Source organism: Streptomyces sp. NPDC006326 (genome assembly GCF_040612915.1).
Taxonomy (GTDB): domain Bacteria; phylum Actinomycetota; class Actinomycetes; order Streptomycetales; family Streptomycetaceae; genus Streptomyces.
Genome location: NZ_JBEXRC010000008.1, coordinates 1 through 115343 on the forward strand (window position 1 = coordinate 1; position 115343 = coordinate 115343).

At 73.0% G+C, this 115343-nt stretch carries 85 protein-coding genes and 1 pseudogene (1 of these 86 running past the window's edge); 46 read left to right on the forward strand and 40 right to left on the reverse strand.

The genetic code is table 11. The annotated features are described in order from the left end of the window. Nucleotides 1–154: 154 nt before the first annotated feature. A complete protein-coding gene (locus ABZ128_RS08730) occupies nucleotides 155–373 on the reverse strand; it encodes an MbtH family NRPS accessory protein (protein WP_356846964.1) in 219 nt (72 codons plus the stop codon). Between the two features lie 250 nt (nucleotides 374–623). Between ABZ128_RS08730 and ABZ128_RS08735 the strand changes: the two genes are divergently transcribed. The 9 genes from ABZ128_RS08735 (at nucleotide 624) to ABZ128_RS08775 (ending at nucleotide 24700) form a co-directional block, all read left to right on the forward strand. Continuing rightward, a complete protein-coding gene (locus tag ABZ128_RS08735) occupies nucleotides 624–2966 on the forward strand; it encodes a lantibiotic dehydratase (protein WP_356846965.1) in 2343 nt (780 codons plus the stop codon). Beyond that, entirely contained in the window at nucleotides 2966–4471 is a 1506-nt protein-coding gene (locus tag ABZ128_RS08740) for an amino acid adenylation domain-containing protein (protein ID WP_356846966.1), read from the forward strand. The genes ABZ128_RS08735 and ABZ128_RS08740 overlap by 1 nt, the downstream gene beginning before the upstream one ends. Further along, a complete protein-coding gene (locus ABZ128_RS08745) occupies nucleotides 4468–5640 on the forward strand; it encodes a pyridoxal-phosphate dependent enzyme (protein ID WP_356846968.1) in 1173 nt (390 codons plus the stop codon). Before ABZ128_RS08740 ends, ABZ128_RS08745 begins: the two co-directional genes overlap by 4 nt. Then, entirely contained in the window at nucleotides 5637–5909 is a 273-nt protein-coding gene (locus ABZ128_RS08750; RefSeq protein WP_356846970.1) for an acyl carrier protein, read from the forward strand. Before ABZ128_RS08745 ends, ABZ128_RS08750 begins: the two co-directional genes overlap by 4 nt. A 10-nt stretch (nucleotides 5910–5919) precedes the next feature. Then, nucleotides 5920–8238: a lantibiotic dehydratase gene (locus ABZ128_RS08755; protein ID WP_356846971.1), complete on the forward strand. Its 2319-nt coding sequence runs from the start codon at nucleotides 5920–5922 to the stop codon at nucleotides 8236–8238. Between the two features lie 176 nt (nucleotides 8239–8414). Then, the gene (locus ABZ128_RS08760; RefSeq protein ID WP_356846972.1) at nucleotides 8415–14750 is read left to right on the forward strand and encodes an amino acid adenylation domain-containing protein; all 6336 of its coding nucleotides are present in this window, start codon (nucleotides 8415–8417) and stop codon (nucleotides 14748–14750) included. Between the two features lie 39 nt (nucleotides 14751–14789). Next, nucleotides 14790–22094, forward strand: coding sequence for an amino acid adenylation domain-containing protein (locus ABZ128_RS08765; RefSeq protein WP_356846973.1), 7305 nt, complete (start codon nucleotides 14790–14792; stop codon nucleotides 22092–22094). Then, nucleotides 22091–23401 (forward strand): cytochrome P450, encoded by a 1311-nt coding sequence (locus ABZ128_RS08770; RefSeq protein WP_356846974.1) that lies wholly within the window; start codon nucleotides 22091–22093, stop codon nucleotides 23399–23401. The genes ABZ128_RS08765 and ABZ128_RS08770 overlap by 4 nt, the downstream gene beginning before the upstream one ends. A gap of 12 nt (nucleotides 23402–23413) precedes the next feature. After that, a complete protein-coding gene (locus ABZ128_RS08775) occupies nucleotides 23414–24700 on the forward strand; it encodes an MFS transporter (protein ID WP_356846975.1) in 1287 nt (428 codons plus the stop codon). Nucleotides 24701–24753: 53 nt separating this feature from the next. Here the strand turns inward: ABZ128_RS08775 and ABZ128_RS08780 are convergent, their stop codons facing one another. The 3 genes from ABZ128_RS08780 to ABZ128_RS08790 form a co-directional block, all read right to left on the reverse strand. Then, nucleotides 24754–27663, reverse strand: a complete 2910-nt coding sequence (locus ABZ128_RS08780; RefSeq protein ID WP_356846977.1) for an AAA family ATPase — start codon at nucleotides 27661–27663, stop codon at nucleotides 24754–24756. Nucleotides 27664–27763: 100 nt separating this feature from the next. After that, a complete protein-coding gene (locus tag ABZ128_RS08785) occupies nucleotides 27764–27982 on the reverse strand; it encodes a hypothetical protein (protein WP_356846979.1) in 219 nt (72 codons plus the stop codon). A gap of 73 nt (nucleotides 27983–28055) precedes the next feature. Next, complete coding sequence (locus ABZ128_RS08790) at nucleotides 28056–31403, reverse strand: type 2 lanthipeptide synthetase LanM family protein (RefSeq protein ID WP_356846980.1); 3348 nt, start codon at nucleotides 31401–31403, stop codon at nucleotides 28056–28058. Nucleotides 31404–31734: 331 nt separating this feature from the next. On the opposite strand from ABZ128_RS08790, the gene ABZ128_RS08795 reads away from it, so the two are divergent. The 4 genes from ABZ128_RS08795 to ABZ128_RS08810 all read left to right on the forward strand — a co-directional run bounded on the left by ABZ128_RS08795 (nucleotide 31735) and on the right by ABZ128_RS08810 (nucleotide 34588). Continuing rightward, nucleotides 31735–32361 (forward strand): response regulator transcription factor, encoded by a 627-nt coding sequence (locus ABZ128_RS08795; RefSeq protein WP_356846982.1) that lies wholly within the window; start codon nucleotides 31735–31737, stop codon nucleotides 32359–32361. Then, nucleotides 32358–32717: a LuxR C-terminal-related transcriptional regulator gene (locus tag ABZ128_RS08800; protein WP_356846983.1), complete on the forward strand. Its 360-nt coding sequence runs from the start codon at nucleotides 32358–32360 to the stop codon at nucleotides 32715–32717. The genes ABZ128_RS08795 and ABZ128_RS08800 overlap by 4 nt, the downstream gene beginning before the upstream one ends. 90 nt (nucleotides 32718–32807) lie before the next feature. Then, the gene (locus ABZ128_RS08805; protein ID WP_356846984.1) at nucleotides 32808–33812 is read left to right on the forward strand and encodes a hypothetical protein; all 1005 of its coding nucleotides are present in this window, start codon (nucleotides 32808–32810) and stop codon (nucleotides 33810–33812) included. 32 nt (nucleotides 33813–33844) lie between these two features. Further along, entirely contained in the window at nucleotides 33845–34588 is a 744-nt protein-coding gene (locus tag ABZ128_RS08810) for a hypothetical protein (protein WP_356846985.1), read from the forward strand. A 69-nt stretch (nucleotides 34589–34657) separates the two neighbouring features. On the opposite strand, the gene msrB is transcribed toward ABZ128_RS08810, so the two are convergent. The 4 genes from msrB to ABZ128_RS08830 form a co-directional block, all read right to left on the reverse strand. Beyond that, complete coding sequence (gene msrB, locus ABZ128_RS08815; protein WP_356846986.1) at nucleotides 34658–35065, reverse strand: peptide-methionine (R)-S-oxide reductase MsrB; 408 nt, start codon at nucleotides 35063–35065, stop codon at nucleotides 34658–34660. Between the two features lie 15 nt (nucleotides 35066–35080). Continuing rightward, the gene (gene murC / locus ABZ128_RS08820) at nucleotides 35081–36478 is read right to left on the reverse strand and encodes a UDP-N-acetylmuramate--L-alanine ligase (protein WP_356846988.1); all 1398 of its coding nucleotides are present in this window, start codon (nucleotides 36476–36478) and stop codon (nucleotides 35081–35083) included. Nucleotides 36479–36536: 58 nt separating this feature from the next. Beyond that, nucleotides 36537–37004, reverse strand: a complete 468-nt coding sequence (locus tag ABZ128_RS08825; protein WP_356846989.1) for an indole-3-glycerol phosphate synthase — start codon at nucleotides 37002–37004, stop codon at nucleotides 36537–36539. Nucleotides 37005–37139: 135 nt separating this feature from the next. Further along, entirely contained in the window at nucleotides 37140–37910 is a 771-nt protein-coding gene (locus tag ABZ128_RS08830) for a pyrimidine reductase family protein (protein WP_356846990.1), read from the reverse strand. Nucleotides 37911–37994: 84 nt separating this feature from the next. Between ABZ128_RS08830 and zapE the strand changes: the two genes are divergently transcribed. The 4 genes from zapE to ABZ128_RS08850 all read left to right on the forward strand — a co-directional run bounded on the left by zapE (nucleotide 37995) and on the right by ABZ128_RS08850 (nucleotide 42213). Next, nucleotides 37995–39083 carry a cell division protein ZapE gene (zapE, locus tag ABZ128_RS08835; RefSeq protein ID WP_356847223.1) on the forward strand — a complete coding sequence of 363 codons (1089 nt, stop codon included), beginning with the start codon at nucleotides 37995–37997 and terminating at the stop codon, nucleotides 39081–39083. Between the two features lie 60 nt (nucleotides 39084–39143). Beyond that, nucleotides 39144–39569 carry an OsmC family protein gene (locus ABZ128_RS08840; protein WP_356846991.1) on the forward strand — a complete coding sequence of 142 codons (426 nt, stop codon included), beginning with the start codon at nucleotides 39144–39146 and terminating at the stop codon, nucleotides 39567–39569. A gap of 233 nt (nucleotides 39570–39802) precedes the next feature. Further along, the gene (locus ABZ128_RS08845; protein ID WP_356846992.1) at nucleotides 39803–41152 is read left to right on the forward strand and encodes an alkaline phosphatase PhoX; all 1350 of its coding nucleotides are present in this window, start codon (nucleotides 39803–39805) and stop codon (nucleotides 41150–41152) included. 224 nt (nucleotides 41153–41376) lie between these two features. Further along, a complete protein-coding gene (locus ABZ128_RS08850; RefSeq protein WP_356847225.1) occupies nucleotides 41377–42213 on the forward strand; it encodes a PPK2 family polyphosphate kinase in 837 nt (278 codons plus the stop codon). 9 nt (nucleotides 42214–42222) lie between these two features. Here the strand turns inward: ABZ128_RS08850 and ABZ128_RS08855 are convergent, their stop codons facing one another. Beyond that, on the reverse strand, nucleotides 42223–45006 hold the full coding sequence (locus tag ABZ128_RS08855) for a hypothetical protein (protein ID WP_356846993.1): 2784 nt from the start codon (nucleotides 45004–45006) through the stop codon (nucleotides 42223–42225). A gap of 128 nt (nucleotides 45007–45134) precedes the next feature. Here ABZ128_RS08855 and ABZ128_RS08860 point away from each other — a divergent pair, with 128 nt between their 5' ends. After that, entirely contained in the window at nucleotides 45135–46043 is a 909-nt protein-coding gene (locus tag ABZ128_RS08860) for a polysaccharide deacetylase family protein (protein ID WP_356846995.1), read from the forward strand. A gap of 22 nt (nucleotides 46044–46065) precedes the next feature. Here ABZ128_RS08860 and ABZ128_RS08865 read toward each other — a convergent pair whose 3' ends face one another. Both ABZ128_RS08865 and ABZ128_RS08870 read right to left on the reverse strand, forming a co-directional pair. Next, entirely contained in the window at nucleotides 46066–46284 is a 219-nt protein-coding gene (locus tag ABZ128_RS08865) for a hypothetical protein (RefSeq protein ID WP_356846996.1), read from the reverse strand. A gap of 339 nt (nucleotides 46285–46623) precedes the next feature. Then, nucleotides 46624–47298, reverse strand: a complete 675-nt coding sequence (locus ABZ128_RS08870; protein ID WP_356846998.1) for an AIM24 family protein — start codon at nucleotides 47296–47298, stop codon at nucleotides 46624–46626. 71 nt (nucleotides 47299–47369) lie between these two features. Here ABZ128_RS08870 and ABZ128_RS08875 point away from each other — a divergent pair, with 71 nt between their 5' ends. The 4 genes from ABZ128_RS08875 (at nucleotide 47370) to ABZ128_RS08890 (ending at nucleotide 52546) form a co-directional block, all read left to right on the forward strand. Continuing rightward, nucleotides 47370–48110, forward strand: coding sequence for an aminoacyl-tRNA hydrolase (locus ABZ128_RS08875; protein WP_356847000.1), 741 nt, complete (start codon nucleotides 47370–47372; stop codon nucleotides 48108–48110). Between the two features lie 157 nt (nucleotides 48111–48267). Next, entirely contained in the window at nucleotides 48268–49563 is a 1296-nt protein-coding gene (locus ABZ128_RS08880; protein ID WP_356847226.1) for a DUF692 domain-containing protein, read from the forward strand. Then, nucleotides 49560–50660 (forward strand): TIGR04222 domain-containing membrane protein, encoded by a 1101-nt coding sequence (locus tag ABZ128_RS08885; RefSeq protein WP_356847002.1) that lies wholly within the window; start codon nucleotides 49560–49562, stop codon nucleotides 50658–50660. The genes ABZ128_RS08880 and ABZ128_RS08885 overlap by 4 nt, the downstream gene beginning before the upstream one ends. Nucleotides 50661–50764: 104 nt before the next feature. Beyond that, the gene (locus tag ABZ128_RS08890; RefSeq protein ID WP_356847228.1) at nucleotides 50765–52546 is read left to right on the forward strand and encodes an alpha/beta hydrolase; all 1782 of its coding nucleotides are present in this window, start codon (nucleotides 50765–50767) and stop codon (nucleotides 52544–52546) included. A 103-nt stretch (nucleotides 52547–52649) separates the two neighbouring features. Here the strand turns inward: ABZ128_RS08890 and hemQ are convergent, their stop codons facing one another. Together hemQ and hemG are read right to left on the reverse strand one after the other, a co-directional pair. Next, nucleotides 52650–53363 carry a hydrogen peroxide-dependent heme synthase gene (gene hemQ / locus ABZ128_RS08895; RefSeq protein ID WP_356847003.1) on the reverse strand — a complete coding sequence of 238 codons (714 nt, stop codon included), beginning with the start codon at nucleotides 53361–53363 and terminating at the stop codon, nucleotides 52650–52652. Between the two features lie 4 nt (nucleotides 53364–53367). After that, the gene (gene hemG, locus ABZ128_RS08900; RefSeq protein WP_356847005.1) at nucleotides 53368–54873 is read right to left on the reverse strand and encodes a protoporphyrinogen oxidase; all 1506 of its coding nucleotides are present in this window, start codon (nucleotides 54871–54873) and stop codon (nucleotides 53368–53370) included. A gap of 144 nt (nucleotides 54874–55017) precedes the next feature. On the opposite strand from hemG, the gene ABZ128_RS08905 reads away from it, so the two are divergent. Then, nucleotides 55018–55989 (forward strand): DUF4349 domain-containing protein, encoded by a 972-nt coding sequence (locus ABZ128_RS08905; RefSeq protein WP_356847006.1) that lies wholly within the window; start codon nucleotides 55018–55020, stop codon nucleotides 55987–55989. 70 nt (nucleotides 55990–56059) lie between these two features. Beyond that, nucleotides 56060–57445 carry an FAD-dependent oxidoreductase gene (locus ABZ128_RS08910; protein WP_356847007.1) on the forward strand — a complete coding sequence of 462 codons (1386 nt, stop codon included), beginning with the start codon at nucleotides 56060–56062 and terminating at the stop codon, nucleotides 57443–57445. 49 nt (nucleotides 57446–57494) lie between these two features. Here ABZ128_RS08910 and hemE read toward each other — a convergent pair whose 3' ends face one another. Then, nucleotides 57495–58559 (reverse strand): uroporphyrinogen decarboxylase, encoded by a 1065-nt coding sequence (gene hemE, locus ABZ128_RS08915; protein WP_356847008.1) that lies wholly within the window; start codon nucleotides 58557–58559, stop codon nucleotides 57495–57497. A gap of 91 nt (nucleotides 58560–58650) precedes the next feature. On the opposite strand from hemE, the gene ABZ128_RS08920 reads away from it, so the two are divergent. Both ABZ128_RS08920 and ABZ128_RS08925 read left to right on the forward strand, forming a co-directional pair. Continuing rightward, a complete protein-coding gene (locus ABZ128_RS08920) occupies nucleotides 58651–59307 on the forward strand; it encodes a DUF3000 domain-containing protein (protein ID WP_356847009.1) in 657 nt (218 codons plus the stop codon). 294 nt (nucleotides 59308–59601) lie between these two features. Then, on the forward strand, nucleotides 59602–60264 hold the full coding sequence (locus tag ABZ128_RS08925; RefSeq protein ID WP_356847010.1) for a response regulator transcription factor: 663 nt from the start codon (nucleotides 59602–59604) through the stop codon (nucleotides 60262–60264). A gap of 174 nt (nucleotides 60265–60438) precedes the next feature. Here the strand turns inward: ABZ128_RS08925 and ABZ128_RS08930 are convergent, their stop codons facing one another. Beyond that, the gene (locus tag ABZ128_RS08930) at nucleotides 60439–60633 is read right to left on the reverse strand and encodes a hypothetical protein (protein WP_356847012.1); all 195 of its coding nucleotides are present in this window, start codon (nucleotides 60631–60633) and stop codon (nucleotides 60439–60441) included. Between the two features lie 235 nt (nucleotides 60634–60868). Here ABZ128_RS08930 and ABZ128_RS08935 point away from each other — a divergent pair, with 235 nt between their 5' ends. From ABZ128_RS08935 to ABZ128_RS08975, 9 genes are all read left to right on the forward strand, one after another. Next, the gene (locus ABZ128_RS08935; protein ID WP_356847013.1) at nucleotides 60869–62140 is read left to right on the forward strand and encodes a ribonuclease D; all 1272 of its coding nucleotides are present in this window, start codon (nucleotides 60869–60871) and stop codon (nucleotides 62138–62140) included. A 262-nt stretch (nucleotides 62141–62402) separates the two neighbouring features. Continuing rightward, nucleotides 62403–63629 carry an acetyl-CoA C-acyltransferase gene (locus ABZ128_RS08940; RefSeq protein WP_356847014.1) on the forward strand — a complete coding sequence of 409 codons (1227 nt, stop codon included), beginning with the start codon at nucleotides 62403–62405 and terminating at the stop codon, nucleotides 63627–63629. Next, complete coding sequence (locus tag ABZ128_RS08945; RefSeq protein ID WP_356847016.1) at nucleotides 63626–65755, forward strand: 3-hydroxyacyl-CoA dehydrogenase NAD-binding domain-containing protein; 2130 nt, start codon at nucleotides 63626–63628, stop codon at nucleotides 65753–65755. Before ABZ128_RS08940 ends, ABZ128_RS08945 begins: the two co-directional genes overlap by 4 nt. A 98-nt stretch (nucleotides 65756–65853) precedes the next feature. Next, nucleotides 65854–66915 carry a signaling protein gene (locus ABZ128_RS08950; RefSeq protein ID WP_356847017.1) on the forward strand — a complete coding sequence of 354 codons (1062 nt, stop codon included), beginning with the start codon at nucleotides 65854–65856 and terminating at the stop codon, nucleotides 66913–66915. A 162-nt stretch (nucleotides 66916–67077) separates the two neighbouring features. Next, the gene (locus tag ABZ128_RS08955; protein WP_356847019.1) at nucleotides 67078–69072 is read left to right on the forward strand and encodes a hypothetical protein; all 1995 of its coding nucleotides are present in this window, start codon (nucleotides 67078–67080) and stop codon (nucleotides 69070–69072) included. A gap of 69 nt (nucleotides 69073–69141) precedes the next feature. After that, nucleotides 69142–70647 carry a bifunctional cytidylyltransferase/SDR family oxidoreductase gene (locus ABZ128_RS08960; RefSeq protein ID WP_356847021.1) on the forward strand — a complete coding sequence of 502 codons (1506 nt, stop codon included), beginning with the start codon at nucleotides 69142–69144 and terminating at the stop codon, nucleotides 70645–70647. A gap of 1 nt (nucleotide 70648) precedes the next feature. Continuing rightward, nucleotides 70649–71467, forward strand: coding sequence for a rhamnogalacturonan acetylesterase (locus tag ABZ128_RS08965; protein WP_356847022.1), 819 nt, complete (start codon nucleotides 70649–70651; stop codon nucleotides 71465–71467). Continuing rightward, nucleotides 71464–72285: an Ig-like domain-containing protein gene (locus ABZ128_RS08970; protein WP_356847023.1), complete on the forward strand. Its 822-nt coding sequence runs from the start codon at nucleotides 71464–71466 to the stop codon at nucleotides 72283–72285. Before ABZ128_RS08965 ends, ABZ128_RS08970 begins: the two co-directional genes overlap by 4 nt. Further along, entirely contained in the window at nucleotides 72282–73883 is a 1602-nt protein-coding gene (locus tag ABZ128_RS08975; RefSeq protein ID WP_356847025.1) for a glycosyltransferase family 2 protein, read from the forward strand. Before ABZ128_RS08970 ends, ABZ128_RS08975 begins: the two co-directional genes overlap by 4 nt. 51 nt (nucleotides 73884–73934) lie before the next feature. Here the strand turns inward: ABZ128_RS08975 and ABZ128_RS08980 are convergent, their stop codons facing one another. Further along, nucleotides 73935–75083 carry a hypothetical protein gene (locus ABZ128_RS08980; protein ID WP_356847027.1) on the reverse strand — a complete coding sequence of 383 codons (1149 nt, stop codon included), beginning with the start codon at nucleotides 75081–75083 and terminating at the stop codon, nucleotides 73935–73937. Between the two features lie 127 nt (nucleotides 75084–75210). Between ABZ128_RS08980 and ABZ128_RS08985 the strand changes: the two genes are divergently transcribed. After that, nucleotides 75211–76278: an LCP family protein gene (locus ABZ128_RS08985; protein ID WP_356847029.1), complete on the forward strand. Its 1068-nt coding sequence runs from the start codon at nucleotides 75211–75213 to the stop codon at nucleotides 76276–76278. A gap of 28 nt (nucleotides 76279–76306) precedes the next feature. Here ABZ128_RS08985 and ABZ128_RS08990 read toward each other — a convergent pair whose 3' ends face one another. The 12 genes from ABZ128_RS08990 to ABZ128_RS09045 form a co-directional block, all read right to left on the reverse strand. Further along, nucleotides 76307–77845 (reverse strand): amino acid permease, encoded by a 1539-nt coding sequence (locus tag ABZ128_RS08990; protein WP_356847230.1) that lies wholly within the window; start codon nucleotides 77843–77845, stop codon nucleotides 76307–76309. A gap of 116 nt (nucleotides 77846–77961) precedes the next feature. Then, nucleotides 77962–79878, reverse strand: coding sequence for a 1-deoxy-D-xylulose-5-phosphate synthase (gene dxs / locus ABZ128_RS08995; protein ID WP_356847031.1), 1917 nt, complete (start codon nucleotides 79876–79878; stop codon nucleotides 77962–77964). A gap of 261 nt (nucleotides 79879–80139) precedes the next feature. Then, the gene (locus ABZ128_RS09000) at nucleotides 80140–81399 is read right to left on the reverse strand and encodes a sugar ABC transporter permease (protein WP_356847231.1); all 1260 of its coding nucleotides are present in this window, start codon (nucleotides 81397–81399) and stop codon (nucleotides 80140–80142) included. Between the two features lie 29 nt (nucleotides 81400–81428). Continuing rightward, nucleotides 81429–82217 carry an ATP-binding cassette domain-containing protein gene (locus ABZ128_RS09005; RefSeq protein ID WP_356847032.1) on the reverse strand — a complete coding sequence of 263 codons (789 nt, stop codon included), beginning with the start codon at nucleotides 82215–82217 and terminating at the stop codon, nucleotides 81429–81431. Nucleotides 82218–82492: 275 nt separating this feature from the next. Further along, nucleotides 82493–83608: a substrate-binding domain-containing protein gene (locus tag ABZ128_RS09010; RefSeq protein WP_356847033.1), complete on the reverse strand. Its 1116-nt coding sequence runs from the start codon at nucleotides 83606–83608 to the stop codon at nucleotides 82493–82495. 117 nt (nucleotides 83609–83725) lie between these two features. Further along, entirely contained in the window at nucleotides 83726–84928 is a 1203-nt protein-coding gene (locus ABZ128_RS09015; RefSeq protein WP_356847035.1) for an ROK family transcriptional regulator, read from the reverse strand. Nucleotides 84929–85254: 326 nt separating this feature from the next. Next, nucleotides 85255–85653 carry a DUF4440 domain-containing protein gene (locus ABZ128_RS09020; RefSeq protein ID WP_356847036.1) on the reverse strand — a complete coding sequence of 133 codons (399 nt, stop codon included), beginning with the start codon at nucleotides 85651–85653 and terminating at the stop codon, nucleotides 85255–85257. A 66-nt stretch (nucleotides 85654–85719) separates the two neighbouring features. Further along, nucleotides 85720–86643: a carbohydrate ABC transporter permease gene (locus ABZ128_RS09025; RefSeq protein ID WP_356847037.1), complete on the reverse strand. Its 924-nt coding sequence runs from the start codon at nucleotides 86641–86643 to the stop codon at nucleotides 85720–85722. A gap of 13 nt (nucleotides 86644–86656) precedes the next feature. Continuing rightward, nucleotides 86657–87601 carry a sugar ABC transporter permease gene (locus ABZ128_RS09030; RefSeq protein ID WP_356847039.1) on the reverse strand — a complete coding sequence of 315 codons (945 nt, stop codon included), beginning with the start codon at nucleotides 87599–87601 and terminating at the stop codon, nucleotides 86657–86659. 31 nt (nucleotides 87602–87632) lie between these two features. Beyond that, nucleotides 87633–89063 (reverse strand): N-acetylglucosamine/diacetylchitobiose ABC transporter substrate-binding protein, encoded by a 1431-nt coding sequence (gene ngcE, locus ABZ128_RS09035; RefSeq protein WP_356847041.1) that lies wholly within the window; start codon nucleotides 89061–89063, stop codon nucleotides 87633–87635. Between the two features lie 300 nt (nucleotides 89064–89363). Then, nucleotides 89364–92081 carry an aconitate hydratase AcnA gene (gene acnA, locus ABZ128_RS09040; RefSeq protein WP_356847043.1) on the reverse strand — a complete coding sequence of 906 codons (2718 nt, stop codon included), beginning with the start codon at nucleotides 92079–92081 and terminating at the stop codon, nucleotides 89364–89366. Nucleotides 92082–92235: 154 nt separating this feature from the next. Beyond that, entirely contained in the window at nucleotides 92236–93243 is a 1008-nt protein-coding gene (locus tag ABZ128_RS09045; protein ID WP_356847044.1) for a LacI family DNA-binding transcriptional regulator, read from the reverse strand. Between the two features lie 103 nt (nucleotides 93244–93346). On the opposite strand from ABZ128_RS09045, the gene ABZ128_RS09050 reads away from it, so the two are divergent. Together ABZ128_RS09050 and ABZ128_RS09055 are read left to right on the forward strand one after the other, a co-directional pair. Then, on the forward strand, nucleotides 93347–95314 hold the full coding sequence (locus ABZ128_RS09050) for an amidohydrolase (protein WP_356847046.1): 1968 nt from the start codon (nucleotides 93347–93349) through the stop codon (nucleotides 95312–95314). Between the two features lie 242 nt (nucleotides 95315–95556). Further along, entirely contained in the window at nucleotides 95557–97086 is a 1530-nt protein-coding gene (locus ABZ128_RS09055; RefSeq protein WP_356847048.1) for a UDP-N-acetylglucosamine 1-carboxyvinyltransferase, read from the forward strand. Between the two features lie 124 nt (nucleotides 97087–97210). Here the strand turns inward: ABZ128_RS09055 and ABZ128_RS09060 are convergent, their stop codons facing one another. The 3 genes and pseudogenes from ABZ128_RS09060 to ABZ128_RS09070 form a co-directional block, all read right to left on the reverse strand. Then, nucleotides 97211–97693, reverse strand: a complete 483-nt coding sequence (locus tag ABZ128_RS09060; RefSeq protein WP_356847050.1) for a hypothetical protein — start codon at nucleotides 97691–97693, stop codon at nucleotides 97211–97213. A gap of 128 nt (nucleotides 97694–97821) precedes the next feature. Then, on the reverse strand, nucleotides 97822–98364 hold the full coding sequence (locus ABZ128_RS09065) for a GNAT family protein (RefSeq protein WP_356847051.1): 543 nt from the start codon (nucleotides 98362–98364) through the stop codon (nucleotides 97822–97824). 132 nt (nucleotides 98365–98496) lie between these two features. After that, nucleotides 98497–98781: pseudogene (locus ABZ128_RS09070) on the reverse strand (hypothetical protein); the annotation flags it as partial. Between the two features lie 150 nt (nucleotides 98782–98931). Here ABZ128_RS09070 and ABZ128_RS09075 point away from each other — a divergent pair. The 3 genes from ABZ128_RS09075 (at nucleotide 98932) to ABZ128_RS09085 (ending at nucleotide 101543) form a co-directional block, all read left to right on the forward strand. Beyond that, the gene (locus ABZ128_RS09075) at nucleotides 98932–99420 is read left to right on the forward strand and encodes an NUDIX domain-containing protein (protein ID WP_356847052.1); all 489 of its coding nucleotides are present in this window, start codon (nucleotides 98932–98934) and stop codon (nucleotides 99418–99420) included. A gap of 138 nt (nucleotides 99421–99558) precedes the next feature. Continuing rightward, entirely contained in the window at nucleotides 99559–100950 is a 1392-nt protein-coding gene (locus ABZ128_RS09080; protein WP_356847054.1) for a cytochrome P450, read from the forward strand. A gap of 53 nt (nucleotides 100951–101003) precedes the next feature. Continuing rightward, complete coding sequence (locus ABZ128_RS09085; protein ID WP_356847055.1) at nucleotides 101004–101543, forward strand: hypothetical protein; 540 nt, start codon at nucleotides 101004–101006, stop codon at nucleotides 101541–101543. Here ABZ128_RS09085 and ABZ128_RS09090 read toward each other — a convergent pair whose 3' ends face one another. Continuing rightward, a complete protein-coding gene (locus ABZ128_RS09090) occupies nucleotides 101544–102179 on the reverse strand; it encodes an XRE family transcriptional regulator (protein ID WP_356847057.1) in 636 nt (211 codons plus the stop codon). It lies immediately after the preceding gene. 167 nt (nucleotides 102180–102346) lie between these two features. On the opposite strand from ABZ128_RS09090, the gene ABZ128_RS09095 reads away from it, so the two are divergent. Beyond that, on the forward strand, nucleotides 102347–103726 hold the full coding sequence (locus ABZ128_RS09095; RefSeq protein WP_356847058.1) for an MFS transporter: 1380 nt from the start codon (nucleotides 102347–102349) through the stop codon (nucleotides 103724–103726). Here ABZ128_RS09095 and ABZ128_RS09100 read toward each other — a convergent pair. Continuing rightward, nucleotides 103666–105213 (reverse strand): MFS transporter, encoded by a 1548-nt coding sequence (locus tag ABZ128_RS09100; RefSeq protein WP_356847059.1) that lies wholly within the window; start codon nucleotides 105211–105213, stop codon nucleotides 103666–103668. The genes ABZ128_RS09095 and ABZ128_RS09100 overlap by 61 nt on opposite strands. A 97-nt stretch (nucleotides 105214–105310) precedes the next feature. On the opposite strand from ABZ128_RS09100, the gene ABZ128_RS09105 reads away from it, so the two are divergent. Beyond that, nucleotides 105311–107371, forward strand: a complete 2061-nt coding sequence (locus tag ABZ128_RS09105) for a prolyl oligopeptidase family serine peptidase (RefSeq protein WP_356847060.1) — start codon at nucleotides 105311–105313, stop codon at nucleotides 107369–107371. An 84-nt stretch (nucleotides 107372–107455) separates the two neighbouring features. On the opposite strand, the gene ABZ128_RS09110 is transcribed toward ABZ128_RS09105, so the two are convergent. Genes ABZ128_RS09110 through ABZ128_RS09130 form a run of 5 tightly spaced genes read right to left on the reverse strand, consistent with a single transcriptional unit; the run spans nucleotide 107456 to nucleotide 113225 of the window. Beyond that, nucleotides 107456–108469 carry a dipeptide ABC transporter ATP-binding protein gene (locus ABZ128_RS09110; protein ID WP_356847062.1) on the reverse strand — a complete coding sequence of 338 codons (1014 nt, stop codon included), beginning with the start codon at nucleotides 108467–108469 and terminating at the stop codon, nucleotides 107456–107458. Continuing rightward, nucleotides 108466–109458 (reverse strand): ABC transporter ATP-binding protein, encoded by a 993-nt coding sequence (locus tag ABZ128_RS09115; RefSeq protein WP_356847063.1) that lies wholly within the window; start codon nucleotides 109456–109458, stop codon nucleotides 108466–108468. The genes ABZ128_RS09110 and ABZ128_RS09115 overlap by 4 nt, the downstream gene beginning before the upstream one ends. Further along, on the reverse strand, nucleotides 109458–110444 hold the full coding sequence (locus ABZ128_RS09120; RefSeq protein WP_356847065.1) for an ABC transporter permease: 987 nt from the start codon (nucleotides 110442–110444) through the stop codon (nucleotides 109458–109460). Before ABZ128_RS09120 ends, ABZ128_RS09115 begins: the two co-directional genes overlap by 1 nt. Further along, nucleotides 110441–111460: an ABC transporter permease gene (locus ABZ128_RS09125; RefSeq protein WP_356847067.1), complete on the reverse strand. Its 1020-nt coding sequence runs from the start codon at nucleotides 111458–111460 to the stop codon at nucleotides 110441–110443. Before ABZ128_RS09125 ends, ABZ128_RS09120 begins: the two co-directional genes overlap by 4 nt. A gap of 22 nt (nucleotides 111461–111482) precedes the next feature. Then, the gene (locus ABZ128_RS09130; RefSeq protein WP_356847069.1) at nucleotides 111483–113225 is read right to left on the reverse strand and encodes an ABC transporter substrate-binding protein; all 1743 of its coding nucleotides are present in this window, start codon (nucleotides 113223–113225) and stop codon (nucleotides 111483–111485) included. Between the two features lie 471 nt (nucleotides 113226–113696). Here ABZ128_RS09130 and ABZ128_RS09135 point away from each other — a divergent pair, with 471 nt between their 5' ends. Both ABZ128_RS09135 and ABZ128_RS09140 read left to right on the forward strand, forming a co-directional pair. After that, nucleotides 113697–114053 carry a hypothetical protein gene (locus ABZ128_RS09135; protein ID WP_356847070.1) on the forward strand — a complete coding sequence of 119 codons (357 nt, stop codon included), beginning with the start codon at nucleotides 113697–113699 and terminating at the stop codon, nucleotides 114051–114053. Beyond that, nucleotides 114041–114190 carry a hypothetical protein gene (locus ABZ128_RS09140; RefSeq protein ID WP_356847071.1) on the forward strand — a complete coding sequence of 50 codons (150 nt, stop codon included), beginning with the start codon at nucleotides 114041–114043 and terminating at the stop codon, nucleotides 114188–114190. The genes ABZ128_RS09135 and ABZ128_RS09140 overlap by 13 nt, the downstream gene beginning before the upstream one ends. Here the strand turns inward: ABZ128_RS09140 and ABZ128_RS09145 are convergent. After that, entirely contained in the window at nucleotides 114183–114965 is a 783-nt protein-coding gene (locus tag ABZ128_RS09145) for a histidine phosphatase family protein (RefSeq protein ID WP_356847073.1), read from the reverse strand. The genes ABZ128_RS09140 and ABZ128_RS09145 overlap by 8 nt on opposite strands. Nucleotides 114966–115053: 88 nt before the next feature. Between ABZ128_RS09145 and ABZ128_RS09150 the strand changes: the two genes are divergently transcribed. Beyond that, nucleotides 115054–115191, forward strand: coding sequence for a hypothetical protein (locus ABZ128_RS09150; protein ID WP_356847074.1), 138 nt, complete (start codon nucleotides 115054–115056; stop codon nucleotides 115189–115191). Here the strand turns inward: ABZ128_RS09150 and ABZ128_RS09155 are convergent. Continuing rightward, a protein-coding gene (locus tag ABZ128_RS09155) for a GntR family transcriptional regulator (RefSeq protein WP_356847075.1) crosses the window boundary here: on the reverse strand, nucleotides 115188–115343 show its end. It continues 558 nt past the right edge of the window; the window shows 156 of its 714 coding nt (coding positions 559–714); its start codon lies beyond the right edge, outside the window; the stop codon is at nucleotides 115188–115190. The two genes, ABZ128_RS09150 and ABZ128_RS09155, sit on opposite strands and share 4 nt — an antisense overlap.

A 115343-nucleotide genomic window follows, 5' to 3' on the forward strand; every position in this document is an offset into this window, starting at 1 on the left:
GCCAGGAGCAGCAGCCTTCGATACGCTTCGTCGCGGGCGCGGACCCGGCGGTTCAACTCCTCCTGCTTGTTTTCCCAGCCCGTCTCCTGGATGTATCGGTCCCCCCGCGCCTCAGCCACGCCGACCGGCGATCACACCCCCGTCCTGCGGGGCCTCAGGCCCCTGACTGCGCCATCGTGCGGCGCAGGCTCAGCGGACGCATGTCCGTCCAGACCCGGCCGATGTGGTCGAGGCACTCCTGCCGGGAACCGGTCGTGCCCTCGGCGTACCAGCCCCCGGGCAGCTCGCGGTCCGCCCGCCACACGGAGTACTGCTCCTCGTCGTTGCGCACGACCAGGTAGCCGGCCCCGCCGGCCTCGTCGGTGTCACTCATCGCTTCGGTCCTCCCGCAGTCGTTCGGTCAGCGAGGCCAAGCGTGCCGTGAAGACCTCTGGTGCCCATAGGGACAAACGCGCAGAAGGACCGGCGGCCGGTGCTGCCGCTCCTTCCCTGGCGGCCCGTCCGCGCCCGGCGGCAGGGTGTGCCGAAGCCAGGGTGGCGTCCGGGAGGTACCGACAGGTGCCGGGCGTCCGACGCCGCCGGCCATGCCACCCCCTCAGGCTCAGGCCGGAAGGAGCTCCGCCATGTCGGACACCCCAGAGAACGTGCACCTGCCCACGGGCGGGTGGCGGTTGTGGGAGCACTTCGCGCTCCGCGGACCCGGCTTCCCCGCCGAGGGGGTCCTGCGCATGGCGCCGCCCGGGCTGGCCCTGGCCGCCGACAAGTTCGGGCCGGGCGACGCGCTCGCCGGGCCCGAATGGGAGGACTTCACCGCGGCGTTCGACACCGGCGCCGTGCGCACCGCCGGGCTGCTCCAGGAGATCGCCGCCTCTCCCCGCTTCCGGGCGGCCGTGGCCTGGCAGAACCCGGCGGTCCTGCGGACCGGTATCGCGCCGTTCCTGAACTGGACGCCGACCGCCGCCGGCCGCACCAGCATGCCCCGCCAGCGCGAGGAGCTCGTCGCCCACTACTGGCAGCGCTTCTGCGTCAAGAACGACACCATCGGCTTCTTCGGACCCGTCGGCTGGGGCCGCTGGGACCTGACCACACGCGGCGTCGAGGTCGACCCCGGCAGCGGGTTCCTCGCCGACTCCAGGGTGTACTTCGCCAGCTGGGCCATCGACGCGCTGGCGAAGTCGCTGAACGCGGATCCCGCGATGCGGGCCTGGATCCCGCCGCGCCGGGTGTCCTTCGTACGGGCCGAAGGGCAGGCGGTGCACCTGCCGGGCCGGCCGCCGCAGCCCATCGGCGGGGCCGCCCGGGCCGTCCTGGACCTGTGCGACGGGACCCGGCCGGTGGGCGCGATCGCCGAGGCGCTCGGCATCCCCGTGGCGCAGGCCACCGAGACCGTGGAATGGCTGCTGGCCAAGCGGTGGGTGCACTGGCGGCTGGAGGTGCCGACGAGCACCTACCCGGAGCGGGAGCTGCGGGCCATCCTGGAGCGCGTCGGCGACCCGGCGCTGCGCGAACCGGCGCTGGCGAAGCTGGCGGTACTGGAGCGCGGCCGGGACTCGGTACAGGCGGCGGGCCTGGACGCCGAGGCGCTGACCGCGGCGATCGCCGCCCTGGAGGGGGACTTCGCCGCGCTGACCGCCACCGACGCCCAGCGCTCCAAGGGCGCGCGGACCGCGCCCTGCCGCGGGCTGGTGTACTCCGACTGCCGCCGGGCGGCCACCGCGACCCTCGGCACCGCCCTCCTGGACGAGCTGACCCCGCTGGCCCAGTGCCTGACGGCGGCGCGCTGGATGACGAACCGGTTCGCCGGGAAGGTCGGGGAACGCCTGCGCGAGGTGTACGAGCGGCTGCGCCCGGCCGGCCGGGTGGACCTGGGGTCGATGTGGCTGGGCTCGCTGCCCTCCCCGTACGCGCAGGCGGGCGCGGATCTCGACGCGATCCAGGCGGAGCTGCGGGCGAAGTGGGCCCGGATCCTCGCCGTTCCCGAGGGTGCGCGGCGGGTGCGGGTGTCCTCGGCGGACATCGCCGAGCGGGTGCGGGCCGAGTTCGAGGAACCGGGGGCCGGATGGTCGCTGGCCCGGTACTTCAGCCCCGACGTGCTGCTGCTGGCCGAGGACGCGGACGCGGTGGCGCGCGGGGACTTCGAGATGGTGCTCGGCGAGATGCACAGCGCGCTCAACACGATGGGCGCCTCGCTCTTCGTGCACCAGCACCCCGACCGCGAGGAGCTGGTCGCGGAGACCACCCGCGACTTCCCCGGGCCGCGGCTGCTGCCGATGCTGCCCAAGGAGCTGCCGCTGAAGTGGTCGACGCGCAGCAGGCCTTCGCTGGACCGGCCCGAGGACTACTTCGTCTCGCTGGTCGACGACACCGGCGACCCCCACCGGCCGCGGACCGTGCCGTGCGCCGACGTGACGGTGGAGGACCGGGACGGCCGCCTGACGGCGGTGCTGCCCGACGGGGCGGCCTTCGACCTGCTCGACGTGTACGCCAACACGCTGACCCAGCGCGTCATGGACCGCTTCACACTGCGCCCGGAGGGCGACCGCACCCCGCGGATCAGCATCGACAAGATGGTCGTGGCCCGCGAGACCTGGGCGTTCGCCGCGTCCGAACTGGCTTTCGCGGAGGAGAAGTCCGAGGCGAAGCGGTACGTGCGGGCCCGGCACTGGCAGCAGGAGCACGAGCTGCCCCGGTTCGTGTTCGTGGTCTCGCCCACCGAACCGCGGCCCTTCTACGTGGACTTCGACAGCCCGGTGTACCTGACGATCCTCGCCAAGGCCGCCCGCCGGCTGGCCCGCAAGGACCCCGGCGCCAAGCTGAAGGTGAGCGAGATGCTCCCGACCCCCGAGCAGGCCTGGCTGACCGACGACCGGGGCGCGGCCTACACCTCGGAGCTGCGCTTCGTCGCCGTCGACCAGAGCGCGGTCGAGCACGGCGCGGTGCAGCAGGAAGCGGAGGGCGGGCGCTGATGCGTACCTTCGTCGACGACATCGCCGCGCACGCCGCCCTCGAACCGGACCGGATCGCGGTCACCACCCCGGCGGGTGAGTGGACGTACGGGCAGCTCACCGCCCGGATCGACGCGCTGGCGGCGGTGCTGCGGGCCAGGGGCGCCCGGCCGGAGACGGTGTGCGCGGTGGCCGTGGAGCGGGGCGTGGACGCCGTGGTCGCCCCGGCCGCGGTGGTGCGCTCCGGCGCCGCCTTCCTGGGCCTGGACCCGGAGCAGCCGCCCGCCCGCCTGGCCGCCCTGGTGCGCAGCGGGGGCGCTGACATGCTGCTGACCACCTCGGCCCTGGCCGAGCGGCTGGACCTGCCGGTGCCGGGCCCGCCGGTGCTGCTGGACCGGCCCGGGACGGCGGCGGGCCCGCACCGCGGGCGGTCCGGGCCGCCGGACGGGCGCTGCCTGGCCTACGTCAGCCACACCTCCGGGAGCACCGGGGAGCCCAGCGCCGTGCTGGTCGAACACCGCAGCCTGGACTCGTACCTGCGGTTCGTGGTGCGCGACTACGGCCTGGGGCCGGGGACCGTGGCCCTGCAGGTCGCGCCGCTCGGCTACGACGCCTCGCTGCGGGACACCTTCGCCCCGCTGCTGGCGGGCGGCCGGCTGGTGGTGGTGCCGCGTTCGGCGCTGCTGCGGCCCGAGGAGTTCGGCGCGGCGGTGCGCGAGCACGGGGTGAGCGCGCTGTTGAGCGTGACCCCGTCGTTCCTGTCCTTCCTGGCGGGGCAGCCGGACGGGCAGCGGCTGCTGGCCGGGGTGCGGCTGGTGGTCTCCAGCGGGGAGTCGCTGCGGCCGTTCCTGGCCGCGGGCGGCCGGCCGCTGGTGCGGGGCCGGCTGGTCAACCAGTACGGGCCGACCGAGTGCACGATGACCTCGACCCGCCATGTCGTGCCGACCGACCCGGACACGTCGGCGGACACCGTGGGCACGCCGATCGACGGGGTGGTCGTACGACTGCTCGACGAGGGCCTGTCGGCGGTGCCGGACGGGTCCCCCGGGGAGGTCTGCATCGGCGGGGTGGGCGTGGCCCGCGGTTACCGGGGTCAGCCGGCGCGGACCGCGGAGCGGTTCGTCCCCGACCCCTATGGGCCGCCCGGCTCCCGGATGTACCGGACCGGAGACCGGGCGAGCCTGGGCCCGGACGGGCTGGAGTACCTCGGCCGCGGCGACCGGCAGGTCAAGATCCGCGGGTACCGCGTCGACCCGGCCGAGGTCGAGGGCGCCCTGCTGGCGCACCCCGGGGTCACGGGGGCGGTCGTCACCTCCGGCACCGACGGGCAGGGACGGGTGTTCCTCGTCGCCCATGTCACCGGGGACCTGGCGCAGACCAGCGACGCCGCGCTGCGCGCCCACCTGTCCACCACCTTGCCCCCGCACCTGATGCCACGCCGGTTCGCCCGCCTGGCACAGCTGCCCACGACCCGCGGCGGGAAGGCCGACCGCCGCGCCCTCTCGCAGTCCGGAGGCCGTTCATGACCACCGCGTTCACCACCGCCGCAGCCACCACCGCCACGACCGGCCCCGCGACCACGGGCGCCGGCACCGCACCCCGTACGGCGGGCGCCCCGCTCGGCCGCGCGGACGTGGAGGCCGCCGCCGTACGGATCGCCGGTCATGTCCGGCCGACACCGCTGTTGCCGGGCCTGCCCCACCCGGGGCGGCGGCGGGACGGCTGGGGCCTGCTCCTGAAGTCCGAACACCTCCAGTACGGGGGCTCGTTCAAACTGCGCGGGGCCGCGAACGCCGTCCTCGCGCTCGGTGCCCGCCGGATCGTCACCGGCTCCTCGGGCAACCACGGCATCGCGCTGGCCCGGCTCGCCGCGTCGCTCGGCGCCGAGCTGACCGTGGTGCTGGCGGCCGGGGCGCACCCCGCCAAGATCGCCCTGATCCGGGCGCTGGGCGCACGGACGGTCCAGGTGCCGGGCGGGGTCGCCGAACGGGAGGACCGGGCGCGGACGCTGGCCGGGGAAACCGGGGCGGTCCTCGTGCCCTCCTCCGACCACGAACTGGTCGTCGCCGGACAGGGCACGGTCGGCATGGAGATCCTCGCCGAGGCTCCCGACGCCGAGACGGTCTACGTCCCGACGGGCGGGGGCGGGCTGCTGGCCGGGGTGTGCCTGGCCGCGTACGGCCATCCGGTCCGGGTGGTGGGGGTGGAGCCCGCCTGCACGCCCCGCTACGCCCGCTCGCTGGCCGTGGGCCGGCCCGTACGGCTGGCGCCCAGCGACACCGTCGCCGACGGGCTGCGCGGCCAGCAGCCGGGGGCGGTGCCGTATCCGGTGATCCGCGACCGGGTCGACGACCTGATCACCGTGTCCGACGCCGAGATCCTCGCCGCCGCGGCGTTCCTGCGCCGGCGCGGGGTGGAGGCCGAGCCCAGCGGGGCGGTCGCCCTGGCCGGGGCCATGCGGGTGGGCCGCGGCAACGGCCGCTCCGTCGCGATCGTCTCCGGCGGCAACACGACGGCCTCGCTGGCGGCGTCCGTCACGGCGGCCGCGCCCGCGCTCGCCACGCCCCTGCCCGCGGCGCCGGCGGCCCCGGCCCACCCGTGCCTTCCGTCGCTCACCGCTGTCGTGTCCCGTACGTCCCTCGCGGCCGGCGCACCCGTCGCCGCCGCACGTCCCTTCCTGGAGGAGATCTCATGACCGCCACGACCGAGAACCTGATCGCGCAGCTCACCGGCCCCGCCCTGACCGAGCTGGTCACCGGCATCTACCGGGACACCCTGGGGGTGGCCGAACTCGACGAGCACAGCGACTTCTACGAGTGGGGCGGCGACTCGCTGACCGCCTTCCGGATCACCGCACGGCTGGAGGAGGCCCTCGGCGTGGAGGTCCCCGTCGCCCTCGTCTTCGCCTACCCCTCGCCCGCGGACCTCGCCGAGGTCGTCGACGCCGACTTCGTCCGGGCCTGAGGGGCAGGCCATGACCGACACGTACGTGCCCGGCGGCCGCTGGCGGCTGTGGGACCAGTTCGCGCTGCGCGGGGCCGGCTTCCCGGCCCGGGGGGTGCTGCGGCTGGCCCCGGCGGGACTGGCCTCGGCCGCCGACAAGTTCCGCCCCGACGCCGCGGGCCCGCCCGGTACGGCCGGCGCGCCCAGGGAGGCGCTGTCCGGCGAGCGGTGGGAGGAATTCGCCGGCCTGTTCGCCGAGGCCCAGGTGGAAACCGCGCACGTCCTCCAGGACATCGCCCGGACGCCCGCCTTCCGCGAGGCGGTGGCCTGGCAGAACCGGCCGGTGCTCGGCTCGGGTATCGCGCCGTTCCTGAACTGGACGCCGACCGCCGCCGGCCGCACCAGCATGCCCCGCCAGCGCGAGGAGCTCGTCGCCCACTACTGGCAGCGCTTCTGCGTCAAGAACGACACCATCGGCTTCTTCGGACCCGTCGGGTGGGGCCGCTGGGACCTGACCACGCAGGGCGTCGAGGTCGACCCCGGCAGCGGGCTGATCGCGGACTCGCAGGTGTACTTCGCCAGTTGGGCGATCGACGCCCTCGCCGCGGTGCTCGACACCGGTCCGGCGCTGCGGGAGTGGGTGGCGCCGCGCAGGGTGCCCTTCGTCCGCCAGGCCGGGATGGAGGTGACGGTGCCGGGCCGTCCGCTGCAGTCCCTCGGGGAGGCGGCGCGGGCCGTGCTCGCGCTGTGCGACGGCGTACGGCCGGCCCGGGAGATCCGGGCGGCGCTGCCGGAGGTGGACGTGCCGGCCGTCCTGGCCGACCTGGTGGCGCGCCGGTGGGTGGTCTGGAAGCTGGAGGTGCCGGCCGGTGCCCACCCGGAGCGGTACCTGCGGGCCTGGCTGGAGCGGGTCGGGGACGCGGAGCTGCGCCGGCCCGGGCTCGCCGCCCTCGACACGCTGGAGCGGGGGCGCGAGCGGGTCCGGGCCGCCGAGGGGCCCGAGGAGCTGGTGGCCGCGCTGACCGGTCTGGAGGAGGAGTTCACGGCGCTGACCGAGACGGCCGCCGTCCGCGAGAAGGCGGCCGGTACGGCGCCCTGCCGCGCCCTGGTGTACTCCGACTGCCGGCGCGCGGCGACCGCCGCCCTGGGCCGGACCGTGCACGAGGCGCTCGCCCCGCTCGACCCGCTGCTGACCAGCGCCGGCTGGCTGACGGCGCGGCTCGCGGATGCGGTGATGGGCCGGGCGAAGGAGGTGTACGCACGGCTGGCCGGGCAGGGCCCGGTCGACCTGGCCGCGTTCTGGTTCGCCTGCATGCCGATCCTGCACGGCGCCGCCCGCGCGGAGTCGGCCGAGCTCCAGCGGGAGTTCCGCAGGCGCTGGGCGGCGATCCTGGCGCCGCCGCCGGGCAGCCGCCGGCTGACGCTGCCGCTGGACGCGGTCGCGGCGGCCGTGGCCGGACAGTTCGGCGGTCCGGGCGGCGGCTGGACGGCCGCGCGCTACCTCAGCCCCGACATCATGATCGCGGCCAGTGGTGAACGGGCCGTCGCGCGGGGCGACTTCGAGCTGGTCCTCGGTGAGCTGCACGTGGCGGCCAACACCCTGGGCGCCTCGCTCTTCGTCCACCAGCACCCGGCCCCCGAGGAGCTCGCGGAGCTCACCGGCCGCGACCACCCCGGGCCCCGGCTCATGCCGCTGCTGCCCAAGGAGCACCGCTCGCGGCTCTCGGCCCGGATCCGGCACTCCCTGGTCCGCCCGGAGGACTACCACGTCGCGCTCGTCGACTTCACCGCCGATCCCGGCCGCCCCCGTACGGTGCTCAGCGCGGACGTGGCCGTGACCGAGCGGGCGGACGGCGAACTGGCGGTGGTCCTGCCCGACGGGGCCGAGTTCCCGGCGGTGGACGTGTTCTCGCACGTCCTGACCACCCTGGCGATGGACCTGTTCCAGATCCTTCCGGACGATGCCGAGCACTCCCCCCGGGTCACCGTGGACCGGCTGGTGGTGGCCCGCGAGACCTGGCGTCCGGCCCCCGCGGACCTGGACTTCGCCGACGAGAAGGACGAGGCGCGCCGGTTCGTACGGGCCCGGCAGTGGCGGGAGCGGCACGGGATGCCGCGGTTCGTCTTCGTCGTCCTGCCCACCGAGACCCGGCCGTTCTACGTGGACTTCGACAGCCCCGTGTACGTGAACATCCTCGCCAAGGCGGTCCGCCGGATGGCCCGCAGGGAACCGGAGGGGCGGGCCGTCTTCACCGAGATGCTGCCGAGCCCCGAACAGGCCTGGCTGACCGACGACCAGGGGGAGCTGTACACCTCCGAGCTGCGGTTCGTGGCGGTGGACGAGGGCTGACCCCGCGAAGGGACCAGTGACGCACAGCGGCGGCGCGCCCGGCCGGATCCCGGCCGGGCGGGGCCGCCGTTGCGCGTTCTACTCCCCGGCCGCTGCGCGCGCGGCTGCGTCTTCTTCCCTACTGACGGGGCCGCGCGGCCAGCAGTGTTGAGGAAAACACCGCTTGGAGGCCCACAGTGAAGGTTGTCGCAGCGCAGGGCGGGGCGAAGCACGGCAGCGATGCCGGCGGGAGCCCCCGTGAGGGTGACGGGGTGTCGTTCGCGCAGCGGAGGCTGTGGTTCCTCGACCAGCTGTCCGGAGGCTCCGCGGAATCCCTGCTGCCGCTGGCCCTGCGGATCCGCGGCGCCCTCGACGCGGCGGCCCTCGAACGGTCGCTGAGCGGCATCGTCGACCGGCACGAGGTCCTGCGCACCCGGTTTACCGCCGTCGACGGGGAACCGGTACCGCAGGTGGACGCTCCGGGCCGCACCGTGCTGGAGCGGGTGGAGGCGGCGGACACCGCCGAGCTGTTCGACCGGGAGCTGGCCCGTCCCCTCGACCTGGCCCGCGAGCACCCGCTGCGCGCCACCCTCGCCCGCCTCGGGCCCGAGGAGCACGTCCTGCTGCTGGTGGTCCACCACATCGCCGTGGACGGATGGTCCTGGGACGTGCTGCTGCGCGAACTGGCCGCCGGCTACCGCGGCGAGGCGGTGGCGGCGCCCGCGCTGCAGTACACGGACGTGGCCCGCGCCGAGGCAAAGCGGCTGGCAGGCCCGCGCATGGAGCGGCTGCTCGGCTACTGGCGGCGACGGCTGGCGGGCGTGCCCCCGCTCGCCCTGCCCGCGGACCGTCCCCGGCCGGCGTTCTGGGACGGCTCCGGGGACGTCGTCCGCTTCGAGCTGCCCGCCGAGCTGGTCGACGGGGTGGACCGGGTGGCCCGTGAGCACCGCGCGACCCGCTACATGGTGCTGCTCGCCGTGTACCAGGCCCTGCTGGCGCGCTACTCCGGCCGCTCGGACATCGCCGTGTGCACGACGCTGGCCGACCGCGGGCGGGCGGAGGTCGCCGATGTGATCGGCCCCTTCGTCAACACGATCGTCCTGCGGACCGACCTGTCCGGGGAGCCGACCTTCGCCGAGCTGCTGGGGCGGGTCCGCGCGGGCGCCCTCGCCGACTTCTCGCACGCCGACGCCCCCTTCGACCGGGTGGTCGGCGAGGTGGTCACCGAGCGGGACCTCTCCCGCCATCCGCTCGCGCAGGCGTCTTTCACCCTGCTCAACACCGTCCCCGCCACGGCGGGCCTGGACGGGCTGGACGTGTCGCTGGTACGGACCCCGCTGACCGGTACACCGCTGGACGTGTTCCTCGACCTGAGCCTGCGCGCCAACGGCGACATCGCCGCCCGGCTCCAGTACTCCACGGCCCTGTTCGACGCCGGCTCCATGGCCCGTTTCACCGAGGGGTACGTCGCCCTGCTGCGCGCGGTGGTGGCCTCCCCCGAGACCCCGCTGGCCGGACTGGCCGGGCGGATCGAGCCGCTGCCGGGCCGCGAGCGCCGCCGGCTGCTGGAGCTGGCGGGCCCGGCGGGCCAGGTGGCGGCCGCGCCGACGTTCCGGGTGTCCGGGGAGGCCGGCGCGCTGGCCCTCGTCTGCGGGGACGAAACCCTGTCCTACGGCGGGCTGGACGCCCTCGGCGGCGGCCTGGCAACGGCTCTGCGGGCGGCGGGTGTCCGCCCCGGCACGCCGGTGGGGGTGTGCATGCGGCGCGGGGTGGGGTCGGTGGCCGCGATGACCGCGATCTGGCGGGCCGGCGGGGTCTACGTACCGCTGGACCCGGCGCTGCCCGAGGAGCGCCTGCGCTTCATGGCCGCCGAGGCGGGTCTGCACTGCATCGTCGCCGATGCGGCGACCGGCGGGCGGGCCGGCGCGCTCGGCCCGGCGGTGCTGCCCGTGGAAGGCGTCCGGCCGGACCCGGACGCGCCGCACCACACGCCCGGTCCCCGTGACCTGGCGTACGTCATCTTCACCTCGGGCTCGACCGGACGCCCCAAGGCCGTCGGCATCGAGCACGGCGCGCTCGCCACCCATGTGGCCGCGGCCCGCGCGCAGTTCGCGGTCACCGCCGCGGACCGGGTGCTCGCCTTCTCCTCCTTCTCCTTCGACGCCTCCCTGGACCAGCTGCTGACCGCGCTCGGCTGCGGGGCCACCGTGGTCGTGCGCCCGGACGAGCAGTGGCTGCCCTCGCAGATCCCCTCGGTGGTGGAGCGGCACCGGATCACGGTGCTGAACCTGCCGCCCACCTACTGGGCCCAGCTGGCCCTGTCCCTCGACGACGCCGCCGTGCGGGCGCTGGCCCCGCTGCGGCTGCTGATCCTGGGCGGGGAGTCCGTCCCGGCCGGGGCGCTGGCGGCCTGGCGGTCGGGGGTCCCCGGGGTGCGGGTGGTCAATGCGTACGGTCCGACCGAGACCACCGTCACCGCCACCACCCATGACGTCGCGGCGGACGGCGGTCCGGGCGGGGTGCCGATCGGGCGGCCGCTGGGCGGGCGCCGGACGTACGTGGTCGACTCCCGCGACGAGCTCGTCCCCGTGGGTGAGCCGGGCGAACTGCTCATCGGCGGCCCCGAGCTGGCCCGGGGCTACCTGGGGCAGCCCGCCCTGACGGCCGCCCGGTTCGTCCCCGACCCCTACGCGGAGGACGGCGGCCGGCTCTACCGCACGGGTGACCTGGTCCGCCGACTGCCCTCCGGAGAGCTGGAGTTCCTCGGCCGGACCGACGACCAGGTCAAGATCCGCGGCTTCCGCATCGAGCTCGGCGAGGTCGAGGCCGTCCTGCGTGAGTGCCCCGGGGTGGCGGCGGCCGCGGTGGCCGTCGGCACCGACGCCCAGGGCGGCAGCAGCCTCACCGGCTGCGTGGTGGCGGGCCCCGGCGGGCCGGTCGAGCCGTCGGTGCTGAGGGCCTTTTGCGCCGAGCGGCTCCCGCACCACGCCGTCCCCGCGGACTTCGTGGCGCTCCCGGCGCTGCCGGTCAACGCCTCCGGGAAGCTGGACCGGTCCGCCCTGCCGGCCGCGCTCCCGGGCCGGGACCGGGCCGCGAGCGGATCGGAGTTCGTCGCGCCGCGCGATGCGACCGAGCAGGTGGTCGCCGAGATCTGGGCGGAGGTCCTGGGCGTCGACCGGGTCGGCATCGACGACGGGTTCTTCGACCTGGGCGGACACTCCCTGCTCGCCACCATGGCCGTGTCCCGGATCGCGGAACGGCTCGGCCGCGAGGTGGAGCTGCGCACCCTCTTCGAACACCCCCGGATCCGCACCTTCGGGCCCCTGGTGGCCGCGGCCCGGCAGGCGGGAGCCGCCACCGTGGTCCCCGTCGACCGTTCGGGTCCGCTGCCGCTGTCGTTCGCCCAGGAGCGGATGTGGTTCCTCGACCGGATGTCCGACGCCGGTGACGAGTACGTGCTCTGGTTCTCCTGGCGGCTGCGCGGCGGACTGGACCGGGAGGCCTGGCAGGCGGCCCTCGACGACGTGGTCGAGCGGCACGAGGCGCTGCGGACGGCGCTGACCGAGGTGGACGGCCGCCCGGCCCAGCGGGTGCTGGCGGACGTACGCGTACCGCTGCACTGGCAGTCCGTACCGCCCGCGGCGCCCGGGGAGGACGAGGCCGCGCGCCTCGACCGGGTCCGCGAGGAGGCGGTCGCCCATGCCACCCGCCGCTTCGACCTGGCGTGCCCGCCGATGCTGCGGGCCGGGGTGTGGGAGCTGTCCGCGGACGAGCACGTCGCCGTCATCGCCTTCCACCACGTGGCGACGGACGGCTGGTCCAAGGACGTGATCATCGGCGAGCTGTCCGCCTGCTACGCGGCGCGGCGGGCCGGCGGGACGGCGCGGCTGGCACCCGTCCCGGTGCAGTACGGGGACTTCGCGGTCTGGCAGCGCGACCGGATGGCCGGCGAGGTGCTGGAGCGGCAGCTGGCGTACTGGGAGCGGACGCTGGCCGGGGTGCCCGTGCTGGAGCTGCCTTCGGACCGCCCGCGGCCCGCGGGCTGGTCGGGCCGGGGCGGCGCGGTGGAGATCGACCTCCCGCGCGAACTGGAAGCGGGTGTCGGCGCGTTGGCGCGCCGGTACGGGGTGACCCGGTTCATGGTGCTGCTCGCGGTGGTCCAGATCGTGCTGGGCCGCTGGTCCGGGCAGCAGGACGTGGCGGTGGGCACCCCGGTCGCGGGCCGCGGCCAGGTGGAGCTGGAGCGCCTGGTCGGCCTGCTGGTGAACACGGTGGTGCTGCGGGCGGACCTGTCCGGGGAGCCGTCCTTCGAGGAGTTCCTCGGCCGGGTGCGGGAAGCGGTGCTGGGGGCCTTCGACCACCAGGAGGTGCCCTTCGAGCGGCTCGTCGAACAGCTGCGGCCGGAGCGGGACCCCTCCCGCAATCCGCTGTTCCAGGTGATGTTCGACGTCCAGGAGAGCGCCACCGGGGGTCCGCGCGTCGAGGGCCTGGAGGTGGAGCACTTCGTCCTGCCGTGGGGCTCGGCCAAGTTCGACCTGACCGCCACCTTCCTGCTGTATCCCGACCGGTTCGCATTGAACGTGGAGTACGCGAGCGACCTCTTCGACGCCGCCACGGTCACCCGGTTCGCCGGGCACGTGGGCCGGGTGCTGGAGTCGGTGCTCGCGGACCCGGGGCGGGCGCTGACCCGGCTGGACCTGCTGTCGCCGGCGGAGTACGGGGAGCTCACCGCGGCGGCGGCCGGCTCGCCGAGCGTGTCGGCGGCGCCCCCGTTCACGGTGGCGGGCGAGCCCGACGCGGTGGCGCTGGTCTGCGGTGACCACGTCGTGCGCTACGGCGAACTGGACGGCCTGACCGGCGGCCTGGGCCTCGCGCTCACGGCGGCCGGGGTCGGGCCGGAGGTGCCGGTCGGGGTGTGCCTGAGCCGCGGTGTCTGGTCGGTGGCGGCGATGGCCGCGGTCTGGCGGGCCGGCGGAGTGTACGTGCCGCTGGATCCGGGGCTGCCCGAGGACCGGCTGCGGTACATGGTCGAGCAGGCCGGCGTGCGGTGCGTGGTCACCGACGCGGCCACCGCCTCGTCGGCCGCGGCCCTGGGCCGGCCGCTGCTGTCGGTGGAGGAGGTCCGGCCGGCCCCCGGCGCCCCCCGCCACACGCCGGGCCCGCGCGAGCTCGCCTGCACCATCTTCACCTCGGGTTCCACCGGCCGCCCCAAGGCGGTCGGGGTCGAGCACCACGCTCTTGGCGCCCATGCCCGGGCCGCCCGCGAGAAGTTCGGCATCACCGCCGAGGACCGCGTGATGAACTTCGCCTCCTTCTCCTTCGACGCCTCCCTGGAGCAGGTCCTGCCGGCGCTGACCGCGGGGGCCGCGGTGGTGGTCCGCCCCGATGTGGTGTGGTCGGTGGAGGAGCTCGCCGCGCAGGTCCGCGCCGAGGGCGTGACCGTCATGGAGGTCACCCCCTCGTACTGGGAGGAGATCACCGCCCGGCTGGACACCGTCGCCGACGACCTCAAGAGCCTGCGCCTCGCGGTGACCGGCGGGGAGACCCTGCCCTCGGCTCCGCTGGCCCGCTGGTTCCGGTACCTGCCGGACGTGCCGGTGCAGAACACGTACGGGCCGACCGAGTCGGTCATCTCGGCCACCTCCCACCTGGTCACCGGCCCGGTCGAGGGCCGCGTGCCGATCGGCGGGGCCTGGGGCGAGCGCCGGCTGTACGTGGTGGACGCGCACGACGAGCTGGTCCCCGTCGGCGTGCCGGGCGAACTGCTCGTCGGCGGGCCGGAACTGGCCCGCGGCTATCTCGGCCAGGCCGCGCTGACCGCCCAGCGGTTCGTCCCGGACCCGTACGGGGGCACCGGCGGCCGGCTCTACCGCACCGGCGACATCGTCCGCCGCCTGCCCTCGGGCGAACTGGACTTCCTCGGCCGCACCGACCACCAGGTCAAGATCCGCGGCTTCCGCATCGAGCTCGGCGAGATCGAGGCCGTCCTCGAACAGCACCCGGGCGTGCACGGCGCGGCCGTCCTGGTCCGCGAGCTGCGCGGCGACCGCACCCTGGTGGGCTACGCGGCCGGCCGCGGGCTCGACCCCGCGGCGCTGGCCGAGCACTGCCGGACGCAGCTGCCCGGCTACATGGTCCCGGCCTCCTTCGTGGTGCTCGACGCCCTGCCGCGGACCGTGCAGGGCAAGCTCGACACCGCCGCCCTGCCCGACCCGGAACTGCCCGCACCCGCCGCGTTCACGGCGCCGCGCACACCGACCGAGGTGGTGACGGCCCAGATCTGGGCGGAGGTGCTCGGTCTGACCGAGGTCGGCGTCCACGAGGACTTCTTCGCCCTGGGCGGGCACTCCCTGCGCGCCGTGGCCGCCGCCTCCCGCCTGCGCACCGCCTTCGACTGCCCGGTCCAGGTGCGCGACCTGTTCGACCACCCGACGGTCGCGCTGCTGGCCGCCGAGGTGGAGCGCCAACTCGTCGAACAGATCTCCTCGATGAGCGACGACGAGATCGACCTGTCCCTGACCTCCGACTTCTGATCGCCCGACGCCCAGCCCGAGATTGGACGGAACTTTCCCATGACCACTTCACAGGTCGAGTCCTCGCCCACGTCCGGCGGTCTCTCCCCCGCCGCCCGCCGCCTCCTGGAGCAGCGCCTGCGCGGCAAGGCCGGCGCCGCGCCGGCCGGCATCCCGCGCCTGGACCCGCGCCCCGAGCAGGCCCCGCTCTCGGCCGCCCAGCAGCGCCTGTACTTCCTCGACCAGCTCGACCCGGGCAGCACCGAGTACCTGATGCCCGCGGCCTGGCGGTTCACCGGCCCGCTCGACGTGGCCGCGCTCGACGCGGCGGTGGCCGACCTGGTCGCCCGGCACGAGCAGCTGCGGGTGGTCTTCCCCGACGAGGAGGGCGTCCCCGCCCAGCGGGTGCTCTCCGCCGAGGGGGCCGGCCTGGACCTGGTCGAGCTGTCCGCCGCCGTCCGGGAGGGCGGCGACGCGGCCGTCCTCGCAGCCGTGCAGGAGCCGGCGCTGCGCCCCTTCGACCTGGCGGCCGAGCCCGCGTTCCGGGCCACGCTCCTGCGGATCGCCGAGGAGGACCACGTCCTGGTGCTCGCCATGCACCACATCGTCTCGGACGGCTGGTCGCTGGACATCCTGATGCGGGACCTGCGGGAGCTGTACGAGGCAAGAGCACAGGGCGCCCCGCCGCCGGCCGGCCCGGCACCGATCGCGTACACCGACTACGCGGTCTGGCAGCGCGGCACCGACGAGAGCGCCGACCTCGCCTACTGGCGCGACGCACTGGCCGGACTGACCCCGCTGGACCTGCCCACCGACCACGTGCGTCCGGCCACCCGCTCCTACGCCGCGGCCGTCCACACCGTCGAGCTGCCCGCGCAGCTGACCGGGGCGCTGGCCGAGGTGGGCCGGCGCGCCGACACCACCTCGTACATGACCGTGATGTCGGCCTTCCAGGCGGCGCTGGCCTTCCACAGCGGACAGGACGACATCGCGATCGGCACCGTGGTCGCCAACCGGGAGCGGCCGGAGACCGAGCAGCTCGTCGGGTTCTTCGTCAACACCCTCGTCATCCGCACCGACCTGTCGGGCGACCCCACTTCGGCGCAGCTGCTCGCCCGGACCCGGGAGAGCGTGCTGGGCGCCCTCTCGCACCAGGGCCTGCCCTTCGAGCGGGTCGTGGACGAACTCAGCCCCGACCGGGACCTGTCGCGCAATCCGCTGTTCCAGGTGCTGTACTCGCACACCGCCGAGCGGCAGGACGGCCCGTACACGCTGGGCGGGGCGAGCGGCACGGCGGTGCCCGTCGACCTGACGACCGCGAAGTTCGACCTGACGCTGGACGTCGCCGAGGACGCACAGGCGGGGCGGGTGCGGCTGCGGTTCGTGTACCGGCCGGACCTGTTCACCGAGGAATCGGTGGCGCGGCTGGCTGCGCACACCGTGGCCGTGCTGGAGGCCTTCACCCGGGGACCGGGTGTACCGCTGAGCGAGATGGCCCTGCTGACGGACCCGGAGATCGCCGAGCTGCTCGGCCCCGACGGGCCCGCGGCCCGCACCCCGGGCGGTGACCTCCCCGAGATCGCACCGCGCCTGGCTCCGGCGCGGGTGGCGGAGCAGATCCGGCTGACCCCGGACGCCGTGGCCGTCAGCGGCGGCGGCCGCAGCCTGACCTACGCCGAACTCGACGCCACATCACGGGCGTTGGCACGGCGGCTGCGGGCGGCGGGGATCGGGCCGGAGTCCCTGGTGGGGGTGTGCCTGGGCCGGACGGTCGACCTGGCGGTGGCGCTGCTCGCGGTGTGGCGGGCCGGCGCGGCGTACCTGCCGCTCGACCCCTCCCACCCGCGGGCGCGGCGCGCGTTCACGGTCACCGACGCCGGGGTGGAGTGGGTGGTCGCCGACGCGGTCGGCCGCGCGGCGGTGGAGGGTCTGCCGGTGGGGGTGATCCCGCTGGAGGACCCCCGCGGGCGGGACGCGGCGGAGGAGGCCGGGCCGGACGGGCCGGACGAGGTCCTCCCGACGGCGGACAGCCTCGCGTACGTCATCTACACCTCCGGTTCGACCGGGCAGCCGAAGGGCGTGGAGATCACCCACGCCAACGTCGCCTGGCTGTTCGACGCCGCGGACCGGCACTTCGGCTTCGGTCCCGGTGACGTGTGGACCCTGGTGCACTCCCCCGCCTTCGACTTCTCGGTGTGGGAGCTGTGGGGGCCGCTGACCAGCGGAGGCCGCGTGGTGGTGCTGACCGGGGACGAGGTCCGCGACCCGGCCGCGGTGCACTCCGTCCTGCGCCGTGAGGGGGTCACCGTACTGAACCAGACCCCCGCCGCGTTCAAGGGGCTGCGCGCCCACATGGCGCAGCAGGGCGAGGCCTTCGCCGGCCTCCCGCTGCGCACCGTGGTCTTCGGCGGGGACGCCTTCGACGCCCGGGACTACCGCGACTGGTTCGCCGTGCCGGAGGACGAGCGGCCGGCCCTGGTGAACATGTACGGGATCACCGAGACCACCGTGCACGTCACCTACCGGCTGATCACCGAGGAGGACACGCACTCCCCCGTCTCCTCGCCGATCGGCCGCCCCCTGCACGGCCAGCACGGCTACGTCCTGGACCGGGCGCGGCGGCTGGTGCCCCGCGGCACGGTGGGCGAGCTGTACGTGGCCGGCGGCGGGGTGGCCCGCGGCTACCGCAACCGGCCCGAGCTGTCCGCCGAGCGGTTCCCGGCCGACCCCTTCGGCCCGGGCGGGACCCGGATGTACCGCACGGGCGACCTCGTCCGCGTCCTGCCCGACGGGCAGCTGGCGTACGTGGGACGCGCCGACCACCAGGTGAAGATCCGCGGCTTCCGCATCGAGCCCGGCGAGATCGAGACCGCCCTGCGGATCCTGCCCGGGGTCCGGGACGCGGCGGTGGTGGCCCGGCCCGACGCGCACGGCGGGGCCCGGCTCGTCGCCCACGTGGTGCTGACCGAGGGCCGGCCGCTGGACGCCCCGGACCTGCGGGACCGGCTGCGGCTGACCCTGCCCGAGTACATGGTCCCCGCGCTGTTCGTCCGCCACCCCCGGCTGCCGATCACCGAGAACGGCAAGGTGGACCGAGCCGCTCTGGTGGCGGTGGCCGCCGAGGGGACGGCCGGGCCGGCCGAGTTCACCGCGCCGGCGGGTGCGGCCGAGGAGGCACTGGCCGCCATCTGGGCCGAGGTGCTGGGCACGGAACGCATCAGCAGCACGGCGAACTTCTTCGACCTGGGCGGCGACTCCATCCTGGCCCTGCGGGTGATCGGGCGGGCCCGCTCGGCGGGCCTGGGCCTGAGCGTGGCCGACCTGTTCCGCGCCCGCACCCTGGCGGACCTGGCCCGGCTTGCGACCGCCGCCGACGACGCGGGCCCGGCGCCCGTGGCGCCGTTCTCGCAGCTCGACCCGGCCGACGCGGCGCGGCTGCCGCAGGGGCTGGAGGACGCGTACCCGCTGACCATGCTCCAGGCGGGGATGCTGCACGAGATGCTGGCCGACGAGCGGCGGGGGGCCTACCACAACGTCACCGATCTGAAGATCACCGTGCCGGAAGGCTTCGACCTGTCCGCGTTCCGGGCGGCGGTGGACACCGCCGTGCGCAGCCAGGACATCCTGCGCACCTCCATCGACCTCGTCTCGTACGGCGAGCCGCTCCAGCTGGTGCACCGCACCGCCGAACTCCCGGTCGGCTACAGCGATCTGCACGCTCTGGGCCGCCAGGAGCAGCGCGCGGCCGTGAAGGCCTACGTCCAGGACCAGTTCTCCCGCCGGTTCGACCTGTCCGCCGCGCCGCTGGTGCGCATCCACCTGCACCAGCTCACCGACCACGAACTGCGGTTCACGATCACGGACTGCCACGTGGTCCTGGACGGCTGGAGCCTCACCTCGTTCATCGCCGACCTGCTCGACCTGCACCGCCAGGCCGTGGCCCTCGGGCGCGAGCCGAGCCTGCCCCCGTCCCCCCGGTTCGCCGAATACGTGGCGCTGGAGCGGGCGGCAGCCGAGTCCGAGGAGGGGCTCGCGTTCTGGAACAGCCGGCTGGCCGAGCTGCGGCCCGTACGGTTCCCGCGGCACGGCAGCCGGCCCTCCTGCGGGGGCGGTTCGGACATCGTCGAGATCCGGCGCTCGTACGCGGCGCTCGCCGAGCCGATCGGCCGCCTCGCCCGGCTCGCCGGCGTACCGCGGCGGACCGTCCTGCTCGCCGCCTTCCACCACACGATGGGCCTGTTCGCGGAGCTCGACCCCGACCACCCTGCCGCCGGCCACTCGATCGGGCTGGTCACCAACGGCCGTCCGGAGCTGCCGGACGCCGACCGGATGCGCGGGCTGTTCCTCAACAGCGTTCCCTTCGGCATCAGGAGGCCCGGCCCGGGGCAGAGCTGGCTGGACCTGCTGCGCGCCGTCTTCGCGGCCGAGCAGGAGCTGATGCCGCACCGCAGGGTGCCGCTGGCACGGATCGGCCGGCTGCGGCCGAACGAGCCGGGCCTGGTCGACGTCCTGTTCAACTACATCAACTTCCACCGGCTCTCCGGCGACAGCTGGGACGAGTCGGAGGAGATCGCGCAGACCATGTTCCCGCTCAACATCAACGTGAGCGTGGAGGGGTTCAGCGTCGACGTCGACACCACCCGGGTGGACCCCGCCGCCGCCGAGCAGCTCTCCGACGTGGTGTGCGGGCTGCTGGCGACGATGGTCGCCGACCCCGGGGGCCCGGTCACGGCGCCGCAGCTGGCGCAGGAGGCGCGCCGGCGCGCCCTGGAGGACTGGGCGCGCGGCCCGGTCGTGGAGAACCCGCCGCAGCTGTTCCACGAGTGGATCGGCGAACACGCCCGGAACACGCCGGACGCGGTGGCCGTCGCCCACGGCACGCAGGACGTCACCTACGCCGAACTGGACGCCTCGGCCGGGGCATTGGCCGCCCGGCTGAGGGAACTGGGCGTGGGGCCCGAGGTGACCGTCGGGATCTGCGCCGACCGGGGCCCGGACATGGTGCGGGCGGTGGTCGCCGTGCTGAAGGCGGGGGGTGCGTTCCTGCCGCTCGATCCCCAGCACCCCGCCGAGCGCCTCGCGTTCGTGGCCGGTGACAGCGGGATGCGGGTGCTGCTGACCCAGTCCGCGCTGGCGGGCACCGTACCGTTCGACGGGGAGACGGTGCTGCTGGACGCCCCGCTCCTGCACCCCGCGCGACGGTCGCCCGCTGCCGGGACCACCGCCGACAACACCGCGTACGTGCTGTACACCTCCGGGTCGACCGGCCGGCCCAAGGGCGCCGCGGTGCCGCACCGCGGGCTCACGAACCTGATCCACGGCCAGCGGGACGTGTGCCGGCCCACCGGGAGCGACCGGGTGCTGCAGTTCGCCTCGTTCAGCTTCGACGTGTTCGTCAGCGAGCTGACCTGGGCCCTCGCGAATGGGGCGCGGCTGGTCACGGCGCCGAAGGAGGCACTGCTTCCCGGCCCCGACCTGGCGGCGACCATCAACGCCCACGGGATCACCGCCGCCGCGCTGCCGCCGAGCTCCCTCGCGGTGCTGGCGGAGGAGCAGGACGAGCTGCCGACGCTGCGCACCATCGTGACCGGCGGAGAGGCGCCCACGGCGGAGATGGCCGACGTGTGGTCGCGCGGCCGGCGCTTCGTCAACTCCTACGGTCTGACCGAGACCTCCGTGTGGTCCTGCGGTGAGATCTGCCGGGTCGGCGGCGGCCTGCCGCCGATCGGCCCCCCGATCCGCAACACCCAGGTGTACGTGCTCGACGACGCGCTCCAGCCGGCGCCCATCGGGGTACCCGGCGAGATATGCCTCGGCGGCGACGCCGTCGGCCTGTACTACCTGAACCGGCCCGAGCTGACCGCCGACACCTTCGTGCCCGACCCCTACGGCACGCCCGGCGGACGGCTGTTCCGCACGGGCGACCTCGGCCGCTACCACGCCGACGGCAGCATCGAATGCCTCGGCCGCCGGGACACCCAGGTCAAGCTGCGCGGCTTCCGCATCGAGCTGGGCGAGCTCGAACACGCACTGCGGGAGCTGCCCGCGGTGCACAAGGCCGTGGTCCTGCTCCGCCGCGACCTGCCGGGCGACCCGGCGCTGGTCGCGTACGTGGTGCCCGCGCCCGGCGCCGCCCCGGACGCGGAGGCCCTGCGACTGGAGCTGCGCTCCCGGCTGCCCCAGTACATGGTGCCCGCGCGGTTCGTGTTCCTCGACGAGCTGCCGCTGAACACCAGCCGGAAGGTGGACCGCGGCGCGCTGCCGCTGCCACAGGAGCGCTCCGACCTCGACACCGCCTACGTCGCGCCGCGCACGCCCGCCGAGGAGGCACTGGCCGACGTGTGGCGTACGGTGCTGGGCCTGCCGCGGGTCGGCGTCCACGACGACTTCTTCCGCATCGGCGGCAGCTCGCTGTCGACGGTCCGGGTGGCCGCCCGGGCGGCGGCCCGGGGGCTGGCGGTCTCGGTCCGGGACCTGATCGAGGCGCCCACCATCGCCCAGCTCGCCGCCCGGGCCGGGCGGTCCGCGGACGGGGCGCAGGACGTCAGGTCCGAGGTCCGGCTGCGGGAGGGCGAGGGCGATCCGATGTGGTGCGTCCACCCCACCGGCGGCAGCGCGGCCTGGTACGTCGGGCTCGCCCGGTCCCTGCCGACCGGGGTGCCGGTACGGGCCTTCCAGGCCCGCGGGCTGCTCGGCGGGGTCGACCCGACCACGGTGGCCGGCATCGCGGCCAACTACGCCGCCGAGATCACCGCGCACGGGGGCACCGGCCCGCACGACCTGTTCGGCTGGTCCATGGGCGCCAATCTGGCCATGGAGATGGCCACGCAGCTGCACGCCGCGGGGCACACCGTGGCGCCCCTGACGCTGATCGAGCCGTACCTGCCCTGCCCCGCTTCCCGGGCGCGGCTCGCCGCCGTCGGCCGGGACATGGAGGAGGGGCTGAGGCTGCGGGCCCGGGTACGCGCCCTGCCGCCGTCGGCGGAGCGGGAGGCGGCGACCGCCGAACTCACCGCGCTGCTGCTCGGCGCGGGCATGAGTCCCGACGAGGCGGCCCTGGTGGAGAACGCGCCGATCGAGGTGTGGCACTCGCTGCTCACCGCCCTGGCCGGCTACGAGCTCCGGCCCTACCCGGGACACGTCCACCTCGTGGTGGGCTCGCAGGCCGCCGGGCTGGCCGAAGGCGAGCCGATGCCCGGCCTGGACGTGGGCTTCCGGGAGTACGTCGAACGCTGGCGCGAGCTGGCCCTGGGCGGGCTGACCGTCCACGTGACCGAGGGGGACCACATGTCGCTGATGTCCGAACCGCTGATCGGCACGACCGCGGCCCTGCTGCACTCCATCCGGACGGAGGCCCGGCGATGACGATCACGGCAACGGCGACATCCACGGCAACGGCCACGGCAACGCCGATCGCGACGGCACCCCCGGCCGGGAGGGCGGCGTCCGCCTCCGCACCCGCCGGGTTCACCGAGCGCTACCTGCTCGACCCCGCCGTCAACGCGGACCCGTACCCGTACCTCAACTCCCTGCGCGACCACGCCCCCGTGTACTGGAGCGCCATGCACCGGGCCTGGCTGGTCACCGGGCACGCCCAGCTGATGCACTGCCTGCGCGACCCGGCGGTCTCCGCCGAGCGGGTGCGGCCGCTGATGGACGCCGTGCCGGAGGGTGCCCGGGAGGACGCCGAGCGGGCCTTCGCCATCCTGTCCCGCTGGATGGTGTTCAACGACCCGCCGCAGCACCGGCGGCTGCGCCAGGTGTTCCAGGAGCAGTTCGCCGCCCGCTCGATCGGCCGCTACCGCACCTTCGTGGAGCGCGCCACCCGCGCCATGCTCGCCCGCCGCGCCGTGCCCGGCCGGACCGGCGACCTCGTCGCGGACATCGCCCGGCCGCTGCCCGCCCTGGTCTTCGCCCGCTGGCTGGGCGTGCCCCAGGCGCACGGGCCCTCCTTCTGGTACTGGAACGCGCGGGTGGGCGACCTGGTCCTGGGCGCCGCCCAGGAGGAACGCGAGTACCGCACCTCGCTCCAGTCCCTGGTCAACCTCGACGACTACCTCGCCGGCCTGGTCCGCGAACGGCGCGCCGACCCGCAGGACGACCTGATCAGCTCCGTGCTCGCCGGCGGCCAGATCGGCGCGTCGGTCAGCGAGGAGGAGTTCGTCGGAATGCTGACCCAGATGGCCTTCGCCGGCGGCGAGACCACCAGCAACCTCATCGTCAATGCCGTGCTGGCCCTGCTCCGCCATCCGCAGGAGCTGGCGGCCGTACGGGAGGACCCGGCGCGGGTGTCGATGGCGGTGGAGGAGGCGCTGCGCTACGACGGCCCGTCGAAGATGTCGATCCGCACCGCGGCACGGGACTTCGAGCTCGACGGCCACCCGGTGCGCTCCGGCGACCGGATGTTCCTCGTGACCGCGGCCGCCAACCGGGACCCCGGGCGCTTCGCCGATCCCGACCGGTTCAGCGTCCTGCGCGGCAGCGCCTCCCACCTGGGCTTCGGCTTCGGGGCGCACTTCTGCATCGGGGCGGCGCTGGCCCGGCTGGTGGCCGGGGCGGTGGTCGACGTACTGGTGCGCGAGTACCCGGACCTGGAGCTGCTCGAACAGCAGCACACCTGGCAGCCTTCGCTGCTCAACCGCGCTCTGACCGCCCTGCCCGTCCGCTACTGAAAGGCCCCCCTCATGGCTACCACCCTGGCGGGCGCGGGATCACGGCTGCGCGCCCCCGCCCGGCTGCCGTCCTTCCGCCTGCTGTGGCTCGGGCAGTCCCTGTCCCTGCTGGGCGACGGGTTCAGCTACATCGCGTTCTCCTGGATCACGCTGAGCCTGACGCAGTCCACCCTGGCCCTCGGATACGTCCTCGCCTTCCAGGCGGTGCCGCGGGCCCTGCTGACCCTGGTCGGCGGCTCCCTCAGCGACAAGTGGTCCCCGCGGACGCTGATGAAGTTCTCCAGCTGGGCCCGGGCCGCCCTGATGGCGGCGGTCGGACTGGCCGGCACGACCGGTTCCCTGGCCCTGTGGATGCTGTGCTGCGCCGCCGCGGCCTTCGGCGCGGTCGACGCCTTCTTCCAGCCCGCCAGGGCGTCGATCCTGCCGTCGGTGGTGGACGAGGAGCTGCTGGCGCCGGCCAACGCCCTGCTCGCCGTCGGCACCAAGGTCGCGGCGGTTCTCGGCCCGGCCGTCGGCGGCATGGTGGTGGCGTTCAGCGACGCCCCCGTCGCCTTCCTCGTCGACGGGGCGTGCTTCGCGCTCTGCGGGCTCTGCGTCGCGGGGATACGGCCCCCGGCCCGGCCCGTGCAGGAGCCCGGGCCGGGCCGGGAGGCGCAGGAGGCCACGGACCGGCCCGCACCGGAGCCCGCAGAGGGCACCTCGCTGGGCGCCCGGATGCGGGCGGGGCTGCGCTACGCCCTGGAGGACCCGCGCATCCGCACCATCCTCGTCGTCGACGCGGCGGTGACCTTCTGCCAGTCGGGCCCGTTCACCGTCGGCTTCGCCACCCTCGCCAAGATCGACCTGCACGGCGGCTCGACCACCCTGGGGCTGCTCAACGGCGCGCTGGCCGGCGGGGCGATGCTGGGCACGCTCGTCGGCGGGGGCTTGAGCCGCCGCCCGCGGGTGGGCCTGCTGATCGCCGCACTGGCCGGCTGGCTCGCGGTCGGCACGGCGGCACTGGGCCTCGTCGGCAACACGGCGGCGGCGCTCGCCACCGTCCTGGCGATGGGCTTCGGCATGGGCTTCCAGGGGGTCTTCGGCCTGAGCTGGATCCAGCGCAACATCCCGGGCTCCGTGCTGAGCCGCGTCATCGCGGTGGACATGGTCATCGGCTACGGGGTCGCCCCGCTCTCGCTGATCGCCTGCGGAGCCCTGGCCCACTCGGGCACGGCCCCGATGTTCACCCTCTCGGCCGCGATCCTCGCGGTGACGGCCCTGGGGATCCTGGCCTCGAAAACGGTGCGCGAGATGCGCTGAGCCCACGGCCCGCGAGGCCCCCGGCCCGGCCGCCGGGGGCCTCGCCGCGCCGGTCAGGAGGCCAGGGACGCCGACAGCTCGCACAGCGCCGCCCGGTTCGCCCGGCCCGTTTTCGTGCCGAGGGCGGCGATGTGCTTCTCGACCGTACGCGGGGAGATGTAGAGCCGGTCGGCGATGTCCTTGTTGCCGAGCCGCTCGGCGAGCAGCTGGAACACCTCGTACTCGCGGACGGTGACGCCCTGGGAGCGCAGTACCTCGGGGATCCGGCTCGAACCGGTGCGGCGCTGGTGGACCGGGGCGCCCATCCGGCGCAGCCCGGCACGGCAGGCACCCGCGACATCGGCCACCCCGCCCTGGTGGAAGTGCTGTTCGGCGCGGCGCAGCCAGGCCACCGGCTCGCCCCAGCCGTCCTCGAACGCCGCGTCGGCGATCAGCCGCAGGCCCAGGTGCAGGGCGGTGGCGTACGGCTCGGCGGCGCGCAGCGCCTCGGCGACGCAGGCGGCCGCCTCCTCGGGGCGGCCCTCCCGGCCGTGCAGTACGGCGCCGGCGAAATGGACGAACTGCCGGTTCCAGCGCATGCGTCCGGGGGCGGTGGCGGCGATCTCCTCGTACGCGGGGCGCCCGGCGGCCCCGGAGAGCACGTCCAGGAGCAGGCCGATGCCGTAGCGGCCGCTGAGGTAGTAGGTGCTCGGGTTGGTGTTCTCCAGTTCCGCCACGGCGCGCAGTTCGCGTACGGCGCCGGGCCGGTCCTCCTCCATGAGCGCGCAGAAGGCCCGGGCGAGGCCGCGGGTGAGCGGTTCCTCCTGGGATCCGGCCCCGTCCCACTCGGCGAAGGCGGCCAGCGCCCGGTCCATCGCCGCGCGCTCCCCGCGGTGGGCCGCCAGGCTGGCCTGGGCCATCAGGACGTACCGGGTCGCCGGGGCCAGCCGCAGCCGCTGGACGACGGCCAGGCACTCCTCGGCGCACCGCTGGGCGGTGGTGAACTCGCCGCGCAGGACGGCGTCCATGATCATGATGCCGTCGATGGTGTGGACGATGGTGGCCGAGCCGAGCCGCAGGGCCTCGGCCCGGGCGTGCAGCAGCGGGGCGGTGTTCCCCTCGGTGAGCCAGTTGTTGCCGCCGATGCGGGTGAGCGCGTACATCCGCTGGAGTGGGAGCTGGTGCTGTTCGGCGGTGTGGAGGGCCGATTCCAGCAGGGCGGTGGCCTCGTCGAAGTCCCGTTCGCGGGCGAGGGTGGCCAGGAGTTCCCAGGCCTGGCAGACGACCGTGGCCAGGCCGTGCCGCTCGGCGGCGAGGAGTCCGGAGTAGGCGAGCTTCTCGGCCAGTTGGGTGCGGTCCGGGCCGGGGGTGTCGAGTGCGAGGTAGGCGGCGGTCACGTCGATGGAGGCGGTGCTGCGCTCGTCGGGGTTGCCGCCCAGCAGCGCTCTGGCCTGGGCTATCTGTCTGTTGCCGTCCTCCCAGCGGCCGGCGGTGTGGGCCACTTTGGCGAGGCGGGTGTGCAGGGCGGCGAGCCGGGTGGCGCCGAGTCCGCTGCCGACGAGGGTGTGCATGTTCTCGGCGAAGGTGAAGGCCTGCGCGAAGTCACCGGCTTCGGCGAGCGCGGGCAGCAGGGCCTCCAGGGCGACGGTGCGGCCGGCGGCGTCCTGGCTGCCCGCCAGCAGCCGTTCGGCCCGGCCGAGCAGGGTGACCGCCGAGCCGATCGCGCCGGCCGACAGCGCCCGCAGCCCGGCGTCCGTGAACAGGGTGCCGGCCTCGCCGTCGTCGCCGGCCTGGGCGCGCAGCTCCGCGACCAGGGGGCACCAGTCGCCCTCCAGGTCCGGGTAGAGCGCCTGGACCGCGTCGGCGGCCCGCCCCGACATCGCGGCCCGGTTGGCCGGGGTGAGCTGGGTGAGCAGCGCCTCGGCGGTGAGGGAGTGCCGGAAGGCGTACCAGTCGGGAGCGGGCTCGTCCGGGACGACGAGCTGGGCGGCCACGCCCGCGTGCAGATGGCTGAGCAGGCCGCGGTCGTCGATGCCGGTCATCCGCTGGAGCACGGTCAGCGGGAAGCGCCGCCCGATCACGGCTGCCGCGGACAGCAGGGTCAGCCCCTGGGGTCCCAGCCGGTCGATGCGGCGCAGGATGCCGCGGGCCAGGGCGGTGGACACGTCGCTGCGCAGGTCCCCGACGACCCGCCAGCCGTCCTCGGAGCGGACGAGGGCGCCGCTGCCGATCATGCCCTGGAGGAGCTCCTCGACGAGGAAGGGGCTGCCCGCGCTGTCGTCCCACAGCCGTTCCAGGGCCTCGGCGGGGACCAGTCCGGGCTCGGTGTCCAGCTGGGCGGCGATGAGCCCGCACACCTCGGGGCGGGTGAGCGGGGCGAGTTCCAGCACGGTCCCCACGCCGCGCCGGCGGGCCGAGTCGGCCATGTCGAGCGCCTCGCAGGGCTCCGTGCGGATGGTGGCCAGGAGCACCACGTTGGTGTACTCCAGGTTGTCCACCAGGTACTCCACGACCGCGAGGGTCTCGGGGTCGGCGTCGTGCAGGTCCTCCAGCAGGAGCAGCTGGCCGTGCTGCTTGCCGGTGGCGATGAGCAGCCGCAGCACGGCCTCGCCGAGGATCACCATGGAGCTGTTGTTCTGGGCGTCGCTGCTCCAGTCGGGGATGATCCTGCCGAGCGCCGGCCGGTAGGGGCCCAGCGGCAGGTCGTCCAGCGGTTCGCCGCTGCGGAACAGCGACATCAGTGCTTCGGTGAGTGGCCGGAACGGCACCGTGGGGCCGGTGGTGCTGCTGCGGCCCCGCAGGGCGCGCATGCCCGTGCCGAAGGCCATGCCGACGGCTTCGGCGGCGAGCCGGGACTTGCCGATCCCGGCCTCGCCGACCAGGAAGACGACCCTGCCGCGTCCTTCGCCCGCGTCGGTCAAGGCCTGCTGGATGTCCCGCAGTTGCGGGTCACGACCGACGATGTACCGCGAACGGGAACGCATGAGCGCAATCTAGTTCATGCGTACGGGCGTTCGTGCGGCGAAAGTTGGCCTTTTCCCATGCCTTCGAACAGGACGCGGGAAGGGGCGGCGGCCGCCCCCGCTACCAGGTGACGTTGGGTGCCGAGACGCTGGTGTCGATGGTGCTCAGGGTGATCACGATGCCGCTGGTCAGCACCACACCGGCCAGAGCACGGGCCCGGGCGCACGCCTTGTTCCGTCCCGACAGGGTGATCCCGCCGGCCGGGTCCTCGACCCGCGTCCCGGCCTCGGTCGCCTCGCCGGCCGTCACGGACTGGGCGTTGACCTGGGTCTTCTGCATGGTGGTGAGTACCTTTCTCGTTACCTGATGGGAGTGGTGCTCGGTGCAGTGGTACGTGGTGCCGTGACGCTGGTCAGCAGGTGGTGCGGGACGGGCCGCCCGGTACCGCCGCGGCGGCGTGGTCGAGCAGCAGGACGGAGGGGACCGCCTCCGGGAAGCCCAGCCGGAGCAGGGCGTACCCGATGCCGGAGAGTCCGGTGAGGAGGCCGGGGGACGGGACGTGGTCGGGGGTGCCGCAGCGGCGGCCGTGGTCGTCGAGCCGGCCGAGCACCTCTCCGGTACGGCGGACCAGCGCGGCCCGGGCCGCGTCGTGGCCCTGGCCGGCGAGGACGCCGAGCAGTTCCAGGGAGCCGAACGCGCCGTGGCGCAGGCTCAGGTCGGGGCATTCGGCGGGCGAGGCGCCGAGCAGGGTGACGCACCGGTCGATCTCGGTCGCCGGGAGCGGGCCGGCGGCGCCGAGGCCCTCCGCGGCGGCCAGCGCGTCGGCGGCGGCCAGGGCCGTGCCCGCCAGGCCCGAATGCCAGCCGAGGTCGGCCGGCCCGGGCCGGCCGGCCCGGCGCAGGGCCTCGTCCAGCGCTCCCCGCAGCAGCGCGGCTCCGGCGCGGGCGTGCGGGGCCGTGGCCGGGGCGGCACCGGACGGCTGAGCGGACGGCTGGGCGGACGGCTGGGCCGCGGCATAGCGCAGCAGGGCCCAGCCGATGCCCGCGTCGCCGTGGGCGAAGCCGGGGGCGCCGTGGGCCGGCCGGCCGGCTCGGACGAGCAGCCGGTCGGCGAGCCGCCGGGCCGCTCCCGCCACGGCGGGGTGCCCGTACGTCCGCTGCACCGCGACGGTGGCGGCAAGGGCTCCGGCGAGGCCGTCGGCGAGGTCGGCGGGACCCTCGGGGTCGGCCTCGACGGCGAGTTCCAGAGCGGCGAGGGCGGCGGGCAGGCAGGCGGCGAGGCCGCTGCCGTCCCCGTCGCCGGGGTGGTCGAGGAGGGCGGCCAGCCGGGCCGCGGAGTAGAGGATCCCGCCGAGTCCGTGCAGGGCGCCGGGGCCCGCGGCGGCGCTCAGCGCCGGGTCCGCGGCCATCGCGGACAGCAGTGCGGGCAGCGGGCGTACGGCCTGCCGGGCCAGCGCGGTGTACCGGTCGGCCCCGGTCAGGGCGCCGAGCTGGGCGAGGAACAGCGCGACCCCGCAGTAGCCCTGGGCGAGCCCGCCGCCCATCGGCAGGACGGCCCAGTGCCGGGCGGCCACCTCCTCCAGGCCGAGCCAGTTGACGCGCCCGTCGCCGTGGACGGCGCGGGCCGCGATCTCGTCGGCGATGCCGCAGGCCGCGGCGAGCAGCCGGGAGGGCTCGGGCACGACGGCCGGTGCCACCCGTCCGGTCAGGGCCGAACGCGGCCCGTCCACACTGAGGTTGGCGCCGGTGACGGCGAGCGTCGCCGAGATCACCCACTCCTGGTCGTGGCGGTCCACCTCGCCCATGGCGGCGATCTTCTCACGGGCGGCGCGCAGGCTGGGTGCGGGCAGCACCCCGTCGAGGAAGGTGCCCCGGGAGGTCTCCAGCGAGGTGTGCGCGGGGTGGTGGAAGAAGAGCGGCACGTCCCCGCACCACAGGTCCGCGATCTCGTCCTCGATCAGCCGCTGCCGGGCGGGGTCGTGCTCGGACTCCGCCCACAGCACGGCGAGCACCGCGTCCCGGGTCAGCGCGTCGCTGAGCACGTCGGGGTGGGTGGACTCGTCCAGCAGGGTCGTGTAGAGGCGGGTGGACCGGGCGATCAGCCGCCCGGGGCTGGTGGCCCAGCGGGCCAGCAGCCCGGGCTCGGCGCCGTCGCCGAGGAGTTCGCCGCGGTGGGCGGTGATCGCGTCGTACCCGGCGCGGAACCCTTCGAGCAGCGCGGCACGGTGGTCGGCGTGGCGGGCCGTCCTGTTCTGCGGCAGCGGCCGGTTCTGGCCGGCCGGGCTGGCGACCCGGCCGCGCAGCAGCCGCATCTCGTCCGTCCCGGCGGCCTCCCAGCGCAGGCCGTCGCTCGGGTAGGAGCCGCCGTCGGGGCCGCCGAGGGCCGAGATGTCCATGGCGCCGTTCTCGCCGATCAGCAGGCTCGGCAGCAGGCAGGTGCGGTACACCGAGGCCGCCAGGGCCCCGGCCGCCGGGTCGGACCCGCAGGTCACCGCGGCGGGCAGACCGGCGTGCAGCAGGGTCTCGGCGTCGACCAGGACCGGCTGGTCTCCGCAGGCGATGACGTTCTCGTAGTGCATGTCCACGCCGTCGATCGCGTAGAGCAGGGCGAGCAGGGCGCCCTGGCGCCGGTAGAACCGGTCCAGTTCGGTGGACGACCGGCACCAGCCGTGCTCGATGAACTCCAGCCAGCCGTACCCGTCGCGGCGCAGCGAGCCGGGGGTGCGCAGGCCGAGGCCGGGCACCTTCTCGTTGGCCCAGCCGACCGCCTGGTCCAGCAGGGCGTGCTGGCCGAGGGGGCGCGGCTTGTACACGACGGTGGCTCCGCCGGCGAAGTGCAGCAGGGCGACCGAACGGTTCCCCTGGTGGGGGTCTCCCCGCCCGAGGTCCACCCGGACGAGCGGACCGGGATCGCGGCCGCCCAGCAGCTCGGCGGTGATCGCCCGGCGGTCGGCGGCGAACCGCTCCAGCAGTTCCACGGCGGCCTCGACCGCGTACCCGCAGGTCTGGCCGAGCATCCGGGCCAGCACCGGGTAGCGGGTGAACAGCCGCTCCAGGCCCGGCCGGCTGCCGAGGTGGGCGAGGAAGGCCGCGAACCGCTCCCGGGGGGTCTCCCCCCGCAGCAGGCCGGCCGTGCGGGCCAGGTGGAGTTCCTTGACCAGGGTGCGGGCGGCCTGCCGCAGCAGCCGGTCGCCGAGCCGCTCCTCGAAGGCCGCGCGCACGGCGTCGCGTCCGGCCCCGGCCGGCTCGGTCCGCAGGGCCACCTCGGCCCAGGCGGAGGCGATCAGGGGGCGCAGCGCGGGCAGGAACACCTCGGCGCCGCCGGCGCGGTCCTCCGTACGGTCCCGGGCGCGGCCCTCCCGGCCCTCCGTACGCTCCCCGGCGCCGTCCCCGTCCCCGGCGCCGTCCCCGTCCCCCGCACGGTCCTGCGCCGGGAGCTCCCGCGGCGCCCCGGCCACCGCGTCCTCGATGTACTGCGCCCACCGCGGCTTGACGCTCCGTCCGGCCAGCCGGGCCGGCTCCTCCGCCGCGAGGGCGTACGCCGCCTCCTGCGCGGTCCCCAGGCCCGCCAGCCGGGCGGCGAAGCCCTCGGTGTCCCCCAGCGACCACGACGCCGGTCGGCTGTGGGGGGCGTCGGCCGGCGCGGGTGCCGGGGCACCCGGGGCGGCGAGCCGCTCCCGCAGGTTCAGGGCCCGGGCCCACCAGGAGTGGGTCAGGCCACCGACCCGGGTCTCTTCGGCGGTGGTGGCGGTGTCAGTCACGAGGAGAAAACTCGCAGAGCGCGGCGCCCCGCACATGGGGGCCGTTCCCCCATATTCCGCGGGCCGCCCCCCGCGGGGGGCGCGGACGCCGCCGGGACGGTGGGTGGTGCGCGGGGACACCGGCCCGCCCCCACCCTCTCGACCTGCGGCTGCGTCACGGCGGGGGCGCCCGCACCGGGCCGTCTTCACAGGATCCGCCCTCATGGGGGCGTGCCTTCACAAATGTGGGGGCCGCCGCCCGATGCCGCTGCGCACCGGCGGAGCCAGTCTGGGTGCAGTGCCCCTTCCGCCATCCGGCACCCCGGCCGGCGGATGATCATCGGAGGACCTGGTGGGAGAACCCGTCCCTGTCGACGTCGTCGCATTCGACCCCGTGCTGGAAGCCGGGACCAAGAGCACCCTGTCCGGCTGCCCCGAGGTGTGCCTGACCGCCGCGGGCACGCAGCCGCGCGTCGTGGTCATGACGGTGGACCAGGTCGGTCGGCCGGAGCTCGACGTCCTGCGCACCGTCCGCGACACCCCGGGCCGGCCCGAAGTGGTCCTGGTGGCCGGGGAGCTGGTGCCGGAGGGCGCCCTGCACGCCATAGCCGCCGGCGCCCGCGGGCTGCTGCGCCGCCGCGAGGCGGACGCCGTGCGGCTGCCGCGCGCCGTACTGGCCGCCTCGCGCGGCGACTGCACGCTGCCGCCGGACCTCCTGGACCGGCTGCTGGAGCGCTCGGCCACGGGCGGGACCGCGGCCGACGGCTCCCCGGAGCCCTGGGGGGCGGCCGGGCTGAGCGACCGGGAGCGCAGTGTGCTCCGCCTGGTCGCCGACGGGCACGAGACCAACGAGATAGCCAAGCAGCTGTGCTACTCGCCGCGCACCGTGACGACCGTCGTCCACGACATCACCCAGCGCTTCCGGCTGCGCAACCGGGCCCATGCCGTGGCCTACGCCCTCCGGGTGGGCCTCCTGTGAGCGCCGTCGCCGAACTCACCCGCACCCGCAGCGCCGCTCCGGCGGACCGGCTGAGCCTGCTGCGGCAGGCCGGGGACGGCCGGATGCCGTACCCGGCCCTGGTCCGCCTCCTCGGCGCCGTCGCCGCGGAGCCGACGGCCCGCCCCGCGGCCGCGCCGGAGGCCCCGCGCCTGACGGCCCGCCAGACGGCGGTGCTGACCCTGATGGCGGAGGGCCACGGCAACGCGTTGATCGCCCGCACGCTGTCCTGCTCGGAGCACACCGTGAAGAACGTGATCTACGAGCTGATGGCCCGCCTCCAGGCCCGCAACCGCGCCCACGCGGTGGCCTGCGCGGTGCGCCACAGCCTCATCTGAGGTGTTGTCCGGAAAGGCACCCTTGCCCGTCGTGGCGCGGGTGTACGGTCATCGCTCAAGCGGTGGGCGGAGTACGGGGGTTGGGGGGAAATGAGCGACGGTACGGGACGTCCGGGCGGCGAGGTCGAGCGCCCGCGCGGCGAGGACGGCGATCGGAGCGTCGACGTCCGCCGCCGGGTGGAGCAGATCGCGCTGGGCCTGATGGCCACCTCGGGGGTGGTGGTCCTGCTGGCGGACCTGTTCGGCTGGCTGGACGCGCTCGCTCCCGGCGGCGCGCTCCCCAAGGTCACGCTGCTCATCCTGAGCACGGTCACGGTGTTCCTGCTCATGGAGCTCGAACGGCTGAAGAAGCTCGACACCGTCGACGACCGGGTCAGGCACCTCGGCCCGGACGTCCAGCGGAAGATCTCCGACCTGGAGGCCGGCGTCGACGCGCAGATCTCCACCCTGACCGCGAACGTCGAGGCGCACCTGTCGAAGCTGGACATCGACGCCATCGCACAGCGCCTCAAGCGGCAGCACTACGGCGGCGTGGTCCAGATCCACAGCCGCTTCCCGGAAGACGCGTTCACCGGCTTGCTGGAGCGCGCCGGCGACGAGCTGGTGATCCTGCAGACCTGGATCCCCAACCTGCACCACCTCAGGGCCGCCCTGTACAAGGCGATCACCGACCAGCAGGTGCACGTGCGCATCCTGCTGCTGCACCCCTCGTCGCCCGTGGCCGGGCTGCGCGACGAGGCGCTCCGGGCGGTGCGGGACCCGGCCCTCGCGGTGAACGTGCGGGCGAGCGTCGAAGGCTGCCTCGCCGGACTCGCCGAACTCAACACGGCGCTCACGCCGGAGAACCGGACCCGCCTCCAGGTGCGTCTCTACAACTCCCTGCCCTCCATCGCCGTATTCAAGATCGACGAGCGTTTTCTGGTCAGTTCGTTCCTGCACGGCCAACTCGCCATCGACTCGACGCAGATCGAGATCGAGGGCGGCGACACGGTGATGGGCGAGGAGGTCCAGCGGGAGCTGCGCACGCTGTGGAGCATCGGCACGGACGTGGACCTCCTCGACTGGCGCACGTCGGTGGCCGGCATCAGCCTGTGATCCGCGCCCGTGATCCACGGAAAGGTACCGTCATGCACGATCTGCACGCTCTGGACGCGTTCGAGGACGCCCTGATCGAACGGTTCCGGGACCACCCGGTCCTGGCGAACGTCGCCGCCCTCCCGGACGAGGACTTCGCCGCACTCCTGCTCCAGCGGCGCTTCGTCTCGCTCGCCTTCACCCCGTCCTACGACCTGGCGATCGACCTGCTGCGCGACGAGGCGGGACTGCGGATCGCCCGGGTCATCCTGCGCGAGGAGTACCCGGACGGCCACGGCCACACCCCTTCGCATCGCGAGGACATGACGGAGGACCTGCGCCGCCTCGGCATCTCCCGCCCGGCCCTGGTGGCCTCGCGGCCCACCGCCCGGACCCGGCAGGTCATCCAGGACACCCTGGAGCTGATCGCCGACGCGGGCGGGCACCCCGACGCCGACCTGCGGCTGCTGACCATCCTGCGGTTCTGGGGCGAGGTGCTGGTCTCCGTCGAGTACGGGCGGCTGTGGGAGCGGATGGCCCCGCTGCTGACCGAGGACGGCAAGAACCGCTCCCGCTTCTACTACCCGCACCACGTCCACGACGCGAAGACCCACTCGCTCGCGACGCTGTCCCTGCTGTCGGGCTCCCACTCGGACCGCCTGGCCACCCGCGTGACCGAACTCCTCGCCCACGAGGAGTCGACCGCCGGCTTCCGGGAGCTGGAGGAACGCGCCCTCCTGCTCAAGACCGCCTTCTACGACCAGTTCCTCCCGGCCCTGGACCGCGTCACGGTCTGAGCCGGGCCCGGACACCGCACCCGGGCGAGAACCCCGGCCGCGCCGGACGGCCGTCCGGCGCGGCCGGGGTCAGCCCTCGTCCGGCGTGAGGCGCAGGGAGATCGAGTTGATGCAGTAGCGCTGGTCCGTGGGGGTCGGGTAGCCCTCGCCCTCGAAGACGTGGCCCAGGTGGGAGCCGCACTTCGCGCAGAGGACCTCGGTGCGGACCATGCCGTGGGAGACGTCCGCCCGCAGCTCGACCGCGTCGGAGTCCTTGGGGTCGTAGAAGGACGGCCAGCCGCAGTGCGACTCGAACTTCTCCGTGGAGCGGAACAGCTCGGCGCCGCAGGCACGGCAGGAGTAGACGCCCGCCGTCTTGGTGTCGGTGTACTCACCGCGGAACGCCGGTTCGGTGCCCGCGAGGCGCAGCACCTGGTACTCGGACGGCGTCAGCTCCGCCTGCCACTGCTCGTCCGTCTTCTCGACCTCGTACGCCATGACTCTCCCGCTCCTTCAGCTCGACAGGCGGGCGAGGATGGCCGGACCGAGGTCCGTGACGTCGCCCGCGCCCATCGTGAGAACGAGGTCGCCGGGCTTCGCCATTCCCGCGATGACGTCGGCGACGTCCTCCTTCTCGTGCTCGGCGGTGACGTCGGCGCCCGCGGCGCGCGCCGCGGTGATGATGATCTCGCTGGTGACCCCGGGGATCGGGTCCTCGCGGGCCGGGTAGATGTCCAGGACCACGGCGGAGTCGGCCAGCGCGAGGGCCTGGCCCATCTCCTTGCCCAGTTCCTGGGTGCGGGAGAAGAGGTGCGGCTGGAAGACGACCAGGATGCGGGAGTCCCCGGCGGCGCCGCGGATGGCCTCCAGGTCGGCGGTCATCTCCGTCGGGTGGTGCGCGTACGAGTCGATGACCTGGACGCCCGCCGCCTCGCCCTTGAGCTGGAGGCGGCGCTTGACGCCGGTGTACTTGCCCAGCGCCGAGGCGAGGTTGTGCGCCGGGATGCCGAGGGCGACGCCCGCGGCGAGGGCGGCGACGGCGTTGTGCGCGTAGTGGCGGCCGGGCACCGAGACGGTGAAGGTGAGCATCCGGCCGTCCAGGACGACGGTGACCTCGCTGGTCAGACCGCGCGGGGTGATCTTCGCGATCCGGACGTCGGCGCCCTCCTCCTCGCCGTACGTGACGACGGTGAGGCCGGCCGTGCCGGCGACGCGGCGGGCGATCTCGGCGGCGCCCTCCTGGCCGTGGGCCACGACCAGGGTGCCGCCGGGCACGATCTTGCCGACGAAGGTCTCGAAGGACGCGTAGATCTCCTCCATCGACGCGTAGTTCGCGTGGTGGTCGAGCTCGGCGTTGAGGATGATCGCGACCTGCGGGGCGTACTTGTGGAAGCTGCGGTCGCTCTCGTCCGCCTCGGCCACGAAGATGTCGCCCTCGCCGTGGTGGGCGTTGGAGCCGGGTGCGTCCAGGTCGCCGCCGATGGCGTACGAGGGGTCCAGGCCCAGCGCCGACAGGGACACCGCCAGCATCGAGGTGGTGGTGGTCTTGCCGTGCGTACCGGCGACCGCGATCGGCCGCAGGCCGTCCATCAGGGCGGCCAGGGCGTCGGAGCGGTGCACCACCGGGACGCCGAGCTCGGCGGCGCGCGCCAGCTCGGGGTTGTCCGCGCGGATGGCGCTGGAGACGACCACGCAGGTGGCGTCCGCGGCGAGGTGGTCGGCGGCGTGGCCGATGTGGACCGTGGCGCCGTGGGCGCGCAGCGCCTGGGCGGTCTCGGAGTCCCGGGCGTCGCTGCCCGCGACCTTCGCCCCGCGCTGGGCGAGGATCTTCGCGATGCCGGACATCCCGGCGCCGCCGATGCCGATGAAGTGCGGGCGTTCCATGGCGGTCGGCAGGCCGGGCGGCGTCATACGGGATCTCCCCAAGGTGCGGGTCGGACGGGTGCGGACGAGTGTGTCGGGGCCCAGCCTATTCGTTGTGGGCGAAGAGCTTGAGCACCGGAACGCCGACCTTGTGACGGGCCCGCGAGGCCCAGTCCCGGTGGAAGAACTCCTCCACGAAGTGCGGGGCGGTCAGGACGATCACCTCGTCGGCCGTCGACTCCTCCACGACCGTCTTCAGCTTGTCGAGCGGATGGTCCTCGACCAGCTGTCCGACGGCCGTGGCACCCTTTCGGCGCAACGCCTCCAGGGAATGGGCGAGCGCCTGCTCGGCGGGGCCGCGGGCGGCCTCCCCCTCGGGGATGTCGGCCTCGCGCAGGGCCTCGGGCAGCTCACCGAGCGCCACGTCGTCGATGGCGCGCAGCAGCCGGTCCTGGTCGCCCCGGGGCTGCATGAGGACGACGAAGGAGACCGGGTCGTCCCCGTGCAGGGTGGTGACGAAGTCCACGTCGACGGGGGTCAGCGGCTGCTCGATCATCAATACGCTCGTGAACACGGACGCCCTCTCCTTCATGGGCCGCGGCCGGTCGGCCGGCCCCTGCGGAAACCATCCTGCCCCGCTCTCGCACGGGGCCTGCGCAGGTATATGTGCCCAGCGGAAGCTAAGCGGAACGAGGAATTCCGCCGCTTGTCAGATCCGACGGTAGCTCGTGAAGAGGAACCCGGCCTCTTCCAGTACGGAGGCCGGCGCGAGCCGCTGCGGCACGGTGATCGAAGGGCCCGCCGAGATGCGCTGGGCGGTCCCCGCCGTGAGCATCGGCGAGATCGTCAGGCACAGCTCGTCCAGGGCGTCGGCGGCCACGAACTGCCCCAGCAGCCGGGGCCCGCCCTCGGTGAGCTGGCGGCGCAGCCCCCGGTCGGCGAGCTCGCGCACCACCCGTACGGGGTCGGCGCCCGCGCCTTCGCCGGCCACGACGACCTGGGCCCCGGCCCGGGTGGCCTCGGCGACCCGGTCGGCGGGCGCGGCCGCCCCGGTGACCACGAGAGTGGGGACCAGGGGCGAGGTGAACAGCGGCAGGGAGAAGTCCAGCTCCAGGCCGGCCGTGACCACCGCGATGGCGGGGGCGGGGCCCTGCCCGGCGGCCGCGCGCCGGGCCGCGAAGGCCTCCCGGGCCCGGGCCGGGCGGTAGCCCTCCTGGCGAACCGTTTCGGCCCCGACGACCACCACATCGGCCAGCGCCCGGAGGGTGCCGAAGATCCGCATGTCGGTCTCGCCGGAGATCGGCTGTGAGCGCCCGTCGTGCTGGGCGGCGCCGTCCAGGGTCGACACCATGTTCGCCCGCAGCCAGTGGCCGTCCGGCCCCGTCGCGGGGTAGGCGTACGCCTCGGCCAGCTCGTCGAGCGTCCACTCCCGGTCGATGGCGGCGGGTGTCTGATCGGTCACAGGGAACAGGCGTCGCATCGGTGCAGTGTGCCATGACCCGTAGAGTTAAGAGCTGTGTCGACCTCACTCTCCGCCTCCGGTCCCCGCTCCGGGCGACCCCCGATAGCCGGTACGGCCCTCGCGGCCGACACGGCCGACGCCGGCCCGCAGGCGCTGTGCGCCCGGGAGCCGCGTGTGCCCGCCGAACGGCTCGTGGCCGAGATGGTGCCGCCGCCGCGGTTCGACTCGGTGCGCTTCGACACGTACGTGCCGGACCCGGCCCAGCCGAGCCAGGCCGAGGCCGTCACCGTGCTGAGCGGCTTCGCCGCCGGGCTGGGCGGGGCCCACGCCACCGGCTCCGGCAAGCGGCGGTGGTTCTCCAGGGCCCCGAAGAGCACCGCCCCGGCGGCCCCGCGCGGGGTCTACCTCGACGGCGGTTACGGCGTCGGCAAGACCCACCTGCTCGCCTCCCTGTGGCACGCCACCCCGGCCGAGCCCGCGCTGAAGGCCTTCGGCACCTTCGTGGAGCTGACCAACCTGGTCGGCGCGCTCGGCTTCCAGCAGACCGTGCAGACCCTGGGCGGGCACCGGCTGCTGTGCATCGACGAGTTCGAGCTCGACGACCCGGGCGACACCGTCCTGGTGTCCTCCCTGCTCAGCCGCCTGGTGGAGCAGGGAGTGGTGCTGGCCGCCACCTCGAACACGCTGCCCGGAAAGCTCGGCGAGGGCCGGTTCGCCGCCGTCGACTTCCTGCGGGAGATCCAGGGCCTGTCGGCGCACTTCCGCCCGCTGCGGATCGACGGCCAGGACTACCGCCACCGCGGCCTGCCGGAGGCACCGGCCCCCTTCTCGGACGAGCAGGTGGCGAAGACCGCGTACGCCACCGCGGGCGCGAGCCTGGACGACTTCCCCGGCCTGCTGGACCACCTGGCCCGGGTCCACCCGAGCCGCTACGGCGCCCTGACCGAGGGCATATCGGCGGTCTGCCTGACCGACGTCGGCCCGGTGCCGGACCAGTCGACGGCGCTGCGGCTGGTGGTCCTCGCGGACCGGCTGTACGACCGCGAGATACCCGTGGTCGCCTCGGGAGCACCGTTCGACCGGCTGTTCAGTGACGAGATGCTGAACGGCGGCTATCGCAAGAAGTACTTCCGCGCCATCTCGCGGCTCACCGCGCTCGCACGCGACGCGAAGCCCCTGGTGTCCCAGTAGGTTGGGGGCGCCGGCCCGTTCCGCAGGCCGGCCGTGTCCACTTCTGCGAAGGGATCCACCATGGCCACCACGCGTCACGCCCACACCGTCTGGGAGGGCAACCTGCTGGAGGGCAAGGGCGTCGTCACCCTCGACTCCTCGGGCATCGGCTCGTACGACGTCTCCTGGCCCTCCCGCGCGGAGGCGGCGAACGGCAAGACCAGCCCCGAGGAGCTGATCGCCGCCGCCCACTCCAGCTGCTTCTCGATGGCCCTGTCCCACGGCCTGGCCGGCGCGGGCACCCCGCCCACCCGCCTGGAGACCAAGGCCGACGTCACCTTCCAGCCGGGTGAGGGCATCACGGGCATCCACCTCTCGGTGCGCGGCGAGGTCCCGGGCCTCGACAACGACGCCTTCGTCGCCGCTGCCGAGGACGCCAAGAAGAACTGCCCGGTCAGCCAGGCCCTGAGGGGGACGACGATCACCCTGAGCGCCGAGCTCGCCTGACGGGCACGGCGATCGCCTGGAGCCCGCGGGGCCGCCTGACGGGCGCGACGGCTCCCTGAGCCGCCGGGCCCGCCCGACGGCCCGCGCCCGGCCCGGCCGTCCCCGGCGCCGCCCCCGGGGACGGGATCCGGCCGGTGGGGTGAGCCGCGCAGGGCCCTCGTACGCGTCGGTGCGCGGCCGGCGGGTCCGCGTGGTACCACGGCCCCCTCACCCCCTCGCCCCGGGAGCCGCCGATGTCCCTCACCCGACGCAGCCTGCTGGGCACCGGCCTCGGCATCGCCTTCTCCGGAACCCTCGGCGCCCTCTTCGCCGCGAGCCCGCGGGCCGCGCAGGTGCTCCACGGCTACGGGCCGCTGCTGCCCGACCCGCAGGGGCTGCTCGACCTGCCCGCCGGATTCGGCTACCGGGTGCTGTCCCGGGCCGGGGACCCGCTGCGGTCCGGCGAGGGCACCGTGCCCTCCAACTGCGACGGCATGGCCGCCTTCGACGCGGGCCGGGGGCGGGTGCGGCTGGTGCGCAACCACGAGAACAAGGTCACCGCCACGCTGCGCGTACCCGCGGTCGAGGGGCTCACCTACGACCCGCACGCCCTCGGCGGCTGCACGGTCCTCGACCTCGACGCCGCCGGCCGGGTCACCGGCGAGCGCGTCGGCCTCGCCGGCACCGCCGTCAACTGCGCGGGCGGCCGTACGCCCTGGAACACGTGGCTCAGCTGCGAGGAGACCGAGGACCGGGCGGGGGACGCCACCGGGTACACCAAGGACCACGGCTACGTCTTCGAGGTCGACCCCGCCGACCCGCACCGCTGCGGAGCCGTTCCGCTGACCGCGATGGGCCGCTTCGCCCACGAGGCCGTCGCCGTGGACCCGTACCACGGCACCGTCTACGAGACCGAGGACGCCTTCGTCAAGCCCTTCGGCCTCTTCTACCGCTTCCTGCCCGCGCGCCCCCTCGGCGGCCCCTGCTCCCTGCGCGCCGGCGGCACCCTGGAGGCCCTGCGCGTACCCGGGGTGGCGGACCTGTCGGTGGTGAGCGAGCCGGGCACGGAGTTCCCGGTGGAATGGGTGCGCGTCCCGGACCCGGCGGCGGCCTCCACCCCGATCCGCTTCCAGGACTTCGGGCCGGGCGGGATCACCCACGCCCAGAAGCTGGAGGGCTGCTACTGGGGCGGCAGCGGCGTGTACTTCGTGTCCAGCTACGCCCGCACCCGCGAGGGCGCCGCCGCCGACCACCGCGGCCAGGTGTGGTTCCACGATCCGCGGCGGTCCGTGATCCGGCTGGAGGTGGTCTTCGGCCCCGCCGCCGACATCCGGCTTCCCGGGGACTGCCCGGACAACATCTGCCTGGCGCCCGACGGCGGCCTGATGGTGTGCGAGGACGGCGGCGGCGCCCAGTACGTGTTCGGCCTGACCCCGGCCGGGGAGGTGTACCCGGTGGCGCGGGGCGCCCAGGACATCGGCCGGCCCGGGGCGCCGGCGTGGGGCGAGTTCGCCGGGGTGACCTTCTCGCCGGACTCGCGGACGATGTACGTCAACGCCTACACCCCGGGAACCACCTTCGCCGTGACGGGCCCCTGGCACTGACCACCTCGCACCGTCGTTCGATGTGCGGCACGATCGTACGGAGGCGACGGATTGGGGCAGCGGCCGTGTCGAAGCAACCGGAGAAGCCGAAGAAGCGGAAGAGGCCGGGCAAGCCGGGCAAGCCGGAGAAGGCTCGGACGGCACGGCAGCCGGCCGGCCAGGAGCGGGCCGGGGAGCGGCCGGCGGACCGGGCGGGGGCCGAGGCGCAGTCGGCACAGCCCTCGCTGCGCGCGCTGCTGCGCGTCCCCGCCGGCGACCGGGTCGATCTCGCCGCCCTCCCCGCCGCGGCGACACCCGCCGGCCCCGCCGACAAGGCGGCCGGGACGGCTGCCGGCGCCGCCCTGGCCAAGCCGCTCGCCTCCCTCCAGGAGCGGCTGTACGCGGCCAGCACCGCCGGGGACCGGCGGCGCCTGCTGCTCGTCCTCCAGGGCATGGACACCTCCGGCAAGGGCGGCACGGTCAAACACGTGATCGGCCAGTTCAACCCCTCGGGCTGCCGGATCACGGCCTTCAAGGCACCCACCTCCGAGGAGCGCAACCACCCCTTCCTCTGGCGCATCATGAACGCGCTCCCCGGCCCGGGCGAGATCGGCATCTTCGACCGCTCGCACTACGAGGACGTCCTGATCGCCCGCGTGCACGAGCTGGTGCCGCCCGGCCGTCTGGAGCGCCGGTACGACGAGATCAACCTCTTCGAGCAGTCGCTCGTGGACGACGGCGTCACGCTGGTGAAGGTCTTCCTCCACATCGGGTACGAGGAACAGCGCAAGCGGCTCCTGGCGCGGCTCGACGACCCGGCCAAGCACTGGAAGTTCAACGTGGGCGACATCGAGGAGCGCGCCCTGTGGCCCGCCTACCAGCAGGCGTACGAACTGGCCCTGGAACGCTGCTCCACCGCGGCCGCCCCCTGGTACGTCGTCCCGGCGGACCGCAAGTGGTACCGCAACTGGGCGATCAGCAAACTGCTGCTGGAGCACCTGGAGGACCTGGACCCGCACTACCCCGAGGGCGACTTCGACTTCGACATCGAGGAGTGCCGCGCCCGCCTGCTCCAGACGTGACCGGGACGTTCACCGACCGTCCGGCGCCTCGGACGGAGTGGTCGAAACGGCAGGCGCCTCGGGCGTCTTGGGCAGGAGGTCGATGAGGAAGGGCTGCAGCCCCGCCACGATAGCCGTGGCCACCCCGGTGACCAGAGCGATCGCGACCGACGACCACCAGGCCGCGATGAAGCCGAGGTTGTGGATGTCCGTCAGCCGTGCCGGCCGCATCCGGTTCTTCGCCAGAACGGCCCCGTCGGCGCACAGCCCGAGCGTCATGGCGAAGGTGAACGCCTGGAGTGCGTAGAGAAGGGTGTGTGTCCACGAGGCCCAGTGGGCCGGGTCTCTGGAGACGGCCACTTGCAGCACGGCGGGCACCAGCATCAGCCCGTACGTCCACAACGCCTTGGCGAGACCGGTCTGACCACGCAGCAGCGGGAAGAAGTACCCGTACAGCAGGCCGTATCCGGCCCAGAACAGCAGGATGGGCGCAGCCGTGCCGACGATGTCCAGCACCGGGTACTTGCTCTCCGAATGCGCCGCGACGACCGCGCCCGCCAGGGACAGAACGGTCCAGGGTGCGCCGATGACGGCCGCGGCCTGGGCGGTGCGCAGTGCCCGCTGCCAGGGGACGGCGCCGGTGTACGCGCCGAACGCCAGCTGGCGCACGCTGACGGTCCCTCCCGCCTGGTCCCGCCGCCGCTCGTCGTAGGACGACCGCTCGACGGCTCTCAGCCGGCGTTGCACGACGGTGCCCGGGCGTCCGTCGGCGATCTTCTCGTGGGCTGCCTTGCGCAGGGACGACAGCGCCCGGCGGGCCGCGCCCGACTGCGCGCTCCGGTTGACCGCGTCGGTGTGCTCGCCCGGAGCCTGCCGGAGGACGGCGGCAGCGCGCTTGATCTGTTCGTAAGGGAAAAGGAACCACGCCATGAGCGCCGCCGAGCAGGCGGTCACCCAGGAGGGGACCGCCAACAGCGAGAGACCGCCCGCGGCCAGGGTGAACATCAAGACGATCCCCAGCGCGCGGTGCCCCCGCAGCTCTCTCGGCACCGTGAGGGGGGACTGCCCGCAGTCGTACAGGGCGCGTACGGTGGCCGCGACGAGCACGAGGCCCAGTACACCGTCCAGTTGCCGGGCCAGCCCTTGGAGATCCCACCATCCTGGTGACAAGGGCTCGTCCCGGTTCCAGGAGACAGCGAGGGCGACGGCCACCGCAAGAAGCACGAACACCCCGGTGCGGGAGGGCCGAGAATGCGTCGTGGCCCTCCACGCCACGCAGCCGGTCGCCAGCACGGCTGCCGTCCCGACCACCAGTGACCCCGCCCAGCGGAGGGCAACGGGCAGGACTCCACCGGTGGAGTGGATGGCCGCGGCCACCGTGATGAGCGGTACCCATGCACTGGCCCAAAGGAGCGAGGAAAGCTGGATCCTCCAGCCCGCTTTGTGCGCCACGGCGCCGCACCCCCAGGACACTGTGCCCAGGGCCAGGGCGAGGACCAGCAGGAATCCGAAGGCGGAGGCTGCATCCGTCCAACTCACCGGCACGCGCTGCAGTGCAATGAGCCAGCACAGGACCGCGGCCCCCACGACGGCGAGGAGGCATGACAGGAGGAGCCACCTGACCGCCGTGCCTGTCCGTACAGTCGTGCACGAGGCAAGGGCCGGCCGGCTGTCTGCCAGCGCACGCACCGTTCGGGGGAGCACGATCAGGATCCCGGCCACGAGGAGTACCAGGGAAATCGGCAGAGCCGCGTATCCGGCAGCGTTCCAGCCGAGCCACAGCCCTACGGAAGCGAAGAAGTCATGGCCCAGACTGTCCGCTGCGCCCGCGACCAGCAGATCGATCCACGGAACCACGGAGAGGATCACGTGGACCATCACCACCGCGCCCGCGATCCGGATCAGCTGAGGGATCCCGTCGGAGCGGACCAAGGGTGCCAGGGCTCCGTTCCTGTACGCGAGGAGCAGTGCACACCACCCCGCCGCCGCCAGCAATGCCCGTCCCGTGGCCGCGAGGACACGGCCGGCCTGCGCCACGTACTGGCCGGTGGCGGGCAGCCAGCTTCCCATGGGCCCGTCCCCCGGGAAGTCGCGCCGGGGGGCGGCGGCGTCAGCCGGCGCCATGGCGACCTTCAGCATCTCGCCCCACTTGCCCGTGTCCGCTGAGAGGGTGTGCGTGCCTTGCGCCGCAAGGTGCCAGACTGTGTCGACGGCACGGAGTTCGCTGTTGCGCAGCGTCATCCGCAGCGACGTGGGCCCTCTGGAGTAAAGCACCAGATCACCGGACGGCACCTGCGCCGTGCCGCTCACCGTGACCGTGGCCTGATTCAGCAGCTGGTCGGCGGTCAGGTCGGGGAGCTGCCACACAGGTTCGGTACGGCCCAGGACCAGAACGCCCCACACGGTCCGGACGAACGAGCTGACATCGACGGCCGCCTGTCCACGCCGCACCCGCTGCGCCAGGGCGCTAGCGGGTGGCACGTCGGCACTCAGCCGGATGTGCAGGGTCCCTGCGATTCCTTCTCTGAGCTCCACGCTCCGCCTGAAGTGGGCACTCTTCGCGCCCTTCGCCGGGGCGAGTTCCTTGAGGACGTGCTCCCACTCGCATCTGTCCGCAGCGAAGTCGGAACCGTGCAGCAGGACGTTCCCGAACCGGGTGCCCTCACCGCAGCCGCTCTGGAACACGCTCGGCATCACGAACATGAAGGCCCCGACGGCCATCGAGGCGGCACAGCCGAGCACGACCAGGCAGAGCAGTCCCACCGCTTGCCGGAGGGCGAGGGCCGTCCGCTCCCGCAGCACTGCGCCTGTCACGGCCCCAGCCTGTCAGGCGGGAGGACCGGACCCACCGGTCACACGCCCAGGGGTCCCCCGGGCGGGGTCGGGCTTCTGCGTGCGTGCCGTAGACCTATGATTGGCACATTGTCATATATTTTGCGTGCGTGACCTTTTATGTGCGCAAAGCGGCGGCCGCTGCCGCCCTCAGTGCCGCTCTCGCCGCCGCCCTCGCCGGATGCGGAGGAGGCTCCGCCGGCTCCGCAGCCGGCAGTGCCGGGCAGGCCCGGATGGGGACCCCCGCGGGCTCCGCGGCGCCGTCCTCGGCCGCCTCGCCCGGCGCGGCCTCGCCCGGCGCCGCCGCGCCGCCCGCCAAGGCTCCGACCCTGGCGCCCGGCCCGGGCGGCCTGACCCCGGTCTTCGAGCGTGCGAAGCAGCACACCGACAAGACCGTCGCCCTGACCTTCGACGCCGACATGACCTCCGATCAGGGGCCGCGCGCCGCGAGGGGGGAGCGCTTCGACAACCCCGAGCTGATCGCGACCCTCCGCAGGCTGCAGGTGCCCTCGACCGTCTTCATGACCGGCCGCTGGGCCGAGGAGTACCCGGACCAGGTGAAGTCCATCGGCACCGATCCGAACTTCGAGGTCGCGAACCACTCCTACAGCCACCACGCCTTCCAGTCCCCCTGCTACGGGCTCCCGGCGCTCGATCCCGCCGCCGCCCGGGCCGACGTGGACCGGGCCTTTGCCGCCTTCCGCACGGCGGGCGCGGTCAACACCGTCCCGTACTTCCGCTTCCCCGGCGGCTGCTACGACGACGCCGCCCTGCGCGTCCTGTCCACCGCCAAGGTCACGGCCGTCCAGTGGGACGTGGTCAGCGGGGACGCCTTCGCCAAGGACCCGGACGCGGTGGCCGAGCAGGTGCTCGCCGGGGTGAAACCCGGCTCGGTGGTGGTCATGCACTGCACCCGCAGCGCGGCCCCGGTCACCGAGGAGGCCGTCCAGAAGATCGTCCCGGAGCTGCGCAAGCGCGGCTACCGCTTCGTGAAGGTCTCCGAGCTCATCGGAAAGTGACCCGCCGGGACGTCCGACGGGCTCAGCCGGAGCAGGCGGTGCGCTGCGCGTCCTGCCACTCGCACACCGGGCACAGCACCACGCCCGGTGTGGCCACCCCGTACTCGGTGGGCTTGCCGCACTCCACGCAGTCGGCGTACGGCGGCCCGGGCACCCGGCCCGCCGGTGCGGCCGGGGCGGGGCAGCACGGCTCGGTCCCGGCCGGCCGGTCCGGCGCGTCCGCGCGGTCTTCTGCGTCCATGTGTACGAGCGTACTCAGCTGCGCCGCGCACTGACGAGACAGGCCAGCGCCCGCGCACCGCCGGGAGCGCAGCAGCAGGGCGCTTCGGTAGCGGAGCAGCCCGCTCATTTCGCCTTCTCGCATTCCCGGACGGCCCGGATGTGCCAGGGCGGGTCCGCGGTGGGCAGCTGCCGCAGCACCGCGCCGGAGCGGGCGGCGGGCACCGTCAGTCGCAGGACGCCTCCCTGCTGCGGGCCGCGCCCCCAGGTCCGGGGGCGGTGCGCCGCCGGGCGGTCCGGCCGCCTCGATCCGTACCTACGGACCGCCCTCGGCGCCCTGCCGTACGGGAAGCAGCCAGCCTCAGTGGGCCGCCGCCGTCTCGGTCACCTCGCTGGGCCGGACGATGACGAAGCCCTCGCCGCTCAGCTTCAGCTGGACGGCCTCGCCGGACCCGCCCCGGATCATCGAGCCGACCGACTGGGAGCGGTGCAGGCCGGTCTCCAGCTGCGCGCTCCAGCCGACCACCGCGTCCGTGTCCACGTACACCGGGGACTGGGCCGTGACCGGGATGACGATCGGGTTTCCGTCGCAGACCACGGCGAGCTTGCCGGTGCCGGTGAAGAGGCTGTTGAAGAGGCCGCCGCCGGTCATGCCGGCCCCCTTCACCACCTTTATCTCGTAGGAGAGCGTCGGGTCGAAGCAGAGCACGTTGCGGCCGTTGACGGTCAGCGCGTCGCCGGGCTCGAAGTCGACGATGAAGCAGTTGCCGGCCTGGTGGGCGAACCAGGCCTCGCCCTGCCCGCGGACGGCCATCAGCGCCAGGCCCTCGCCGGTGACGGCGCGCTTGAGCAGGTTGCCCAGGCCCTGTCCCTTGCGTTCGAACTGGAGGTTGCCGCGGAAGGCGACCATCGAGCCCTGGCGGGCCAGCATTTCACCGTTGACGGTGTACTTCACGGACTTGGCGTTCTGCAGGGTCATGCCCGGAGTGGCGGATTGCGGAGCCAGGTTCTCGGACGCGAAAAGGTCGCTCTTCATGAGCCCGATCCTCACCTGGCACGGGCCCCCTCGGCATCATCCTCAAGTCGGAGCCTGGCATCCTTGGCCGGATGAGCACCGAGCACACCACACCGGTCCCGGCCGTCGGAGCGGACAGCCCGTTCCGGCAGGGCCGCATCTCCCGTGACGAGGCACCGCAGTTCGTCCTGCCCCTGGTGGTCCGCATCGAGAAGGCCGAGCCGCCGGCCCGGACGGACGCGCTGGAGACGGCCGCCCGCGCCGTCCTGGTCCTGCTGGCGGACGAGCGCGCGCAGGGCGAGGGAGAGTGGGCCGAGGCGGTCCGCGACTGGCAGGACGCGCGGATCCGGAAGGTGGTGCGGCGGGCCCGCGGGGCGGAGTGGCGCAAGGCGGAGACCCTGCCGGGTGTGACCGTGCGCGGGGAGCGCTCGCAGGTACGGGTGTTCCCGCCGGTGCCGCTCGACGGCTGGCCCAGGGAACTGGCCAAGCTCCAGGTCTCGGGCACGGACCTGGACGACCCGGAGCCCGCCGGTCCGGCCGAGCCGGGCGTTCCGGTGCTGTGGCTCAACCCCGGGCTGGAGATGTCCGCGGGCAAGGCGATGGCCCAGGCCGGGCACGCGGCGCAGCTGGCCTGGTGGGAGCTGGCCGGCCCGGAACGCGACCGGTGGCGGGAGAGCGGTTTCCGGCTGGCCGTACGGGCGGCCGCGCCCGGGCAGTGGGCGGAGTTGAGCGGGAGCGGGCTGCCGGTGGTGCGGGACGCCGGTTTCACGGAGATCGCACCGGGCTCGGCGACCGTGGTGGCGGACCACCCGGCGCTTCGGGCGCGGCTCTGAGAGGGGGCGCCCCGCGGCCCCGGGACGGCTCCGGGGCGGCCCGGCGGTGGAACCTCAAATGTTGCTCTGAACGTCACCTCCCGCGGTTGGACCCGGGCTCTTCGGGGCCATCACCACGGCACACGACCACGAGAGGGGGCGGGGGGACATGAAGCCCATGGCACACCTGGGGGTGGGCATCGGCTGGCGGCCGGAGATCGCGGAGGCCGTGGAGCGGCTGCCGGGGCTGGACTGGGTCGAGGTGGTGGCCGAGAACATCTGCCCGGGCCACCTGCCCGCCTCCTTGCAGCGGCTGCTCGACCGCGGGGTCCGGGTCGTACCCCACGGGGTGTCGCTCGGCCTCGGCGGCGCCGGCCGGCCGGATCCGCAGAAGCTGGCGGCGCTCGGGGAGCGGGCGGTGGCGCTGGGGGCGCCGCTGGTCACCGAGCACATCGCGTTCGTACGGGCGTCCTCGCCGGCGCCGTCGCCGGGCGCGGTGCTGGAGGCGGGGCACCTGCTGCCCGTGCAGCGGACGCGGGAGGCGCTCGACGTGCTGTGCGAGAACGTCCGGATCGCCCAGGACTGCCTCCCGGTGCCGCTGGCCCTGGAGAACATCGCCGCGCTGGTCTCCTGGCCCGGTGAGGAGCTGACGGAGGGCCGGTTCCTGACGGAGCTGGTGGAGCGCACGGGCGTGCGGCTGCTGATCGACGTGGCGAACCTGCACACGAACCGGGTGAACCGCGGTGAGGACCCGTACACCGTGCTGGACGGGATCCCGCTGGAGGCGCTGGCGTACGTGCACGTCGCCGGCGGCGTCGAGCGGGGCGGGGTGTGGCACGACACGCACGCCCACCCGGTACCGGAGGCGGTCCTCGACCTGCTGGCGCAGCTGCGGTCGCGGGTCGACCCGCCGGGCGTCCTGCTGGAGCGGGACGACGACTTCCCGGCGGAGGCGGAGCTGGCCGCGGAACTGTCCGCGATCCGCGAGGTGGTGGACGCCGGCCCCGCCCGGCCCGCCGCCCGCCCCGGGCCCTCCCCGGACCGCGCACCCGCCCCGGCGACGGAGGCGGCCAGGCTGCGGGTGGGGGTGGAGCAGGCCGCGCTGTTGTCCGCGCTCGTCGCGGGCACCCCGGTGCCCGAGGGCTTCGACCGGCAGCGCATACGGGTGCAGGCCCGGGCGCTCGCCGCCAAGCGGGCCGGGGTCGTCGCGAAGCTGGCGCCGGAACTGCCCGTGATCCTGGGCGGCGAGGAGCCGTACCGCGAGGCGTTCCTCGGCTACGCCCGCAACCGCCCCATGGCCGCGGGCTACCGCCGGGACGCCCTGGACTTCGCCGAGCACCTCTTGATCCGGGACCTGCCGGCCGACCCCGCCGCCCGGCGCCGGCTCACCGCCTGGTGGCGGGACCGGGCCGGGGCGAGGCCGCCGGCCCGGGTCGTGCGGTGGGCCCGCTCGCTCGTGGGGCGGGCGGCATGAACGTTCTTGCCGTCGCGATCTGGATCGCCGTCATCGTCTCCTGCGTCCTGCTGTTCCGCGGCGTGCGCCGCAGCCTGCCGCCGGCGGTCGGGGCCGCGCCGCGGCTGCACGACCTGTCCGAGGCCGCGTTCATGGCGGGCGGCCCGGGCACGGTGGTCGACACCGCGCTCGTCTCGCTCCTCGGGGACGGCCGGCTGCTCGTCGGCGGCCCGGGGATCGTCCACGTACGGCCGGGAGCGCGGGCCGGTGACACCGCGGAGCGCGCCGTGCTCCAGGCCTGCGCCCAGGCGCCCTCCGGGTGGCTGTACCAGGTGCGGTACGCGGCCATGCGCGATCCCGCCGTCCAGGAGACCGGTGACGGGCTCGCCGAGCGGGGCCTGCTCGCGGCGCCCGGTTCCGGGCGGAAGTGGCGGCGCCGGGCGGTGATCCAGGCCGTCGTGTGCGCGGCGTGGGTGGTGTTCTCGCTGCCGCTCACGTTCGTGGCCATGGCGCTCGACCCGGGCCCGCAGGTGCCGTTCATCATCAAGGTGTTCCCCGCCCTGGCCGGCGGCATCGTCCTGGGCTGCGCCCTCGCGGTCCGGGCCAGGCAGCGGATCACCCCGGCGGGGCAGGCGGCGCTGCGGGAGTTCCGCACGCAGTACCTCAACGACCGGACCCCGCACGTCCAGACCGCGCTGTACGGGCTGCGGGGGCTGCAGGACCCGTACCTGCGCGCGCAGCTGCTCCCGGCCGCCCGCGGCACCCGCCTGGCCGCCGCCCAGGCGCGGACCTCGCGCACCGGCCCCTCCCCCACCGGCTCCTCCCACAGCTCCTCCCGTACCGGCTCCTCCTGCGCTTCCCCGGCCGAGGTCGTCCCGGTGGTCTGGTGCGCGGGCAGCGACGCCGGCGGGGACAACTCCGGTCCGGGCTGCGGCTACTCGGGCTCGGGCTGCGCCTCGTCGAGTTGCAGCGGTTCGAGCTGTGGCGGCTCCTCGGGATCCGGCTGCGGCAGTTCCTCGGGGTCGAGTTGCAGCAGCTCCAGCTGCGGCAGCAGTTCGAGCTGCGGGAGCAGCGGCTCCAGTTGCAGCAGCGGCTCCAGTTGCAGCAGCAGCTCCTGACCGCCCGCAAACGGGGGGACCGCGGGCGACACCCGGCCGTGGTCCTGTACAACCGGCCGGCTTGCGCATCTCATCGGTTCATCCGACGAGATGAAGGGGCTCGTATGCGGACTCCGCTCGTACGGCACGGGGTCGCCGCGGCGGCGCTCTGCCTCCTCCTGTGCGCCCCGGCGCCGGCCCCGGCGCATGCGGGCGAGGCCACCGGCCCCGCGTCCGGGGCCGGTCCTGCACCTCAGGCCGGGCCCGGCCCGGTCGGCACGGCGGGAGCCGGCGCGGCCGAAGCCGCCCGGAACGCCGGGGCCGAGCTCGTCGCCCGCCGCGCCGCCGAGGCCGCCGCGGCCCCCGCCCGTCCCGCCGCCGCAGGCGCCGACGGGTCCGGGGACGCCGGCGTCCGCGGCGGGGGGCTGGAGTTCGGGGAGTGTCCCGCCGTCGAGGAGCTGCCGTCCTCCGTGCGTTGCGCGACCCTGCCGGTTCCGCTCGACTACGCCCGGCCCGACGGCCCCCTGATCACCCTCACGGTGAGCCGGGCCGCCGCCGACGGGCGCGGGGGCGCCGCCCGGCAGGGGGCGCTCGTGTACAACCCGGGCGGGCCCGGAGCCTCGGGGATGTTCTTCCCGCTCGTCGCCGGCCTGCCCGAATGGCAGCGCATCTCCGCCGCCTACGACCTCGTCGGCTACGCCCCGCGCGGTGTCGGCCGCTCCGCCCCGCTGTCCTGCCAGGATCCCGCCCGATACGACCGGGCCCCCACACAGGTCCCGGCGCAGCCCACCCCCGCGTACAAGAAGGAACGCATCGCCGCCGCGCGGGCCTACGCCCTCGGCTGCGCGCAGCGGGCCGGCGCGGCCCTGCCGTACTACGGCACCCTCGACAACGTCCGCGACCTGCACGTGCTCCGTGCCGCGCTCGGCGAGGAGAAGCTGACCTTCATGGGCGCCTCCTACGGCACCTACCTCGGCGCCGTCTACGCCACGCTGTACCCCGGCCACGTCCGCCGCATGGTCCTCGACTCGGCGGTCAACCCCGACCCCCGCCGCATCTGGTACCGCGCCAACCTCGACCAGGCCGTCGGGTTCGAGCACCGCTGGGCCGACTTCCGCGCCTGGGCCGCCCGCCACCACTCCGTCTACCGGCTCGGCGCCACCCCGGCCGCCGTACAGGCGAGTTACGAGCGGGTGCGGGACGCGGTGGCCCGCACCCCCGCGGGCGGTGTGGTGGGCACCGGTGAGCTGCAGTCGGCGTTCCTGCAGGCCGCGTACTACGACGACGTCTGGGCCGAGCGGGCGGCGGCGCTCAGCGCCTTCCTGGCGGGCGATCCGGCTCCGCTGATCCGGCAGGCCGCTCCCGACCGGGCGTCGGCGGCCGAACGCGAGAACGCCCGGGCCGTCTACACGGCGGTGCTGTGCAACGACGCACCCTGGCCCGCCGACTGGGAGACCTGGGACCGCGACACCACCGGGACGGCCCGCCGCGCCCCCTTCGAGGCCTGGGCCAACACGTTCCTGAACCTGCCCTGCGCGTACTGGCCGGCGGCCGGACGGCACCAGCCGGTGGCGGTGGGCGTGCGGCCGGACGCGATCCCGCCCACGCTGATCGTCGCGGCGGAGCGGGACGGGGCGACCCCGTACCCGGGTGCGCTGGAGCTCCAGCGGCGGCTCGGCCCCCGGGCCGCGCTGGTCACGGAGCGGGGGGCGGGCGCGCACGGGGTGAGCGGCGGACGCAATGACTGCGTGGACCGCCACGTGGAGCGGTATCTGCTGACGGGTGCCACCGCGGGGTGGCGCGCCACGTGTGCGCCGCATCCGGAGCCCGCACCGGTGTCGCTGGACGACCGGGCGGCAAGCACCTCGGGGAAGGCCCCCAGGGCACTGCTGCCGTCTGTCGTCTGAACTTCCGGGCGGGATCTCCGGCTGCGTCGATTCGGAAGTTCGGGTCCGTCTTCCGATCCGCCGGAGGAGGTCGGTCCTCCGGCCCTTCCCCCCAGGGGAGGTATCAGGCGAGTCCGGCGACTAGGTCGGCGACGGACTTGCGGCGTCCGGTGAAGAAGGGCACCTCTTCACGGACGTGCATGCGGGCCTCGGAGGCGCGCAGGTGACGCATCAGGTCGACGATGCGGTAGAGCTCGTCGGCCTCGAAGGCGAGGAGCCACTCGTAGTCGCCCAGCGAGAAGGAGGCGACCGTGTTGGCGCGCACGTCGGGGTAGCCGCGGGCCATCTTGCCGTGGTCGGCGAGCATGCGGCGGCGGTCCTCGTCGGGTAGCAGGTACCAGTCGTACGAGCGCACGAAGGGGTACACGCTGACGTAGTCGCGGGCGACCTCGTCGGCCAGGAAGGCCGGGATGTGCGACTTGTTGAACTCGGCGGGGCGGTGCAGGGCCATGTTCGACCACACCGGCTCCAGCGCGCGGCCCAGCCGGGTGCGGCGGAACAGGTTGTACGCGGTCTGCAGCTCGTCCGCGGTCTCCGCGTGCCACCAGATCATGACGTCGGCGTCGGCGCGCAGGCCGGAGACGTCGTAGGTGCCTCGGACGGTGATGTCCTTGGCGGCCAGCTGGTCGAACAGCTCCTGGACCTCGTCGGCGTAACCGGCGCGGTCCTCGGGCAGTACGTCCTTCAGCTTGAAGACGGACCACAGGGTGTAGCGGATGACCTCGTTGAGGTCCTTCGCCTTCTTCCCCGCGTTGGGAATCTTCTCCGGTGCAGTCATGTGCCTATTGTCCCGTGTGCGGATCAGTGGTCTGCGCCAGGGGTGCCCCCCGTGAGGACAACGTGGCGATCACCACGTCCGCGGCCTTGCCCGCGCTCGCGATGCAGGCCGGGATGCCCACACCGTCGTAGAGGGCGCCGCACACCGCGAGTCCGGGCAGCGCGGCGACGGCGTCGCGGATCCGGGCCACCCGGGCGAGGTGCCCGACCGGGTACTGGGGCAGGCCGCCGTCCCAGCGGGTCACGGTGGAGGCGACGGGCCGGGCCGTCAGGCCGACGGCCTCGCCCAGGTCGCGCAGCGAGACCTCCACCAGCTCGGAGTCCTCCCGGGCGAGGTCGCCCTCGTCGCCGTGGCGGCCCACGGAGGTGCGCAGCAGGAAGAGCTCGGGATCGGCACCGGCCCAGGCCCACTTGTTGCTGGAGAAGGTGGAGGCCTTGATGGTCCGCCCGTCGACGGGCGGTACGAGGAACCCGCTCGCGCCGCCCCCGGTGATCGGGGCCGGCAGCTCGGAGCGCCGGAACGCCATCGTGACCAGGGCCATCGAGGCGTACTCCACGGCGCGCAGCTCGGCGGCCGCGGCCGGGGCGAGGTCGCCGAGCAGCCGGGCGGCCGGTCCGGCCGGGACGGCCACGACGACGGCGTCGGCGTCCACGGTCTCCACGGCCTGCGCGCCCTCCGCGCCGGCGAGGACCCGCCAGCCGCCGTCCGTGCGCAGGACCTCGCGCACGGCGGTCCCGGTGCTGATCCGCGCCCCGGCGGCCCGGCAGGCCTCGGCCACGGCCTGCGGGAGCCGGCCGATGCCGCCGTCGATGCCGGAGAAGACGGGACCGGACTGCGCGGGCTGCGCCGCCGCCCGGCGCTGCAGTTCCCGTACGCCCTCACCCAGCGAGGCGTGCGTACGGGCGGCCTCGAAGAGCTGGGGCACGGCGGCGCGCATGGAGATGCGGTAGGCGTTGCCCGCGTAGACCCCGCCGAGCAGGGGTTCCACCAGGCGGTCGACGACCTCGTGGCCGAGCCGGGCGGCGATGTACTCGCCGACGGCGACGTCCTCGCCGACCGTGGCGGGCGGCAGCGTGCGTTCCGCCTCGATCCGGGCCAGGCCCTCGGCGGAGAGCACCCCGGACGCGGCGAGCGGGCCCAGGTCGCCGGGGACCCCCATGACGTGGCCGCGCGGCATGGGCCGCAGGGCGCCACGGGTCCACAGGTGGGCGGTGGCGGTGGCGGGGGGCTGCAGGGCTTCGCCGAGGCCCACGGCCCGGGCCAGTTCCAGGGCTTCGGGGCGGCGGGCGAGCACGGATTCGGCGCCCAGGTCGACGGGGAGGCCCGCGAGTTCACCGGCGTGCAGCTTGCCGCCGAGGCGGGGGCCGGCCTCCAGCAGCGTCACGCGCAGGCCCTCGGCGAGGAGCCGGTGGGCTGCCGCGAGCCCGGCGATGCCGCCGCCGATGACGACGACGTGGCCGGCCGACGGCCGCCGGGCCGCAGCGTCCGTACGCATGTCCGCTTCGTGCATGGACACATCGTCTCAGACCGATCTCCGGCCGATCACCGAGGCCGGACCGTGACCGCATCGGGACCTGCTCGGGACCGCGGGGGCGCAACCCGCGGCAGGAGTCCGTACGTCGAACCGGCACATACGCCGATCCCGGGGGGACGCATGCACCACACAGCGCACGGACACGGTCCGCACCACCTGCGCGGAGCGGCCGCCCTGGCCGCCCTCTGCCTGGCGGGCGCGCTCGCCCTGACCGGTTGCGGGGCCGGGGACGGGGAGGCCGGGCCGTCCCCGGCCAAGGATTCCCGGGCCGCCGCCGGCCCCGCGCAGGGCAAGCCGGGGGCCGAGGCGGCGGCGGGGCCGGGCGCGGGCGCCGCCGCTCCCTCGGCCGCCGATGCCGCCGGGAATCCGCAGCAGCCGCCCGCCGTCCGCCCGCACGTCATCCGTACGGCCACCCTCGCGATCGAGACGGCCGACGCGCCGAAGGCCCTGGCCGCGGCCCGCACGGCTGCCGAAGGCGCCGGCGGCTACGTGGGCAACGAGTCCACCCGGCGCGGCAAGGACGGTCTGATGACCTCGACGGTGACCCTGCGGGTGCCCGGCGAGCGCTTCGACGCGGTGCTCGGCGCCCTGGAGGGCAGCGGCAGGCTGCTCAGCCGCAAGGTCGAGGCGCAGGACGTGACGGAGAAGGTGGCCGACGTCGACAGCCGGCTCAGGTCGCAGCAGGCGAGCGTGGCACGGGTGCGGGACATGATGGAGAAGGCTTCGGCCCTCGCCGACGTGGTCATGCTGGAGAACGAGCTGAGCAAGCGCCAGTCGGACCTGGAGTCCCTGCTGGCGCAGCAGACGGCGCTGAAGGACCGGACCTCGCTGGGCACGATCACGGTGGAGGTCACCGAACCCGCGGCCGCACCGCGGGCGGAGAAGGACGCCCCGCCGTCGGTCTCGGACGCACTGCGCGGCGGCTGGAACGTCTTGGCGACGCTCCTGCGCTACCTGGTGCTGGCGCTCGCCGCCGCGGCGCCGTTCGCGGTGGCGGCGGCGCTGGCGGCCCTGGCGTGGCGGGGCCTGCGGCGGCTGCGCCCGGCCCGGCCGGAGACGGACCCGACGGAATCGGAGCACGTTCCGGACTGAACACCCATGGCCCCGTAGCGTGTTCCCCAGGAGACGGTGGTGACGGCGGCGGTGGAGGACGGTGCGGGTGATGGCGGCGACGGAACGACTGGTGGTGGTGGGCGGTGACGCGGCGGGGATGTCCGCCGCGTCACAGGCCCGGCGGCTGAAGGACCCCGCGGAGCTGGAGATCGTCGCCTTCGAGCGGGGCCACTTCACCTCGTACTCCGCGTGCGGGATCCCGTACTGGATCGGCGGCCGGGTCACCGAGCGGGACGACCTGATCGCACGGACCCCCGAGGAGCACCGCGCCCGGCACATCGACCTGCGCACCCGCACGGAGGTGGTGGAGCTCGACCTCGACGGGAGCCGGGTCCGGTCGCGCGACCTGGATTCGGGGGCCGAGTCCTGGACGGGCTACGACAAGCTCGTGCTGGCCACCGGCGCCCGCCCGGTGCGTCCCCGGCTGCCCGGGATCGGTGCGCACGGGGTGCACGGCGTGCAGACGCTGGACGACGGCCAGCGCCTGATGGACACCCTGGAGCGCACCGAGGGCCGCAGGGCGGTCGTCGTCGGGGCGGGCTACATCGGGGTGGAGATGGCGGAGGCCCTGGTCGGGCGGGGGTACGAGGTCACGGTCCTGCACCGCGGCGAGCAGCCGATGGCCACCCTGGACCCCGACATGGGCCGCCTGGTGCACACCGCGATGAACCGCATGGGCATCCGCACGGTCTCCCGCGCCGAGGTGACGAAGATCCTCACGGACGAGGAGGGCCGGGTCCGGGCGGTGGCGACCGAGTCGGGCGAGGAGTACCCGGCGGACGTGGTGGTCCTCGGCATCGGCGTGGAGCCCCGCACTGCGCTGGCCCGGGCGGCGGGCCTGCCGCTCGGGGAGTCGGGCGGGGTGCTCACCGACCTGTCGATGCGGGTCCGCGGGTACGAGAACATCTGGTCGGGCGGCGACTGCGTGGAGGTGCTGGACCTCATCTCGGGCCGGATGCGCCACATCCCCCTGGGCACGCACGCGAACAAGCACGGCCAGGTCATCGGCGCGGGGGTGGGCGGCGGCTACGCGACCTTCCCGGGGGTGGTCGGGACGGCGGTGAGCAAGGTCTGCGACCTGGAGATCGCCCGGACCGGGCTGCGGGAGAAGGACGCGCTCGCCGCGGGACTGCGCTTCGTGACGGCGACGATCGGCTCGACGACGACGGCGGGGTACTACCCCACGGCCGCGGACATGGCCGTGAAGATGCTGGCGGAGCGTCGTACGGGCCGGCTGCTGGGGGTCCAGATCGTCGGCGGTGCGGGCTCCGCGAAGCGCGTGGACATCGCGGCGGTCGCCCTGACGGCGGGCATGACGGTGGAACAGGTGGTCAGCCTGGACCTGGGCTACGCCCCGCCGTTCTCCCCGGTCTGGGACCCCGTCCTGGTGGCCGCGCGCAAGGCGGTGGCGGCGGTCCGCACGGCCGGGTCCTGACGACGGCCCGGGCCGGGGGCCGTCGTCAAGAGCCGGTGGCCAAGGCCCGCTAGCGGGCCGTCTGCGTGTGGACGAGGTCCACGAGGCGGGTCAGGGCGTCCGGGTTCGTCGTGGGCAGGACGCCGTGGCCCAGGTTGAAGACGTGGCCCTCCAGGGAGGCGGCGGCGTCCAGGACCTCGCGGGTCTTGGCCTCGATCGCCTCCGGCGTGGAGAAGAGCACCGCCGGGTCCAGGTTGCCCTGGAGCGCCTTGCCGGGGCCGACCCGGCGCGCCGCCTCGTCCAGCGGGATGCGCCAGTCGACGCCGACGACGTCCGCGCCCGCCTCGCCCATCAGGCCCAGCAGCTCGCCCGTGCCCACGCCGAAGTGGATGCGCGGGACGCCGTACGAGGCGACCGACTCGAAGACCTTCGCCGAGGCCGGCATGACCGAGCGGCGGTAGTCGGCCGGGGCCAGTGCCCCGACCCACGAGTCGAAGAGCTGCACCGCCGAGGCGCCCGCCTCGATCTGGACCTTCAGGAAGGCCGAGGTGATCTCGGCGAGGCGGTCCAGCAGGTCGGCCCACAGCTGCGGGTCGCCGTACATGAGGGCCTTGGTGTGCTCGTGGTTGCGCGACGGTCCGCCCTCGACCAGGTAGCTCGCGAGGGTGAAAGGTGCACCTGCGAAACCGATCAACGGCGTGGAGCCCAGTTCACCCGTGAGCATGCCGATGGCCTCGGTGACGTACGAGACGTCCTCGGGGGTCAGGTCGCGCAGCTGTGCGAGGTCCTCGCGGCGGCGGATCGGCTGGGCGACGACCGGGCCGATGCCCGGCTTGATGTCCAGGTCGATGCCGATGGCCTTGAGCGGGACGACGATGTCGGAGAAGAAGATCGCCGCGTCCACCTTGTGGCGCCGCACGGGCTGCAGCGTGATCTCGGTGACCAGGTCGGGCCGCATGCACGACTCCAGCATCTGGGTCCCCTCGCGCACCTTGCGGTACTCGGGGAGGGAGCGCCCGGCCTGCCGCATGAACCACACCGGCGTGTGCGGCACCGGTTCCCGGCGGCACGCCTTCAGGAAGGCGGAATCGTACGTCTGACTCGGCTGGCCCGTGGGGCGGTCGTTGGCGCTCACGCCGCAAATCTTCGCACGTATGAAGAAGTGCCCGACCCGGCGCGGGTGTCCCTGCGCCGCAGGGGCGCTCGTTCCGCCTAGTCTTCCCCGCATGGCTGCGGCTCAGGGACGATTTTCAGATGGCGCCGAGGGTACGGACAGCGCGAAGGAGAGCTCCGTCCCGCTCCCGTTCCGGCGGGCGGTCGACGGCTTGAAGAAGGCGCGGCTGCGGCCGGGCATCGAGATCGACCCGACGAGACCGCCCCAGCGGCTGGCGCCGTACGCCTACGCCCTGGAGGCCGCGGTCGTGGACGGGGAGGACGACCTGGCCGACGGCCGGTTGATCCTGCTCCACGACCCGGCCGGGCACGAGGCCTGGCACGGGACCTTCCGGCTGGTGACCCTCGTACGGGCGGAACTGGAGCCGGAGATGGCCGCGGACCCGCTGCTCCCGGAGGTGTGCTGGTCCTGGCTGACCGGGGCGCTGGAGGCGCGCGGGCTCGGGTACGGGGAGGCGGGCGGGACCGTGACCATGGCGAGCTCGCACTCCTTCGGGGGGCTCGCGGAGCGGCGGCCGGCCACGCAGATCGAGATCAGGGCCTCGTGGACCCCGCGCGAGGGGGTGGGCGGGGTGCCGGACACCCCGGCGCACCTGTCGGCGTGGTGCGAGCTGCTGTGCCAGATCGCGGGGCTGCCGCCGGTCGGGCCGACGGACTCGGGCACGGGCGTCGTCTCGCTGCCGCAGCGTCGCGGTCCGCACCACCCCTAGGCAGGCCTGCGCGCGGCGGCGGCTGCGGGCGACACGGGGCGGCCGGCCCGGGCGGGGCTAGAACGGCCGATCGAGTGAGGGTGACGAGAGGTCAGATCCGGGCGCGCGGTGCGGGCTTCTGATCACCTGATGATCGATCACCCGTCCGAATTGCCCGAATTGTTACTCACCAAATCGTGATCATTCCCTAAAGCCGGGCGGGTGACGTGCCGAAGGAGTCAGTGACCATCCGCACGGTTCGCACCGGCTTCCTTCCCCCAGCCGGCCGTCCCGCCACTCCCCCAGGAGGCCTAGGTGTCCGTTCTCCTTGAGCAGCCCGCAAGCCTGGTCGCCTACCGCCCGAACAAGCCGACGGCCATGGTTGTCGTGGCCGACCCTCGCGTCCGTTCCACCGTGACCCGCCACCTGTGGGCCCTCGGAGTACGTGACGTCATCGAGGCTTCGTCCATCGCGGAGGCCCGCCCCCGCGTCGGCAACCCGCGCGACATCTGCGTGGCCGACGTACACCTGCCCGACGGTTCCGGTCTCACCCTGCTCTCCGAGACCCGCGCCGCGGGCTGGCCGAACGGCCTGGCCCTGTCCGCCGCCGACGACATCGGCGCCGTGCGCAACGCCCTCGCGGGCGGGGTGAAGGGCTACGTCGTCACCGGTACGCGGACCAACATCGGGCTCCCCACCCGGCCCGGCGCCGCCCCCATCGGCGCTGCCGCCGCCCGCATGCACCGCCGCCCCCCGGGTGCCCCGAGCCACCCGGGCGGCTACCGCGAGCTCTCCGGCCGCGAGGTCGAGGTCCTGCGCCTCGTCGCCGAGGGCCAGTCCAACAAGGCCATCGGCGTCTCGATGGGCCTGTCCGCCCTGACCGTCAAGTCCCACCTCGCCCGGATCGCCCGCAAGCTGGGCACCGGGGACCGGGCCGGGATGGTCGCCGTCGCCCTGCGGACCGGGATCATCCACTGACCCTGCCCGGCAGCCGCCGGGCGGGCGAGGACCGGAGCAGTTCCGGAGCCGTCCGCACGTCCCCTGCGCGCCCGTCGACGGAACGTTCCGGCGACGGGCGCGGGGTGTTTCCCGGGGAGGGGTGGCTCCGGGGCAGGGAAGTCCCGGTGAGAGGGCCGCCCCGACGGCCTGCCCTCAGCCCCGTTCGTAGGCCTCCTGGGCCTCGACGACCTGGCTGAGCAGGATCTCGGCCCGGGCCCGGGTGTCGCTGCCCTCGGGAACGTCCCACTTCAGGGCGGGGAGCACGTCGGCCAGGTTCGCGAGGTCGTCGCGGTCCATGCGGGCGATGGACTGTGCCACGCGTTCGATGTCGAGTGTCATGGTGATCACGGGCTTTCGGGAGTACAGCTCCATTGTGCGATGCGGCGCGCGTGATGCGTGGGGCCGAAGCCCGCGGAACGTGGGCGGGATGCCCCGGTTTCCGGCCCGGAGAGCACATACAGGACACCCGTTGGCGCGATCGCCGCGCTGCGTCCGGGCGTGCTGAGGAGCGTTTTCGCAGGTCAGGCCCTCCGTTGCACGAAGGCGCAGGTCAGGCGGTCGCGTGGGCGGATACCCTTGAGCGGTGACCGACGCCCAAGAGACCGCAGCAGACCTGCGCACCACCACCGGGGGCGGCCCCCCGGACGACGTCGAGAAGGCGCCGATTCCCTTGCTGGAACCCCGCGAGGGGATCCCCCCGGTGGTCGCCGACGAGGAGGCCCTCGCCCGGGTGGTCGCGGCCTTCGCCGCGGGGACCGGCCCCGTGGCCGTCGATGCCGAGCGCGCCTCGGGGTACCGCTACGGCCAGCGCGCCTACCTGGTGCAGCTGCGCCGTGAAGGCGCGGGCTCCGCGCTGATCGACCCGGTGGGCTGCCCCGACCTCTCCGCCCTGGGCGAGGCCCTGTCCGGCACCGAGTGGATCCTGCACGCCGCCACCCAGGACCTGCCGTGCCTGCGCGAAATAGGCATGGTGCCCACCTCCCTGTTCGACACCGAGCTGGCCGGCCGCCTCGCCGGCTTCCCGCGGGTCGGACTGGGCGCGATGGTCGAGAGCGTGCTCGGCTACGCCCTGGAGAAGGGCCACTCGGCGGTCGACTGGTCGACCCGCCCGCTGCCCGAGCCGTGGCTGCGCTATGCCGCGCTCGACGTGGAGCTCCTGGTGGACCTGCGCGACGCGCTGGAGAAGGAGCTGGAGCGGCAGGGCAAGCTGGAATGGGCCCGGCAGGAGTTCGACGCCATCGCGGCCGCCCCGCCCGCCCCGCCCCGCAAGGACCCCTGGCGCCGTACCTCCGGCATGCACAAGGTGCGCCGCCGCCGGCAGATGGCGGTCGTACGGGAGCTGTGGGAGTCGCGGGACCGGATCGCGCAGCGCCGTGACGTGTCGCCCGGCAAGGTGCTGGGGGACGCGGCGATCGTCGAGGCCGCGCTCGCGCTGCCGGCGAACGTGCACGCGCTGTCGGCCCTGCCCGGCTACGGCCAGCGGATGGGGCGGCGCCAGCTGGACCAGTGGATGGCCGCGGTGGACCGGGCGAAGGCGCTGCCCGAGAACCAGCTGCCGCAGCCGGGGGCCACTCCGGCGGGGCCGCCGCCGCCGCGCTCGTGGGCCGACAAGGACCCGGCCGCCGCGGCCCGGCTGTCCGCGGCGCGCGCCGCGGTCTCGGCGCTGGCCGAGGGGCTGAACCTGCCCCAGGAGAACCTGATCACCCCGGACACCGTGCGCCGGCTGTGCTGGGAGCCGCCGCAGCGGCTGGAGGAGGACGCGGTGGCCCAGGCCCTGGCCGGCTACGGCGCCCGCCCCTGGCAGGTCGAACAGGTGGCGGCCGCGCTGACCGCGGCCCTCAGGACCACCGCCTGACCCTGCCGCACCCCGTGAAGCCCCCGGCCGCCCGGCCGGGGGCTTCTGCGCGCCCGGAGCCGGGGCGCGGTCGAGGGCCGGCAGGCTCCCGCCGGAGGCAGCGGACCCGGCGCGGACCCGCGTGGCAGTGTGACCTTCGCCGCTCCCGCCGTGAGGGGTGTCCACATGGGTTACTCGCAAGTAGCATGGGCCGGGTGAGCGCCCGCTCAGTGAGCGGCGTCCACGCGCAGCAGTGCCATCCCGCACCTGGAGGAGAGCCAACGTGCCTCGTACCGTCAGGGACGTCGTCTTCGTCGACGGCGTCCGCACCCCGTTCGGCAAGGCGGGCCCGAAGGGCATCTACCACGAGACCCGCGCCGACGACCTCGTCGTGAAGGCGATCCGGGAGCTGCTGCGCCGCAACCCGGACCTGGACCCCAAGAAGATCGACGAGGTCGCCATCGCAGCGACCACGCAGATCGGCGACCAGGGTCTGACGCTGGGCCGCACGGCCGGCATCCTCGCGGGCCTCCCCCAGTCCGTCCCGGGCTACTCGATCGACCGCATGTGCGCCGGCGCGCTGACCGCCGTCACCGCCGTCGCCGGCGGTGTGGCCTTCGGTGCGTACGACGTCGCCCTCGCCGGCGGTGTCGAGCACATGGGGCGCCACCCCATGGGCGAGGGCGTAGACCCGAACCCGCGCTTCGTCTCCGAGAAGCTGGTCGACGAGTCCGCCCTCTTCATGGGCATGACCGCCGAGAACCTGCACGACCGGTACCCGACGATCACCAAGCTCCGCGCCGACGAGTACGCCGTGCGCTCGCAGGAGAAGGCCGCCAAGGCGTACGCCGACGGCAAGATCCAGCAGGACCTGGTCCCGATCTCGGTGCGCAACACCAACGAGGCGGCGGGTGAGACGGGCTGGGGCCTGGTCACCTCCGACGAGCCGATGCGCCCGGGCACCACGCTGGAGAACCTGGCGAACCTGAAGACCCCGTTCCGTACGCACGGCCGGGTCACCGCGGGCAACGCCGCCGGTCTCAACGACGGCGCCACCGCCGCGATCATCGCGTCCGAGGACTTCGCCCGGGAGAACAACCTCCCGGTCAAGATGCGCCTCGTCTCCTACGCCTTCGCCGGCGTGGAGCCGGAGGTCATGGGCTACGGCCCGATCCCGGCCACCGAGAAGGCCCTCGCCCAGGCGGGCCTGTCCATCGAGGACATCGGCCTGTTCGAGATCAACGAGGCCTTCGCGGTCCAGGTGCTCGCCTTCCTGGAGCACTACGGCATCGCCGACGACGACGCCCGCGTGAACCAGTACGGCGGCGCCATCGCCTTCGGCCACCCGCTCGCCTCCTCCGGCGTCCGCCTGATGACGCAGCTGGCCCGCCAGTTCGAGGAGCAGCCGCACGTCCGCTACGGCCTGACCACCATGTGCGTCGGCTTCGGCATGGGCGCCACGGTCATCTGGGAGAACCCGCACTTCACCTCCGAGGGAGACGCCAAGTGAGCACCACCACTGAGCTCCTCAAGGGCGCGGCCGAGCTGTTCCCGGACGAGGTCGTGACCTCGGCGCACGTGCGCCACCTGGACCTGCCCTTCGGCGCCGGGCGCTTCGCGCTCATCACGCTGGACAACGGCTTCGACCACACCAAGCCGACGACCTTCGGCCCGCAGTCCCTCGCCAACCTGAACGCGGCGATCGACCAGGTCGAGCAGGAGGCCCTGGCCGGCTCCATCGTCGGTGCGGGCATCACCGGCAAGCCGTTCATCTTCGCGGTCGGCGCCGACCTCAAGGGTGTCGAGCTGCTGAAGAAGCACGACGAGGCGCTCGCCATCGGCAAGGGCGGCCACGACGTCTTCAAGCGCCTTTCCGCGCTGGCGGTCCCGACCTTCGCCTACTACAACGGCGCGGCGATGGGCGGCGGTGTCGAGGTCGGTCTGCACTGCACCTACCGCACCGTCTCGAAGGCCATCCCGGCCTTCTCGCTCCCCGAGGTCTTCCTCGGCCTGGTTCCCGGCTGGGGCGGCTGCGCCATCCTGCCGAACCTGATCGGCGCCGAGCGCGCGGTCTCGGTGATCATCGAGAACTCGCTCAACCAGAACAAGCAGCTGCGCGGCAAGCAGGTCTTCGACCTGGGCATCGCGGACGCGCTGTTCGAGGGCGCGGACTTCCTGGAGCAGTCGCTCCTGTGGACCGCGAACGTCCTGAACGGCACGACCGAGGTCGTCCGCGCCGAGATCGACCGCGGCGAGGCCTGGGACGCGGCCGTCGCCAAGGGCCGTTTCATCGCGGACTCCAAGGTGCACGGCGCCGCTCCGGCCGCCTACCGGGCGCTGGACATCATCGCCGCGGCCAAGGACGGCGACCTGCAGGCCGGCTTCGACGCCGAGGACACGGCCCTGGCCGACCTCATCATGGGCGGCGAGCTGCGCTCGGGCATCTACGCCTTCAACCTGGTCCAGAAGCGCGCCAAGCGCCCGGCCGGTGCCCCGGACAAGTCCCTGGCCCGTCCGGTCACCAAGGTCGGCGTGGTCGGCGCGGGTCTGATGGCCTCGCAGCTGGCGCTGCTGTTCCTGCGCCGCCTGGAGGTGCCGGTGGTCCTCACCGACATCGACCAGGAGCGCGTGGACAAGGGTGTGGGCTACGTCCACGCCGAGATCCAGAAGCTGCTCGGCAAGGGCCGCATCAACCAGGACAAGGCCAACCGCCTGACCGCCCTGGTGACGGGTGTGCTCGACAAGGCCGAGGGCTTCGCGGACGCGGACTTCATCATCGAGGCCGTGTTCGAGGAGATGTCCGTCAAGCAGAAGGTGTTCGCGGAGGTCGAGGCGGTCGCCCCGGCGCACGCGATCCTCGCCACCAACACCTCCTCGCTTTCGGTGTCGGAGATGGCCTCCAAGCTTCAGCACCCGGAGCGCGTGGTCGGCTTCCACTTCTTCAACCCGGTCGCGATCCTCCCGCTGCTGGAGATCGTCCGCGGTGAGCAGACCGACGACGCCTCCCTGGCCACGGCCTTCGGTGTCGCCAAGAAGCTGAAGAAGACCGCGGTCCTCACCAAGGACGCCCCGGCGTTCGTCGTGAACCGCATCCTGACCCGCTTCATGGGCGAGATCCAGAACGTCATCGACGAGGGCACCCCGGTCGAGACCGCGGAGAAGGCCATCGAGCCGCTCGGTCTGCCGATGTCCCCGCTGGTGCTGCTGGAGCTCGTCGGCCCGGCGATCGGCCTGCACGTCTCCGAGACCCTGAACCGCGCCTTCCCGGAGCGCTTCACGGTGTCCCCGAACCTCGCGGCCGTCGTCAAGGCGGGCAAGCGCGGCTTCTACGTCTACGACTCCGGCAAGCCGGAGCTGGACCCCGAGGTCGCCGCCCTCCTGGTGCAGGGCGACTCGGTCCTGACCGAGGAGCAGGTGCGGATGCGCGTCCTCGACGCGGTGGCGCAGGAGATCGGCCTGATGCTGGAGGAGGGTGTCGTGGCCGAGGCCCAGGACATCGACCTCTGCCTCATCACGGGCGCCGGCTGGCCCTTCCACCTGGGCGGCATCACGCCGTACCTGGACCGCGAGGGCGTCTCGGAGCGGGTGAACGGCAAGAAGTTCCTCGCCCCGGGTGTGGCGAGCGTCCCCGCCTAGTCGCGGTGCGCCGCGGAAGCCCGTCCCTTCGGGGGCGGGCTTCCGCCGTTCCGGGGGCGGCCGCGGGACAGCCCGTCCGAGCTGGCAGAATACGGGTCATGGCGGATGGGAAGAGACCTTTCAGCCGCCGGACCCTGCTGTTCGCGGGCGGCGCGGTGGCCGCCGGGCTCACCACCACCGGCGGTCTGACCTGGGCCCTGCGGCCGGGTCCCGGCGAGCAGGACGGCCCTCGCGAGCCGGAGAGCACCCAGCCGGTGGCCGGCGACTTCGACATGCGGACCGGCGCACGGCTGCTGGCCCCGACCCCGCTCTTCAATACGACGGGCCCGCAGTCCTTCGCGTTCGACGACACGAACGGGCAGGTCTACACGCTGCAGACGGTGCAGGACGGTATCCGCCTCGACGACGAGGAAGAGCCGGCGGGTGGGGGCGACCGCAAGGGTGCCGGCGATATGTGCCTGACCCGGCTGAGCAGTTCCGGTGAAACGCTCGGGCATATGTATCTGCGCGGTTTCGGGCACGGCATTTCCTTCGGCGTGGAGCCGACCGGCCAGCGCACGTACATATGGGTGGAGGGGAACGCGGACACCGAGAGCGGCTACGGCCGCTCGGTGGTCCGGGTGCCCTTCAAGGACGGCTCGGTCCTGGACAGTTCCGACCCCTCGGTGCGGCATTTCGAGCCGCTCCCCGGCGCCTCGGCCGTATCCCCCGCCCTCGACCTGGCCGGTGAACGGGTGCTGGTGAGCCACGAGGAGGAGGGCCTGCACCGGTTCGCCGTATACGGGATGCAGGATTTCCTGGACGAGCGCTTCGTCGCCGCGCAGGTCGTCAAGGCCGGCGTACAGGTCAAGGAGCAGGAGTGGTTCCAGGGGTGCGCCCTGTACGGGGACTACGTCTACGTGCTGACCGGCGGCCCGTATACCGGTAACAAGGGGGACAATCCGCCGAAGTCCGGTGGAAACACCCATGTCACTGTGATCGACGTGCGCACCGGGGAGGCGCAGGGGCGCCACCGTGTGACGATCGCCCCGGATCTGCCCTTCCGGGAGCCGGAGGGAATCGCGGTCAGACGGGCCGGGTCACGGGCTGCTTTGTGCGTCGGATTTTCCGTGAAGGCGAAGGACCGGCGCGAGCTGGCGCTGTATCAGTACACCTCCTGAGGGCTCCGGAGACGGAGCGGTGAAGGTCACATATTCCGTGCCGCGAAGCCGTTAATCATTGGGCTGCGGTTCACCCGGCGTTCTAGAGCCGTCCACAAGGCTGCTTATACTACTGCGACACTTCACGCGATTCTTATACCTCCATGGGGGAGGCACCGCACCATGGGCTCCAAGCGGCTGCGCGCCGTGCTCGGCGTTCTGATCACCTCGGGGCTCATCCTCAGCTTCCTGGGCATGCTGGTCGCCGTCGCGTTCGTCTCCCTCCCCCTGTTCGCGGGCTGCGCCGCTCTCAGCTACATCGCCGACCTGATGCTCCACAACACCGAGTCGACGACCCTGGAGCGGCTGCGCGATTCGCGCTTCGGCCTCACCATGCGCTTCCTGATCCGCCAGTTCCTGCTGCTGGGTCTGTGCGGTGCCGTTTCGGACATCGAGTCGTTCGTGGCCCAGATGACCACCATCGGCCTGCTCCTGCTGTTCATCCTCCAGCTCGCGTACGGCGCGCTGCTCAAGCACGTCCGCAAGATGCGCAACGAACTGCCCTTCACCACGCGCGGGCTGGACCTGGAGGCCCTCGGCATCCGCCGCATGCCGCACCCGTTCCTGATGAACAAGCACGTCCGCAAGACGCTGCACCTGGACATCCCGCTGGTGGCCGGGTCCCTCGCCACCATCGCGACGGACGACTGGCGCTACGTCACGTACGGCATGATCACCACCGTCTTCCTCGCCTACTTCTCCCTGCTGGTGCTGGTGCCCGACGCGCGCAACGCGCTCAAGCTGCCCACCACCGACGAGGCCATCGACGAGCTCAACCACCAGCTGGCCGAATACCGCCCCCAGGTCGCGCTCTACTTCACCTTCGCGGCCATCTCCAAAGACTTCATGTACCAGGTCAACATGTGGCTGGAGTCGCTGGAGGCGCTCGAACTGCGGCCCATCATCGTGCTGCGCGAGCGGGCCACCCTGCGCTACCTGGACGCGACCTCCGTTCCCGTCATCTGCATTCCCAAAGCCGACAATCTGGCGCGTATCGAAATGCCGGAACTCCGCGTCGCCCTCTATCCGGGCAATGCGGGCAAAAACGTGCACATGCTTCAGCGTGCCGAGGTCAAGCACGTGTTCATCGGCCACGGCGACAGCGACAAACTCGCCAGCAGCAACCGCGTCAGCAAGGTGTTCGACGAGATCTGGGTGGCCGGCCGGGCCGGCCGCGACCGCTACGAGCGCATCAAGCACGCCGTCTCCCACCACCAGATCGTCGAGGTCGGCCGCCCCCAGCTGATGCCCCTGCACCGCTGGACCGGCAAGGTCGCGGGCCCCGTCCCGACCGTCATCTACGCCCCCACCTGGGAGGGCTGGACCGACGACGCCTGCTACACCTCGGTCATCCCGGCCGGCGAAAAACTGATCAAGGCGCTGCTCGACTACGAGCGCGAGATCCGCATCATCTACAAGCCGCACCCCCTCACCGGCTCGCGCTCCGCCGAGGCCGCCGCCGCCCACCGCCGCGTCATCGCCCTCCTGGAAGAGGACAACGCGCGGCGTTTCGGCCGCAACCTCACCGACTCCAAGGCCGCTGCCAAGAAGCTCGCGCGGATCGACAAGCGCATCGCCGAACTCTCCGAGCGCGGCGTCCGGTCCAAGTACCCCGACCTCACCGAGGAGGAGCGGACCGCGCGCATCCGGCGCAGCCGCAACCAGGCCGGCGCCCTGTACTGGAGCGCCCTGCCCGACTCCGCGCACCACGTGGTCACCGACCGGATCCCGGCCCTCTACGACTGCTTCAACCAGTCCGACCTGCTCATCGGCGACATGTCCAGCGTCGTCTCCGACTTCGTCGCGACGCTGAAGCCGTACGCCATCTTCAACCTCGACGGGCTTCCGGACGACCAGTTCCGCAACGAGCAGCGGACGGCGTACGCCTCCTACCTGCTCGACGGCGACTGCAACGGTCTGGCCGAGGCCATCGAGGCGACGCTGAACCCGCGCGAGGACGTCATGGCGCCCTACCGCGAACAGCTCAAGGAATACCTCCTCGGCGAGGAGTACCCGCCCAGCATCGTCCGCTTCAACGCGGCCGCGAACAACCTCTACCGGCGGGGGCTGCGCGACTTCCCCATCGAATACCCGGAGCACATCCCCCACTCCGTGTGACCGCGTCGCACCGTCCCCACCCCGCCGTCCACCCGCCGTGCCGCATCCCCACCCAGGAAGTAGGAGCCCGTGTCCTCCAGACCTGCCCCCCGTCGCACCATCGCCGTCGTTCTCGCCGGGGGCACCGGTCAGCGCATCGGGCTCGAAATCCCCAAGCAGCTCATCAAGATCGCCGGCAAGCCGATCCTGGAGCACACGCTGCACGTCTTCGAGAACGCCCCCGACGTCGACGAGGTGATCCTCCTCATGACGCCCGCCTACGTGGAGGACGCGCGGCGCATCGTCGAGCGGGCCCGCCTGGGCAAGGTCACGCAGGTCCTCGCCGGCGGTTCCACCCGCAGCGAGACCACCCGGATCGCCATCGGCGCCGCGGCCTCGGGCCTCGCCGAAGGGGAGGACTGCAACCTCCTCTTCCACGACGCGGTGCGCCCGCTGCTCTCCCAGCGCGTCGTCCGCGAATGCGTGGAGTCCCTGGAGCGCTACCAGGCCGTCGACGTCGCCATCCCGTCCTCCGACACCGTCATCGTGACCCGCACCCACGGGGACGACGGCGAGTTCATCACCGAGGTGCCCGACCGCTCCCGGCTGCGCCGCGGCCAGACCCCGCAGGGCTTCCGCCTGTCCACCATCCGCGCCGCCTACGACCGGGCGGCCGCGGACCCCTTCTTCCAGGCCACCGACGACTGCTCGGTGGTCGTCAAGTACCTGCCCGACGTGCCGGTCCACGTGGTCACCGGCGACGACTACAACATGAAGGTCACCCAGCCGGTCGACGTGTTCATCGCCGACAAGCTGTTCCAGCTCGCCTCCCACGCCGCGCCCGCCCAGGCCGGCGAGCAGGCCTACCGCGAGCAGCTGGCCGGCAAGACGATGGTGGTCTTCGGCGGCTCGTACGGCATCGGCGCCGACATCTCGCGCATCGCCGAGGGCTTCGGGGCGCGCGTCTTCGCCCTGGGCCGCTCCTCGACCGGCACACACGTGGAGAACCTCGACCACGTCGAGGAGGCCCTCGCCCGGGCCTACGCCGAAACCGGCCGGATCGACTACGTGGTCAACACCGCGGGCGTGCTGCGCGTCGGCCGCCTCGACGAAACCGACAACGACACGATCCGCGAGGCGCTGGAGGTCAACTACCTCGCTCCCGTGAACATCGCCCGGACCTCGTACAAGTACCTGAGCGAGACCCGGGGCCAGCTGCTGCTGTTCACCTCCAGCAGCTACACCCGCGGCCGCGCCGAGTACAGCCTCTACTCCTCGACCAAGGCGGCCATGGTCAACCTGACGCAGGCACTCGCCGACGAGTGGGCCGAGGACGGCATCCGGGTCAACTGCGTCAACCCGGAGCGCACCGCGACCCCGATGCGCACCAAGGCGTTCGGCCAGGAGCCCTCCTCCTCGCTGCTGACCTCCGAGTCGGTGGCCCTGACCTCCCTGGACGTCCTCGTCTCGGACATGACCGGCCACGTGATCGACGTGCGCAAGCAGGACCCGACCACGACGCCGGCGCAGCGCTCCGGCTTCGAGGCGGCCCTGGCGTCCGTGCTGATCCAGACCACGGAGGACCAGGGGGTCTAGCGTGACGTACGCACCCGGGCAGCAGCACCGGCCGCGGAGGATCTTCGTGGCCGGCGACTCCGAGGCGGTCACCCGGCCGTACAGCTACCTGCCGATGGCCGGCTGGGCGCAGACGCTGCCGCTCTTCCTCACCGATGCGGTCGAGGTGGTCAACTGCGCCCGCGCCCGGGCGAGCTCGAAGAGCTTCCGCGAGCGCGGGCGGCTCCAGTGGATCCTCGACCAGCTGGAACCCGGCGACTACCTGCTGTTCGGCTTCGGCCAGATCGACTGGAAGACCGACCCCGGGCTGCACACCAAGCCGTTCTCCACCTTCCAGGAGCACATGGCCGCCTTCGTGCACGGGGCGCGGGAGCGGCAGGCCCATCCGGTGATCCTGCTGCCGTACGAGCGGCGCCGCATGGACGCCCACGGCAACATCGCCCGTTTCCTGGGCGACTACCCGCTCGCCGCCCGGCAGCTGGCGGAGGACGAACACGTGCCCGTCATCGACCTGTACGGCCAGAGCCTGCAGTGGTGGGAGGAGCTCGGGCCGGAGTCGTCCAAGCTCGTCTTCACGTATCTGCGGCCGGGCGAGCCGCTCCTGGAGGACGTCCAGGACGGCGACAACGTGCACCTGCGGGCGGAGGGCGCGGTCGAGTGCGCCCGGTTCGTCGCCCGGAGCCTGGCCGAGCAGGGCGTCATCCCCTCCCAGTGGGTCCGCGACCTCGACCGCCGCCGGTTCTCGTACGAGGAGATGGGCTGGCTGGACGAGGAGACGTTCGCGCACCGTACGAAGTCCCGGGTGTCCGAGCCCGCAGTACCCAAGGAGTCCACCGCGTGAACCTCCTCCGCCGGGGACAGGCCGTCGGCGACACCCCTTCTCTCGGTGCCGTCTACGCGGCCCTGTACACCTCGGCCGACCCGCGGCGCGGCGCGTCCCCGGGTGAAACCGTCCAGTTCGGCCTGTCGGTGGCTCCCGATCAGGGCGCCGCGCGCGGCTGCGCGTACCTGACGGAGGAACCGCTGACCGCCGTCGGCGAGATCGTCGGCGTGCAGGGGCTGGAGTACTTCCCCCGGCAGCGCTGGTTCCGGCTCCGCGCGGACGCCGGGGAGCAGACGACGGGGTTGCTGCACCTGCGGGTCGGCGACTCGGTGACCGCACGCAGCATCCGGCCCCGGATCCTCGTGGGCATCCCGGACGCCTCGGGCCGCAAGCTCGTGCGCACGGGAAAACTCGCCGCCGAGCCCCTGCCGCTGCGGCCGCCCGGCGCCCGCGGCCTGCGCCTCGTGACCGAACCGGGCCGGCCGGGCACGGTGAACGTGCTGTCGGCGGCCCCGGCGGGAAGCACCGCCATCTCGGTGACGCAGCCGCGCAGCGGCCGGGCGGAGCTGTCGCAGGACGGCTGGGCCACGTACGTGCCCGCCTCCGGCTTCACCGGCTACGACCGGTTCACGTACACGGTGGGCACGGCGGCGTCCGCCAAGCTGACCTCGCACGTGAACGTCTTCGTGGGCTCCCTGGAACACATCCCGGGCGCCTTCCCGCAGCATCCCGCGGACAGCGCGCCGCGCCCCTGGCAATGGCCCGAGCTCACCGGGGAGATGCCGTGGCCCCGCCCCGGCCGCCCCGCAGAACCGATGAGGATCCCGAGATCATGAACACCGCCGTCGTCGGCGCCACCGACGTCAAGGACGTGACGGTCGCCGTCCGGGTCTGCAACCAGGCCGCCGCGCTCGACGCCTGTCTGGCCTCCGTCCTCGTGCAGTCCATCGGCACGGACCGGCTGGAGATCATCGGTGTCGACGACGGCTCGACCGACGAGAGCGGGTCCGTGCTGGCCCGCGCGGCGCACCAGTACCCCTCGTTCGTCCGGGCGGGCCAGGTGTCGCACGGGCTCAGCCCGGCGGCGGCCCGCAACTGGGCGCTGAGCCAGGTGCGCGGCCGGTACGTCATCTTCCTGGAGGCCACGGACCGGCTGGCGCCCGACGCGCTGGAGCGGATGGTCACGGCCGCCGACGCGTACGAGGCCGACGTCGTGCTCGGGAAGCCGGAGAGCTCGGGCCGGCACACGGTCGCGACCTCGATGTTCCGCAAGAACCAGGCCTACGCGGACCTGTACTCCTCCCGGGTCTACTGGTCGCTGACGCCCGACAAGCTCTTCCGCACCAGCCTGCTGCAGCGCCGCGGGCTGAGCTTCCCGACGGACATGACGATCGGCGACGACCAGGCGTTCACCGCCGCCGCCTTCATCGGGGCGGACAACGTCTCCGTCGTCGGCGACGCGACCTGCCTGGTCAAGGGCGCCCCGCCGGCGGAGCGCGCGACGCTGCCGGACCGGGTCGCCCTCGCCTCCCGGATGCTGGCCCTGATCGCCTCGCAGCTTCCCGAGGGCCCGCGCCGGGACAAGCTCCAGTCCCGCCACCTGGAGGTGGAGCTCGGCAAGGCGACCGCGGCTGCCCTGCTGTCCGCCGCGGACGCGGCGGAGCGGGACCAGGCCCTGTGGGGCGCGGCCGAAGTGCTGCGCACCCAGGCCTCGCCGGGGGCGCTGGCCCTGCTGCCGCGGATGCTGGCCGTGCGTTACGCCCTGCTGCTGCAGGGCCGCTTCGCCGAGGCGCAGCAGATGGCCTCCTTCGAGGCGGACAAGGACCGGCCGGCCGTCCGCAAGACGGTGGAGAACGGCCGGGTGTTCACGACGCTGCCGTTCTTCCGCGACCCGCAGGTGGCCCTGCCGGACGAGCTGTTCGACATCACCGGTGACATGACGGTCACCCATCGGCTGGAGAAGGCCCGCTGGGACGGGCCGATGCTCCTGCTGGAGGGCTTCGCCTTCTTCGAGCAGCTGTCGACGAAAGACCGCGCCACCCGCGTGGTGATGCGCGAGCGCACGAGCGGCGCGCAGGAGAGCTATCCGGTAACGGCCCGCCGGGACGACACCCTGACCAATGCCAAGGGCAGGCCCCGGGCGATGGGCCGCTTCTCCTGCCGGGTCAACCTCGCGCAGACCTCCAGCGGCTGGCCCCTTCCCCCGGGCACCTGGGACCTGCACCTCGCGGTCGGCTTCGAGGGCGTGACGCAGGAGGTGCGGCTCGGCCCGCGGCGCTCCGCCGATCTCGACACCACCGCCCGGATGCCGGTGCGGATCGCGGCCGCGCCCGGTGCGCAGGGCATGGAGCTGGCGGCCACCCCGTACTACACGGAGTCCGGCGGGCTCACCATCGAGGTGGCCCAGCGCATGCCGCTGCCGCCGCACGCCTGACCGCCCGTCGTCCGCAGACCGCCGCCTGACCGCCGCCTGACCGCCGCCGCCTCAGGCGGCGGCGGACCAGGGGCCGAAGACCAGCCCCTGCTGGGCGGTGTCCTGGCGGGTGCAGATCAGGGTCCCGTCGGCATCGAAGGCGGCCACCACGATGCGGCCGGCCGCATCGACGGCGACCTGCGGGGCGCACGCTCCGTGGCCGCCGAGGGAGGCCCACCACGCGCCGTACCCCTCGTTCTCGGTGACGTAGGCCGTGAGTTCCACGTCCCCCTCCGCACCGGTCTGGGCGAGCACGGTGCAGTCGTAGCCGCCGATGACGGCCCGGACGACACCCGGCGCCCCCTGGCCCCCCGCGCCGCCCAGACTCATCAGGCCGCTCTGGGCACCGCCCTGGGCCGCACGCCAGGCGACCAGCGAACCGTCGCCGGGGTAGCGCCAGAAGTACGTCACCCTGCGCGGGCCCGTCTCGTACAGGACCGGGGTCCCCGGGACGACGGGCGTGGGGATGCGGTCGGCGAGCTGGAAGCGGCCCTGGCTGACACCCACCCAGCGGTCGGCACCGGCCGGCCCGAGGGCGAGCAGCTCCAGCGGCCCGCCGACCGGCATCAACGGGGTCGCCTCCCCGCGGTAGGGCTCGGGCGAGACCTGCTTCCAGCCGCCCCAGACGCCCTCGGCATTGCGGCTGCGCCGCAGGATGCCGCCGCGGCGCAGCGAGACGATGACGTGCGTGGAGCCGGAGCGCTGGTTGACGGCGATGCGCGGCGGGCCGGCCAGGCCGTCGTCCGGGGGGCCGCCGCGCAGGCCGGGGGTGCCGAGGCTGTGCCAGTCGTAGATGCCGCGGCCCGGCTGGAACTGGGTGGACACGATGACCTCGGGGCCGCCGGAGCCGTCCGCAGCGGCCCTCAGGGCGACGAAGTGGACGTATCCCTCGCGGCTCTGGGCCATGGAGAGGGGCCCCGTCCAACCGGGCACGTCGAGGGCCTCGGGTCCGGTCCAGCCGGTGCGGGGGGCGGCGGCCTCGGTCCAGCGCAGGAGGCCGCGCGGCCCGCTGGCGTACGCGCTCAGGCGGCCGTCGGCTCCGGCGAACAGCCAGTTTCCGGCCGGGGGCGAAAAGGGCGGGGCGCCGGCTCCGGGCAGGGCGCCGGCCTCGGCGCCGCGGGCCGAAGTGGCGGCCCGGCCAACGCTTTTGCCTCGGATCACGCCGCTGTCCACCCTTCTGCCGAGTATGTCCACTGTGCGAGCGACAGGGCTGTGCACCCACAAGAATCAGCCACTCGAAAGCGTGTCTTATGATGCACCCCATCGATAATAGAAGGGCCCTGCCTCCATGACCGACCGCCCCTCGGCCTCCACCCCTTCGTCCCGGCGCAAGCCGAGGCGTGGCGGCAGGCGAGTCCTGCGCATCGTGCTGCTCACGACGGCGGTCCTCATCCTGGCCGTCGGCGGCGTCGGCTGGTGGACCTACAGCCACCTCAACGGCAACATCGACAGCGTCGACCTCGACCAGGCCATCGGGGACAACCGGCCGAAGAAGGTCGTCCCGGGCGCCCAGAACGTCCTCGTGCTCGGCTCCGACTCGCGTGCCGGGGCCAACGCGGACCTCGACCACGGCGATGTCAGCGGCGCCCGCTCGGACACCGCGATGCTGGTGCACATACCCGAGGGCCGGGCCAGGGCCACCGCGGTCAGCATCCCGCGCGACACCCTGATCAACCGGCCCGAGTGCAAGGACGGCGAGGGCAACACCGTCAAGCCCGCCAACCGGGTCATGTTCAACTCGGTCTACTCCCTGGCCGGCCCCGCCTGCGTGGTCAAGACCGTGGAGGAGATGTCGGGGATCCGCGTGGACCACTTCGTGGAGGTGGACTTCGCCGGGTTCAAGGGGCTGGTGGACGCACTGGGCGGGGTCACCGTCACCCTGGACAAGCCGATGAGCGGCGCGAAGGGCGGTCTCAAGCTGGACGCGGGCACGCACCGGCTGAACGGCACCGACTCGCTGAAGTTCGTCCGTACCCGCTACGGCTACGGCGACGGCAGCGACCTGGGGCGCATAGGCCTCCAGCAGCAGTTCATGATGGCCATGCTGTCGGAGATCAAGAAGCAGGACGCCCTCGGCAACCCCGCCCGGCTCTACAAGCTCGCGGACGCCGGCACCAAGTCGCTGACCACCGACTCCGACCTGGGCTCGCTCACCGCCCTGGCCGACTTCGCCCAGAGCATGAAGGGCGTGGACCCGGACACCATGGAGACGATCATGCTGCCGGTGGCCTACGACAAGGTGGACCCCAACCGCGTCGTCGTCGCACAGCCCCAGGCGACCGAGCTGTGGGAAGCCCTGCGCCAGGACCAGAAGGTCCCGGCCTCGGCGAAGAACTCTCCCGCCAAGGCCGGCTGAACCCGCTCGGTTTGCCCAGCGGGGGGTGTCAGGCGCCCGGCGCCGGGGGCTCCGGTGGCGTACCCGGCTCGCTGAGGGCGACACCGGGACTGACCTGGCTCTCCCGGCCCACGCGGCTGTGCCAGACGCCGTAGAAGGAGTAGACGACGAAGCCGATGGCCATCCAGATGCCGAACCGGACCCAGGTTTCGGTCGGCAGGTTCAGCATCAGCCAGAACGAGGCCGCGATCGACAGGATCGGGATCACCGGCACCCAGGGCGTGCGGAAGGCCCGGTGCAGCTCGGGACGGGCGCGACGCAGGATGATCACGCCGAGCGCGACGACCACGAAGGCGAAGAGCGTACCGATGTTCACCAGTTCGGCGAGCTCCCCCAGGCTGATGAAGCCGGCGAGCACGGCGATGAACACGCCGAGCAGGATGGTCGCCCTGTAAGGGGTGCGGTACTTCGGGTGGGTGACGGAGAAGAAGCGCGGCAGCAGTCCGTCACGGCTCATCGCGAAGAACACCCGGGTCTGGCCCAGCAGCAGGATCATGCAGACGGTGATGAGGCCGACGGAGGCGCCCAGGCTGATGGCGCCGGCGAAGAAGGGCTGGCCCACGGACTTGAAGGCTTCGGCGAGCGGGGCGCTGGCCGACATCTGCGTGTAGTGCTGCATGCCGGTGACCACCACGGTCACGGCGACGTACAGGATGGTGCAGATGAACAGCGAGCCGATGATGCCGCGCGGCATGTCCCGCTGGGGGTTCCTGGTTTCCTCGGCGGCGGTGGCCACGACGTCGAAGCCGATGAAGGCGAAGAAGACCAGCGAGGCCGCGGTGAAGATGCCCATGACGCCGAAGTTGGTGGGCGCGTAGCCGAACAGTTCCTGGATCAGCGGCGCGTTCCAGCCGCCACCGCCCTCGGCCTGGGGCGTGGCCGGCGGGATGAACGGCGAGTAGTTGTCGGCCTTGATGAAGAACAGGCCCGCGACGATGACCAGCAGCACGACGGTGACCTTGATGGCCACGACGATCGCCGTGATCCTCGCCGACAGCTTCGTCCCGAGGACCAGGATCGCGGTCAGCGCCAGGACCAGGAGGAAGGCCAGCAAGTCGAAGGTCCCTCCCTCCTCGCGCCCGGTCAGCGCGACGGGCATGTCCCAGCCGAGGTTGGTGTGCATCAGGTTGCGCACGTACCCGGACCAGCCGACCGCGACCACCGCGGTGCCGAGGGCGAATTCCAGCACCAGGTCCCAGCCGATGATCCAGGCTGGCACTTCACCGAGGGAGGCGAACGAGAACGTGTACGCCGAGCCGGCCACCGGCACGGTGGACGCGAACTCGGCGTAACAGAGCGCTGCGAGGGCGCAGACGATGCCCGCTGCCACGAAGGCGAGGGCGGTGGCGGGTCCGGCGTTGTTCCGGGCCGCGATGCCGGTGAGGACGAAGATGCCGGTGCCGATGATGACACCCACACCGAAGACCGTCAGGTCCCAGGCGGAGAGCGACCTGCGGAGCGCGTGTTCCGGCTCCTCCGTGTCGCGGATGGACTGCTCCACCGTCTTGGTGCGGAAGGGGCTGTTCATATCCCTGGTCACCGACGCACCTCCGAAGGTGTCGACGCACGCGAACGGGCCGGGAGGCCACCCCCTCAGGGTGATCTCCCGGCCCGTGACGTGCAACCGCGCCTCGGCCCTGTGGGCTAGTCGACCGCGGCGGCCGGCTCGCTGTCGAAGCGTCCGTCCAGCTTCGCCACCAGACCGGTGACCTGGCGCGCGATGTCCGGAGCGGTCAGGCCGATCTCCGCCAGGATCTCCTTGCGCAGGGCGTGGTCCAGGAAGCGCTGCGGGATGCCGAAGTCGCGCAGCGGTACGTCCACACCGGCGTCGCGCAGCGCCTGCGAGACGGCGGCGCCCACACCGCCGGCGCGGCCGTTGTCCTCGACGGTGACGACCACCCGGTGCCGCTCGGCGAGCGGGGCCAGCGCCTCGTCGACCGGCTTGACCCAGCGGGGGTCGACCACGGTCGAGGAGATGCCCTGCTTGTCGAGCAGGTCGGCGATCTCCAGGCACATGGGGGCGAGCGCACCGACCGAGACGAGCAGCACGTCCGGACGGGTGACCTCGGGGGCCGGGGGCCGCAGCAGGTCCATGCCGCCGATGCGGCCGACGGCCGGGACGGCCGGGCCGACGACGCCCTTGGAGAAGCGGACCACGGTCGGGGCGTCCTTGACCTCGACGGCCTCGCGCAGCTGGGCGCGCAGCTGCTCCGCGTCGCGCGGGGCGGCCAGCCGCAGGCCGGGCACGACCTGGAGGATCGACATGTCCCACATGCCGTTGTGGGAGGCGCCGTCGTCACCGGTGACACCGGCGCGGTCCAGGACGAAGGTGACCCCGCACTTGTGCAAGGCCACGTCCATCAGGACCTGGTCGAAGGCGCGGTTGAGGAAGGTGGCGTACACCGCGAAGACGGGATGGACCCCGCCCGTGGCCAGGCCGGCCGCGGAGGTCGCGCCGTGCTGCTCGGCGATGCCGACGTCGTAGATGCGGTCCGGGAAGGCCTCGGCGAACTTGTTGAGGCCGACCGGGTGCAGCATGGCGGCGGTGATGCCGACGATGTCGGGGCGTTCGTGGCCGAGCTTGACCATCTCGTCGGCGAAGACGGAGGTCCAGCTGGCGGCTGCGGTCTTGACGGGCAGGCCGGTGTCCGGGTGGATCACGCCGACCGCGTGGAAGCGGTCCGCCTCGTGCTCCAGCGCCGGGGTGTAGCCGCGGCCCTTCTGGGTGAGGCAGTGCACGATGACCGGTCCGCTGAAGCGCTTGGCGCGCTGCAGGGCGGACTCCAGGGCCTCGATGTCGTGGCCGTCGATGGGGCCGATGTACTTCAGGCCCAGGTCCTCGAACATGCCCTGCGGGGCGATGAAGTCCTTGAGGCCCTTCTTGGCGCCGTGCAGGGTCTCGAAGAGCGGCTTGCCGACGACGGGGGTGCGCTCCAGGATCTCCTTGCCGCGGGCCAGGAAGCGCTCGTAGCCGTCCGTGGTGCGCAGGGTGGCGAGGTGGTTCGCGAGGCCGCCGATGGTGGGGCCGTACGAGCGCTCGTTGTCGTTGACGACGATCACCAGCGGGCGGTCCTTGGCGGCGGCGATGTTGTTCAGCGCCTCCCAGGCCATGCCGCCGGTCAGCGCGCCGTCGCCGATGACGGCCGCGACGTGGTGGTCCTCGCGGCCGAGGACCTCGTTGGCCTTGGCGAGGCCGTCGGCCCAGCCCAGCACCGTGGAGGCGTGCGAGTTCTCGATCACGTCGTGCTCGGACTCGGCGCGCGAGGGGTAGCCGGACAGGCCGCCCTTGGTGCGCAGGCCGGCGAAGTCCTGGCGGCCCGTGAGGAGCTTGTGCACGTAGGCCTGGTGGCCGGTGTCGAAGAGGACCTTGTCCTTGGGCGATTCGAAGACCCGGTGCAGGGCGATCGTCAGTTCGACCACACCGAGGTTGGGGCCGAGGTGCCCGCCGGTCTTGGAGACGGCGTCGACGAGGAAGGACCTGATCTCGGCGGCGAGCTGGGTGAGCTCCTCCTGACTGAGCCGGTCCAGATCGCGCGGTCCCTTGATGCGGGTCAGCAGCACCCGTGCCTCCTTGCAGTTGCTTGCTGGTCTGTCGAGTCTAATGTTCCGTCGGCGGGCGAAGTCATCGGGCTGCCGCTGGCGGGTCACAGCTTTGTGATACCTGTACGGATCACCCCGAGGTCACACATCACATTCGGGCGTTTACCCACACAGCTGTACGCAAGGCATCCGCGCCGGCGCACGCACGTGTGCCCGGCGCCACACGGAGTGGCGCCGGGCACTGTGACCGTTCTTACCGCTCTTGCCGCACCGGGCGCGGTGTCAGGCGCGTCCGGCCGTCTTCTGGGTCTTGCGGGTGACCGAGTCGATGACCACGGTCGCCAGCAGCACCGCACCGGTGATCATGTACTGGATCGGCGTGGCGATTCCCTCAAGGGCCAGACCGTACTGGATCGAGGTGATCACCATGACACCGAGCAGGGCGTTCCAGGTGCGGCCGCGGCCGCCGAAGAGGCTGGTGCCGCCGATCACGGCCGCCGCGATCACGTTCATCAGCAGGTCGCCGGCGCCGGCGCTCTGGTTGGCCGCCGCGATCTTGGAGGCCCAGAACAGGCCGCCGATGGCCGCGAAGGTACCGGCGATGGCGAAGACCGCGATGCGGATCCCGGTGACGTTGATGCCCGCACGGCGGGACGCCTCGACGCTGCCGCCGAGGGCGAACACGTTGCGGCCGAACGTGGTGCGGCGCAGGACGAAGTCCGTGCCGACCAGGACCACCACGAACAGCACCACCGCGAGCGGCAGGCCCTTGTACTGGTTGAACACCGCGGCGGGGCCGAAGGTGAACACCGCGAGGAGGGCGGTGCGCAGCACGAGCTCGCTCATCGGGCGGGACGGGACCCCCGCGGTCTGGCGGCGGCGGTTGTCGTAGTAGCTCGCCAGGAAGTATCCGACCACGGCGACCGCCGCGAGGCCGTAGCCCGCCGCCACGTCCGAGAAGTAGTACGTGGTGAGCCGGCCCACCACTCCGTCGGAGTCGAGGTTGATCGTGCCGTTGCTGCCGAGGATCTGCAGCATGGCTCCGGACCAGAACAGCAGGCCCGACAGGGTGACGGCGAAGGCCGGGGCGCCGATCTTGGCGAAGAAGAAGCCGTGGATGGCCCCGATCAGGGCGCCGCCGCCGATGGCGAGCAGGATCGCGACCCACTCGTTGACCCCGTGGGTGACGGCGAGGACGGCGACGATCGCGCCCGAGACACCGCTGACCGAGCCGACCGAGAGGTCGATCTCGCCGAGCAGCAGCACGAAGATGATGCCCACGGCCATCATGCCGGTGGCCACCATCGTGATCGCGATGTTGGTGAGGTTCTCGGGGGACAGGAAGTTCGCGTTCAGCCCCTGGAAGATGCCCCAGATGATGATCAGGCCGATCACGACCGGGAGGGATCCGAGGTCGCCGGCCTTCATCTTGCGGCCGAACTCGCTCAGGTAGCCGGCCAGGCCCTGCTCGCGGACGAGGAGGCGCGGGTCCACCACGGGAATGGCGTCCGCCGGGGCGGCGGGGTTGGCCAGCCGGGCCACCTCTTCCGCCGCGGTGTGGTGTTCGGTGCTCACTTGCGAGCCTCCCCGGTACGGGCCGCCCGGCGGGTCACGGCGTTGTCCGTGGCTCCCGTGATGGCGGAGATGATCTCTTCCTGCGACGTGTCCTTGACGGCGAAGACGCCGTTGTTGCGGCCCAGCCGCAGGACCGCCACCTTGTCGGCGACGGCCTTCACATCGGCCATGTTGTGGCTGATGAGGATGACGGCGTGGCCGCGCTCGCGCAGCCGCTCCACGAGGTCGAGGACCTGGGCGGTCTGCTCGACGCCGAGGGCGGCGGTGGGCTCGTCGAGGATGACGAGCTGGGGCTCGCCCAGCATCGAGCGGGCGATCGCCACGGTCTGGCGCTGACCGCCGGAGAGGGACGCGATGGGGATGCGGACACTGGGGATCCGGATGGACAGGGTGGTCAGGAGCTCGCGGGCGCGGCGCTCCATCTCCACCTCGTCCAGGACACCGCGGCGCTTGAGCTCGCGGCCCAGGAACAGATTGCCGACGACGTCGATGTTGTCGCACAGCGCGAGGTCCTGGTAGACCGTCGCGATGCCCAGGTTCTGGGCGTCGTGGGGCTTGTTGATCGAGACCGGCTTGCCCTCCCATTCGATGACTCCGTCATCGATGGGGTGGACGCCGGCGATCGTCTTGACGAGCGTGGACTTGCCGGCGCCGTTGTCGCCGACCAGGGCGACCACCTCGCCGGAGTGGATTTCGAGCTCTACGTCGGTGAGCGCCTGGACGGCACCGAATCGCTTCGAGACCCCTCGCAACGCCAGCACGGGCGCAGCGGACACATGAACCATCTCCTTCGCCGCCTGACCGGCGGGGATGTCGTGCAGTAAGTGCAGGAGCGGGGTGGGTGGGGAAAACGTTTCTGCCCGGCGCCCCGCGGCCGGCGGGGGAAGAGGGGCGGGGCGCCGGGCAGGCGCGTGGGGTCCTGGGGACCGGAGGCCACGGGGGCGGGCCTCCGGTCGGCAGGACGTGGGGCCTCACGGGCCCGGGGGCCCGCAGGAGGCCGGACACCGGCCCGGACCGGGCCGGGGGGCCTGCGTATGTCCTACGTATGCCCCCGACCGGCCTACTTCAGGCCGAGCGTGGCGCAGGCGGCCGCGTACTTGTCGGTGCAGATCTCGTCGGCCGTGTAGACACCGTCCTTGATGACAGTGTCCTTGATGTTGTTCTTGGTCAGCGAGACGACCGGGACCAGGACCGAGGCGATGCCCTTGGTGGTGGGGCTGTCGACCTTGGAGGTGGTGACGCCCTCCAGCTTCTCGCCCTTGGCGAGCGCGACGGCCATCTTCGCGGCGGCCTCGGCCTCGGGGGCGTAGGGCTTGTAGACGCTCATGAACTGCTCGCCCGCCACGATGCGCTGCACACCGGCGAGTTCCGCGTCCTGGCCGGTGACCGGGGGCAGGGGGGACATGTTGGCCGCCTTGAGGGCGGTGATGATGCCGCCGGCCATGCCGTCATTGGCGGAGTAGACGCCGATGATCTTGTCCTTGCCGAGCGCCGAGATCGCACCCGCCATGTTGGTGTTGGCGTTCTCGGGCTTCCACTCCTTGGTGTCGTACTCCTTGCCGATGTTCACCTTGCCGTCGAGGACGGAGTGGGCGCCCTTCTTGAAGAGGGCGGCGTTCGGGTCGGTGACCGACCCGTTCATCATCACGATGTCGCCGTCCTTGGCCTTGTCGCCCAGGGCCTCCAGCAGCGCCTTGCCCTGGACCTTGCCGACCTCTTCGTTGTCGAAGGAGGTGTAGGCGTCGATCGGGCCCTCGGCGAGGCGGTCGTAGGCGACGACCGGGATGCCGGCCTCCTTGGCCTTCTTGACCGAGCCGGCGATGGCCTTGGAGTCCACGGCGTCGACGACCAGGACGTTCACCTTGTTGGTGATCATGGTGTCGACCTGGGAGTTCTGCGTGGTCGCGTCCTGCTTGGCGTTGGCGTAGACCACCGTGGCCTTGCCGTCCGTGAGTTCGGCGACCTTCTTCTCGAAGAGCGGCTTGTCGAACTTCTCGTAGCGCGCGGTCTGGTTCTCCGGCAGGAGCAGACCGATCTTGATCGCACCACCCGCGGCGCCGGAGCCGGATGCCTTCGGCTTCTCGCCGGCCTCCTTGGCGCTGCCACAGGCGGCAAGGGAAGCGGCCATTGCGGTGGCGGCTACGGCTACGGCGGCTCTGCGCATACGCGTGTTCATTACTTGAACCTCCCTGACGAGGCCGCAACATTGCGGCCGAGGTGAGCGTGAGTCAACCTCGGCCGCAGTTTGTCGTCAAGGAGTGAATCCTTAACGAGATGACAACGGTGCCATCCGTTATCTAACTGAAGACAAGAGCGGACGCCCCGGCGAATCGACCAGAAGGGTCGAATCGCCCATCTCGCTCAGCACCAGGGCCAGCGCTCCCAGCACCTCGGCCCTGCCGCCCAACGAGCCGGTGAGGACCGAGAGTTGGCGTGCCGCGCTGGGGATCGCGTACCTGCCCACGGACTCGCGTATGGGGCCCAGGACCAGTTCACCCGCCTCGGCCAGGGAACCGCCGAGCACCACGCGGCTCGGGTTCAGAACATTGCACAAATTGGCGACACCACTACCCACATGGCGGCCCACGTCGGCGATCACCCGGCGGCATCCCGGGTCACCCTCCCGGGCCAGTTCCACCACCCGCTCCATCGTGAGGTCCGGTCCGTGGGTGCTCTGGAGCAGCGGCAGCACGTAACGGGCCGCCGCGAAGGTCTCCAGGCAGCCGCGGTTGCCGCAGCGGCAGACCGGGCCGGACTCGTCGAGCGTGATGTGCCCGATCTCGCCGGCGGTGCCGCCGGGGCCCCGGTAGATCTGGCCGTTGATCACCAGGCCGGCGCCGACACCGCTGGCCACCTTGATGTACGCGAGGTCCTTGACCCCCCGGCCGCTGCCCCACACCAGCTCCCCGAGCGCCCCGAGGTTGGCGTCGTTGTCCACGTACACGGGCACTCCGAGGCGCTGCGAGAGCTCCTGGCGGGGGTTGATCCCGGCCCAGCCCGGCAGGATCGCGGTGGAGCCGAGCGTTCCGGATTCCACGTCGATCGGGCCGGGGACGCCGAGGCCCACGCCGATGACCTTCTCCCGGCTCACGCCTATGGCCGCGATCAGCTCCCCGACCAGCGCTTCCGCCCGGTCGAAGCCTTCGGCCCAGGAGGCGTCCACGTCGAGCGGGGCGGCCTCCTCGGCCAGGACCTGGTGGGCCAGGTTGCCGACGGCCACCCGCAGGTGGGTGTGGCCGAAGTCCACACCGATCACGATGCCCGCGTCACCGCTGAGCGAGACGCTGCGGGCGCGGCGGCCGCCCGCCGAGGTGTCCGTGACCTCGACGGTCCCACCGTCCTTGAGTTCGCGGACGATGTTGGAGACCGTGGCCGCCGAGAGTCCGGTGGACCGGGCGATCTCCGCCTGGGTCAGCGAACCCGCGAGCCGCACGGCCCGCACGACCCGTTCGAGATTCGCGCGGTGCAGTGACGACTGCGATCCGGGAGTCTGCACGACTCATCCACTCCTGCCCATGAACGACGGCCGGCCGTCGCCCCCCGGCCGGCGTCGCGGCTTCCCGCTCCGAGACACCGGCGTCTCTCCAACTTGTGAACCTTAAGTCGAGCCTTTGGCCCTCCAGACGTCAAGAGGCTGAGACAGCACGAAACGGCCTCTACCGGTCATAAGTATGAGAGACATCCTCAAAGATCGTGCCCTGACAGCCGGGGGGGGCGGGCCGCCGTCCGGGGTAACCCGGTTCGCGGAGTTGCCATGCTCCTGACACACGAAACGGCTTCGGCCCGGCCGCCGATGAGGCGGCCGGGCCGAGCGGGCGGGGCTCAGGGCTGGTCGTACCAGGAGAAAGCGGCGATCCGCCAGCCTTCCGGGGTCCGGACGAACTGGAAGGTCTTGGTCCCGCCGCCCTCGAACGGCTCCCCGTCCATGATCCCCGACTTGCGGTAGGCGCCGAACCGTGACGCGATGTCGCCTGCGATGTCGGTCCGCTCGGAGGTCTCCCACTCGGAGAACTCGGTCAGCCGGCCCCCGGCCAGCAGCCGGCTGCGCGGCTCGATGAACTCGTCCACGGTGTAGACGGCCAGGTCAGGGCCCGTCTTGACGATCACGCCGCCGGGCAGCACCAGCCGGCGGATGCGCGCCACGTCGGCGGGCCGGCCTCCCCGGTTGTCGAAGGCCCCGAAGAACTCGGCGGTCAGCGCGTCTATCTCGTTCTTGGACATGGCGAGACCGTAACACCCCGCGCCCGCGGGGCCGTTGGGCCGCGGGCCGGGGAGCCGGCTCCTGCCTTACTTGAGGGTGGCCGAGGTCAGCCCCGCCTGGATCTGGCGCTGGAAGGACAGGTAGACCACCAGCATCGGGATCATCGCGATGGTCACACCGGCGAACAGCACCGGGAGGTCGGTCTCGTAGCCCATCTGGTACTGGAGCTGGATCAGCCCCTGGGTGAGCAGGTAGCGCTCGGGGTCCGATCCGGTCTGCGGCTGCATCAGCACGGAGGGCAGGATGTACTGGTTCCACTGGCCCAGGACATTGAATATCCCCACGCTGATCAGACCGGGCTTGGCCATCGGCAGCATCACCTGGAAGAAGATCCGGGTGTCGGAGGCCCCGTCGATCACCGCCGCCTCGTGCACGGCCGTCGGCAGCGTGCGGAAGAAGGAGTGCATGAAGAAGACGGTGAAGGGCATCGAGTAGGCCACGTACACCAGGACCAGACCGTGGTACGTGTTGAGCATGTCCAGGCGCTTGACCATGAAGAACAGCGGGACCAGGGCCAGGAAGACCGGGAACATCGCCCCGCTGACGAAGAAGTAGTAGACGAGCCGGTTGCCCGGGAAGGGATAGCGGGCCAGCACGTACGCCGCCATCGAGCCGAACAGCATGGTCAGCGGCACCGAGAACGCCATCACGATCAGCGTGTGGGCGAAGTAGTCGCCGATGCCCTTGTCCCAGGCCCGGGAGAAGGCGTCGAAATGCCAGTTCGAGGGCCAGCTGAGGGCCGATCCGCCGATCTGCGCGTCGGTCTTGAAGGAGCCGAGCGCCAGCCAGACCAGCGGCAGGACGATCAGGACCGCCCAGAGGGCGAGGAAGCCGTGCGAGAAGACGTTCAGCACCGTGCCCTCGGAGCCGCGGGACCCGCGCTCCTTGGGGCTGCCGCCGCCGGCCCGTTCGGCCGAGGACTCGCCCGGTGCTTTGATCACTGTGGTCATCGGGGTCTCCCGCTCAGAACTCGATGCGCTCGCGGCGGGTGGCGCGCAGCGTGACGACGGAGAGGATCATGGTCAGGACGAGCATGACCACGCCCATGGCGCAGGCGTAGCCGCTCTTGCCGAAGTACAGGAAGTTGCGCATCAGCACGGTGGCCATGACCTCGCTGTGGTGGTCGGGGCCGCCGCCGAACTGGCCGGAAGTCATCGTCGACACCAGGACGAACATGTCCATCGCGGCGATCCCGAGGTAGACCGCGGACGTCTGCACGGAGTCCCACAGCAGGGGCAGGGTGACCTTGAGGAAGGTCTGGGCGCGCCCCGCGCCGTCGAGCAGGGCGGCCTCGTAGACGTCCTTCGGTACGGACTGCATGGCGGCCGAGAAGAGGACCAGGTAGAAGCCGACGCCGTGCCAGACCACCACCAGGAGCAGGCACCACAGCACGAGGTTCGGCCGGTTCAGCCATTCGACGGGGTGGGCCGGGTCGACGAGGCCCAGCCGGGCGAGGAAGCCGTTGAGGAGGCCGCCCTCGTCGCTGCGGTACACGGCGCCGAAGAGGACCGCGAGGATGGCCAGCGAGAGGACCTGGGGGAAGAAGTAGACGATCTTGTAGATGCCGGACCCGCGGACCCCGCGCACCCCGCCGGCCCCGCTGCGCCCTCCCGCGTTCACCATGAACGCGAAGAAGAGGGCGAGCAGGATCGTGACCGTGGGGACGAACACCAGGAGCAGCAGGTTGTGCCACAGGGCGCCGCGGAAGACATCGTCCTCCAGCAGGGCCGCGTAGTTGTCGAGACCGACGAAATCGAACGTCGGCGACTGCCCCGACCAGTTGGTGAACGAATAGCCGAACGTCTGGATGTACGGCCAGATGACGAACGTCAGGTACAGGGCGAGCGGAAGGACGAGGAAGCCGGTGATGAAGCCGGCCCGTCCTCCGCTCTGGGCTACTTGGCTCATGGTGTCCGTCCCACGGTGTCCGTCCCCGGCGTCAGCTGCGGCGGTTGTTCTTCGCGTTGGGGTCCTTCGCAGCCTTGTCTACCGCAGCCTGGGCCCGCTTGATCCATTCCTTTGGCTGGATCCGCTTAGCCATCAGCTCATTGGACGCGTTCTGGATCTCGGTGTCCATCTCGCTGTACCAGTCGGGGTAGAGGTAGTTGAAGGTGTTCTCGCCGGCCGCCTTGACGGCCGCCACCGCCGAGGCGGTACCCGGGCGCAGCTTGACGCCGGGGGCCACGCCGTCCTTGACCACGGTGAGGGAGTTGGCCTGCTGGGCGAAGAGGGTCGACCATTCGCGCGACAGCATCGAGCGCAGGAACTCCAGGCCCGCGGCCTTGTTGGCGGCCTTCTCCGGGACGATGAAGGGTTCGCCGGCGCCGGCCCGGATGGCCTCGAAGGGGAGCTTGCTGTCGGCGAGCAGCGGGATCGGCAGGAACTTCATGTCGAAGTCCTCCGGGGTCTGCTTGAGCTGCTCGTTCTCCAGCCAGGAGCCGGAGGGGATGAAGGCCGCCTTGTACTGGTTCCAGGCGGTCTGGGACTCCGTGTGGGTGAGGCCGTTGGTGCCCGCCATCAGCAGGCCCTTCTCGACGATCTCGTAGACCGCCTCGACCGCGGCGAGGGCTGCGGGGTTGCCCTCGAAGGCGTTCGGTTCGAGGTTGTCGATCGCCTTCATGGCCTCCAGGCCGCCCTTCTTGGCGATCAGGTCCATGATGACGACATTGATGTAGTACGGGTACTTGCCCTGGTGGGCGAGGCCGCCGATGCCGGCGTCCCTGGCCTTGGTGCAGATGTCCAGGAACTGGTCCCAGGTCTTCGGCTCGGTCCAGCCCTTCTCCTTGAAGAGCTTGCCCGAGTACCAGAAGCCGTAGACCGTGTACACGTAGTAGAGGGCGACGAACTTGCCGCCCTGGGTGCCCTGTTCCACGGTGCCGGGGATCAGCATGTCCCGGATCTTCTTGGCGGGGTCGTCGAGCGAGGGCGCGTCGAGCACCGGGGTGAGCTCGGCGAGCTGGCCGCCCTTGGCGAGGACGTCGATCTTGATCTGCTGGGCGCCGGAGTCGTCGACGACGTCCGGCGGGTTGCCGCCGTTGAAGCGCGGCTGGAGCTTGGCGGCGATCTCCTGGGTGCCCAGGTGGGAGCTGGTCGTGCCCCACTTCTTGTCGAAGGCGGCCTCCCAGGCCTTCGCGTAGTCGTCGCCGAACCCGCCCTTGAAGACGACGACGTCCAGCTTGCCGCCCTTGTTGACGCCGAACGGGTTCTCCTTGGTCACCGGCGCCTTGCCCGGTCCCTTCGTGGTCTCCTCGCCGCCGGAGGCGCAGGCGGACAGGAAGCCCATCGTCGGCACGGCGATCAGGCCGAGTGCTGCGGAGCGCTTGATCAGGTCGCGGCGGCCGAGACCGTCACCAGTGGATCCCATGCTCATGTCCTCGCCTTCGTCAGAAGTGTGAAGGAGGCCGGAAAAACACGGCGGTTGCCGTGCACACGGACATCACCGCAGCTCCCCGCCCATCCCCCGGTCCGGTGCCGTTCTCAGCGCGGCGGGCCGGACGCGCACAGGTATAGTCCACTTCCGTTCGCGTGAGCAAGATCATGCGCACGGATGTCCGTCAGCTTTTCCGAGTTGAGACCTCCCCGAAACCTGCCTTCCGGCCAAATAAGCGGAAGGGCCGTACCCCCTTGACGGGGATACGGCCCTTTGGTGCCGCTGGTGCCGCTGGTGCGACTAGCCGCGGATGAGGTTGCGCAGCACGTACTGCATGATGCCGCCGTTGCGGTAGTAGTCCGCCTCACCGGGGGTGTCGATGCGGACGACCGCGTCGAACTCCACACCCGTGTCGGTGGTGACCTTGACGGTGCGCGGGGTGGTGCCGTTGTTCAGCTCCTCCACACCGGTGAAGGAGAAGGTCTCCTCGCCGGTGAGGCCCAGCGCGGCCGCCGAGGCGCCCTCCGGGAACTGCAGGGGCAGGACGCCCATGCCGATCAGGTTCGAGCGGTGGATGCGCTCGTAGGACTCGGCGATGACGGCCTTGACGCCGAGCAGCGCGGTGCCCTTGGCCGCCCAGTCGCGGGACGAGCCGGAGCCGTACTCCTTGCCCGCCAGGATGACCAGCGGGATGCCGGCGGCCTGGTAGTTCTGCGACGCGTCGTAGATGAAGGCGACCGGAGCGCCCTCCTGCGTGAAGTCGCGGGTGAAGCCGCCCTCGGTGCCCGGCGCGATCTGGTTGCGCAGGCGGATGTTGGCGAACGTACCGCGGATCATGACCTCGTGGTTGCCGCGGCGGGAACCGTACGAGTTGAAGTCGCGGCGCTCGACGCCGTGCTCCGTCAGGTACTGGCCGGCCGGGGTGTCGGCCTTGATCGCACCGGCCGGGGAGATGTGGTCGGTGGTGACCGAGTCGCCCAGCTTCGCCAGCACGCGGGCGCCGGTGATGTCGGAGACCGGGGTGGTCTCCATGGTCATGCCCTCGAAGTAGGGGGGCTTGCGCACGTAGGTGGACTGCGGGTCCCACTCGAAGGTGTTGCCGGTCGGGATCGGCAGCGCCTGCCACTGGGCGTCGCCCGCGAAGACGTCCTGGTAGGACTTGTTGAACATGTCCTCGCCGATGGCGTTCGCCACGACGTCGTTGACCTCGGCCTCGGAGGGCCAGATGTCCTGGAGGTAGACCGGCTTGCCCTCGGTGTCGATGCCGATGGCGTCCTTGGTGATGTCCACCTTCATGGAGCCCGCGATGGCGTACGCGACGACCAGCGGCGGGGAGGCCAGGTAGTTCATCTTGACGTCGGGGTTGATCCGGCCCTCGAAGTTGCGGTTGCCGGAGAGCACCGAGGTGACCGCGAGGTCGTGCTCGTTGATCGCCTTCGAGATCTCCTCGTCCAGCGGACCGGAGTTGCCGATGCAGGTGGTGCAGCCGTAGCCGACGAGGTTGAAGCCGATCTTGTCCAGGTACGGCGTGAGGCCGGCCTTGTCGAAGTAGTCGGTGACGACCTTCGAGCCCGGGGCCAGGGTGGTCTTGACCCACGGCTTGCGGGTCAGGCCCTTCTCGACCGCCTTCTTGGCCACGAGCGCCGCGGCGACCATGACGTAGGGGTTCGAGGTGTTGGTGCAGGAGGTGATCGCGGCGACGGTGACGGCGCCGTGGTCGATCTCGAAGGAGGAGCCGTCGGCCATGGTGACCAGGGTCGGCTTCGACGGGGCGCCGTTCGGGTGGTTCGCCGGGGCGTCGGAGGCCGGGAAGGACTCCTTGCCCGCCTCGTCCACGTCGTCGACGTAGTTGCGCACGTCCTGGGCGAACTGCTCGGCGGCGTTGGCCAGCACGATGCGGTCCTGCGGGCGCTTGGGGCCGGCGATGGAGGGGACGACGGTGGAGAGGTCGAGCTCCAGCTTCTCGGAGAAGTCCGGCTCGGCGGCCGGGTCCAGCCACAGGCCCTGCTCCTTGGCGTACGCCTCGACGAGCGCGACCTGCTGCTCGGAGCGGCCGGTGAGCTTGAGGTACTTCAGCGTCTCGCCGTCGATCGGGAAGATCGCGGCGGTGGAGCCGAACTCCGGCGACATGTTGCCGATGGTGGCGCGGTTCGCGAGGGAGGTGGCGGCGACGCCCTCACCGTAGAACTCGACGAACTTGCCGACCACACCGTGCTTGCGCAGCATCTCGGTGATGGTCAGCACCAGGTCGGTGGCGGTGGTGCCGGTCGGCAGCTCGCCGGTCAGCTTGAAGCCGACCACGCGCGGGATCAGCATGGAGACCGGCTGGCCGAGCATGGCGGCCTCGGCCTCGATGCCGCCGACGCCCCAGCCCAGCACGCCGAGGCCGTTGACCATGGTGGTGTGCGAGTCGGTGCCGACGAGGGTGTCGGGGTAGGCCTGGCCGTTACGGACCATGACGGTGCGGGCCAGGTGCTCGATGTTGACCTGGTGGACGATGCCGGTGCCCGGGGGGACGACCTTGAACTCGTCGAAGGCGGTCTGGCCCCAGCGCAGGAACTGGTAGCGCTCCTTGTTGCGGCCGTACTCCAGCTCCACGTTCTGGGTGAACGCGTCGGGGGTGCCGAACTTGTCGGCGATGACGGAGTGGTCGATGACCAGCTCGGCCGGGGCCAGCGGGTTGATCTTGGACGGGTCGCCGCCGAGGGCCTTCACGGCCTCACGCATGGTGGCGAGGTCCACGACGCAGGGGACGCCGGTGAAGTCCTGCATGATCACGCGGGCCGGCGTGAACTGGATCTCCTGGCTGGGCTGGGCCTGGGAGTCCCAGCCGCCGAGCGCCCGGATGTGGTCGGCGGTGATGTTCGCGCCGTCCTCGGTGCGGAGCAGGTTCTCCAGCAGCACCTTCAGGCTGTAGGGAAGGCGGGCCGAGCCCTCCACCTTGTCCAGCCGGAAGATCTCGTACGACTCGTCGCCCACCTGCAGCGTGCTGCGGGCGTCGAAGCTGTTCGCCGACACGACAGTCTCCTTCATGCATGAAATTCGCGCGTTTACCGCATCCTGCCGCCACGCCCCATGGCCAATCCGCTAAGGTCAGGCTAAGTTAGGTAGCCCTTACCTGCGGGGGCGGCTGCGGTTCGCCTTCGGCAGATATCTCGATGTCGAGATAACTCTAGTACATGTCCGGGCGGAGCGACGAGGCGCGCACCCGCAGGCCTGCCGGGACGGTCCACTGTCCCGCCGGTTCCGCATGCCCGGATTCGATCAGCATGACCAGCGCGGACACCGCGGACACCGCGATCCGCTCCGGATTCAGCGTGACGGTGGTCACGGCGGGCTCGTGTTCGGCGTATGCGGGATCCTCGCTGGCGCAGACCAGCAGGAGGTCCGCCGGCGTACGGATTCCGTGGCGGGCGGCGGCGGCCAGCACCTGGCGCCCGCCCGGGTCGTACACGCAGTACACGGCGTCGGGCCGGCCCGGCGCGCCGAACACCCCGTCGAAGGCGTGCCCCGGCGCGTCGTCGGGGTCGAAGGGGACCACCAGCGGGGTCAGGCCCCGTTCGGCGCACCACCGCGCGTAGGCCGAGGTGACGGCGCCGGTGTAGAACTCCCGGCCGTAGCCGGAGTGCAGGGCTATGCGCCGGGCCCCGGAGGCGGCGAGGTGGTCGAGCACCTCGCGGGTGGCGGCCTCGTGGTCGTTGTCCACCCACACGTCCCCGGGCCGGGGCTCGGCCGGGCGGCCGTCGAAGACCACCGGCAGGCCGCGGGCCCGCAGCGCGCGCAGCACCGGATCGCCTTCCGGGCTGTCGAGCAGCAGCATCCCGTCCACCGCCAGGGTGTGCCACAGCGGCTCGCCGCCGCGCTCCGCGGGCAGGGTGGTCAGGGCGTAGCCGTGGGCGTGGGCGGCGGAGGTGGCGGCGGTGAGCAGCCGGGAGAAATAGGCGATCCGCGCGAAGTCCCAGGCCGATCCGGCGTAGGTGGTGACCGCGAGGCCGAGGGTGCGGGTACGGGGGCCGCGGCGGGCGCCGTACCCGAGGGCGGCCGCCATCTCGCGGACCCGGCGCCGGGTGGAGTCGCCGAGGCGGCCGGTTCCGTTGAGGGCGTGCGAGACGGTCGCGGTGGAGACCTCCGCGGCGCGCGCGATGTCGGCGATGGTCGGGGTCGGTCCGGGCCCGGGCACGCGGACATCGTACGGATTCCGTCGGCCGCGGCGGGTTCCGGTTAAGGGATTAACCAAACAGTGTCCTGGCCACCCCCACCCCCATCCGACGTCTGGAGTGGCCATGACCCCTTCGTCCCCGTCCCCCGCCCTGTCCCGGCGGGGACTCCTCGCGGCCGCCGGCGCCGCCGGCGCGACCGGCCTGTTCGGGGCGGGGACGGCGGCGGCCGCCGCCTCCCCGGGGAGCGGAGCGGCCACCGCCTCCCCGGGGCGTGGGACCGCCGCCCTGGTGATCCGCAACGCCCGGGTGTTCACCGGGGCGGCCGGGGGCGGCGCGCCCGCGGAGGCCGTCGCCGTCGGGCGGGACGGCCGGATCCTCGCCACCGGGAGCGGGGCGTCGCTGCGCCGGTACGCGGGCCGCGACACCGAGGTCGTCGACGCGGGCGGGAACACCGTGATGAGCGGGATCCACGACGGGCACGTGCACCCCCTGGGCGCGGGCGACCGGTCGCTGCGGCCCTCGCTGGAGGGGGCGGAGACGACGGCGGCGGAGCTGCGGGCGCTGCTGTCCGGTTTTCTCGCCGACACCGGGGGCGCGGACGCCGAGCCGGACCGCTGGCTGGTCGTGGAGGACTGGAACCCGGTCGGGCTGCTGCCGACCGGGACCACCCCGCACCACACGGTCCTGGACGCCCTCGCGACCCGGCGGCCGGTCGCCCTGGTCGGCGGTGACGGGCACAACCTGTGGGTCAACCGGCGGGCCCTGGAGATCGCCGGGATCACCGCGGCCACCCCCGACCCGGTCGGCGGCCGGATCGTGAAGGGGCCCGACGGGCAGCCGACGGGTGTCCTCAAGGACGACGCGCAGGACCTGGTGAAACGGCACATCCCGCAGCCCTCGCGGGCGGAGCTGGTCGCCGCCTGCGCGGCGGCGCTGCAGCTCGCCGCCGCATCCGGTGTCACCACGATGATGGACGCCCTGGTGGGGCGGCACGAGCTGGAGCTCTACCAGGACCTGGCCGGGGCCGGGAAGCTGCCCCAGCGGATCGTGCCGGCGATCCGGCTGGACGCCGGCCAGGCCGAGGACCCGGCGGCCGCCCTGGCCTACGCCCGTGAGCTGCGGCGGGAGTTCGAGGGGGTGCGGGGGCTCCGGTTCGGCACGGTCAAGGTCTTCCTCGACGGGGTCATCGAGTACCCGGCGCAGACGGCCGCGCTGCTGGACCCCTACCTGGACGGCGACGGCAGACCGACCGCCAACCGGGGCGAGCTCTACACCTCGGCGGCCGACTACGGACGGCTGACCGCGGCCTTCAACCGGGCCGGCTGGCAGATGCACGCCCACGGGCTGGGCGACCGGGCGGTCCGCACGGCCCTGGACGGCTACGCGTACGCCCGCCGCACCACCGGACAGCGCGACGCACGCAACGCGATCGCCCACCTCCAGCTGGTCGACCCGGCCGACCTGCGGCGCTTCGCGCAACTGGGCGTGGCGGCCTGCATGCAGCTCCAGTGGGCGGCGCGGGACACCTGGACGGTGGAGGCGCTGCTCCCGTACATCGGGCCGGAGCGGCACCGCCGGCTGTACCCGGCGCGCAGCCTGGAGAAGGCGGGCGCCCGGCTGACGGGCGGTTCCGACTGGCCGGTGGACGCGCTCCAGGTGTGGAACCAGCTGCGGACCGCGATCGACCGGCAGGGGGCGTACGGGGCCGGGCAGCTGTACCCGGAGCGCGAGGGGCTCGGCCGCGCCTCGGTGCTGCGGATGCACACGGCGGGGACGGCCTGGCAGCTGCGCCAGGACGCCCTGACCGGGACGGTGGAGCCCGGCAAGGCGGCCGACCTGGTGGTACTGGATCGGGATGTGACCCGCTGTCCGGTGGCCGACATCAGCGGGACCGGGGTCCGCCTGACGCTGGTCGGCGGGCGGGTGGTGCACGACGCGGAGTCGGCGGCGGGGCGTGCGGCGGCCGCCCGGGTGGCCCGCGCCGCATCCGGACCGCGCCCGGCCTCGTACGCGACGGTGCACGGCGCGGGCCGGCACGCGGCCTGCGGCTGCAACGCGGGCGCCGGTGCGGGAGCCGGTGGCCGGCGCTGAGCGGCCGGACGCTCCGTATAACCGAACCGGCAGACGCCCGCAAAGGGTACGAAGCGGGACGGTGGCGAAGAGCATGACGCGGCACCGGTCACCTTTGAGGCGATTTGACGCCCCTGCGCGCTTTGTCCTCGCTCATCGCGCAGGACGCGCCCGGCGGCCCCACCATGGGATCTGACGGCGGGTAACACCCGTCCGCCACACCCGACGCAGGACTCATCTCATATCTGAGATACGGTGCATCCATGGCAGACGACTACCTCGTACGCATCGGCAAGCTCATCCGTGACGCCCGGCAACACCGGGGCTGGACGCAGAGTCAGCTGGCGGAGGCACTGGCCACCAGCCAGAGCGCCGTGAACCGGATCGAGCGCGGCAACCAGAACATCAGCCTTGAGATGATTGCCCGCATCGGTGAAGCACTCGACAGCGAAATCGTCTCTCTCGGCTATGCCGGCCCGATGCACCTGCGCGTCGTCGGCGGGCGCCGCCTGTCGGGTGCGATCGACGTCAAGACGAGCAAGAACGCCTGCGTGGCCCTGCTGTGCGCCTCGCTGCTGAACAAGGGCCGTACGGTACTGCGGCGCGTCGCCCGCATCGAGGAGGTCTACCGGCTCCTCGAAGTCCTGAACTCCATCGGCGTCCGCACCCGCTGGATCAACGACGGCGTCGACCTGGAGCTGGTCCCGCCGGCCCGGCTCGACATGGACTCCATCGACGCGGAGGCGGCGGTCCGGACCCGGAGCATCATCATGTTCCTGGGCCCCCTGCTGCACCGGATGGACCAGTTCCGCCTGCCGTACGCCGGAGGCTGCGACCTGGGCACCCGCACCATCGAGCCGCACATGATCGCCCTGCGCCGCTTCGGCCTGGACATCACCGCGACCGAGGGCATCTACCACGCCAAGGTCGAGTCCGGGGTCTGCCCCGACCGCCCGATCGTGCTCACCGAGCGCGGGGACACGGTCACCGAGAACGCCCTGCTGGCCGCCGCCCGGCACGACGGCGTCACGGTCATCCGCAACGCGTCCTCCAACTACATGGTCCAGGACCTGTGCTTCTTCCTGGAGGCACTCGGCGTCCGCGTCGACGGCATCGGCACCACCACCCTGACCGTGCACGGCGTCCCGACCATCGACGTGGACGTGGACTACTCCCCCTCCGAGGACCCGGTCGAGGCGATGAGCCTGCTCGCCGCCGCGGTGGTCACGGAATCGGAGCTGACCATCCGGCGGGTCCCGATCGAGTTCATGGAGATCGAGCTCGCGGTCCTGGAGGAGATGGGCCTGGACCACGACCGCTCGGCGGAGTACACGGCCGACAACGGCCGCACCCGCCTGGTCGACCTGACGGTCCGCCCGTCGAAGCTGGAAGCCCCGATCGACAAGATCCACCCGATGCCGTTCCCCGGGCTCAACATCGACAACGTCCCGTTCTTCGCGGCCATCGCCGCCACCGCCCAGGGCCAGACCCTGATCCACGACTGGGTGTACGACAACCGGGCGATCTACCTGACGGACCTGAACCGCCTGGGCGGCCGTCTCCAACTCCTCGACCCCCACCGCGTCCTGGTCGAGGGCCCGACCCGCTGGCGCGCGGCCGAAATGATGTGCCCCCCGGCCCTGCGCCCGGCGGTGGTCGTCCTCCTCGCGATGATGGCGGCGGAGGGCACCTCGGTCCTGCGCAACGTCTACGTCATCAACCGCGGCTACGAGGAACTGGCCGAACGCCTCAACTCGGTGGGCGCCCAGATCGAAATCTTCCGCGACATCTGAGCGAGCCGCAGTCAGGGCGGATTCCCGTCCTGCCGGGCCGCCTGTGGGCCGTCGCCGGAGTCCCCGCCTGTGCGGAAGACCCGTCGACGGCCCTCCGCGGTCTGCCCGGACCGCCGGCCGGGGCCTAGCCCAGGGGGTTGCGCAGGGTGTGGATCTCCGGCCGCACCATGTCCACGAGGTCGTCCCTCAGCATGGAGTTGAAGGCCCGCCGGGCCGCCAACGCCGGCTCGTCGACCTCCACACCGCTCCGCAGCTGACGCACGTAGGTCCGGCGCACCAGGTGCTCCGCGGGCAGGTAGTGGTCTTTCAACCACCGGTACAGCTCGTCCGACGCCAGGAGCAGCAGCCTTCGATACGCTTCGTCGCGGGCGCGGACCCGGCGGTTCAACTCCTCCTGCTTGTTTTCCCAGCCCGTCTCCTGGATGTACGTGAGCCAGTCCATCCACAGGCTCGTCGCCAGCATGAAGCCCTCGATGCCGGCCAGCCGTCGTTCCTGCGCCTTCTCCAGCAGACTGGCCCGCAGCCGCAGCCGTTCCACCGACCGTGTGGCGAACGCCGTCAGGAGGCCTCCGACCACCGCTGCAACGGCCGCGATCACGGCAGACATGGTCGCGCTCTCCACTGTGCCCTCCCCCGCGCGTGCCGAGAGGCGGCGGCCAGCCTCGACGTGTCCTCTCAGCCTCCCGCCTCTTCAGCCCGTTCGCAGCCGTTTGGGCGAGACTCGGACACGGCGGCCTATGTCTTCGCGTCCTGCTTCCAGTCCTCGGCGAGGAGTCCCAGCAGCACCTCGTCCAGGAACTCGCCCAGCACCCAGGCCGAGGAGCGCAGCACGCCCTCGCGGACGAAGCCGTTGCGTTCGGCGGAGCGCAGCATCGCGGTGTTGTCCGACAGCGTCTCGATCTGCAGCCGGTGCAGGCCGCGCACGACGAAACCGTAGTGGCACAGGACGGCGACCACGTCGGTGCCGTAGCCCTTCCCGCGGGAGGACGGCAGCAGCCCCAGCCCGATGTGCGCGGTGCGGTTGTGGGTGTCGATGCCCCACAGCGTTGCGGTACCGACCAGCGTGCCGCCGTCCAGTTCCACCACGGAGAACGGGACGTGCCCCTGCTCGGTGTCGTCCACCACGAGCCGCGGATCCTTCGAGCCGGGCGTGAGCGGCCGCCACGGCCTGCTTTCGGCCCGCGCCGAGTTGACCACGTCGTCGTACAACTCGGCCCGCAGGACCGGGATGTCGTCCTCGTGCCGGGCCCTGAGCCCGACCTTGCCGCCTCTTAGCATGCGAGCTTCCTATCCGGCCGGACCGCGAGGCGGCAAACCAATAAGCGGCCCGGCACCCGCCGCTGCCCCACCCCCGTGCAAGGCAGCGAGCCGCCGCAGCATGACCGCGCTTGCCAGGGTGGCGGCGGCGTTGAGGAGGAAGCCGGAGCCCGCCCAGCCGCAGAAGACCACCAGCCACCCCGGTATGCGCATCCCCCACGGCCGCACCAGCGCGAGCGCCGGCGGGATGCCGATCCCGGCCATGCCGACGGTCACCAGGTTCAGCACCACCCAGCCGGCCAGGCCGAAGCCGTCCCCCACCGGGATCAGGCCCAGCAGCGAGCCCACCACCCACGACACCTTGATCAGCAGATACGGCGTCAGCGCCAGGGCCGCCCCGTACGCCGCGCCTCGTCCGATCCGGTCCCACCGCTCCATCGGCCGACTCCCCTCCACGTCCGCAGTCCCAGCATCGGCCCCGGCGCCACCCCGGCGGCTCCCCCGCCGGAGGGATCCGCCTCCCCCACCCGGGGGAGACGGATCCGGTTCGAAGGGCCGGGAGGGCGGCGGACCGTGAGGCTCGGGCGTATGACGGACACCTGGCTCCCGCCCGCGGAGTACATCAAGACCCTCGCCCAGGCGACCAGCTACGCCTGCCTGTACTTCACCGACCCCGACGGCCGTCCGGTCCAGCTGCGCGCCACCTACGCCCCCGAGGAGTGGCAGTGGCCCGGCGGCGCCATGGACCCCGGGGAGACACCGTGGGAGTGCGCGGTGCGGGAGTGCGCGGAGGAGACCGGCATCCTCTTCGGCGGGGAGCCGAAGCTGGTCGGCACGCATTTCACCGGGCACCGGGGCGAGGCGTGGCCCGCCAACCACATCGGCTTCGTCTTCGACGGCGGCACCCTCACCCCCGAGCAGATCGCGGGCATCGTCCTCGACCCCCGGGAACACGACGAGGTGCGGGTCCACACCCTGGCGGAATGGGAGGCCCTCATGACGCCCGGCAGCTTCGCCCGCCTGCGCGCGATCGACTCCGCGCGCCGGGCCGGCCGGGTCGCCTACATCGAGGGGTAGCCCTGCGGGACGTCCCCGCGACCGCAACCCGTGGCCGGTTCGCGCCGGTCGGCGGGCCGGCCCCGGCGGGTGACGGCGGCCGGCGGGCAGAATCGGGGCCGTGCGTACGCCCGTACGCACCGCGTCGAGGGGGCGGCCATGGCAGTCGAAGCACGGACCACGGACACACACACCACCGGTACGAGGATCCCGGAACTCGCGGGGGTTCCCCTGCTCGGGTCGCTCTTCGACCTGAAATCGGACTCGCTCGGCACCTACCTGCGCGCCCAGCAGCAGCACGGGGACGTCGTACGGATCACCGCGGGCCCGCCCGGCCTGCGGGCCGAGCTGTACTGCGTGTTCTCCGCCGAGGGCGCCCAGCAGGTGCTGGCCTCGGAATCGGCCAACTTCCGCAAGGATAACGCCTTCTACCAGGAGATCCGCGACTCCTTCGGCAACGGCCTGCTGACCAGCCAGGACGAGGACTACCTGCGCCAGCGCCGACTGGTGCAGCCGCTGTTCACCAAGCGCCGGGTGGACGGCTACGCCGCTGCCGTCGCCGCCGAGACGCGGACCGTGCTCGCGCGCTGGGAGCAGGCCCCCGGCGATGTCGTCGACGTCTCCGACGAGATGATGCGGCTCGCCCTGCGCGCGGTGTCCCGGATCCTCTTCGGGACCGACGTGGACGCCACCGTCGAGGTCGTCGACCGGTGCTTTCCGGTCATCACCGACTACGTGCTGCGCCGCGGCTACTCCCCCGTCAACGTCCCGCGCACCTGGCCGACCCCGGCCAACCGGCGGGCCGCCGCGGCGACGGAGGAGCTGTACGCGCTGTGCGACCGGATCATCGCCGAGCGGCGCAGCGGCGACTCCGCACAGGGCGAGGACCTGCTGAGCCTGCTGGCGGCCGCCACCAGCTCGGACGACGGGGAGTTCGACGCCGCCGAGCTGCGGGACCAGGTGCTGATCTTCCTGCTGGCCGGCCACGAGACGACCGCGACCTCGCTCGCCTTCGCCCTGCACCTGCTGGCCCGCCACCCCGCGGAGCAGGAGCGGGCCCGTGAGGAGATCTCCCGCGTGCTGGGCGACCGTACGCCCGGGGCCGCCGACCTCGACCGGCTCCCGTACCTCACGCAGGTCCTCAAGGAGGCCATGCGGCTCTTCCCGGCCGCGCCGGTCATCGGGCGCAGCGCGGTCGCCGCCACCGAGATCGGCGGCCACCTCGTCCCGGCGGGCGCGGACGTCATGGTGGCGCCGTGGGTGACGCACCGCCACCCGCGGTACTGGCCGGATCCCGACCGCTTCGACCCGGAGCGCTTCACCCCCGAGGCGGAGGCGGCCCGTCCGCGCTACGCCTGGTTCCCGTTCGGCGGCGGCCCGCGCGCCTGCATCGGGCAGCACTTCTCGATGCTGGAGTCGGTGATCGCCCTGGCGATGATCCTGCGGGCCTACGAGTTCGAGGCCGTGGACACCGAGGTTCCGGTCAGCGCCGGGATCACCCTCCAGACGCAGGGGCCGACGCGCTGCCGGGTCCGGAGCTTGGCCGGGTAGGGGCCTGCGGCCATCATGGACCGGTGGACTCGGATGAGGAGATTCCGGGGAGGTTGTCCCCTTTCGTACGTCGGCCCGCCCGGGCGCTGCTGCCGGGCTCGCCGGCCCGGCCGCCCCTGCTGCGCCGGCTCGGGGGTTTCTTCCTCATCCGCTTCCTGACCGCCCTGCCGGACGATCTCGCCGACGCGGCGGCCGCGCTGCTCGACCCCCTGGAGCGGGCCGCCCGGCTCTGCGGGCGGCTCTGCCACGGTCCGGCCCTGCGCGGCGGCTGGCACAGCGAGGCGGGCCGGCTCGCCCTGGCCCTGCACGGCTTCCACTGGACGCGCTGGCACACGGAGACCGAGGGCCCCTACGGCACCTTCAGGGCCGGCCCGGGAAGGATCACCGTCCGGCCGCCCTGGGGGCGCGGGGATCCGGACCGGGCCTCGTACGCCGCCTCCTGCACCCTGCGCCCCGTCCCCCGGCTGCGCCGCCGCACGGCCCGGGTGGACCTGGCCTTCGCGGACGGCTCCTGGCTCGCGCTGCGCATGAACACCCGCGCCGACGCCAGCCGGCTGCGCGCGGCCCTGCTCCGGCACCCGCCTCCGGCGTGATCAGGGGCAGGCCCGGGAGGCGGACCCCGAGCCCTGCTCCGGTGGGGCCCCGGGGCCCGCCTCCGCCGCCGTCGGCCCCTCGCGCACCACGGCCTGGTCGCCCCGCGGGCCGAACAGGTGCAGGATCTCCACCGCGCTGTCGTTCGCCGGGCCGAACCAGTGCGGTTCCCGGGTGTCGAACTCGGCCACTTCGCCGGGGCGCAGGGTGCATTCACGCTCCCCGAGGATCAGGCGCAGCTCGCCGGCCAGGACGTAGAGCCACTCGTAGCCGTGATGGGTCACCAGCTTCGGCTCGCGGGGCGCCAGCACCTGCTTGAACACCTGCACCCGGCCCGGGTACTGGGTCAGGGGGACCAGGACGCTGCCGTGCCCTTTGTGCAGGGGCGTCAGATGCACCCGCGGGTCCCCGCTGGCCGGGGCGGCCACCAGCTGGTCGAGTGCCACGCGGTGGGCCCGCGCGAGCGGGATGAGCAGGTCCAGGGTCGGGCGCCGCTTGCCCGATTCGAGGCGGGACAGCGTGCTCACCGAGATGCCGGTCGTGTCCGCGAGCGCCTCCAGGGTGAGTGCGCGGTCCCGGCGCAGGGTGCGCAGGCGGGGGCCGATGCCGTCGAGTATCCGCTCCAGTTCCGTGTCCACGGGGTCCAGTTTTGCAGTCTCCGCAAAACTCCTGGGAAGCGGTCGGCACCCGGCCCGAGCATGGCGCAAACGTACGTCCTCCCGAGAGGCAGACCGTGACCGCGACCCTTCTTTCCGATCGGCTCCGGCCCCCGCTGAGCGCGCGCAGACGCTGGACGGTGCTGGCCGTGTGCTGTCTGAGCATGTTCCTGGTGGGGCTGGACACCACCATCGTCAATGTGGGTCTGCCCGCCATCGGGCGGGGCCTGGGCGTCGGGACGCGCAGTCTCGAATGGACGGTGGACGCCTACACCTTCGTCCTGGCGAGCCTGCTGATCTCCTCCGGCGCCCTGGCGGACCGGTTCGGCCGCCGCAGGGTGTTCCAGTGCGGGCTGCTCGTCTTCGGTGCGGCCTCGCTGGCCTGCGCGGCCGCCCCGTCGGTGGGCGCGCTGATAGCCGCCCGCGCCGTCCAGGGGATCGGCGCCTCGATGCTCAGTCCCGTGGCGCTCGCGATCGTGGTGAACGCGATGCCCGACCCGAAGCAGCGGGCGCAGGCGATCGGCATCTGGGCCTCGGTCTTCGGCCTCAGCATGGCCGCCGGCCCGGTGGCGGGCGGCGCTCTCATCGACGGCTTCGGCTGGCGGTCGGTGTTCTGGATCAATGCGCCGGTCATCGTGGCCGCCCTGGTGCTGAGCGGGCTGTTCGTGCCGGAGTCCCGCGCACCGCAGGCGCGGCGGCTCGACCTGCCGGGTCAGGCCCTGCTGGCCGTGGTCATCGGGGGCTCGGTGGGCGTCCTCATCGAAGGACCGCGCATCGGCTGGACCTCGCTCGCGGCGCTCGCCGCGTACGGGGTCGTCGCCGCGGCGACGGCCGGGTTCGTACGGGTGGAACTGCGCCGGGACGAGCCGCTGGTGGATCCGCGGCTCTTTCGGCGTCCGCTCTTCAGCGGCGCCGTCCTGGGGGCCGTCGCGGTCTTCGTCGCCCTGAACACGACCCTGCTGCTCACCACCCTGTACCTGCAGCACACCCGGCAGTGGACGCCCCTGGCCGCGGGGGTGGCGGCCCTGCCCATGGCCCTCGGGGCGACGGTCTGCGCACCCTGGTCGGGCCGCCTGGTCGGCCGCACCGGACCGCGGCTCCCGCTGGTCCTGGCCGGCGGCTTCATCGCCGCGGGCGGGCTCTGCCTGGTCGGGCTGGACCGGCACACGCCCGTCCCGCTGCTGCTGCTCGCCTACCTGCTCATCGGCACCGGAGTCGGCTTCGCCAACGCCCCGATCACCAACACCGCGGTGAGCGGGCTGCCGCCCGCGCGCGCCGGAGTGGCCGGAGCGATCACTTCCACCGCCCGGCAGTTCGGCGCGGCGCTGGGCATCGCCGTCGCCGGCGGCCTGGTCGCGGATGCCGGCCCGGCGCGGCTCGCCCAGGCTTCCCGGCCCGGCTGGGTCCTGGTCGCGGCCTGCGGGATGTTCCTGCTGGCAGTGGCCCGCGCCGCGCGGCCGGAGGGCGCTCAGACGGCCGTGGGGGCGTGGCTGCCCTGGAGGCGTTCGAGGTCCGAGGGGCGGACCTGAATCGCGAAGAGGGCGATGGCGGCCCCGGCCAGGGTGAAGACCGCCCCCACGACGAAGGCGGCGCTGACGCCCGAGGTGAGGATCTGGTCGCCCCAGGGGTCGGGGAGCATGCCGGTGCGCCGGAAGGCGGCCCGCTGTCCGGGGGTGGCGGTGGCCATGAAAGCCGGGATCTGGGTGTGCGCCTCGTTCCGGCTGGCCGTGCCGAACACGGTGACCAGGATGGACAGCCCCAGTGAGCCGCCCACCTGCTGCATCGTGTTGAGCAGCCCCGAGGCCGCGCCGGACTCCCGGTCGGGGACGTTGGACAGTGCCATCAGGGTCAGCGAGACGAACTGCAGGCCCATGCCGAGGCCGAAGACGAGCATGGGCCCCAGGATGCTCCCCAGGTAGGTGGAATGGATGTCGGTCTGCGTCAGCCAGGCCAGGCCGGCCGCCGTGCACAGCGCACCGGTCACCATGAACGGCTTCGGGCCGAACCTCGGGAGCAGTTGCGAGGCGCAGCCCGCGCCGACCGCGATGATCGCGCTGATCGGCAGGAAGGCGAGGCCCGCCCGCAGCGGACTGAACCCCAGCACGTTCTGCACGAACAGGGTCAGGAAGAAGAACATGCCGAAGATGGCGCAGGCCAGCATCAGCATGATCCCGTACGTGCCGGCCCGGTTCCGGTCGGCGAACATGTGCAGGGGGGTGATCGGCTGCGGCGAGCGCCGCTCGTCCACGAGGAACAGCGTCAGCAGGACCACGGCGGCGCCGAAGGAGCCGAGGGTCAGCGGGTCGCGCCAGCCGTCCTGGGCCGCGCGGATGAATCCGTAGACGAGGGCGACCATGCCGGCGGTGCCCAGCAGCGCCCCCGCGGCGTCGAAGTGGCCGGCATGGCGCTCGGATTCGTGGAGCACCTTGACGGCCGCGAGGGCGATCAGCACGGCGATCGGGACGTTGACGAAGAGCACCCAGCGCCAGTTGAGCCACTCCACGAGGACGCCGCCGGCGAGCAGCCCGACCGCGCCGCCGGCGGCGGAGACCGCGGCGAAGACGCCGAAGGCGCGGTTGCGCGCGGGGCCTTCGCGGAAGGTCGTCGTGATCAGTGCGAGGGCGGTCGGCGAGGCGATGGCACCGCCCACGCCCTGCAGCGCGCGGGCCCCCATCAACTGGCCGGCGTTCTGGGCGAGTCCGCCCAGCAGCGAGGCCAGGCCGAAGAGCAGGACACCGGAGATGAAGACGCGCTTGCGGCCGAGGATGTCGCCGGTGCGTCCGCCGAGGAGCAGCAGGCCGCCGAAGGTGAGGGTGTAGGCGTTGACCACCCAGGAGAGGCTTTCGGTGGAGAAGCCGAGCCCGGTCTGGATGTGCGGCAGCGCGATGTTCACGATGGTGATGTCGAGGACGACCATGAGCTGGCACGAGGCGATGACGAACAGGGCGAGTCCGTTGCCGTTGCCCCGGACCTTGCCGTCGGTCCCGTTTCTGGTCGGCGATGCGTTCCGGTCCACCTTTTCGACGCTAAACCTGCCCTGGGGGGCACACCACTCGGATGGCCTAACGCACACGGGTGTGGCGTGTGGTATTTCACATGTCACACTGCTCTTTATGGACGATTTCCTCAGGCTCTCCGCCGACACGGCCCGCTTCACCCACGGCGCCCCGCGGGCGTTCACCTTCGGCGACGAGGGCCGTCTCCTCTGGTTCCTGCGCTCCACCGGCCCCACCGACGCCTTCGACAGCCTCTGGGTCCTCGACACCGCGGCCGGCGCCGAAACCCGCCTCGCCGACCCCCGCACCCTCGCCCCCGCGCCCGCCCCCCTCCCCGTCGCCGAGCGCCGGCTGCGCGAGCGGACCCGGCTCACGGCCGCGGGGATCGGCTCGTACGCCCTCTCCGGCAACGGCCGGCGCGCCGTCTTCGCGCTGTACGGGCGGCTGTACGCCGTCGACTGCGACGGCACCGGCGGGCCCGAGGAGATCCCGGCCGCCGGGCCCGCCCTGGACCCCCGTCCGAACGCCGACGGCACCCGCACCGCCTACGTCACCGACGACGCCCTCCACACCTGGCCCGGCGGCCGGATCAGCCCCGACGACGGCGCCCGCTGGGGCCTCGCCGAGTTCGCGGCGGCCGAGGAACTGGGCCGCGCCCGCGGCCACTGGTGGTCCCCCGACGGGCTCACCCTGCTCGCCGCCCGCGTCGACGAAAGCGCCCTCCAGCGGCGCTGGTTCGCCGACCCCGCCCACCCCGAGCTGCCGGCCGAGGACTTCGCGTACCCCGAGGCGGGCGGCCCCAACGCCGAGGTGCAGCTGTGGGTGCTGGGCCCCGGCGGCGAGCGGGTCCGCCTCGACTGGGACGCGGACCGGTATCCGTACGTCTCCGACGCCGGCTGGGAGTCGGCCACCGAGATCCTGCTGACCGTCCAGGACCGCCTCCAGCAGAACGTGCTGCTGCTGAGCGCCGACCCGGCCACCGGCCGCACCCGGGAGCTGTCCCGCACCACGCACCCCCAGTGGGTCGACCCGATGGTGCCCGGCACCCCGGCCCGGCTCGCGGACGGCCGGATGCTCACGGCCGCCGACACCCCCGGCGGAGCCGCCCGCGCCCTCGCCGTGGACGGCAAGCTGCTCACCGGGGACGACCTCCAGGTCCGCCGCGTGGCCGGCGTCCACCAGGACCGGCTGCTGATCGAGGCCGGCCGGCGCGACCCCGCCGAGCAGCAGGTCCTGCTGCTGGACCCGGACACCGGTGAGCTGACCGCGCTCGCCGACGGGCCCGGGGTGCACGGCGTCCTCGCCCAGGCCGGGACGCTGCTGCTGACCTCCGCCGACGCCGACGGCATACGCCGCAGCGTACGCACTGCCGACGGGCGGGAGTACGCCCCCGCCGACCTGTCCGAGCCGCTGCCCTACCGGGTGGTCCCGGTCCTGGAGCGGGTCACCGAGCACGGCATCCCCACCGCGCTCGTCCTGCCCCGCGGCCACGTCCCCGGCACCCGGCTGCCGGTCCTGGTCGACGGCTACGGCGGCCCCGGCTACCAGGACGTCAGCGCCGAACCGCGCCGCTGGCAGCACCGCCAGTGGTGGGCCGACCAGGGCTTCGCCGTGGTGACCATCGACAACCGCGGCACCCCGTACGTCTCGCCCGCCTTCACCCACGCCATGTACCGGGGGTTCTCCGAGGTGACCCTCCAGGACCAGGTCGCGGCCCTGCACGCGCTCGCCGAACGCCACGGCGACCTCGACCTCGGCCGGGTCGGGGTACGCGGCTGGTCCTACGGCGGCTACCTGTCCGCACTGGCGGTGCTGCGCCGCCCCGACGTCTTCCACGCGGCGGCGGCCGGGGCCGCGCCCACCGACTTCCGCCACTACGACACCGCCTACACCGAGCGCTACCTGGGCCTGCCCCAGGAGCACCCGGAGGTGTACGAGCGGGACTCGCTGATCGCGGACGCACCCGGGCTGTCCCGGCCCCTGCTGCTCGTGACCGGACTGGCCGACGACAACGTCCACCCCTCCCACACGCTGCGGCTGTCCCGAGCGCTGACGGACGCGGGCCGCCCGCACCGGCTCCTGGCGCTGCCCGGGGTGACGCACATGACCCCGCACGGCACCAGGGAGAAGATCATGATCCAGGAACTGGACTTCTTCCGCCGGGAACTGGGCCTGTAGCGGCGGAGAACCCCGGAGCCGACGCGATCGGCTCCGGGGTTCTCGCCTTCCCGGGGTCCCCGTCAGGCGCCCGGGGGCCTTGCGCTACACCAGGTGACAGGCCACCTCGCGTGAGGCGGCGAGCCTCAGCAGCGGCCGTTCGGTGCGGCAGATCTCCTGCGCCATGGGACAGCGCGGGTGGAAGGTGCAGCCCGGGGGCGGGGCCGCCGGGCTCGGCGGATCACCGAGCAGCACGATCCGCTCCCGCCGCCGCTCGGCCGCCGGGTCCGGCAGCGGCACGGCGGACAGCAGCGCCCGGGTGTACGGGTGCTGGGGGTTCTCGTACAGGGCGCGCTTCTCGCCCGTCTCGACGATCCGGCCGAGGTACATGACGGCGACCCGGTCGCTGACCCGCTTGACCACGGACAGGTCGTGCGCGATGAACACGTAGGCGAGGCCGAGTTCGCGGCGCAGCCGCTCCATCAGGTTGACGATCTGGGCCTGTACGGAGACGTCGAGCGCGGAGACGGGCTCGTCGGCGATGATCAGCCGCGGGCTGGTGGCCAGCGAGCGGGCTATGCCGATGCGCTGGGCCTGGCCGCCGGAGAACTCGTGCGGGTAGCGGTCGATGTGCTCCGGGATCAGCCCGACCAGCTCCATCAGTTCGGCCGCCCGGCGGCGGGCGTCCGAGGCCGACGAACCCTGCACGAGCAGCGGATCGGAGATGATCCGGGCCACCGTCTGGCGGGGGTTGAGGGAGGAGTGCGGGTCCTGGAACACCATCTGGATGTCGCGGCGCAGCGGGCGCAGGGCCCTCTGGGAGAGCCTGCTGATGTCCTTGCCCTCGAAGGCGATGCTGCCCGAGGTGGGTTCCAGCAGCCGCACCAGCATCCGGCCGGTCGTGGACTTCCCGCAGCCCGACTCGCCGACCAGGCCGAGGGTCTGACCGGCCGCCAGGTCGAAGGAGACCCCGTCGACGGCGCGCACGGGCGCCCCCCGGCGCCCGGTCGCCGACCGCCGGCCGGGGAAGGACATGGTGAGGTCCCGTACGGAGAGCAGGGTGTCGCAGGACGAGGGGGTGGACGGCGAGGTGCCGGCGGGCAGGGTGTCGGTGGTCATCGGGCCGCCTCCGCGGTGCTGCGGTCTCCGGCGAAGTGGCAGGCCACGCTCCGCCCGGGCTGTTTCCCGTAGGCCTCCCACTGCGGCCGTACGTCGGTGCAGCGCGCCGCCGCCTTCGGACAGCGCGGGGCGAACGCACAGCCGGGGGCCGGTGCGAGCAGGGAGGGCGGCGAGCCGGGGATGGCGCGCAGCGGCTCGTCGTCGGCGTCGTCCAGCCGGGGCAGCGAGTCCAGCAGGCCCCGGGTGTACGGGTGGGCGGGCTCCGCGAAGAGGGCGTCGGCGCCGGCCTGTTCGGCGGCCCGGCCGCCGTACATGACCAGCACCTCGTGGGCGACGCGGGCGACCACCCCCAGGTCATGGGTGATCATCACGACGCCGAGGCCGCGCTCCTCCTGGAGCCGGGCGATCAGCTCCAGGATCTGCGCCTGCACGGTCACGTCGAGCGCGGTGGTGGGCTCGTCGGCGATCAGCAGGTCGGGCTCGCAGGCCAGGGCCATGGCGATCATCGCGCGCTGGCGCATCCCGCCGGAGAACTGGTGCGGGTACTCCCCCGCCCGGCGGGCCGGTTCCGGGATGCCGACCTCGCCGAGCATGTCGACGGCGCGGCGGCGGGCGGCGGCCCGGCCGGCCTTGAAGTGCACCCGGACGTGCTCGGCGATCTGCTCGCCGACCGTGTAGTAGGGGTGCAGGCTGGACAGCGGGTCCTGGAAGATCATGGCCATCTTGCGGCCGCGGAGCCGGGAGAGCGCCTTCTCGGACATCCCGGTCAGCTCCTGTCCGGCGAGCATGATGGAGCCGGTGACCTCGGCGCCCCGGTGCAGGCCCATGACGGCGAGCGAGGTGACCGACTTGCCGGACCCGGACTCCCCGACGATGCCGAGGGTGCGCCCGGCCTCCACCGTGAAGCCGAGCGAGTCGACGGCCCGTACGGGGCCGTGCGGGGTAGTGAACGTGACGCGCAGATCGCGTACGTCAAGGAGAGCGGTCATCAGTACCTCACCCTCGGGTCGATGACGGCGTACAGGAGGTCGACCGCGAGGTTGGCGACGACGATGAAGAAGGCGGCGAGCAGCGTGACCCCGAGGACGACCGGCTGGTCGGAGCTGACCAGGGCGCCGTAGAACAGCCGCCCGATGCCGGGGAGTCCGAAGATGGACTCGGTGATGACGGCTCCGGCGAGCAGCCCGCCGAGGTCCATGCCGAAGATGGTGAGGATCGGTGTCATGCCGGAGCGCAGGCCGTGCTTGACGACGACGGTGCGTTCGGGCATGCCCTTGGCGCGGGCGGTGCGGATGTACGGCTCGGCCATCGCCTCGATCATCGACCCGCGGCTCTGGCGGGCGTACATGGCGGCGTACAGCAGGGCCAGTGCGGTCCAGGGCAGCAGCAGGTTCGAGGCCCAGGCGAGCGGGTCGTCGGCGAAGGACTGGTAGGTGGGGTAGGGCAGGAGCCCGGCGACGCGGATGACTCCGTAGATGAGCATCACCGAGGTGAAGTACACCGGCAGCGAGGCGGCGGCGACCGCGCCGACCATCAGGGCCTTGTCGGTGGCGGTGTCCTTGCGCAGGGCGGCGGTCACCCCGGCGCCGAGGCCGAGGACCAGCCACAGCACCGCGGCGCCGAGGGCCAGGGAGGCCGATACGGGGAGGCGGTCCATCAGCAGGTCCCACACGGGCAGCGAGTTCTCGTACGAGTAGCCCAGGCAGGGGAAGTCGCACTGGACGGCGTACTGGCCGCTGCCGAGGGTGCGGCCGGTGAAGATCCCGGTGAGGAAGTCGAGGAACTGGCGCCACAGCGGCTGGTCCAGGCCGAGGTAGGCCCGTACGTCGGCCAGCCGTTCGGCGCTGCAGGTCTTGCCGCAGGCGGCCGCGGCCGGGTCGGAGGGCAGGACGTAGAAGATGGTGAAGGTGACGGCGGCGATGGCGAGCAGGACACCCGCCAGGGCGAGCAGCCGGCGCAGGAGGTAGAGGATCAACTGCGGCCGCCCCTCGGGTCGAGGATGTCGCGCAGGGCGTCTCCGAGCAGGGTGAAGGCGAGCACCGCGAGGAAGAGGAAGGTGCTCGGGATGACGAAGTACATGGGGTCGGTCTCGTAGAAGGCGACGGACTCGGCGATCATCTGGCCCCAGGACGGGGTCGGCGGGCGGACGCCCACGCCGAGGTAGCTGAGCGCCGCCTCGGTGCTGATCATGCCGGGGATCAGCAGGGTGGTGTAGGCGATCACCGGTCCGGAGACGCCCGGGAGGATGTCCCGGGTCAGGATCCGCCAGGAGCCGGCGCCGCCGACGCGTGCGGCGTCGACGTACTCGCGGTGTTTGAGGGAGAGGGTCTGGCCGCGGACCACGCGGGCGATGCCGGGCCAGCCGAAGAGGCCGATGACGGCGGTCATCAGGAGGATCCGGTTGACGTCCTTGGCCACCGACAGCATCGCGATCATGAAGATGAGGGAGGGGAAGGACATGGTGAGGTCCATCAGGCGGGACAGGACCGCGTCGGTGCGCCCGCCGAAGTAGCCGGCGGCGATCCCGGCGGCGGTGCCCGCCACCACGACGATGGCGGTGGCGGCGAAGGCGACGAGGAGGGAGACCTGCGCGCCGTGCACGACCCGGGCGAACAGGTCGCGGCCGGAGACGGGTTCGACGCCGAGCCAGTGCTCGGGGCTGATCCCGCCGAGCGAGCCGAGCGGCTGGCCGCCGAGGTAGGGGTCGACGGCGCTCTTGTCGAACTCGTCGGGGGACCAGCCGCCGAGCGCGCCCAGCCAGGGCGCGGTGACGGCCATCAGGACGAAGAGGAGGACGACGCCGAGGCTGACGCGGACGGCGGGGCGGCGGCGCAGTTCCCGCCGGGCGAGCTGCCAGGGGCTGCTGCCCGCGGGGACGTCCTCGGCCGGTGCGGGCCCGGCGGGGCGGGGTGCGGAGCCGGGGCCGGGGGCAGGTCCGGGTGCGGAGCCGGGGCCGGGTGCGGGGCCGGGTCCGGATGCGGTGGTGGTCATGGCGCTGGCTGCCTGCCCCGTCTCAGCCCTGGCTCTTCGACGGGTCCTTGAGACCGACGGTGGCGTAGTCGATGGTGCCGGTCCACACGGGGTGGCCGTACGCGCCCGCGATGTTGGGGCCGACCAGCAGCGGCTTGCGCTCCAGCAGGACCGGCACGGCCGGGGACTTCTTCATGATCTCCGCGTCGAGGTCGATCCAGGCCTGGTTGGCCTGCTTGGCGTCGGTCATGGCGTTGATCTCGTCGATCCGCTTCATGGTGGCCTCGTCGCGGAACTGGCTGTAGTTGCCCTGGTTGCCCTTGTCCTTGATGGTGCGCCCGTCGAAGACGAAGGGGATCCAGGTCGAACCGGACGGGTAGTCGGGGCACCAGCCGGAGAGCGTCATGTCGGGGGTGGTGGACAGGTCGCCGATGACGTCGTAGTAGGCGCCCGGGTCGACGGTGTCGATGACCACCTCGACGCCCGCGCGGGCCAGGCCCTGCTGGATCGCCTCGGCCTTGCCCTTGTCGCCGGTGGAGACGGCCAGGGAGACCTTCAGGGTCTCCTTGCCCGCGGCCTTGAGGAGTTCCTTGGCCTTGGCGGGGTCGCCGGCCGGGGCGATCTTCAGGGTGTCGGCCTGCTTGCCGCCGGTGAGGGCCGGGGGCAGGTAGGCGGTGGCGACCTCGTTGAGGGCCGGCCCGCCGCCTGCGGTGACCACGGCCTCCTTGTCGACGGCGTACTGCATGGCCTCGCGGACCTTGGGGTCGTTGAAGGGGGCGCGGGAGTTGTTCAGGTGGAGCATCTCCGTGCAGCCCTGGGACTCGGCGAGCAGGCGGGACTTGACGTCGGGCTTGGGCAGCACCTTGGGGGCGCTCTCGGGGCGCATGTCGGCGTACTGGACGGCGGAGGCGTCGGCGCCCTCCCCGGCGATGATCCGGTCGTCGATCTGGCCGCCCTTGAGGCCCATCACCACGACGAACTTGTCGGGGTAGGCCTTTCTGACGGTGTCGGTCTTCGCGTCCCAGTGCTCGTTGCGGACGAGGACGAGCTTCTTGTCGCGGTCGTACGACTCGATCTTGTACGGGCCGGAGGAGAACGGGCGGGCGTCGTACTGGGTGCCCTTCTCCTGGGACTGCGGGACGGGCGCGAAGGTGGGGAGGGTGGCGGTGGCCGAGAACTCGGCGACGGGCCGCTTGAGTTCGAAGACGATCGTGCGGTCGTCGGGGGTCTTGACGGAGTCGAGGTGCTGCCCCTGCAGCGGGCCCTTGTACCCCTCGGTGCCCGCCAGGTACTGGGCGGCGTAGTCGGGGCCGCCGGTGAGGTCGGGGGCGAAGGAGCGCTCGACGTTGTACTTGATGTCCTGGGCCCTGATGGGCGAGCCGTCCTCGTACTTCACGCCCTCCTTGAGGGTGAACGTCCAGGTCTTGCCGCCGTTGGAGGAGGTGCCGAGGTCGGTGGCGAGGTCGGGGACGAGCTCGCTGCCGGCCTTGCCGGGCTCGGCCTTGAAGGTGACGAGGGTGCGGTAGAGGAGGCGGGTGCCGAAGTCCATCGTCGGCATGACCCAGTTGCGGGCGGGGTCGAGGTGGGCGAAGTCCTGGTTCGACAGGATCGTGAGGGTGCCGCCCTTGGCGGGGGTGCCGCCGAGGATCTTGCCGTCATTGGCTGCGGCGGGGTTGGAGGCACCGCCGCCCGCAGAGCCCTTCTTGGGGTCGGAGCAGCCCGAGGCGCCGAATGCGAGAGCCGCCACCAGAGCGGTGGCGAGGGCGAGTTGGGTGCGCTTGGTCATGGTCACTCCAGTGAAGGGCCGCGCTCTAGGATGTGACCGGTAACATAGTAATGTGAAATTGCACTGACAAGACTTCGGTGCCCCCGTTATCCAGCCGTGTCCAAATCAGCGCTGCTGCAAGCCCGTTCGCAACCGCTGTCTACGCTGTCGGACATGGCGCGCACACCCCTGCCGGAGCTCCCGCGGCTGCCCTCCCGATCCGGCGGTTCGGGCGGCCGCCTGCGCGCACCGCCCGCCGGACGACCTGCACGCCGCGCTGCTGGCCGCGGATCCGGACGAGAGGCTGCGGGCGGGGCTCGGGGCAAACCCCTCGCTGCCGGCGCGGCAACGGGACCTGCTCGCGCGGGATCGGGACCCCGACGTCCGCGGCCGGGTCTCTCCCGCGCGGACACGCCGCAGGAGCTGCGGGCCGAGATCCACGCCGGTCTGACGGCCGGGGCGGCGGCGGCCCAGCAGGAGCTGCGGGAGCGGATGCTGTCCGACGGGGACGCGCTCGTCCGGCTGTCCGCCCTGAGCCGGACCCCGGGCGTGGACCCGGCCACGGCCGAGGACCTGGAGCCGCGCCACCGGATGCTCAAGGTCCGTGACCGGCCTGCCGATCACGTCCGCTTCCCGCCCGGGACGCTGCGGCGGTTCGCCACCGACCCGGACGCCCGGATCCGGGTCCTCGCGCTGCGGGACCCTCAGTTGCCGCCGCAGCTGCTGGAGCGGCTCGCGGCGGACGAGGAGGTCTCCGTACGGCGGGATACGGCCGGCCATCCGCAGCTGCCGCAGGCGGTGTTGGTGCGGCTGCTGGGCAGCCGCAGGCGGTGTTGGTGCGGCTGCTGAGCGACGCGGACGCGCACGTCGTCGAGGCGGCGGCGCAGGCGCCCACCCTGCCCGTCGCCGTGATGCGGGCGGTCATCGACCACGCGGACACGGCCGGGGGTCCGCCGCCCGCGTGTGCCTGTGGCGGGGTCAGCTGACGGGCCGGGGCACCGTCTCCCGCGGGATGCGGTGGACCCGGCGGGCCTCCTCCAGGAGTTCGGCGCTGGTGGCGAGGGGGTTCGCCGGGCAGGGCCGGAAGGGGCCCGGCGGGGTGCGGAACCAGGCGAAGTGCGGGCTCAGGGCACCGGTGTCGGGGTGGCGGCGGGTGAAGTGGAGCACCCCGGCGTTGGCCACGGGTCCGGCGTGGCGGTAGTACTCCGTCCAGGTGGCGGGCGTATGGCCGGCCAGCAGGAACGCGAGGGCCTGGAGGGTGTCGGCGTGGCTGACGGCGACGGCGGTCCGGGCGGAACCGGCCAGCAGCGCGGCGAGCGGTACGCGGACGCGGTGGATCACATCGGAGAGCGATTCACCGCCGGGCGGGCCCCAGTGGACGGGGTGTTCCTCGCCGCGGGCGAGCTCGGCCCGCTGCCGCTCGGGGGTGAGGTGGTTCCACTCCCCCCATTCCCGTTCCCGCAGGCCGAGGTCGAGTTGCCAGGCGCTGCCCGGGAGGTCGAGGAGGGCGGCCGTCTCCACCGCGCGCGTCAGCGGGGACACGGCGCAGGCGAGCGGTCCCGCCGGGATCCGGTCGCGCAGCCAGGCACCCGTCGCGGCGGCCTGCTCCTCGCCCTTGGGGGTGAGCCGCCACTCCCACTGCGGCCGGGCGAAGACCCGGCGCGCGTACGCGCTGTCCCGCTCCTGGTAGGCGGCATTGCCCTCGCTCTCCCCGTGCCGCACCAGGAACACGTCTTCCACCGCGATCCCGAGTTCCCCCACACCGGCCTCCGAACTGGTCGTCGTGGACAGGAGTGTCCCAGCAGGGCGGCTTCCCCGACAGGGGATTCCCCCGATCGGGCTGGAGCGGTTGTTCGCCGGCATTGCCGCGCTGGAGCTGGTGATCCTCACCTTCGGCACCGAACGGGAGATCCGTGCGCACGTGGACCGCCACGAGGACGTGCGCGGAATGCTGCGCGCATCCGGCGTGGCAGGTCCGCGCGGCTAACCGAGACCGGAGCCGAGGCCTCCCGAGGGGCGGCCCACCGGTTCGTCGCGGCTCTGGGCCCACAGGGAGCGGACGTGGCCGAGGTGGCGGGTCATGCAGGCCTCGGCCGCCTCGGCGTCGCCGCTGATCATCAGGTCCAGCAGCTCGATGTG

Coding starts and splice junctions, on each gene's coding strand:
- ABZ128_RS08865 (WP_356846996.1), bottom strand. CDS start 46,284: ATGGACGCAGAAGACCGCGCGGACGCGCCGGACCGGCCGGCCGGGACC.
- ABZ128_RS08770 (WP_356846974.1), top strand. CDS start 22,091: ATGACGATCACGGCAACGGCGACATCCACGGCAACGGCCACGGCAACG.
- ABZ128_RS08785 (WP_356846979.1), bottom strand. CDS start 27,982: ATGCAGAAGACCCAGGTCAACGCCCAGTCCGTGACGGCCGGCGAGGCG.
- ABZ128_RS09135 (WP_356847070.1), top strand. CDS start 113,697: ATGCTGTCCGACGGGGACGCGCTCGTCCGGCTGTCCGCCCTGAGCCGG.
- ABZ128_RS09115 (WP_356847063.1), bottom strand. CDS start 109,458: ATGACCGCTCTCCTTGACGTACGCGATCTGCGCGTCACGTTCACTACC.
- ABZ128_RS08805 (WP_356846984.1), top strand. CDS start 32,808: ATGAGCGACGGTACGGGACGTCCGGGCGGCGAGGTCGAGCGCCCGCGC.
- ABZ128_RS08745 (WP_356846968.1), top strand. CDS start 4,468: ATGACCACCGCGTTCACCACCGCCGCAGCCACCACCGCCACGACCGGC.
- ABZ128_RS08920 (WP_356847009.1), top strand. CDS start 58,651: ATGGCTGCGGCTCAGGGACGATTTTCAGATGGCGCCGAGGGTACGGAC.
- ABZ128_RS09065 (WP_356847051.1), bottom strand. CDS start 98,364: ATGCTAAGAGGCGGCAAGGTCGGGCTCAGGGCCCGGCACGAGGACGAC.
- ABZ128_RS08975 (WP_356847025.1), top strand. CDS start 72,282: ATGAACACCGCCGTCGTCGGCGCCACCGACGTCAAGGACGTGACGGTC.
- ABZ128_RS09110 (WP_356847062.1), bottom strand. CDS start 108,469: ATGACCACCGACACCCTGCCCGCCGGCACCTCGCCGTCCACCCCCTCG.
- ABZ128_RS08810 (WP_356846985.1), top strand. CDS start 33,845: ATGCACGATCTGCACGCTCTGGACGCGTTCGAGGACGCCCTGATCGAA.
- ABZ128_RS08840 (WP_356846991.1), top strand. CDS start 39,144: ATGGCCACCACGCGTCACGCCCACACCGTCTGGGAGGGCAACCTGCTG.
- ABZ128_RS09025 (WP_356847037.1), bottom strand. CDS start 86,643: ATGACCACAGTGATCAAAGCACCGGGCGAGTCCTCGGCCGAACGGGCC.
- ABZ128_RS09130 (WP_356847069.1), bottom strand. CDS start 113,225: ATGACCAAGCGCACCCAACTCGCCCTCGCCACCGCTCTGGTGGCGGCT.
- ABZ128_RS08885 (WP_356847002.1), top strand. CDS start 49,560: ATGAACGTTCTTGCCGTCGCGATCTGGATCGCCGTCATCGTCTCCTGC.
- ABZ128_RS08830 (WP_356846990.1), bottom strand. CDS start 37,910: ATGCGACGCCTGTTCCCTGTGACCGATCAGACACCCGCCGCCATCGAC.
- ABZ128_RS08740 (WP_356846966.1), top strand. CDS start 2,966: ATGCGTACCTTCGTCGACGACATCGCCGCGCACGCCGCCCTCGAACCG.
- ABZ128_RS09005 (WP_356847032.1), bottom strand. CDS start 82,217: ATGGTTCATGTGTCCGCTGCGCCCGTGCTGGCGTTGCGAGGGGTCTCG.
- ABZ128_RS09060 (WP_356847050.1), bottom strand. CDS start 97,693: ATGTCTGCCGTGATCGCGGCCGTTGCAGCGGTGGTCGGAGGCCTCCTG.
- ABZ128_RS08755 (WP_356846971.1), top strand. CDS start 5,920: ATGACCGACACGTACGTGCCCGGCGGCCGCTGGCGGCTGTGGGACCAG.
- ngcE (WP_356847041.1), bottom strand. CDS start 89,063: ATGAGCATGGGATCCACTGGTGACGGTCTCGGCCGCCGCGACCTGATC.
- ABZ128_RS08780 (WP_356846977.1), bottom strand. CDS start 27,663: ATGCGTTCCCGTTCGCGGTACATCGTCGGTCGTGACCCGCAACTGCGG.
- ABZ128_RS09020 (WP_356847036.1), bottom strand. CDS start 85,653: ATGTCCAAGAACGAGATAGACGCGCTGACCGCCGAGTTCTTCGGGGCC.
- hemG (WP_356847005.1), bottom strand. CDS start 54,873: ATGCACGAAGCGGACATGCGTACGGACGCTGCGGCCCGGCGGCCGTCG.
- ABZ128_RS09050 (WP_356847046.1), top strand. CDS start 93,347: ATGACCCCTTCGTCCCCGTCCCCCGCCCTGTCCCGGCGGGGACTCCTC.
- ABZ128_RS09030 (WP_356847039.1), bottom strand. CDS start 87,601: ATGAGCCAAGTAGCCCAGAGCGGAGGACGGGCCGGCTTCATCACCGGC.
- ABZ128_RS08775 (WP_356846975.1), top strand. CDS start 23,414: ATGGCTACCACCCTGGCGGGCGCGGGATCACGGCTGCGCGCCCCCGCC.
- ABZ128_RS08955 (WP_356847019.1), top strand. CDS start 67,078: ATGGGCTCCAAGCGGCTGCGCGCCGTGCTCGGCGTTCTGATCACCTCG.
- ABZ128_RS08735 (WP_356846965.1), top strand. CDS start 624: ATGTCGGACACCCCAGAGAACGTGCACCTGCCCACGGGCGGGTGGCGG.
- ABZ128_RS09075 (WP_356847052.1), top strand. CDS start 98,932: ATGACGGACACCTGGCTCCCGCCCGCGGAGTACATCAAGACCCTCGCC.
- ABZ128_RS09080 (WP_356847054.1), top strand. CDS start 99,559: ATGGCAGTCGAAGCACGGACCACGGACACACACACCACCGGTACGAGG.
- ABZ128_RS09125 (WP_356847067.1), bottom strand. CDS start 111,460: ATGACCACCACCGCATCCGGACCCGGCCCCGCACCCGGCCCCGGCTCC.
- murC (WP_356846988.1), bottom strand. CDS start 36,478: ATGACGCCGCCCGGCCTGCCGACCGCCATGGAACGCCCGCACTTCATC.
- hemQ (WP_356847003.1), bottom strand. CDS start 53,363: ATGACTGCACCGGAGAAGATTCCCAACGCGGGGAAGAAGGCGAAGGAC.
- ABZ128_RS08870 (WP_356846998.1), bottom strand. CDS start 47,298: ATGAAGAGCGACCTTTTCGCGTCCGAGAACCTGGCTCCGCAATCCGCC.
- ABZ128_RS08905 (WP_356847006.1), top strand. CDS start 55,018: ATGCACCACACAGCGCACGGACACGGTCCGCACCACCTGCGCGGAGCG.
- ABZ128_RS09105 (WP_356847060.1), top strand. CDS start 105,311: ATGGACGATTTCCTCAGGCTCTCCGCCGACACGGCCCGCTTCACCCAC.
- ABZ128_RS08880 (WP_356847226.1), top strand. CDS start 48,268: ATGGCACACCTGGGGGTGGGCATCGGCTGGCGGCCGGAGATCGCGGAG.
- ABZ128_RS08950 (WP_356847017.1), top strand. CDS start 65,854: ATGGCGGATGGGAAGAGACCTTTCAGCCGCCGGACCCTGCTGTTCGCG.
- ABZ128_RS08750 (WP_356846970.1), top strand. CDS start 5,637: ATGACCGCCACGACCGAGAACCTGATCGCGCAGCTCACCGGCCCCGCC.
- msrB (WP_356846986.1), bottom strand. CDS start 35,065: ATGGCGTACGAGGTCGAGAAGACGGACGAGCAGTGGCAGGCGGAGCTG.
- ABZ128_RS08990 (WP_356847230.1), bottom strand. CDS start 77,845: ATGAACAGCCCCTTCCGCACCAAGACGGTGGAGCAGTCCATCCGCGAC.
- ABZ128_RS09055 (WP_356847048.1), top strand. CDS start 95,557: ATGGCAGACGACTACCTCGTACGCATCGGCAAGCTCATCCGTGACGCC.
- ABZ128_RS08845 (WP_356846992.1), top strand. CDS start 39,803: ATGTCCCTCACCCGACGCAGCCTGCTGGGCACCGGCCTCGGCATCGCC.
- ABZ128_RS08890 (WP_356847228.1), top strand. CDS start 50,765: ATGCGGACTCCGCTCGTACGGCACGGGGTCGCCGCGGCGGCGCTCTGC.
- ABZ128_RS08910 (WP_356847007.1), top strand. CDS start 56,060: ATGGCGGCGACGGAACGACTGGTGGTGGTGGGCGGTGACGCGGCGGGG.
- ABZ128_RS08765 (WP_356846973.1), top strand. CDS start 14,790: ATGACCACTTCACAGGTCGAGTCCTCGCCCACGTCCGGCGGTCTCTCC.
- ABZ128_RS08985 (WP_356847029.1), top strand. CDS start 75,211: ATGACCGACCGCCCCTCGGCCTCCACCCCTTCGTCCCGGCGCAAGCCG.
- ABZ128_RS08875 (WP_356847000.1), top strand. CDS start 47,370: ATGAGCACCGAGCACACCACACCGGTCCCGGCCGTCGGAGCGGACAGC.
- ABZ128_RS08730 (WP_356846964.1), bottom strand. CDS start 373: ATGAGTGACACCGACGAGGCCGGCGGGGCCGGCTACCTGGTCGTGCGC.
- ABZ128_RS09010 (WP_356847033.1), bottom strand. CDS start 83,608: ATGAACACGCGTATGCGCAGAGCCGCCGTAGCCGTAGCCGCCACCGCA.